General features: G+C 64.5%; 99 protein-coding genes, 1 tRNA gene, 3 rRNA genes and 2 pseudogenes (1 of these 105 cut by a window edge). 71 read left to right on the top strand and 34 right to left on the bottom strand.

The window, feature by feature from the left end; all coding sequences use genetic code 11:
- Positions 1 to 13: 13 nt before the first annotated feature.
- The 4 genes from QFZ30_RS12985 to dapF all read left to right on the top strand — a co-directional run bounded on the left by QFZ30_RS12985 (position 14) and on the right by dapF (position 4,332).
- A complete protein-coding gene (locus QFZ30_RS12985; protein ID WP_307080244.1) occupies positions 14 to 622 on the top strand; it encodes a regulatory protein RecX in 609 nt (202 codons plus the stop codon).
- A 118-nt stretch (positions 623 to 740) separates the two neighbouring features.
- Positions 741 to 2,306 carry a tRNA (N6-isopentenyl adenosine(37)-C2)-methylthiotransferase MiaB gene (gene miaB / locus QFZ30_RS12980; RefSeq protein ID WP_307076815.1) on the top strand — a complete coding sequence of 522 codons (1,566 nt, stop codon included), beginning with the start codon at positions 741 to 743 and terminating at the stop codon, positions 2,304 to 2,306.
- A gap of 3 nt (positions 2,307 to 2,309) precedes the next feature.
- On the top strand, positions 2,310 to 3,206 hold the full coding sequence (gene miaA / locus QFZ30_RS12975) for a tRNA (adenosine(37)-N6)-dimethylallyltransferase MiaA (protein WP_307076813.1): 897 nt from the start codon (positions 2,310 to 2,312) through the stop codon (positions 3,204 to 3,206).
- 169 nt (positions 3,207 to 3,375) lie between these two features.
- Positions 3,376 to 4,332 (top strand): diaminopimelate epimerase, encoded by a 957-nt coding sequence (dapF, locus tag QFZ30_RS12970; RefSeq protein ID WP_307076811.1) that lies wholly within the window; start codon positions 3,376 to 3,378, stop codon positions 4,330 to 4,332.
- Here the strand turns inward: dapF and QFZ30_RS12965 are convergent.
- A complete protein-coding gene (locus QFZ30_RS12965; protein WP_307076808.1) occupies positions 4,313 to 4,927 on the bottom strand; it encodes a class I SAM-dependent methyltransferase in 615 nt (204 codons plus the stop codon). The genes dapF and QFZ30_RS12965 overlap by 20 nt on opposite strands.
- A 432-nt stretch (positions 4,928 to 5,359) precedes the next feature.
- Between QFZ30_RS12965 and hflX the strand changes: the two genes are divergently transcribed.
- Positions 5,360 to 6,928, top strand: a complete 1,569-nt coding sequence (hflX, locus tag QFZ30_RS12960; RefSeq protein ID WP_307076807.1) for a GTPase HflX — start codon at positions 5,360 to 5,362, stop codon at positions 6,926 to 6,928.
- The gene (locus tag QFZ30_RS12955; RefSeq protein ID WP_307076804.1) at positions 6,921 to 8,978 is read left to right on the top strand and encodes an ATP-dependent DNA helicase; all 2,058 of its coding nucleotides are present in this window, start codon (positions 6,921 to 6,923) and stop codon (positions 8,976 to 8,978) included. Before hflX ends, QFZ30_RS12955 begins: the two co-directional genes overlap by 8 nt.
- 74 nt (positions 8,979 to 9,052) lie before the next feature.
- Here QFZ30_RS12955 and lexA read toward each other — a convergent pair whose 3' ends face one another.
- The gene (gene lexA, locus QFZ30_RS12950; RefSeq protein WP_307076801.1) at positions 9,053 to 9,802 is read right to left on the bottom strand and encodes a transcriptional repressor LexA; all 750 of its coding nucleotides are present in this window, start codon (positions 9,800 to 9,802) and stop codon (positions 9,053 to 9,055) included.
- Between the two features lie 348 nt (positions 9,803 to 10,150).
- Here lexA and QFZ30_RS12945 point away from each other — a divergent pair, with 348 nt between their 5' ends.
- From QFZ30_RS12945 to QFZ30_RS12910, 8 genes are all read left to right on the top strand, one after another.
- Positions 10,151 to 10,567 carry a LysM peptidoglycan-binding domain-containing protein gene (locus tag QFZ30_RS12945; protein WP_307076798.1) on the top strand — a complete coding sequence of 139 codons (417 nt, stop codon included), beginning with the start codon at positions 10,151 to 10,153 and terminating at the stop codon, positions 10,565 to 10,567.
- A gap of 121 nt (positions 10,568 to 10,688) precedes the next feature.
- On the top strand, positions 10,689 to 11,807 hold the full coding sequence (locus QFZ30_RS12940; RefSeq protein ID WP_307076796.1) for a histidinol-phosphate transaminase: 1,119 nt from the start codon (positions 10,689 to 10,691) through the stop codon (positions 11,805 to 11,807).
- A 71-nt stretch (positions 11,808 to 11,878) separates the two neighbouring features.
- On the top strand, positions 11,879 to 12,505 hold the full coding sequence (hisB, locus tag QFZ30_RS12935) for an imidazoleglycerol-phosphate dehydratase HisB (protein ID WP_307076795.1): 627 nt from the start codon (positions 11,879 to 11,881) through the stop codon (positions 12,503 to 12,505).
- Entirely contained in the window at positions 12,502 to 13,236 is a 735-nt protein-coding gene (hisH, locus tag QFZ30_RS12930; protein ID WP_307076793.1) for an imidazole glycerol phosphate synthase subunit HisH, read from the top strand. Before hisB ends, hisH begins: the two co-directional genes overlap by 4 nt.
- Positions 13,237 to 13,395: a hypothetical protein gene (locus QFZ30_RS12925; RefSeq protein WP_307076791.1), complete on the top strand. Its 159-nt coding sequence runs from the start codon at positions 13,237 to 13,239 to the stop codon at positions 13,393 to 13,395. It begins immediately after the preceding gene.
- Positions 13,396 to 13,454: 59 nt separating this feature from the next.
- The gene (priA, locus tag QFZ30_RS12920; protein WP_307076789.1) at positions 13,455 to 14,201 is read left to right on the top strand and encodes a bifunctional 1-(5-phosphoribosyl)-5-((5-phosphoribosylamino)methylideneamino)imidazole-4-carboxamide isomerase/phosphoribosylanthranilate isomerase PriA; all 747 of its coding nucleotides are present in this window, start codon (positions 13,455 to 13,457) and stop codon (positions 14,199 to 14,201) included.
- Between the two features lie 9 nt (positions 14,202 to 14,210).
- Positions 14,211 to 15,107: an SseB family protein gene (locus QFZ30_RS12915; RefSeq protein WP_307076787.1), complete on the top strand. Its 897-nt coding sequence runs from the start codon at positions 14,211 to 14,213 to the stop codon at positions 15,105 to 15,107.
- A gap of 54 nt (positions 15,108 to 15,161) precedes the next feature.
- Positions 15,162 to 16,469: an MFS transporter gene (locus QFZ30_RS12910; protein WP_307076785.1), complete on the top strand. Its 1,308-nt coding sequence runs from the start codon at positions 15,162 to 15,164 to the stop codon at positions 16,467 to 16,469.
- A 128-nt stretch (positions 16,470 to 16,597) separates the two neighbouring features.
- Here the strand turns inward: QFZ30_RS12910 and QFZ30_RS12905 are convergent, their stop codons facing one another.
- Positions 16,598 to 16,984: a DUF1844 domain-containing protein gene (locus QFZ30_RS12905; RefSeq protein ID WP_307076783.1), complete on the bottom strand. Its 387-nt coding sequence runs from the start codon at positions 16,982 to 16,984 to the stop codon at positions 16,598 to 16,600.
- A 387-nt stretch (positions 16,985 to 17,371) separates the two neighbouring features.
- Between QFZ30_RS12905 and infC the strand changes: the two genes are divergently transcribed.
- The 4 genes from infC (at position 17,372) to QFZ30_RS12885 (ending at position 20,300) form a co-directional block, all read left to right on the top strand.
- Positions 17,372 to 18,424 (top strand): translation initiation factor IF-3, encoded by a 1,053-nt coding sequence (infC, locus tag QFZ30_RS12900; protein WP_373462842.1) that lies wholly within the window; start codon positions 17,372 to 17,374, stop codon positions 18,422 to 18,424.
- 117 nt (positions 18,425 to 18,541) lie between these two features.
- A complete protein-coding gene (gene rpmI, locus QFZ30_RS12895; protein WP_009358635.1) occupies positions 18,542 to 18,736 on the top strand; it encodes a 50S ribosomal protein L35 in 195 nt (64 codons plus the stop codon).
- Between the two features lie 118 nt (positions 18,737 to 18,854).
- Positions 18,855 to 19,322 (top strand): 50S ribosomal protein L20, encoded by a 468-nt coding sequence (gene rplT / locus QFZ30_RS12890; RefSeq protein ID WP_307076781.1) that lies wholly within the window; start codon positions 18,855 to 18,857, stop codon positions 19,320 to 19,322.
- A gap of 66 nt (positions 19,323 to 19,388) precedes the next feature.
- Complete coding sequence (locus tag QFZ30_RS12885; RefSeq protein WP_307076778.1) at positions 19,389 to 20,300, top strand: TrmH family RNA methyltransferase; 912 nt, start codon at positions 19,389 to 19,391, stop codon at positions 20,298 to 20,300.
- A gap of 81 nt (positions 20,301 to 20,381) precedes the next feature.
- Here the strand turns inward: QFZ30_RS12885 and QFZ30_RS12880 are convergent, their stop codons facing one another.
- The gene (locus QFZ30_RS12880; protein ID WP_307076776.1) at positions 20,382 to 20,657 is read right to left on the bottom strand and encodes a GlsB/YeaQ/YmgE family stress response membrane protein; all 276 of its coding nucleotides are present in this window, start codon (positions 20,655 to 20,657) and stop codon (positions 20,382 to 20,384) included.
- A 201-nt stretch (positions 20,658 to 20,858) separates the two neighbouring features.
- Here QFZ30_RS12880 and QFZ30_RS12875 point away from each other — a divergent pair.
- A pseudogene (locus tag QFZ30_RS12875) lies at positions 20,859 to 21,466 on the top strand (cation transporter); the annotation flags it as partial.
- A 67-nt stretch (positions 21,467 to 21,533) separates the two neighbouring features.
- Here QFZ30_RS12875 and QFZ30_RS12870 read toward each other — a convergent pair.
- On the bottom strand, positions 21,534 to 22,742 hold the full coding sequence (locus QFZ30_RS12870; protein ID WP_307076774.1) for an MFS transporter: 1,209 nt from the start codon (positions 22,740 to 22,742) through the stop codon (positions 21,534 to 21,536).
- A 148-nt stretch (positions 22,743 to 22,890) separates the two neighbouring features.
- On the opposite strand from QFZ30_RS12870, the gene QFZ30_RS12865 reads away from it, so the two are divergent.
- Positions 22,891 to 23,343: a (deoxy)nucleoside triphosphate pyrophosphohydrolase gene (locus QFZ30_RS12865; RefSeq protein WP_307076772.1), complete on the top strand. Its 453-nt coding sequence runs from the start codon at positions 22,891 to 22,893 to the stop codon at positions 23,341 to 23,343.
- Positions 23,344 to 23,413: 70 nt separating this feature from the next.
- Here the strand turns inward: QFZ30_RS12865 and QFZ30_RS12860 are convergent, their stop codons facing one another.
- The 3 genes from QFZ30_RS12860 to QFZ30_RS12850 all read right to left on the bottom strand — a co-directional run bounded on the left by QFZ30_RS12860 (position 23,414) and on the right by QFZ30_RS12850 (position 25,753).
- Complete coding sequence (locus QFZ30_RS12860; RefSeq protein WP_307076770.1) at positions 23,414 to 24,544, bottom strand: Rv2578c family radical SAM protein; 1,131 nt, start codon at positions 24,542 to 24,544, stop codon at positions 23,414 to 23,416.
- 115 nt (positions 24,545 to 24,659) lie between these two features.
- Positions 24,660 to 25,310 carry an SIMPL domain-containing protein gene (locus QFZ30_RS12855; protein ID WP_307076768.1) on the bottom strand — a complete coding sequence of 217 codons (651 nt, stop codon included), beginning with the start codon at positions 25,308 to 25,310 and terminating at the stop codon, positions 24,660 to 24,662.
- Positions 25,307 to 25,753, bottom strand: a complete 447-nt coding sequence (locus QFZ30_RS12850) for a hypothetical protein (protein WP_307080240.1) — start codon at positions 25,751 to 25,753, stop codon at positions 25,307 to 25,309. Before QFZ30_RS12850 ends, QFZ30_RS12855 begins: the two co-directional genes overlap by 4 nt.
- Before the next feature lie 293 nt (positions 25,754 to 26,046).
- Between QFZ30_RS12850 and pheS the strand changes: the two genes are divergently transcribed.
- Genes pheS through QFZ30_RS12835 form a run of 3 tightly spaced genes read left to right on the top strand, consistent with a single transcriptional unit; the run spans position 26,047 to position 30,323 of the window.
- Positions 26,047 to 27,108, top strand: coding sequence for a phenylalanine--tRNA ligase subunit alpha (gene pheS, locus QFZ30_RS12845; RefSeq protein ID WP_307076766.1), 1,062 nt, complete (start codon positions 26,047 to 26,049; stop codon positions 27,106 to 27,108).
- Between the two features lie 2 nt (positions 27,109 to 27,110).
- Positions 27,111 to 29,654, top strand: coding sequence for a phenylalanine--tRNA ligase subunit beta (gene pheT, locus QFZ30_RS12840; protein WP_307076763.1), 2,544 nt, complete (start codon positions 27,111 to 27,113; stop codon positions 29,652 to 29,654).
- Positions 29,655 to 29,663: 9 nt separating this feature from the next.
- Entirely contained in the window at positions 29,664 to 30,323 is a 660-nt protein-coding gene (locus QFZ30_RS12835) for a 4'-phosphopantetheinyl transferase family protein (protein ID WP_307076761.1), read from the top strand.
- Positions 30,324 to 30,353: 30 nt separating this feature from the next.
- Here QFZ30_RS12835 and QFZ30_RS12830 read toward each other — a convergent pair whose 3' ends face one another.
- The 4 genes from QFZ30_RS12830 to QFZ30_RS12815 all read right to left on the bottom strand — a co-directional run bounded on the left by QFZ30_RS12830 (position 30,354) and on the right by QFZ30_RS12815 (position 38,108).
- The gene (locus tag QFZ30_RS12830) at positions 30,354 to 31,739 is read right to left on the bottom strand and encodes a M1 family metallopeptidase (protein WP_307076759.1); all 1,386 of its coding nucleotides are present in this window, start codon (positions 31,737 to 31,739) and stop codon (positions 30,354 to 30,356) included.
- 60 nt (positions 31,740 to 31,799) lie between these two features.
- A complete protein-coding gene (locus tag QFZ30_RS12825; RefSeq protein ID WP_307080238.1) occupies positions 31,800 to 35,690 on the bottom strand; it encodes a Pls/PosA family non-ribosomal peptide synthetase in 3,891 nt (1,296 codons plus the stop codon).
- 195 nt (positions 35,691 to 35,885) lie between these two features.
- Complete coding sequence (locus QFZ30_RS12820; RefSeq protein ID WP_307076756.1) at positions 35,886 to 36,851, bottom strand: quinone oxidoreductase family protein; 966 nt, start codon at positions 36,849 to 36,851, stop codon at positions 35,886 to 35,888.
- 165 nt (positions 36,852 to 37,016) lie between these two features.
- Entirely contained in the window at positions 37,017 to 38,108 is a 1,092-nt protein-coding gene (locus QFZ30_RS12815; RefSeq protein WP_307076755.1) for a fatty acid desaturase family protein, read from the bottom strand.
- Between the two features lie 173 nt (positions 38,109 to 38,281).
- Between QFZ30_RS12815 and argC the strand changes: the two genes are divergently transcribed.
- From argC to QFZ30_RS12765, 10 genes are all read left to right on the top strand, one after another.
- Entirely contained in the window at positions 38,282 to 39,313 is a 1,032-nt protein-coding gene (gene argC, locus QFZ30_RS12810) for an N-acetyl-gamma-glutamyl-phosphate reductase (RefSeq protein ID WP_307076753.1), read from the top strand.
- Positions 39,310 to 40,476 carry a bifunctional glutamate N-acetyltransferase/amino-acid acetyltransferase ArgJ gene (gene argJ / locus QFZ30_RS12805; protein ID WP_307076751.1) on the top strand — a complete coding sequence of 389 codons (1,167 nt, stop codon included), beginning with the start codon at positions 39,310 to 39,312 and terminating at the stop codon, positions 40,474 to 40,476. The genes argC and argJ overlap by 4 nt, the downstream gene beginning before the upstream one ends.
- 33 nt (positions 40,477 to 40,509) lie before the next feature.
- Positions 40,510 to 41,475 carry an acetylglutamate kinase gene (gene argB / locus QFZ30_RS12800; RefSeq protein WP_307076749.1) on the top strand — a complete coding sequence of 322 codons (966 nt, stop codon included), beginning with the start codon at positions 40,510 to 40,512 and terminating at the stop codon, positions 41,473 to 41,475.
- Positions 41,472 to 42,773, top strand: coding sequence for an acetylornithine transaminase (locus QFZ30_RS12795; protein WP_307076747.1), 1,302 nt, complete (start codon positions 41,472 to 41,474; stop codon positions 42,771 to 42,773). The genes argB and QFZ30_RS12795 overlap by 4 nt, the downstream gene beginning before the upstream one ends.
- On the top strand, positions 42,770 to 43,810 hold the full coding sequence (gene argF / locus QFZ30_RS12790; protein ID WP_307076745.1) for an ornithine carbamoyltransferase: 1,041 nt from the start codon (positions 42,770 to 42,772) through the stop codon (positions 43,808 to 43,810). Before QFZ30_RS12795 ends, argF begins: the two co-directional genes overlap by 4 nt.
- Positions 43,810 to 44,340, top strand: coding sequence for an arginine repressor (locus tag QFZ30_RS12785; protein ID WP_307076743.1), 531 nt, complete (start codon positions 43,810 to 43,812; stop codon positions 44,338 to 44,340). Before argF ends, QFZ30_RS12785 begins: the two co-directional genes overlap by 1 nt.
- An 81-nt stretch (positions 44,341 to 44,421) precedes the next feature.
- Complete coding sequence (locus QFZ30_RS12780) at positions 44,422 to 45,627, top strand: argininosuccinate synthase (RefSeq protein WP_307076741.1); 1,206 nt, start codon at positions 44,422 to 44,424, stop codon at positions 45,625 to 45,627.
- A gap of 5 nt (positions 45,628 to 45,632) precedes the next feature.
- On the top strand, positions 45,633 to 47,096 hold the full coding sequence (argH, locus tag QFZ30_RS12775) for an argininosuccinate lyase (protein WP_307080236.1): 1,464 nt from the start codon (positions 45,633 to 45,635) through the stop codon (positions 47,094 to 47,096).
- Between the two features lie 148 nt (positions 47,097 to 47,244).
- Entirely contained in the window at positions 47,245 to 47,799 is a 555-nt protein-coding gene (locus QFZ30_RS12770) for a pyridoxine/pyridoxamine 5'-phosphate oxidase (RefSeq protein ID WP_307076739.1), read from the top strand.
- A gap of 5 nt (positions 47,800 to 47,804) precedes the next feature.
- Entirely contained in the window at positions 47,805 to 48,557 is a 753-nt protein-coding gene (locus tag QFZ30_RS12765; protein ID WP_307076737.1) for a maleylpyruvate isomerase family mycothiol-dependent enzyme, read from the top strand.
- Between the two features lie 46 nt (positions 48,558 to 48,603).
- Here the strand turns inward: QFZ30_RS12765 and QFZ30_RS12760 are convergent, their stop codons facing one another.
- Positions 48,604 to 49,098, bottom strand: coding sequence for a methylated-DNA--[protein]-cysteine S-methyltransferase (locus tag QFZ30_RS12760; protein WP_307076735.1), 495 nt, complete (start codon positions 49,096 to 49,098; stop codon positions 48,604 to 48,606).
- Positions 49,095 to 50,609, bottom strand: a complete 1,515-nt coding sequence (locus QFZ30_RS12755) for an AlkA N-terminal domain-containing protein (RefSeq protein WP_307076733.1) — start codon at positions 50,607 to 50,609, stop codon at positions 49,095 to 49,097. The genes QFZ30_RS12760 and QFZ30_RS12755 overlap by 4 nt, the downstream gene beginning before the upstream one ends.
- A 116-nt stretch (positions 50,610 to 50,725) precedes the next feature.
- On the opposite strand from QFZ30_RS12755, the gene QFZ30_RS12750 reads away from it, so the two are divergent.
- From QFZ30_RS12750 to rrf, 6 genes are all read left to right on the top strand, one after another.
- A complete protein-coding gene (locus QFZ30_RS12750; protein WP_307076730.1) occupies positions 50,726 to 51,376 on the top strand; it encodes a DNA-3-methyladenine glycosylase in 651 nt (216 codons plus the stop codon).
- A 78-nt stretch (positions 51,377 to 51,454) separates the two neighbouring features.
- The gene (locus QFZ30_RS12745) at positions 51,455 to 53,683 is read left to right on the top strand and encodes a HelD family protein (RefSeq protein WP_307076728.1); all 2,229 of its coding nucleotides are present in this window, start codon (positions 51,455 to 51,457) and stop codon (positions 53,681 to 53,683) included.
- 83 nt (positions 53,684 to 53,766) lie between these two features.
- Positions 53,767 to 55,080 (top strand): tyrosine--tRNA ligase, encoded by a 1,314-nt coding sequence (gene tyrS, locus QFZ30_RS12740; RefSeq protein WP_307076726.1) that lies wholly within the window; start codon positions 53,767 to 53,769, stop codon positions 55,078 to 55,080.
- A gap of 508 nt (positions 55,081 to 55,588) precedes the next feature.
- Positions 55,589 to 57,112, top strand: a 16S ribosomal RNA gene (locus tag QFZ30_RS12735).
- A 558-nt stretch (positions 57,113 to 57,670) separates the two neighbouring features.
- Positions 57,671 to 60,796, top strand: a 23S ribosomal RNA gene (locus tag QFZ30_RS12730).
- Positions 60,797 to 61,020: 224 nt separating this feature from the next.
- Positions 61,021 to 61,137, top strand: a 5S ribosomal RNA gene (gene rrf, locus QFZ30_RS12725).
- Together the 16S, 23S and 5S rRNA genes form the textbook arrangement of a ribosomal RNA operon.
- Before the next feature lie 428 nt (positions 61,138 to 61,565).
- On the opposite strand, the gene QFZ30_RS12720 is transcribed toward rrf, so the two are convergent.
- Positions 61,566 to 62,816, bottom strand: a complete 1,251-nt coding sequence (locus tag QFZ30_RS12720; protein ID WP_307080234.1) for an IS256 family transposase — start codon at positions 62,814 to 62,816, stop codon at positions 61,566 to 61,568.
- 322 nt (positions 62,817 to 63,138) lie between these two features.
- Positions 63,139 to 64,146: a hypothetical protein gene (locus tag QFZ30_RS12715; protein WP_307076724.1), complete on the bottom strand. Its 1,008-nt coding sequence runs from the start codon at positions 64,144 to 64,146 to the stop codon at positions 63,139 to 63,141.
- Between QFZ30_RS12715 and QFZ30_RS12710 the strand changes: the two genes are divergently transcribed.
- The 6 genes from QFZ30_RS12710 to recN are packed head-to-tail and all read left to right on the top strand — an operon-like array spanning position 64,081 to position 69,828.
- Positions 64,081 to 65,001 carry a hypothetical protein gene (locus tag QFZ30_RS12710; protein ID WP_307076722.1) on the top strand — a complete coding sequence of 307 codons (921 nt, stop codon included), beginning with the start codon at positions 64,081 to 64,083 and terminating at the stop codon, positions 64,999 to 65,001. The two genes, QFZ30_RS12715 and QFZ30_RS12710, sit on opposite strands and share 66 nt — an antisense overlap.
- Positions 65,002 to 65,007: 6 nt before the next feature.
- Positions 65,008 to 65,997, top strand: a complete 990-nt coding sequence (locus tag QFZ30_RS12705) for an HAD-IIA family hydrolase (protein WP_307076720.1) — start codon at positions 65,008 to 65,010, stop codon at positions 65,995 to 65,997.
- A gap of 9 nt (positions 65,998 to 66,006) precedes the next feature.
- The gene (locus QFZ30_RS12700; protein ID WP_307076718.1) at positions 66,007 to 66,231 is read left to right on the top strand and encodes a hypothetical protein; all 225 of its coding nucleotides are present in this window, start codon (positions 66,007 to 66,009) and stop codon (positions 66,229 to 66,231) included.
- 2 nt (positions 66,232 to 66,233) lie between these two features.
- Positions 66,234 to 67,046 (top strand): TlyA family RNA methyltransferase, encoded by an 813-nt coding sequence (locus QFZ30_RS12695; RefSeq protein WP_307076716.1) that lies wholly within the window; start codon positions 66,234 to 66,236, stop codon positions 67,044 to 67,046.
- 13 nt (positions 67,047 to 67,059) lie between these two features.
- Positions 67,060 to 68,085 carry an NAD kinase gene (locus QFZ30_RS12690; protein ID WP_307076714.1) on the top strand — a complete coding sequence of 342 codons (1,026 nt, stop codon included), beginning with the start codon at positions 67,060 to 67,062 and terminating at the stop codon, positions 68,083 to 68,085.
- Between the two features lie 3 nt (positions 68,086 to 68,088).
- Positions 68,089 to 69,828, top strand: coding sequence for a DNA repair protein RecN (recN, locus tag QFZ30_RS12685; RefSeq protein WP_307076712.1), 1,740 nt, complete (start codon positions 68,089 to 68,091; stop codon positions 69,826 to 69,828).
- A 26-nt stretch (positions 69,829 to 69,854) separates the two neighbouring features.
- Here the strand turns inward: recN and QFZ30_RS12680 are convergent, their stop codons facing one another.
- The gene (locus tag QFZ30_RS12680; RefSeq protein WP_307080232.1) at positions 69,855 to 70,382 is read right to left on the bottom strand and encodes a DUF2867 domain-containing protein; all 528 of its coding nucleotides are present in this window, start codon (positions 70,380 to 70,382) and stop codon (positions 69,855 to 69,857) included.
- Positions 70,383 to 70,466: 84 nt separating this feature from the next.
- Between QFZ30_RS12680 and QFZ30_RS12675 the strand changes: the two genes are divergently transcribed.
- The 6 genes from QFZ30_RS12675 to QFZ30_RS12650 all read left to right on the top strand — a co-directional run bounded on the left by QFZ30_RS12675 (position 70,467) and on the right by QFZ30_RS12650 (position 75,903).
- Complete coding sequence (locus QFZ30_RS12675) at positions 70,467 to 72,254, top strand: CTP synthase (RefSeq protein ID WP_307076710.1); 1,788 nt, start codon at positions 70,467 to 70,469, stop codon at positions 72,252 to 72,254.
- A 25-nt stretch (positions 72,255 to 72,279) separates the two neighbouring features.
- Entirely contained in the window at positions 72,280 to 72,942 is a 663-nt protein-coding gene (locus QFZ30_RS12670; protein ID WP_307076708.1) for an NUDIX domain-containing protein, read from the top strand.
- 5 nt (positions 72,943 to 72,947) lie between these two features.
- A complete protein-coding gene (xerD, locus tag QFZ30_RS12665) occupies positions 72,948 to 73,973 on the top strand; it encodes a site-specific tyrosine recombinase XerD (protein WP_373462841.1) in 1,026 nt (341 codons plus the stop codon).
- A 126-nt stretch (positions 73,974 to 74,099) separates the two neighbouring features.
- Positions 74,100 to 74,603, top strand: coding sequence for an RNA polymerase sigma factor (locus QFZ30_RS12660; RefSeq protein WP_307076705.1), 504 nt, complete (start codon positions 74,100 to 74,102; stop codon positions 74,601 to 74,603).
- Between the two features lie 2 nt (positions 74,604 to 74,605).
- Positions 74,606 to 75,367 (top strand): hypothetical protein, encoded by a 762-nt coding sequence (locus QFZ30_RS12655; RefSeq protein WP_307076703.1) that lies wholly within the window; start codon positions 74,606 to 74,608, stop codon positions 75,365 to 75,367.
- A 50-nt stretch (positions 75,368 to 75,417) separates the two neighbouring features.
- Positions 75,418 to 75,903: an 8-oxo-dGTP diphosphatase gene (locus tag QFZ30_RS12650; protein ID WP_307076701.1), complete on the top strand. Its 486-nt coding sequence runs from the start codon at positions 75,418 to 75,420 to the stop codon at positions 75,901 to 75,903.
- A gap of 74 nt (positions 75,904 to 75,977) precedes the next feature.
- Here QFZ30_RS12650 and QFZ30_RS12645 read toward each other — a convergent pair whose 3' ends face one another.
- The 6 genes and pseudogenes from QFZ30_RS12645 to QFZ30_RS12620 all read right to left on the bottom strand — a co-directional run bounded on the left by QFZ30_RS12645 (position 75,978) and on the right by QFZ30_RS12620 (position 82,726).
- Positions 75,978 to 77,117 (bottom strand): bifunctional 2-methylcitrate synthase/citrate synthase, encoded by a 1,140-nt coding sequence (locus QFZ30_RS12645; RefSeq protein ID WP_307076699.1) that lies wholly within the window; start codon positions 77,115 to 77,117, stop codon positions 75,978 to 75,980.
- Between the two features lie 62 nt (positions 77,118 to 77,179).
- Complete coding sequence (prpB, locus tag QFZ30_RS12640; protein WP_307076698.1) at positions 77,180 to 78,082, bottom strand: methylisocitrate lyase; 903 nt, start codon at positions 78,080 to 78,082, stop codon at positions 77,180 to 77,182.
- Positions 78,083 to 79,603, bottom strand: coding sequence for an MmgE/PrpD family protein (locus QFZ30_RS12635; protein WP_307076696.1), 1,521 nt, complete (start codon positions 79,601 to 79,603; stop codon positions 78,083 to 78,085).
- Positions 79,563 to 80,253: pseudogene (locus tag QFZ30_RS12630) on the bottom strand (GntR family transcriptional regulator). Before QFZ30_RS12630 ends, QFZ30_RS12635 begins: the two are co-directional and overlap by 41 nt.
- Positions 80,254 to 80,369: 116 nt before the next feature.
- Positions 80,370 to 81,089, bottom strand: a complete 720-nt coding sequence (locus QFZ30_RS12625) for a response regulator (RefSeq protein WP_307076693.1) — start codon at positions 81,087 to 81,089, stop codon at positions 80,370 to 80,372.
- A complete protein-coding gene (locus QFZ30_RS12620; protein ID WP_307076691.1) occupies positions 81,086 to 82,726 on the bottom strand; it encodes a sensor histidine kinase in 1,641 nt (546 codons plus the stop codon). Before QFZ30_RS12620 ends, QFZ30_RS12625 begins: the two co-directional genes overlap by 4 nt.
- Before the next feature lie 141 nt (positions 82,727 to 82,867).
- On the opposite strand from QFZ30_RS12620, the gene QFZ30_RS12615 reads away from it, so the two are divergent.
- From QFZ30_RS12615 to QFZ30_RS12570, 10 genes are all read left to right on the top strand, one after another.
- Positions 82,868 to 84,217 carry a cation:dicarboxylate symporter family transporter gene (locus tag QFZ30_RS12615; protein ID WP_307076689.1) on the top strand — a complete coding sequence of 450 codons (1,350 nt, stop codon included), beginning with the start codon at positions 82,868 to 82,870 and terminating at the stop codon, positions 84,215 to 84,217.
- 241 nt (positions 84,218 to 84,458) lie between these two features.
- The gene (locus QFZ30_RS12610) at positions 84,459 to 85,358 is read left to right on the top strand and encodes a ParA family protein (protein ID WP_307076687.1); all 900 of its coding nucleotides are present in this window, start codon (positions 84,459 to 84,461) and stop codon (positions 85,356 to 85,358) included.
- Positions 85,359 to 85,365: 7 nt separating this feature from the next.
- Positions 85,366 to 86,178: a segregation and condensation protein A gene (locus tag QFZ30_RS12605; RefSeq protein WP_307076685.1), complete on the top strand. Its 813-nt coding sequence runs from the start codon at positions 85,366 to 85,368 to the stop codon at positions 86,176 to 86,178.
- Positions 86,175 to 86,837, top strand: coding sequence for an SMC-Scp complex subunit ScpB (gene scpB, locus QFZ30_RS12600; protein ID WP_307076683.1), 663 nt, complete (start codon positions 86,175 to 86,177; stop codon positions 86,835 to 86,837). Before QFZ30_RS12605 ends, scpB begins: the two co-directional genes overlap by 4 nt.
- Before the next feature lie 113 nt (positions 86,838 to 86,950).
- Positions 86,951 to 88,189 (top strand): pseudouridine synthase, encoded by a 1,239-nt coding sequence (locus QFZ30_RS12595; protein WP_307076681.1) that lies wholly within the window; start codon positions 86,951 to 86,953, stop codon positions 88,187 to 88,189.
- 3 nt (positions 88,190 to 88,192) lie between these two features.
- Positions 88,193 to 89,302 carry a prephenate dehydrogenase gene (locus QFZ30_RS12590; protein ID WP_307076679.1) on the top strand — a complete coding sequence of 370 codons (1,110 nt, stop codon included), beginning with the start codon at positions 88,193 to 88,195 and terminating at the stop codon, positions 89,300 to 89,302.
- Complete coding sequence (gene cmk, locus QFZ30_RS12585) at positions 89,302 to 90,015, top strand: (d)CMP kinase (protein ID WP_307076677.1); 714 nt, start codon at positions 89,302 to 89,304, stop codon at positions 90,013 to 90,015. Before QFZ30_RS12590 ends, cmk begins: the two co-directional genes overlap by 1 nt.
- Positions 90,016 to 90,046: 31 nt before the next feature.
- Positions 90,047 to 90,727 (top strand): lysophospholipid acyltransferase family protein, encoded by a 681-nt coding sequence (locus QFZ30_RS12580; RefSeq protein ID WP_307080228.1) that lies wholly within the window; start codon positions 90,047 to 90,049, stop codon positions 90,725 to 90,727.
- Between the two features lie 10 nt (positions 90,728 to 90,737).
- Entirely contained in the window at positions 90,738 to 92,288 is a 1,551-nt protein-coding gene (gene der / locus QFZ30_RS12575; protein ID WP_307076675.1) for a ribosome biogenesis GTPase Der, read from the top strand.
- A gap of 148 nt (positions 92,289 to 92,436) precedes the next feature.
- Positions 92,437 to 92,513: transfer RNA gene (locus QFZ30_RS12570), tRNA-Pro, on the top strand.
- A 59-nt stretch (positions 92,514 to 92,572) separates the two neighbouring features.
- Here the strand turns inward: QFZ30_RS12570 and QFZ30_RS12565 are convergent.
- Together QFZ30_RS12565 and QFZ30_RS12560 are read right to left on the bottom strand one after the other, a co-directional pair.
- Positions 92,573 to 93,442 (bottom strand): Fpg/Nei family DNA glycosylase, encoded by an 870-nt coding sequence (locus QFZ30_RS12565; protein WP_307076673.1) that lies wholly within the window; start codon positions 93,440 to 93,442, stop codon positions 92,573 to 92,575.
- Between the two features lie 3 nt (positions 93,443 to 93,445).
- Entirely contained in the window at positions 93,446 to 94,051 is a 606-nt protein-coding gene (locus QFZ30_RS12560) for a hypothetical protein (protein WP_307076671.1), read from the bottom strand.
- 118 nt (positions 94,052 to 94,169) lie between these two features.
- Here QFZ30_RS12560 and gcvH point away from each other — a divergent pair, with 118 nt between their 5' ends.
- From gcvH to QFZ30_RS12535, 5 genes are all read left to right on the top strand, one after another.
- Positions 94,170 to 94,556 carry a glycine cleavage system protein GcvH gene (gene gcvH, locus QFZ30_RS12555; protein WP_307076669.1) on the top strand — a complete coding sequence of 129 codons (387 nt, stop codon included), beginning with the start codon at positions 94,170 to 94,172 and terminating at the stop codon, positions 94,554 to 94,556.
- A 143-nt stretch (positions 94,557 to 94,699) separates the two neighbouring features.
- Positions 94,700 to 95,176 (top strand): FHA domain-containing protein, encoded by a 477-nt coding sequence (locus QFZ30_RS12550; RefSeq protein ID WP_307076665.1) that lies wholly within the window; start codon positions 94,700 to 94,702, stop codon positions 95,174 to 95,176.
- A gap of 23 nt (positions 95,177 to 95,199) precedes the next feature.
- Positions 95,200 to 95,916, top strand: a complete 717-nt coding sequence (gene ftsR / locus QFZ30_RS12545) for a transcriptional regulator FtsR (protein ID WP_307076664.1) — start codon at positions 95,200 to 95,202, stop codon at positions 95,914 to 95,916.
- Positions 95,916 to 96,419 carry a bifunctional nuclease family protein gene (locus tag QFZ30_RS12540; protein WP_066285823.1) on the top strand — a complete coding sequence of 168 codons (504 nt, stop codon included), beginning with the start codon at positions 95,916 to 95,918 and terminating at the stop codon, positions 96,417 to 96,419. Before ftsR ends, QFZ30_RS12540 begins: the two co-directional genes overlap by 1 nt.
- Positions 96,420 to 96,653: 234 nt before the next feature.
- A complete protein-coding gene (locus tag QFZ30_RS12535; protein ID WP_307076662.1) occupies positions 96,654 to 97,250 on the top strand; it encodes a MerR family transcriptional regulator in 597 nt (198 codons plus the stop codon).
- 103 nt (positions 97,251 to 97,353) lie between these two features.
- On the opposite strand, the gene QFZ30_RS12530 is transcribed toward QFZ30_RS12535, so the two are convergent.
- Positions 97,354 to 98,175, bottom strand: a complete 822-nt coding sequence (locus tag QFZ30_RS12530; protein ID WP_307076660.1) for a ParA family protein — start codon at positions 98,173 to 98,175, stop codon at positions 97,354 to 97,356.
- 302 nt (positions 98,176 to 98,477) lie between these two features.
- Here QFZ30_RS12530 and QFZ30_RS12525 point away from each other — a divergent pair, with 302 nt between their 5' ends.
- Positions 98,478 to 101,873, top strand: coding sequence for a pyruvate carboxylase (locus QFZ30_RS12525; RefSeq protein WP_307076658.1), 3,396 nt, complete (start codon positions 98,478 to 98,480; stop codon positions 101,871 to 101,873).
- Positions 101,874 to 101,961: 88 nt separating this feature from the next.
- Here the strand turns inward: QFZ30_RS12525 and QFZ30_RS12520 are convergent, their stop codons facing one another.
- Positions 101,962 to 103,770, bottom strand: coding sequence for an AMP-dependent synthetase/ligase (locus QFZ30_RS12520; RefSeq protein ID WP_307076657.1), 1,809 nt, complete (start codon positions 103,768 to 103,770; stop codon positions 101,962 to 101,964).
- Between the two features lie 176 nt (positions 103,771 to 103,946).
- Here QFZ30_RS12520 and QFZ30_RS12515 point away from each other — a divergent pair, with 176 nt between their 5' ends.
- Complete coding sequence (locus QFZ30_RS12515) at positions 103,947 to 105,038, top strand: ROK family glucokinase (RefSeq protein ID WP_307076655.1); 1,092 nt, start codon at positions 103,947 to 103,949, stop codon at positions 105,036 to 105,038.
- Positions 105,039 to 105,102: 64 nt separating this feature from the next.
- Here QFZ30_RS12515 and QFZ30_RS12510 read toward each other — a convergent pair whose 3' ends face one another.
- The 3 genes from QFZ30_RS12510 to QFZ30_RS12500 are packed head-to-tail and all read right to left on the bottom strand — an operon-like array spanning position 105,103 to position 107,361.
- The gene (locus QFZ30_RS12510; RefSeq protein ID WP_307076653.1) at positions 105,103 to 105,735 is read right to left on the bottom strand and encodes a hypothetical protein; all 633 of its coding nucleotides are present in this window, start codon (positions 105,733 to 105,735) and stop codon (positions 105,103 to 105,105) included.
- On the bottom strand, positions 105,728 to 106,561 hold the full coding sequence (locus tag QFZ30_RS12505) for an alpha/beta hydrolase (RefSeq protein ID WP_307076651.1): 834 nt from the start codon (positions 106,559 to 106,561) through the stop codon (positions 105,728 to 105,730). The genes QFZ30_RS12510 and QFZ30_RS12505 overlap by 8 nt, the downstream gene beginning before the upstream one ends.
- Positions 106,558 to 107,361 (bottom strand): alpha/beta hydrolase, encoded by an 804-nt coding sequence (locus QFZ30_RS12500; RefSeq protein ID WP_307076649.1) that lies wholly within the window; start codon positions 107,359 to 107,361, stop codon positions 106,558 to 106,560. Before QFZ30_RS12500 ends, QFZ30_RS12505 begins: the two co-directional genes overlap by 4 nt.
- A gap of 112 nt (positions 107,362 to 107,473) precedes the next feature.
- Here QFZ30_RS12500 and QFZ30_RS12495 point away from each other — a divergent pair, with 112 nt between their 5' ends.
- On the top strand, positions 107,474 to 108,280 hold the full coding sequence (locus tag QFZ30_RS12495; protein WP_307076647.1) for a lysophospholipid acyltransferase family protein: 807 nt from the start codon (positions 107,474 to 107,476) through the stop codon (positions 108,278 to 108,280).
- Between the two features lie 71 nt (positions 108,281 to 108,351).
- Positions 108,352 to 109,743 (top strand): class II 3-deoxy-7-phosphoheptulonate synthase, encoded by a 1,392-nt coding sequence (locus QFZ30_RS12490; protein WP_307076645.1) that lies wholly within the window; start codon positions 108,352 to 108,354, stop codon positions 109,741 to 109,743.
- A 39-nt stretch (positions 109,744 to 109,782) separates the two neighbouring features.
- On the opposite strand, the gene pknB is transcribed toward QFZ30_RS12490, so the two are convergent.
- Together pknB and QFZ30_RS12480 are read right to left on the bottom strand one after the other, a co-directional pair.
- Entirely contained in the window at positions 109,783 to 111,849 is a 2,067-nt protein-coding gene (gene pknB, locus QFZ30_RS12485) for a Stk1 family PASTA domain-containing Ser/Thr kinase (protein ID WP_307076643.1), read from the bottom strand.
- A gap of 111 nt (positions 111,850 to 111,960) precedes the next feature.
- Positions 111,961 to 113,346, bottom strand: a complete 1,386-nt coding sequence (locus QFZ30_RS12480) for a LysM peptidoglycan-binding domain-containing protein (protein WP_307076640.1) — start codon at positions 113,344 to 113,346, stop codon at positions 111,961 to 111,963.
- A gap of 262 nt (positions 113,347 to 113,608) precedes the next feature.
- Between QFZ30_RS12480 and QFZ30_RS12475 the strand changes: the two genes are divergently transcribed.
- Positions 113,609 to 113,962 carry an Rv2175c family DNA-binding protein gene (locus QFZ30_RS12475; protein ID WP_307076639.1) on the top strand — a complete coding sequence of 118 codons (354 nt, stop codon included), beginning with the start codon at positions 113,609 to 113,611 and terminating at the stop codon, positions 113,960 to 113,962.
- A gap of 21 nt (positions 113,963 to 113,983) precedes the next feature.
- Here QFZ30_RS12475 and QFZ30_RS12470 read toward each other — a convergent pair whose 3' ends face one another.
- On the bottom strand, positions 113,984 to 115,078 hold the full coding sequence (locus QFZ30_RS12470; RefSeq protein WP_307076637.1) for a polyprenyl synthetase family protein: 1,095 nt from the start codon (positions 115,076 to 115,078) through the stop codon (positions 113,984 to 113,986).
- A protein-coding gene (locus QFZ30_RS12465; RefSeq protein ID WP_307076635.1) for a hypothetical protein crosses the window boundary here: on the bottom strand, positions 115,075 to 115,343 show its 3' portion. Its footprint extends 256 nt past the window's final position; only the last 269 of its 525 coding nucleotides appear in the window; its start codon lies off the right edge, out of view; its stop codon occupies positions 115,075 to 115,077. The genes QFZ30_RS12470 and QFZ30_RS12465 overlap by 4 nt, the downstream gene beginning before the upstream one ends.

Raw genomic sequence — 115,343 nt, 5'->3', positions numbered from 1 at the left:
CACTGTGGACCTTATGGACGGGCGCCGCTCCGGACCAGGTCGGCGGCAAAGACGTGGCGGCGGACGTTCCGGCTTCGGGCCGGAGGGACCTGATCCGGATTCATCGATCGCCGCGGACGCCGAGCCGGACCCCGCGTCCGTCGCGCGGGCCATAGTGTTACGGCAGCTGACCAGTTCGGCCAAGAGCCGGCTGCAGCTGTCCCGCAAGCTGGCGGAGCGCAACATCCCCGAAGACGTTGCCGAGGCCGTGCTGGACAGGTTTCAGGAAGTGCGGCTCATTGACGACGCCGAGTTTGCGGACATGTGGGTGCGCAGCCGGTCCCAGTCCAGGAAGCTTGCCAAGGGTGCGCTTCGCCGCGAGCTGGCCGACAAAGGAATTGACCCAGATACGGCTGCTGCCGCGCTGGAGCAGCTTTCAGACGCAGACGAGGAAGCGGCCGCCCGCCAACTCGTGGAGCGAAAGCTGCGCGCGGGGACCGATCTCTCGGACCGCGCTGAATGGGACAAGACCACCCGGCGCCTGGCATCGATGTTGGCGCGTAAGGGGTACCAGCCGGCCCAGGCATTCAGGATCGTGGCTGAGGTGCTGGAATCCAGCGCTGCCGCCGGCAATGACCAGTAGCTTCTCGCGGGGGCTGGCAGCCTGCCTGCCAGCAGCCGCTGGCCCGGCCTCCGCTCCTCCGGCCGCCCCATTCCGCCGCGCCGATCCGTGGGGCCCGCCGACCCGGTACCCTTAACAGGTGAGTTTGACCATTCCTTCCCCCGCATCCGGTACCGCCCCCGCCTCCGACTTTGAGGCGCAGCAGCCCCGCACCTACCAGGTGCGCACGTTCGGCTGCCAGATGAACGTGCACGATTCGGAGCGGATGGCAGGCATGCTGGAGGCAGCCGGTTACATCGCGGCTGACGGTGAGCAGGCGGACGTTGTGGTGTTCAACACGTGTGCAGTCAGGGAGAACGCCGACAACAAGCTGTACGGCAACCTGGGCATGCTGGCCCCGGTCAAGGCGGCCAACCCCGGAATGCAGATCGCCGTGGGCGGTTGCCTGGCGCAGAAGGACCGCGAGACCATCCTCCGGAAGGCGCCGTGGGTGGACGCTGTTTTCGGCACCCACAACGTGGGAGCCCTCCCGGCCCTGCTGGACCGGGCGCGGCACAACAACGAAGCCCAGTTGGAGATCCTCGAATCCCTCGACGTTTTTCCCTCCACACTCCCTACGAAGCGGGATTCGGTCTACTCGGGCTGGGTGTCCATCTCGGTAGGCTGCAACAACACGTGCACTTTCTGCATCGTGCCTGCCCTTCGAGGCAAGGAGAAGGACCGCCGTCCCGGTGACATCCTCGCCGAAATCCAGGCCTTGGTGGATGACGGCGCCATCGAAGTGACGCTCCTGGGGCAGAACGTGAACTCCTACGGTGTCGAGTTCGGTGACAGGCAGGCCTTTTCCAAGCTGCTGCGCGCGTGCGGCGAAATCGAAGGCCTCGAAAGGGTCCGCTTTACTAGCCCCCATCCCGCGGCTTTTACTGATGATGTCATCGACGCCATGGCGGAGACGCCGAATGTGATGCCCCAGCTGCACATGCCGCTGCAATCGGGCTCCGACAAGGTCCTCAAGGACATGAAACGGTCGTATCGGTCCACCAAGTTCCTTGGCATCCTGGACAAGGTACGGGAGAAGATCCCGCACGCCGCCATCTCCACGGACATCATTGTGGGCTTCCCGGGCGAGTCCGAAGAGGACTTCCAGGCCACCCTGGATGTGGTGGAAAAATCCCGGTTCGCCACCGCGTTCACCTTCCAGTATTCCAAGCGTCCGGGCACTCCCGCCGCCGAGCTCCCGGACCAGCTGCCCAAGGCCGTGGTCCAGGAGCGTTTCGAACGCCTGACGGCACTGCAGGACAGGATCGCTGCAGAGGAAAACGCCAAACAGCTCGGGCGCCGCGTGGAAGTCATGGTCACCGCCCAGTCAGGACGCAAGTCCGAGGAGACCCACCGGCTGTCCGGTCGATCCCAGGACCAGCGGCTGGTGCACTTCTCCGTTCCCCCGGGTGCCCAGGCGCCCCGCCCCGGGGACCTCGTCACCGTCACCATCACGGAGGCGGCCGCCTTCCACCTTGTTGCCGACCCCACGGCTCAGGACTACACGCTGCGACGGTCCCGTGCCGGGGATGCCTGGGACAGGTCACAGGCCGATTCGTGTGGTGCCCCTGGACCGGGGGACAGGGCACAGGGCAGCGCAGGCAATGGCGCCGGCCGGACCGGCGTTTCGTTGGGTATGCCCACCCTGCCCGTCCGCAGCCGCTGACCGGTGGCCCGCCCACCGGTCATCGCCGTCGTCGGCCCAACAGGATCCGGTAAGTCTGATCTTGCCGTCAGCCTTGCCCTGGAACTGGACGGGGAAGTCATCAACGCGGATGCCATGCAGTTCTACCGGGGCATGGACATCGGGACAGCCAAAATCACCATGGCCGAACGCAGGGGAGTACCCCATCACCTCCTGGACACCCTGGATGTGACCCAGGAAGCGAGTGTCTCCGACTTCCAGCAGCAGGCACGGGCCATCATCGCGGACATCCATGCCAGGGGTAGGCGGGCAATCCTGGCGGGCGGTTCGGGGCTCTACGTCCGCGCTGCGCTGGATGTCCTGGAATTTCCCGGGACAGACCCGCAGATCCGGAAACAGCTGGAGACCGAGCTCGACGAGTCAGGCGTGGAGGCGCTGCTGGTGCGACTCCGGTCAGTGGATCCCGTGTCCGCGGGCCGTGTGTCCGACGCCCGACGGATTATCAGGGCATTGGAAGTGCACCAGCTCACCGGCCGGCCCTTCAGCTCATTCATGCCCCAGCGCGAGTATTTCCAACCTGCCGTCCAGATCGGTCTGGCGGTGGACAGGGAGGTGCTTCGTGAGCGGCTGGCCCGGCGCGTCCACGCCATGGTGGATAGCGGACTGCTGGACGAGGTGCGGCGCCTTGATGAGGCCGGGCTCCGCCGCGGGAAAACGGCGCCGCACGCGCTGGGCTACGCCCAGTTCCTGAAGGTGCTCGACGGCGAAGCCAGAGTTGACGTGGCGGCGGAGGAAACCATTGTGGCCACCCGACAGTTCGCCAGGCGCCAGCTCACCTGGTTCCGGGCCGATCCACGGATCAGCTGGCTGGACTGGCAGGATCCGATGCTTTTGCCGCAGGCAGCCGCCCTCTGCGCATGAGGCCAGGCACCTGACCTCCAGTGGCTGGAATTTTTGTCCACTTATCGCGAGTTAAAGTCGGATTATCGCGAGTTAAGGTCGATTTTGGTGACTGTACCTGTATCTGGACAAAAACTCAGCGGTGGCCCGGGATTCTCAACGTCCCGGATCGTGCCGGTAGCCTTGGATCATGGACGCATCACCTTCAGAGGCCACATCAGAGACCACCCAGCCCGCATTCCGTACGCTGGGCGGACTCCGCTTCTCCAAGGGCCACGGCACCGGCAACGATTTTGTGCTGATCGCCGATCCCGAGGGTGTTCACACCATAGATGCCGGCCAGGTTGCGGAGTTGTGCGACAGGCACCGCGGCATCGGCGGCGATGGCCTGATCCGGGCGGTCCCTTCCCGGTTTCTTCCCGAGGGCCGGGAGCTTCTGGGCGCTACGCCGGAGGCGGAATGGTTCATGGACTACCGAAACGGTGATGGCTCGCTCTCTGAGATGTGCGGCAACGGCGTCCGGGTGTTTGTGCACTTCCTCCGGGCTGAAGGGCTGGTTGACCTGCCCGACGGCGGCGCACTCACCATAGGAACCCGCGGCGGCGTCAAGACCGTTGTCCGGACGGGGGACGGCTACGCAGTGGACATGGGCCCGTGGGAGTTCATCTTCCCCGGGGATGCCACCGCCAAGGCCATGGATTCACTCGTCAGTGCTGACGGCCTGGAAGTACCCCGCCCTGCCCTGTCAGTGAGCATGGGCAACCCGCACACGGTGGTTGCGCTTGCGGAGCTCTCCGAGCTTGAGTCGACCCGGCTATTCACCGCTCCGCGTGTTGATCCGGCGCCACCCAACGGCACCAATGTTGAGTTTGTGGTCCCGGCTGAACCCCTGGTCCACGACGGGGTTGGCATGGTGACAATGCGGGTCCACGAACGGGGCGTGGGCGAAACGCAGTCGTGCGGCACTGGCGCCTGCGCGGCAGCGGTGGCCATCAGGCACTGGGCTGGGGCCGAAGCGCCCGACACCTGGCGCGTCAAGGTGCCGGGCGGCGTCGTCGGCGTGAAGTTCTTTGCCGGAGCGGGAGGCCACGAGCATGTCGAACTGAGCGGACCGGCGGTGATAGTCGCTAGCGGGACGCTTTCCTGACCCGGAGGATCCGGAAGGATTTGGACGTGGCTTCACGGCTGACGGTGAACGATGCGTCCAGTTCGCCGGAAAGCCAGCGCTGCAGGGAATCCGAACCAAGGTTCTTCTGGACCACCAGCCAGGCCGAGCCGCCCGGCGCCAGGCGCGGCAGCCACAGCTTCAGCAGCGAGTGAAGCTCGTCTTTGCCGATCCGGATGGGCGGATTGGACCAGATGGTGTCAAACCGCAGTTCAGGGTCCACCTCCTCTGGCGCACTGGCAAAGACGTTTTCCAATCCGAGCAACGCGGCGTTCTCATTCGTGAGCGTGATACAGCGTTCATTGACATCCACGGCGTAAACGCGGGCGTGCGGCGCCCGGAGTGCCATGGTCAGAGCTATCGGGCCCCAGCCGCAACCGATGTCCAGAAGGCTGCCCGTGGGCGAAGGAGCTGGAACTGCAGCCAGGAGGACGGCCGTTCCCTTGTCTATGCCGTCGGGGCTGAAGATTCCGGCGGAAGTCTGCAGCTTGCGTGTTTCCCCGGCCAGTTCCACTGTTAACGGCTTGCGGGTAAAAGGCCCGGCGGGCGATGCGCTGAAATAGTGTGCGGACTCCATAACTGGCCAGATTAGTTGGCGGCGGGCCCCTATGGGAAACCGCGGCCGGCCGGGTCTGCTAATCTGGAACGCATGTTCTTGATCTTCGAGTAGCCGGCACGGGTTCAGACCCGTCCCGCAGCCGTGCCCCGCAGCGATGCAGGTATCAACCTTCCGCAATTGCGCTACCAGACAGGCGTTCCGTGCCTGTCCAACCGCCGGGCAATACTCGAAGGATCAGCTTTCCTGTGTTCCTTCCTGACGTTGCCGGCGCCTTTCACTCTCTCCATGCTCCCCAGGACGTGGAACCTACGCTGCACGCCACTACTTTGCCCGGCACATGCAGCAGACCAGGAGGCCAGGATGACTGCAAGCCGTCAGCCCAGCGCGAATACTTCACCACACACCAGCAATCGGCACTATTCTGGAAATGCCGAATCTTCAAAGGAGATCATGACCAGCCAGCCCAATACCGGATCCGATCCAGCAGCCCAGGACATGAGTCCTGAGGAAATCCAAGCTGTGATTGACCGGATTCTCTCCAAAGACGTACCGGCCAGGAACGCCACGACGGCGGACGGTGGCAACAAGTCAGTGTTCGGAAAAGCACAGGCAATATCCCGGCTCGACGAAGAGCACACCAGTTACGACGGCGACCAGCAGGACCTCGAAGAGCGCCGTGCGCTTCGACGGGTGGCAGGCCTGTCCACTGAACTCGAAGACGTCACCGAAGTCGAATACCGGCAGTTGCGCCTGGAACGTGTGGTACTCGCCGGGCTGTGGACCGAGGGCACCCTGGCGGACGCCGAGAATTCGCTGCGCGAACTTGCCGCCCTGGCCGAAACAGCAGGCTCGGAGGTCCTCGACGGCCTGGTGCAGCGCCGTGCCAAGCCAGATCCGGGAACCTTCCTGGGTTCCGGAAAGGCCCTCGAGCTCAAGGAAATCGTGACGGCCACCGGCGCGGACACCGTGGTGGTGGACGCCGAACTGGCACCGTCCCAGCGCCGTGGCCTGGAGGACATCGTCAAGGTCAAGGTCATTGACCGCACAGCCCTGATCCTGGATATTTTCGCCCAGCACGCCAAGAGCCGCGAGGGCAAAGCCCAAGTGGAACTCGCGCAGCTTGAATACCTGCTGCCGCGCCTGCGCGGCTGGGGTGAGTCGATGTCCCGCCAGGCCGGTGGCCAGGTGGGCGGTGCCGGCGCGGGCATGGGTTCGCGCGGTCCCGGTGAGACGAAGATCGAACTGGATCGTCGGCGGATCAGGACCCGCATGGCCAAGCTCCGCCGGGAGATCGCCGCCATGAAGCCGGCCCGGGAAACCAAGCGGGCCAACCGCCGTCGTAATTCCGTGCCGTCCGTCGCCATTGCGGGGTACACCAACGCAGGAAAGTCGTCGTTGCTGAACAGGCTGACCGATGCGGGGGTGCTCGTTGAGAATGCCCTCTTCGCCACCTTGGATCCCACTGTACGCAAGGCCGAGACCGCGGACGGGCTCGGCTACACCCTGGCCGACACTGTGGGCTTCGTCCGCTCGCTTCCCACCCAGCTGGTGGAGGCGTTCCGCTCCACCCTGGAGGAGGTTGCGGATTCGGACCTGATCCTGCACGTAGTGGATGTTTCGCACCCGGACCCGGAAGGCCAGATCGCTGCCGTCCGCAAGGTCTTCAGTGAAGTGGACGCCCGCAAGGTGCCTGAGATCATCGTGCTCAACAAGGCCGACGCCGCGGACCCATTTGTGGTGGAGCGCCTCAAACAGCGCGAACCGCGCCACGTGGTGGTCTCGGCCCGGACCGGGGAGGGCATCGCCGAACTGCTCAAGGCAATCAGCGAATCGATTCCTCGGCCCAGCGTCAAGCTGGAGCTCCTCATCCCGTACAACCGGGGTGATTTGATCAGCAAACTCCACGAGACCGACGCCGAAATCCTGACCCTTGACCACGGCGAGGACGGCACGAGGGCGGTGGTGATGGTCCGTGAGGGCCTCGCGGCTGAACTGGAATCATTCATCAGTAATGACTGAGCTGGTGGCGGGGGAGATTTCGGGCACGGCCGGCGAGCAGTTCGTGATTGAACTGCTCGACCGTGCCGTGGCCGGCATGGCAGGGCAAAGCCGCAGCGGCCAGCACGAAATGGCGCGGCAGGTGGCCCGGGCCATCGAAACAGGTGACCACCTCCTGGTCCAGGCGGGAACAGGCACGGGAAAGTCGCTGGCCTACCTCATTCCGCTCATTGCGCACTCGCTCGTCAGCGATAAGCCCACTCTGGTCTCCACCGCAACACTCGCGTTGCAGACCCAGATCGTGGGCCGCGATCTTCCCCGGCTCCTGAAAACCATAACCCCCGCCCTGGACCGCCCCGTCAAGGTGGCCCTGGTCAAGGGCCGCTCCAACTATGTGTGCCGGCACAAGCTCGAAGGCGGGTTCCCCTCGGAGGAGCCCGCCGAGGGCCAGCTGTTCTCCCTCGGCGAGGACACCAGCGTGCCGCACTTCGCCGCCGCCACGGGCGGACCCGCATCCCAGCTTGGCAAGGAAGTGGTGCGGCTGCGCGAGTGGGCGGAAAAGACCACCACGGGCGACCGTGACGAGCTTCTGCCCGGCGTCACTGACCGTGCCTGGCGGCAGGTGTCCGTGACGTCGATGGAGTGTCTGGGGGCGCAGAAGTGCCCCCTCGCGGCGGAATGCTTCAGCGAACTGGCGCGCCAGGACGCTGCCGACGCCGATGTTGTGGTCACCAACCACGCCATGCTCGCGGTCAGCGCGTTCGAAGGACTTGCCGTACTGCCCGAATACGACGTTGTGGTGGTTGATGAGGCTCACGAACTCCAGGACCGGGTGACGGGAGCTGTGTCCGGGCAGCTTTCGGTGGCTATGGTTCACGCCGCGGCTTCCGGGGCGCGGAAGCACACCGCCATCACCGTTGACGCACTGAACGCAGCGGCCGCAAACCTGGAGGTCGCCCTGGCGGGCGTTCCCAACGGGCTGCTCCCAAATGGACTGAACGATGAACAGCTGGACTGCGTGGACCAGCTCCGTGAAGCTTGCCGGGCAGCCCTCTCGGACTCCAAGGGGGACAGCAACACAACGGCCGACGGCGGGCGGCAACTGGCCCGTTCGCGGCTCCTGCTGATCCTGGAACTCTGCGAACGGCTCATTGCCGCGAAGGAGAACCGCGAAGTGGTGTGGTTCTCCCGGGCCAGTACCTTCGATCCGCAGCAGGGCTATTCACAGCCTGACGAAAGCTCACCGGCGCTGATCAATATTGCCCCGCTCAGTGTCGCCGGCAAGCTGCGCGAAGGCCTCTTCGCCGGCCACACGGTGGTGCTGACCTCCGCTACCCTGGCCATCGGTTCGGCTTTTGAACCGACCGCCGGCGGACTCGGGCTGGTAGGCGACGGCGCCCCCAGCTGGACGGGCGTGGACGTGGGATCTCCTTTTGACTATCCGAAGCAGGGGATCCTGTACGTGGCCGGGCACCTGCCCAAGCCCGGCCGCGGGCCTTCACCGGAGGCCCTCGATGAACTCGAAGCGCTGATCCGAGCCTCCGGGGGCGGCGCCCTGTGCCTCTTTTCATCACGCCGGGCTGCCGAAGAGGCCGCCGATGCCATGCGGCCACGCCTCGGCCTCAGCATCCTCTGCCAGGGCGACTCCACCATGACGGGCCTGGTCAAGCAGTTTGCCGAGGAAGCCGATACCTGCCTGTTCGGGACCATGTCCCTTTGGCAGGGGGTGGACGTTCCTGGCGGATCATGCCGGCTGGTGGTTATCGACCGCATTCCGTTCCCACGGCCTGACGATCCGCTGATGACCGCCCGCTCACGTGCCGTGGCCCAGGCGGGCGGAAACGGATTTATGTCGGTCTCCGCCACCCACGCTGCCATCCGGCTTGCCCAGGGCGCGGGCAGGCTGATCCGTTCCACCGGAGACAAGGGCGTTGTTGCCGTGCTGGATTCACGGCTGGCCACGGAGCGTTACGCCGGATTCCTCCGGGCGGCGCTGCCACCGTTCTGGCCCACGACAGACCGCAAAATAGCGTTCGCCGCCCTGGAAAGACTGGCCAAGGAGAGCGCCTGAGCGTACCGCTCAGGGCGGGTTGCCCTGGGTGTATGGAGTGGCCTGGACCGAGCGGATCCTGCAACGACCGGATCTTAAAGCGAGCGAAGTACCGAGACGACCTTGCCCATGATGGTGGCGTGGTCCCCAAGCATGGGCTCGTACTGCGTATTCTGCGGAAGCAACCACGTGTGGCCGTCCCGCTGGCGGAAAGTCTTAACAGTGGCTTCGTCGTCCAGGAGGGCGGCAACGATATCGCCATTGATGGCGTCGGCCTGCCGGCGGACCACCACCCAGTCGCCGTCGCAGATTGCTGCGTCCACCATGGAGTCTCCGGCCACCCTGAGCATAAACAGTTCGCCCTGTCCCACCAGTTGGCGGGGCAGCGGCATGACGTCCTCTATGACCTGGTCGGCGAGGATCGGCCCACCGGCCGCAATCCGGCCAACGAGGGGCACCATTGCGGTGTCCATGGCAGTGGGAAGCTCCGTGACTGTCCCTCCCGCAACGGCGTGCAAGACGGCCGGCTTGGCTGATCCCGCGGGTTTGGCCGTTCCGCCATCCAGGGTGAGGGGCATCAGGACCTCCATGGCCCGTGGCCGCTTGGGGTCCCGGCGCAGGTAGCCAAGTTTTTCGAGCTGTGACAACTGGTGTGTCACGCTCGAAAGGCTGGCCAGGCCCACGGTGTCGCCAATCTCGCGCATGGACGGCGGGTACCCGTTGTCGTTCACGGAGCGCTGGATGGTCTCCAGGATCTTCTTCTGGCGTGCTGTGAGCCCCTTAGGGGCCCTCTGGGGCTGCTGACCCCGCTGGGTCGCCCTGCCGCCGGCGGCTGGTGCTGCCATATTCGCCATTGCCTTTCCGTTGCCCCGGGCTTCCGCGGCAGGAGGTGCCGGGAACATCCGGCCTGGATTGTCAGACCCTGCTGATCAACTTCAGTGGTGGTTGTTCTTTGATTCAAACGTAGGGCAGCCGCACAGCTTTTTCAAACATTTGTTCTAGCGAGTCTCGACAATGTTCGTTGATAAGTGCTAAAACTAAGAAAGCAAAGTTCGAACATGTGTTCTACTCATTGCCTTGGATGGGCCCGAATCCTTCGAATCAATTCGAATCTTCGGACGGCTTAGGCCAGATCCCCAGGCAAGCAAGGGAACACTCCGGGCAGCACAGTATGGTCCAGGAGGGCTCATTTCATGTCAGCTATATCTGCTTCGCAGGATCCCCGTCCGCAGTTCGTCTCAGTCCAGCACCTCACGTCGCTGCCCCACCCGGGCCGCCGGCCGGGCAAGGAGTCCCTGCCTCCTCTTCGCCTCACCCGCCGGGGAAAGATCGTGCTCATCGGCATCCCGCTGATGCTCCTGACTGCGCTGCTGCTCTCCTTGGTGGGCTTCCTCAACGCCCCTGCCAAGGCAGCCGACTCCACCGCCGACCTTGCCCTCACCCGTACGGTCTCCGTCACGGTTCAGGCTGGCGAGTCACTCTGGGCCATAGCGGGCACCGTCGCGCCTGAGCGGGACCCGCGGGACGTGATCGCTGACATCGTCCAGCTCAACAACCTCAGTGCCGGGTCCGTGGTCCCCGGCCAGCAACTGTTCGTTCCCACTAAATAGCAACCGCCGTTCAGCCGGGACCGGCCCCCAGAGGTTCAGACCGCTTGCGCGGACAGCCTGCGCAAGCCATCGGCGGACCGTCACATTTTCCGGGCACCTGCTTCGGCACTAAACTGTTCAGGTGAATGACCAGCTAGAACGCCTGAACCGCCTTCCGCTCCGGAGCAACCTCCGCGGTCTGACCCCCTACGGGGCACCGCAGTTGGATGTTCCTATCCTGCTGAACGTGAACGAAAACTCGCATGGCGTTCCGGCGGATGTACGGGCTGCCATCAGCGCGGCCGTAACGGAAGCAGCCGCGGGACTCAATCGCTATCCGGACCGTGAGTTTACCGAGCTCCGGGAGGCGCTGGCTGAATACCTGGGCCATGGACTGGACGCCACGAATCTTTGGGCAGCCAACGGGTCGAATGAAGTTCTCCAGCAGATCCTCCAGGCTTTCGGTGGGCCCGGGCGCACGGCGCTGGGCTTCCCGCCCACGTATTCCATGTATCCTCTGCTCGCCAGCGGCACGGACACCGAATACATCGTGGGGACGCGTGCTGAAGGCTACGGGCTGAGCGCGGAATCCGCGGCGTTGCAGGTTGAGGAACTTCAGCCGAACATCGTTTTCCTCTGTTCACCCAACAACCCCACCGGGACAGGCCTTGGCCTGGATGTGGTGGAAGCCGTCTACTCGGCAGGCGAGGCCGCCCAGACCATCGTGATAGTTGATGAGGCCTACCACGAGTTCGCCCACGACGGCACGCCGAGTGCACTCACATTGCTGCCCGGCAGGGAACGCCTCATTGTCACTAGGACCATGAGCAAGGCCTTTGCCCTGGCGGGGGCACGCCTGGGCTACATGGCCGCTGCACCCGAAGTGACGGACGCCCTGAGGCTGGTCCGGTTGCCCTATCACCTCTCAGCCGTCACCCAGGCCACAGCCCTGGCTGCTCTCCGGCACCGCGAGGCGCTGATGGCGGAGGTTGAGGATATCAAGAAGCAGCGGGACCGGATCGTGGCGGAACTGACCAGGATGGGCCTCAAGCCGGCTGCCTCGGATTCCAACTTCATTTTCTTCGGCGGACTGGAGAGCCCCCACGCCGTCTGGCAGGAACTGCTGGACGCCGGTGTGCTCATCCGGGACGTCGGCATCCCAGGCCATCTTCGCGTCACCGCCGGAACTGAGATGGAAACCACAGCGTTCCTTAACGCCCTGGAAAGTATCCTGGCACGCCAGGCCAAACTCCCCGCCTAAACTTGAGTTACCGGCGCTGTAAGCGCCTGCGTTACTGCTCCTATACTCCTTCTCCTAAAGGACATCAGACCATGAGTTCCACCGGATCGAATGCTGCCGAGGCCCGGACCGCACGCATGGAGCGTGCCACCAGTGAATCGTCAGTGCTTGTGGAGATCAACCTCGACGGCACCGGCGTATCGGACATCGACACATCGGTCCCGTTCTACGACCACATGCTGACAGCCCTGTGCAAGCACTCCCTCATTGACATGACGGTCAAGGCCACCGGCGATACGCACATTGATGTCCACCACACGGTGGAGGACGTGGCCATCACCTTCGGCGAAGTCCTTCGTACCGCGTTGGGCAACAAGGCCGGGATCCGCCGGTTCGGTGAAGCCACCGTGCCGCTTGATGAGGCGCTGGCGCACGCGGTGGTGGATGTCTCCGGCCGGCCATATCTGGTGCACGGCGGCGAGCCTGCCGGACAGGAATACCACCTGATCGGTGGCCATTTCACCGGTTCCTTGACGCGCCACGTGTTTGAGGCCATTACCCTCCACGCGGGTATCTGCCTCCACATGAACGTGATTGCCGGCAGGGACCCGCACCACATTGTGGAAGCGCAGTTCAAGGCGTTCGCCCGCGCCCTGCGTGCAGCCGTCGAGCCTGATCCGCGTGTGGAGGGAATTCCCTCCACCAAGGGTGCGTTGTGACCGGCCAGATCCTCCGGGACGGCGCGGTAATAGATCCCGCCGCCTCGAAGAAACCGGTATCGCTTGAAGGCAAGCCCACAGTCACGGTGCTGGATTACGGCTCCGGAAACATCCGCTCTGCTGTGCGTGCCCTTGAACGGGCCGGAGCCGAGGTCATCCTCAGCGCCAAGCCGGAGGACGTGCTCAACGCGGATGGCCTGGTGGTGCCGGGCGTGGGTGCCTTTGAAACCGTGATGCGCGAACTGAAGGCCGTGGATGGGATCCGGCTGATCGGCAGGCGCGTGGCTGGTGGCAGGCCCGTCCTGGGCATTTGCGTCGGCCTCCAGGTGCTGTTCGAGGCCGGTGTTGAGCACGGGACTGAAGCCGAAGGCATGGGGGAGTGGCCCGGCAAGGTCGAGCTCCTCCCGGCGGACGTAGTGCCGCACATGGGGTGGAATACCGTGAAGGTCCCCGAAGGATCGAGGCTCTTCGCGGGAGTGGAAGGCGAACGGTTTTACTTTGTTCACTCCTACGGCGTCCAGGAATGGAACTTCGACGTGGTGCAGCCGCGGATGGCTCCGCCGCTGGTCACCTGGTCCGAGCACGGTGCCCCGTTCATTGCCGCGGTGGAGAACGGGCCGCTCTGCGCCACCCAGTTCCACCCGGAAAAATCCGGTGATGCCGGGGCCCGTCTCCTGCGCAACTGGGTGGACGGACTCCGTAAGCCCGCATCAACGGATGGTTCCGCCTAGATGTGGTCGATTGTCCTGATGGGCCTCGCCGGTCTCCTTGTGGGCGGCGCCCTGTCCTTCAGGCAGCAGCACAAACCCCTCTGGACCCAGATCGGTTTCTACACCTTGGCCGGCATGTCGCTGCTTGCCGCCTACCTGCTGACCCTGCCGGGCAGCTAGCCACCTGCCATCCAGCCGCCAGTCCTAAAACCACTGCCGCTACACACTGAGGATTTGAGATGACCACCGCACACGATCTGCCGGTTCTTGAACTGCTGCCCGCCGTCGACGTCGTAAACGGCCAGGCCGTCCGGCTGGTGCAGGGTGAGGCCGGCAGCGAGACCAGTTACGGCACTCCGCTTGAGGCAGCCCTCAACTGGCAGCAGCAGGGCGCTGAATGGGTGCATCTTGTGGACCTGGACGCTGCGTTTGGCCGTGGCTCAAACGCTGAACTGCTGCGCGAAGTGGTGGGACGGCTGGACATCAAGGTAGAGCTCTCCGGCGGACTCCGGGACGACGATTCGCTTGAGGCGGCGCTGGACCTCGGGGTGGCGAGGGTAAACCTCGGCACTGCGGCCCTGGAAAACCCTGACTGGACCCGCCGGGCCATTGAGCGGTTCGGCGACAAGATCGCCGTCGGACTCGACGTCCGCGGGAGAACCCTGGCGGGGCGGGGATGGACCAAAGAAGGCGGGGACCTCTGGGAGGTCCTGGGCCGGCTGGAAGAGGCCGGCTGCGCCCGCTACGTGGTCACGGACGTCACCAAGGACGGCACGCTGCAGGGGCCCAACGTGGAGCTGTTGCGCCAGATGGTGGAGAAGACCGGCAAGCCGGTAGTGGCCTCGGGCGGCATCTCCAGCCTCGATGACCTGAAGGTGCTGCGTTCCCTGGTTCCGCTGGGCGTGGAAGGCGCGATTGTGGGCAAAGCGCTGTACGCCGGCGCGTTCACCCTGCCTGAAGCCCTTGACGTCGCCGGCCGCCGCTAGGCTGCGTCAGTGGACTCCAGTGGCAAGGGGCAGGCGGCCGGAAACGGCCCCGCACCACGCCACCTTCCCGGACACATAGCAGCCGCCCTGGCAGGCGCCGGAGGTCCTGCCGACTCGGCAGGCCAACCGTGGGCGGGCCGGAGCCTGGCCGGAGACGACGGCAAGATCCACAACTTCGAGGACGACGACGGCACGGCCGACGCCGGATACGTCACCGCCGTCCGCGGCCTTCTTGACGGCACCGGCGATGAAGCGGCCGTGGTGGCTTCACTGGCCACAGCCCGGGTGTTCATCCCGGTCATTGCCCAGCTCGCTGAGGAGGCGGAGGGCGCAGGCGGCCTGTCAGCGGACAAACAGGCGGACATGGCGCTGGTCACCCTCAAGGCTGCCGACGGCAGGACTGCCATTCCGGCTTTCACGTCCGCTGCCGCACTGGCTGCGTGGCACCCCGGAGCGCGGCCCGTAGCCGTGTACGCCGCCCGTGCTGCACTCTCTGCAGTGGCGGAGGGGGCCGAACTCCTGGTCCTCGATCCGGGCTCGGACGTCACCTTTGTGGTGCGCCGGCCGGCAGTGTGGGCGCTGGCGCAACAGCACGGCTGGATCCCTTCCTACGCCGACGAGGAGGTGGCGGCGGAAGTTTCCGCGGCCGCAGCAGGATTCCCTGCTGTCCGAAACATCGCGCTCCTGCCCGGCTCGGGCGTCCCCACGGCCTCCGGTACCGGCGCCCAACTGCCAGGCGGAGGTGCCGGTCCCGAACTTCAGGTGGTGCTGTACCTCGAGGACGGGCTTGACTCCGCCGCGGTCCAGGAGTTGGTGACAGGGCTGCAGTCCGTGTGGTCCCGGAATGTATTGTTTGGTGAGCGGGTTGACTCGATCGAAATCAAGTTGAGGCGCGCAGCACAGTAGCCGACGGTCAGCCGGGAGATCCCCGCGCTGCCGGCGGCAGACCAAAGGATTTCCGTGAACTTCGCTCTATACCGGGAGCTGCTGGCGGTGCGGCCCATCAGGCGGCTGCTTCTGGTCGGCATGATTGCCCGCATACCGCATTCGGCGGCAGGTGTGCTGCTGACCCTGCACATTGTCCTCACACTTGACCAAGGCTATGCCGCGGCAGGAGCGGCGGCCGCTGTGATGACAATCGGCATCGCCGTGGGTGCACCGTGGCGGGGACGCCGGGTTGACACCGTAGGCCTGCGCAAGGCCCTGATCCCATCCGTGGTGTCAGAAACCATTATTTGGTCGGCCGTTCCGCACGTGTCCTACGAATGGCTGCTGCCGCTCGTGTTCATCGGCGGACTGCTGACCCTGCCGATCTTCAGTGTGGTGCGCCAGTCCCTCGGAATCCTGGCCGACGGCGACCAGCGGCGCACCGCCTTCGCCCTTGACGCCATCACCACCGAGGTGGTGTTTATGATCGGACCTGCTGCGGGAGCTGTCGTGGCGACCAGCGGCTTCACCGTACTGGGGCTCACTGTGGTGGGGGTGTCAACGTCACTGGCCGGGCTGTTCCTCATGTGGTTCAATCCACCCACCCGCAGCACCGTCCGAACCGCCGACTGTGCAGCCGATCAGCAACACGCGGCGGAAGCGGCAGTGGTATCCGCCGCGCCCGCCCACCTCCAAGGCGCTGCTGCAGAACTCGCCCCTGCCGGAGCACGTGGATCCGCAGCGGACGGACGCGCCGGGCTCCGGCACAGGATGGCGCACAATTTTACCTGGTTCACAGCCACCGTAGCCGCGGTTTTCGCGGTTGCCGCGGGTGCGGGAATGGTGCTGAGCGGCACGGACGTGGGCATCGTCGCAGCCTTGGAAACCGGCGGACACCAGGGAGAGATCGGAATCGTCTTCCTCTTTTGGTGTGCGGCATCCGTGGTGGGAGGGCTGATTTATGGTGCCATGCACCGCCCCGTTTCGCCCATTGTTCTGTTGCTGGGAATGGCGGCCCTGACTATCCCGATGGGATTCGCCCACGACACCTGGACGCTGGCCCTTTTGTCCCTCCTGCCCGGCCTGCTGTGCGCGCCCGTGCTCTCGGCCGCGTCTGAAAAAGTGGCAGAGCTCGTGGACGAGGGACGGCGGGGCGAAGCGATGGGCTGGTATGGCTCCGCCCTGACCGGAGGCGTGGCGCTCGGGGCACCCCTGGCTGGTGTCTTCATTGACGGCATCGGATCCTCCGGCGGATTTGTATCCGTGGGAGTGGCCGGTGTGGCGCTGTGCCTGGTGGGGCTGCTGCTGCAGGCGCGCAGGCGGCGCCGCTCGGCCGTCTGACTGGCCCTGACCTTCCCTGAGTTTTTGTCCAGATATCTGGACAAAAACTCAGGGAAACGACGACGACGGCGGGCAGACCGTGTGGCCCGCCCGCCGCCGTCGTAATTAACGCGGAGTCCCTTGTGCGCCTAGTTAACAGCGCCGGTGTACTTCTCGCCCGGACCCTTGCCTGGAGCGTCCGGGATGATGGACTCTTCACGGAAGGCAAGCTGGAGCGACCGGAGGCCGTCGCGCAAAGGACCGGCATGCTGGGAACCGATCTCAGGTGCCGCAGCGGTCACCAGCCCGGCGAGGGCGGTGATGAGCTTGCGGGCCTCATCCAGGTCCTTGAGCTCCTCGGCGTTGTCCTCGGCTGCCAGGCCAAGCTTCACGGCTGCTGCGCTCATAAGGTGGACGGCGGCCGTGGTGATGACCTCAATGGCCGGCACTTCGGAGATGTCGCGGATCTGTTCTGACACGTCGCCCCGGGTGTCTGCGGGCGCGAAAACGTGTGAATTACTGTCTGGGGTACTCATACTGGTAAGCTTGTCACAGACCGACTGAATGTCGTTATTTTGCTGTGAATGATCCCCAACCGGCGCCAAGATGCGCTGCGAGGGATTTTTTCTGTAGAATGGCATGCAGTTTGCAAGCGGAGTTCTCTCCCACCCGCGTCAGCCGATTTCCACCGGAAGCAATTCCAGGGAAGCAAGGTTGCCGGGTACCGGTCGGGCATTACCCCAGGCGTACGCCGGGGGACATGCGTGCAGCCTCTGAAGAGGCCAGTACATCCGATCTTTGAGGCCTTCGATTGCTCCGGCAATTGGGGGCCTTCTCTATTTTGTCGGTGGAATACCCACAACAATCACAGGAGCTTTAACATTAGCGAGCCAAGAATCAATGAGCGTATCCGCGTCCCCGAGGTGCGGCTGGTCGGCCCTGCAGGTGAACAGGTAGGAATCGTCCGTATTGAGGATGCCCTGCGTTTGGCTGCCGAGTCCGATCTTGATCTCGTTGAAGTTGCACCGCAGGCGAAGCCTCCGGTGTGCAAGCTGATGGACTTCGGCAAGTACAAGTACGAGGCCGCCGTCAAGGCACGTGAAGCCCGGAAGAACCAGACCAACACTGTTCTGAAGGAAATCCGCTTCCGCCTGAAGATCGACACCCACGACTACGAGACCAAGCGCGGACATGCACTGCGCTTCCTCGGCGCCGGCGACAAGGTGAAGGCCATGATCCAGTTCCGCGGCCGCGAGCAGCAGCGTCCGGAGATGGGCATCCGCCTGCTCCAGCGCTTTGCGGACGACGTTGCAGACGTGGGCGTAGTTGAATCAAGCCCGCGCATCGATGGCCGCAACATGGTGATGGTCGTGGGGCCGCTTAAGAACAAGGCCGAGGCCAAGGCTGAAGCACGCCGTGCGACGCAGCGCGCAGAAGCAAAGGCGCAGAACGAAGCGAAGGCTTCGGGCGGCCGAATCGACGTCTCCGGCGACGAGCAGGCACCGCTGACGCAGTCTCTGGCGGATCTTCTCCCGGAGGGTTTCGCCATCACCACCGAGCCGGAAACCGAGGCACCCGAATCCGAGGAGCCCGCCGCAGTTGAGGCCGCCCCGGCCGAAGCCGCGGTGGCTGAACCGGCCGCTGAGGCTTCCGCTATTGAGGTGGCCACTGCTGCTGAGACTCCGGTCGAGGAAGTCGCACCGAAGGAAGCACCCAAGCAGGCCGCTCCGAAGACTGCCGCTCCCAAGCGCGAGGCTCCCAAGGCTGCGCCGCCCGCTGCCAAGGCACCTGCTGCTGCTAAGCCGGCGGAAGCTGCTAAGCCGGCGGAAGCTGCACCCGCCCCGGCGCCCGCAGCTCCGAGGCCAGCCGCAGTTCCCTCGCCTCCGAAGCCGGTGGCCAGGCCTGCAGCCCCAAAGCCAGCTGCAAGGCCCGCCCCCAAGGCGGCGCCGAAGCCCGCCAGCAAGAAGACCACCTAGTTCAAAGCTGCTGGAGGTCTGTCCTCCCGCAGTAAGCAACCAGCACGCCGCCCGCAGGGGTGGCTGCACGAAAGAACTGCAGACAATGTCTGTGGATACGTAAGGAGATCGGTTCCCATGCCGAAGATGAAGACCCACAGTGGTGCTAAGAAGCGCTTCAAGCTGACAGGCAGCGGCAAGCTGCGCCGCCAGCAGGCCAACCGCCGCCACTACCTCGAGCACAAGTCCTCCAGGCTGACACGTCGCCTTGCCGGCGACAAGATCGTCTTCAAGGGCGACGCCAAGGTCATCCGGAAGATGCTCGGCATCTAATTTCCAAGTTTTCTGACTGTTTGCCACCCGGCAGCAGTCAACTACCAAAAAGGCTTCTCAGGCCGGCCGGGTTACCGGCAGTAGACGCTTGGGATCAGAATTCTGAAGGAGTACGCACGTGGCACGTGTGAAGAGGGCGGTAAACGCCCACAAGAAGCGCAGGGTTATCCTCGAACGCGCAAAGGGCTACCGGGGACAGCGCTCACGCCTGTACCGCAAGGCCAAAGAGCAGCTGCTGCACTCGTTTGTGTACAGCTACGGTGACCGTAAGAAGAAGAAGGGCGACTTCCGCCGCCTGTGGATCCAGCGCATCAACGCTGCATCCCGCGCGAACGGCCTCACCTACAACCGTCTGATCCAGGGGCTCAAGGCCGCCGAGGTTGAGGTTGACCGCCGCATGCTCGCCGAGCTGGCTGTTTCCGACGCCAACGCCTTCGCCGCTCTGGTGAAGATTGCCAAGGATTCCCTGCCCGCCGACACGTCCGCTCCGGCCGTCCAGGCTGAAGCAGCGCCGAAGGCTGCCAAGAAGCCTGCCGCCAAGAAGCCTGCTGCCAAGAAGCCTGCCGCTGAGGCAGCTGCCAAGTAACAGCCGGCCACTGCCTGTACAGGTAGTCGTTCAAGGACTGGTGGCAAGAGACACTAAAGTTCTTATATGAACGAAACCGGGCGCCCGCAAGATTTTCCACTGTCCAACCCCCGAGCTGATCGGGTCAGGGACGTGGCGAAGCTTGCCGGGCGCCCGGCCCGTTTAAAGCGGGGACAGTTCCTGGCTGAGGGCCCGCAGTCCGTGCGCGAAGCCCTGCGGCTGCACCAGCAGAGGCTCGCGGCTGGGGCGCCGGGCGTGGTGCATGAGGTTTTCGCCAGCGAAGCATGCCTTGACCGGTTCCCGGAATTTGATGATTTGGCTGCGGGCACTAACGCCCGGCTGGCCACGGATGACGTGCTGGCCGCCATGGCTGACACCGTGAACCCCCAAGGGATTATTGCCGTGTGCGGCTTCGTGGACGTCAGCCTGGAAGAAGTGCTCGACGCCGGCCCGCGCCTGATCGCCGTCCTGTGCCAGGTCAGGGACCCCGGGAACGCCGGGACGGTGCTGCGTGCTGCGGATGCCGCCGGCGCCGACGCAGTGGTCCTCACAGGATCGAGCGTGGACATCTACAACCCCAAGGCAGTCCGTTCCACGGCCGGTTCGCTTTTCCACCTTCCAGTGGTCCTCGGTGCGGACATCGATGAAGTGGCCGCCGCCTGCAGGACGCGGGGGATAGGCCTTCTGGCGGCGGACGGATATGGAGACCTCAACCTGGACGTCCTCCAGGACGAAAACGCTGCCCGTCGTATGGCGGTGTCGGGTACAGGGTCCGCGTATGCGCTGGAGAACCCCACGGCGTGGCTCTTCGGTAACGAGGCCCAGGGACTCTCTGAAGTCGAGCTGGCGTTGGCTGACCACCGGGTGGCGGTGCCTGTCTATGGGGCGGCGGAGAGCCTCAACCTTGGCACCGCAGCGACCGTTTGCCTCTATGCAAGTGCACGGTCCCAGCAGGGCCGCGCACCGGCTTCGGGGTAGGCACCAGGCAGACTTAAAAGGCAGGGCCCCGGCTACATCTCCGGGGCCCTTGCTGTTGAAACTCAGGTAGGAAGTCGGGAATCAGGGCGCGCGGGTGCTCCCGCTGCGTCCCGTGATGGCGCCATAAATGCCGGCCACTAGCAGGCCGCCAATGATCGCAAGGATCCAGGTGCCCAGATCAAAGAAGGCGAGATCGCCCCTGGCGAAAAGAAGGCTTCCGATCCAGCCGCCCACAATCGCACCAACCACGCCGAGTACCAGGCTGGTGACCCAGCCGCCGCCCACTTTGCCGGGCATGACAGCCTTGACGATGGCCCCTACTATGAGGCCGAGAATAATCCAAGCAAGAAAACCCATGTCTCCTCCTTCATATTCGTCGGGATGAATTGAAATCGTCCCGATTATTGTTCAAGCTAACACACAGCACCCTTATTGTCAGTAACCTTACTGACTGTCAGAGGTGTGTGTCCGACGCCGCGGCAAGTACGGTATCCAGGGGCGGAGCCCGCTGACGGCTCCACATATTCCCTGTCTTGTTCCGTAATCCTGAAGAGGTGCCCGGAGCATCCCTTTGGCTATGGTCGGGAGCGCTACATCTATGCGTTTATCGTGTCCATTGTCCTGTTCAGTGTGGACGGGCTCTTAGCCCTGTATGAGGCGTGGGGCAAGCTTCAGCATCCCCACGCCATCGAAGGTGACTTCTGGTGGGTGCCGCTGGCTGTCCTGGTGGGCGCCATTGTGGCCGAGTCCTTCTCCTTTCGAACCGCCATCATCGAATCGAACCACGTCCGGGGCAAGCAAAGCTGGGTCCATTTTGTCCGGAACGCCAAGCAGCCTGAGCTCCCCGTTATTCTCCTGGAAGACTTGGGTGCGCTGGTTGGCACGCGAAGATCCTCGGAGCGATCGAGGCCGACGGAACACGCGTCATCCACCTGAAGACGCTCCACCTCGGGCCGGAAGAGCTGTTGGTGGCTGCCAAGATCTCCGTTGGCGCTGCCGACTCGGGCCGGGATATTGCAGCAGCCATCGACAACGCCGAGTCAAGGATCCGGTCAGCGGTTCCGATGGCCAGGGTGATCTATCTGGAACCCGATCTCCACCGCTCGGATGCCGCGATCGGCGACGATGTGGCGACTAGCGCCAGGCCGCAGGACGCGCAGGCTTAATTGCTGCCTCCCGGGCTTCCAGTCCGGAGTTTGAGCCGGCGATTTCCGCTGGCCGCCTATCCCAGGATCAGGCGGCCAGCGGCTTTTTGCGTTCCAGGAGTCCGCTGATGACGGCGACTGCCAGGCCGAGGACGGCCAGGACGGCCCCCACGACAGCCGGCGCAACGTAGCCCCAGCCCCAGGCGATCACTACCCCGCCAAGGAAAGCACCCAAGGCGTTCGCAACATTGAGGGCGGCGTGGTTGAGCGAGGACGCCAGGGACGGCGCGTCCGGCGACGCGTCCAGCAAACGGGTCTGCAGGGCGGGCACCAGCATCGAACCGGCGGCTCCCACCACAAACACCATGACAAACGCGGACCACGGCCAGTGGACGGCCACCGCATAGACCACGAGGGCGACGGCGATACCCGGCAGTACGCGGTAGATCGTTCCCATCACGGACCTGTCGGCAATCCTGCCGCCCACGATGTTGCCAGCAACCATTCCGAGGCCATACAAAGCAACTACGATCGGAAGCAGCGGCGACGGAATCCCGGCGACCCCCGTCATGGTGTGGGCAATGTAGGTGTAGGTTGCGAAAAATCCTCCAAAGCCGACAATGCCGATCAAGATGGCCAACCAGACCTGCAGCCGCTTGAGGGCGCCGAGTTCCCGTCGGATGCTCGCATCGGGGTGGGCGTCCTGAAACGGGACAAACCTCCACAGGAGGCCCAGGGTCAGCAGCCCTATGGCTCCCACCAGGAGGAACAGCAGGCGCCAGCCATAGGCTTGGCCAACCCAGGTGGCCAGCGGAACCCCGACCACGTTTGACACCGTCAGGCCCGCCATGACCATGGAGATGGCCCAGCCGCGCCGCGTGGGGGACACGAGTGAGGCGGCAATAACAGCTGCGACACCGAAGAACGCCCCGTGGGGAAGTCCTGCCGCGAAGCGGGAAACCAGCATGCTGCCGTAGTCGGGGGCGATGAATGATGTCAGGTTCGCGAGGCTGAAAAAGAGCATCAGTCCCAAGGCGAGGTACTTGCGGGGGAGTTTGGCACCTACCGCGGCGAGCAAGGGAGCGCCCACCACCACGCCCAGGGCATATGCCGAGATCAGGTTTCCGGCCTCCGGCGTGGTGATCTTCAGTCCCTGCTCCACCTCCTTCAGCAGTCCCATCATGGTGAACTCCGTGACACCGATACCGAAGCCGCCCATGGCCAGGGAAATAATGGCAGGGCCAACGCGCGGGGTCCGGGCGGTGGTCGCGGAAGGGGTCTGGAGGACGCTGCTCATGTACCAACTTTTCGGGGGAGATCCTGGGAGGCCGCTGCTGCGGCCCACGGAAGCTTAAATCATATTTTAATAACCCCGCGGCGGTGGAGGGTATTCCGGTGCAAGCGGACAAGTCCGTCCAACCCATTGTCCCCCATAGACTGGGGCGGTGACTGGACAGATACTCGTAGTTGGCGGAGCTGTGCTGGACTCCCTGGGTGAGCCCACAAGGATGCTGGTGGCGCGGCGTACTGCTCCCGAGCAGTTTGCCGGGCTGTGGGAATTCCCCGGCGGCAAAGTTGAACCGGACGAGGCGCCGGAGGCCGCGCTTCACCGGGAACTTCGGGAGGAACTGGGGATCGGCGTGCGGCTGGGATCTGAGCTTCACGCCGTCACGGCTGCCGGCTGGCCCCTCAGTGAGAAGGCATCCATGCGGGTATGGCTGGCAGAGATTGCCCAAGGGGAACCCCGGCCCCTTGAGGACCACGACGAGGTGAAGTGGTTCAGCCTGGCGGACGGTGATGAAGCCCTCAATCTTCCCTGGATCCCTGCCGACTTCCCGATTGTCCGGGCTCTCCTTCAATCCCTGGATGTGCGCTCGGATTCAGCAACCGGCAGCTGATGCAGGACTCCCGGAGGAGTCAGGACTCCGGGCAAGGAGCCGGCAGGCGTGGCCGTTCCGGGAAATGCGGCTAGAACAGGGTGGGCTGCTGACGCTGCCCTTCGGCGGCAGATTGGGTATTCCCAGCCTGCCGTGATGCCGCCCCGGATCCCCCTGCGGGAGGGAGGCTGCCAGCCGGATACTGCGCTTCTTCGCCGCGGGGATCGTCCTCGAGATCGCGATGGCTGAAGCCGTGGGAGCCGGAGAAGCCATGGCGCTCCTTGAAGTGGCGGATCCTCCCGGCGAGCCAGGCCCGGTACTCCTTTGAGGCATAGGAACCCGTGCCGTAGAGCCGGCGGTAGCGGCCCGCAAGCTCCGGATGGTTCGCTGCGATCCACTGCATGAACCACTCCCGCGTACCCGGTTTCAGGTACAGGGCGCCGGCGGTCACCCCGGTGGCTCCTGCCGCCGCCAGCGACCCGAAGAGGGCGTCCAGCGCATCGTCGCTGTCAGACAGCCAAGGGAGGATGGGCATGGCCATCACCCCGCATGGCAGGCCGGCGTCCCGGAGTCGGGAAATCAGTTTCAGCCTGGCGCGGGGTCCGGGAGTCCCCGGCTCCACGGCTTCTGAGAGGGCCTCATCCGTCATGGCCAGGGATATCCCGACACCCACCGGAACTTGAGCCGCGGCCCGCTTCAGGAGGGGGATGTCCCGCGCCAGCAGCGTTCCCTTGGTGAGAATGGACAGTGGAGTGCCTGAATCGGCGAGCGCCGAAATGATTCCCGGCATCAGCTTGTAGCGGCCTTCGGCGCGCTGGTAGGGGTCCGTGTTGGTGCCCAACGCCACCTGATGGCGCCCCCAGGACGGCTTGGCCAGCTCTTTCCGGAGGACCTCGGCGGCATTGACCTTGACCACCACCTGGCTGTCGAAGTCCAGACCGGCGTCAAAATCCAGGTACGTGTGGCTCTTCCGTGCAAAGCAGTAGACACAGGCATGGCTGCAGCCGCGGTACGGGTTTACTGTCCATTCGAACGGCATCCGCGAACCGGCAACCACTTTGTTGAGCACCGATTTTGCGGTGACCTCGTGGAAGGTGATTCCCGCAAACTCGGGAGTGGTTACCGACCGGACCAGTCCGGCGAGGGGAAGCAGGGCGGGGGACGGCCCTGTTCCGGCGGTTTCCGCGGGTTGCGGCATCAGCGCTTGTGCATCCCATCTCATGCACTCTATTCGAAGGTATGTTCGAACTTAAGTCAAGGACCGACGCGCTGGGTTGATCTGAACCGTCGTCTGGCCCGCCGGGACTGTCACGGCCCCCAAGAGGTAAGGAGCAGGGTCAGTCCAGCAATTCCCAGACCACCGTGACGGCGGCCCCCACGCTCGTTTCGCCAGCTTCCACGCTGAGCGACTCGGTGGCAACAGCGCGCTGAATCCTGGCGAGCGGTATCGGTGCCTGGCCGCCTGCCTCCTCGGTAATGGAGACCACCGCGCCAAGCCGGGCCGAGGCGAGCGACGCATACTGTTCCGCAGACCGGAGCGCATCCTGCCAGGCTGCTTCGCGGGCGCGGGCTTTTACCGCCGCCTCATCGGAAAAGCCGAGTTCAAGCCCGTTGAGCCTGACGTCGTTCCCACCTGCGTCGACGACGTCCGAGATGGCGGCCGACGCTCCGGCTACCTTCCGTAGCCGCACGGTGAGCACACTGGAGGCGACATAGCCCGCCACTTTCTGGCCTTCGCCCTCCTGCCAGACGAGGTCTGCCCGTACGTTCAGCCCGGACGTCCGGATGTCCGCATTGGACACGCCATGCTGCCGGAGCGCGGTGGAGACAGCGGCGGACGCCTTCCCGGCCTCCGCATAGGCTGCCCCAACGTTGTCCCGGCGGCATTCCACGCCAACGGAAATCGTCAGCAGGTCCGGGGCTGCCTCGGCTGTCCCTGTCCCGCTCACGCTGATGTTTCTGGTGATGCTTCCACTGGTCACGCTCATGCCTCGATTCCGCCGGCTCCGCCTGGAGCCGGCTGTCGTTTACTGGTCTCTCGGTATCCGCCCGCTTCAAGGCCTGCCTGGCGTTCGAAAAAATTCCCCGACGCCGGGTTTCCCGTACGAACCTGCGACCAGCCCGCGGCCAGGAAATAGAACAGGAGGAAGGGCAGGCCCAGGCACCACGCATATTGGCTGCAGTGCTTCTCCTCGTGGCCCAGCAATGCCAGGTTGGACGTCAGGTGATCGGCTTCCGTGCGGCAGATCACCACGTTGCCCATGGTGAATGCGCCGGCAAAGGGCAGCCGCCACCGGTAGCCCGCTGCGATGATCAACCCGCGCGGGCCGCGGCTGACGGCAGTTCCTGCCGCCCGGGCAATTGCCAGGCCAAGCCCGGTGGTGCCGTTGGCCAGGTTGGCGAGTTGCCGCGCCCGCTGTCCCGCCGTCAACCGCACAGCCGTCAACTGCACAGCCGTCAACGGCTGTGCCGCCCGCACACGCTGCCGTGGTGTCATGAGGACATGGTAACCGGAGGGTTCAATTAGACTTGGGGATAGTGGCCGCCGATCTTGTTCCGGTTGGCCCTGACCTGGTCATTAAGTGAACTGATCTGAATGCACTGATGTTTGAGTGAATTCATAAGATGACCTGCCAGTGACGGACGCGCTGCCGGGAAACCGTGCACGGCTGCCCTGGTCATTGACGAAAATCATCAGCCCCGACTCGTAGCTAAGAACAGTAGATGACTGAAACTTTGCCGGGCGCCGCCATCCCGAACCCTCTGGATGAAGCCGCCATCACTGCCGCTGTAGACCAGGCCATCGCCGCCATTGCCGGCGCTGCCTCCCTTGACGAACTCAAGGCGGTGAGACTGGCCCACACCGGTGAGAAGTCGCCGCTGAGCCTGGCCAACCGGGAAATCGGCGGCCTGCCCAAAGACCAGAAGGCCGTTGCCGGCAAACTCATGGGTTCCTCCCGTGGACGGGTAAACAAGGCGCTCGCCGATCGGACTGCCGAGCTGGAAGCCGAAAATGACGCCCGGATCCTGGTGGAAGAAACCGTGGATGTCACGGCCGCTCCGCGGCGCCGTCGGGCCGGTGCGCGCCACCCCCTGTCAACGCTCCAGGACCGCGTCGCGGACATCTTCGTGGGCATGGGCTGGGAAATCGCCGAGGGCCCGGAAGTCGAATCCGAATGGTTCAACTTCGACGCACTGAACTTCAAGCCTGACCACCCGGCCCGCGAGATGCAGGACACGTTCTTTGTGGAGCCGCCTGAAGCCCACCTGCTGATGCGCACGCACACGTCACCGGTGCAGGTCCGCTCCATGCTGGAACGCCAAGTGCCTATATACGTGTTGTGCCCGGGCAAGGTGTTCCGGACCGATGAGCTGGACGCCACCCACACGCCCGTGTTCCACCAGTTCGAGGGTCTGGCCATCGATAGGAACCTGAGCATGGCTGACCTCCGCGGAACCCTGGAGCACTTCGCCCGGCAGATGTTCGGCGATGAAGCCCAGATCCGGCTGCGCCCCAACTACTTCCCGTTCACCGAGCCGTCCGCTGAGCTGGACATCTGGCACCCGGGCGCAAAGGGCGGCCCGCGCTGGATCGAATGGGGCGGCTGCGGAATGGTCAACCCCAACGTGCTCTGCGCGGCGGGTATTGATCCGGACATCTATTCAGGTTTTGCCTTCGGCATGGGCATCGAGCGCACCCTTATGTTCCGCAACGAGGTGGGCGACATGCGCGACATGATCGAAGGCGACGTACGTTTCAGCGAGCACTTCGGGATGGAGATCTAACAGTGCGTATCCCACTTTCCTGGCTGCGGGAATCCGCGCAGGTACCGGCCGGAGCAACGGCCGAAGACGTCATGGCCGAACTGGTCAAGGTCGGCTTTGAAGAAGAAGGCGTCCACCGCCCCACTGACACCCTGCAGGGTCCGATCGTGGTGGGCCAGGTGCTGAGCCTGGTCAAGGAACCGCAGTCCAACGGCAAGACCATTAACTGGTGCCAGGTCCGCGTCGTACCGGAGGGCCAGGAGCAGACCCTCACCGGCGACGGCATCGATCCGTCGGGCGTGCAGGGGATCATCTGCGGCGCCCACAACTTCGTCGAGGGCGACAAAGTAGTTGTCACCCTTCCCGGAGCTGTGCTGCCGGGTGACTTCCGCATCTCCGCGAGGAAGACGTATGGCCACCTGTCTGCGGGCATGATCGCCTCCGTGCGTGAACTCGGCATCGGCGAGGACCACGACGGGATCCTGGTGCTGTCCCGCCTCGGGTTGGACCCGGAAATCGGCACCGACGCCATGGAGCTCCTGGGCCTCTACGACCAGGCAGCAGAGATCAACGTGACCCCAGACCGTGGCTACGCGTTCTCGATCCGTGGTGTGGCCCGTGAATACGCCCACGCCACGGGCACCTCCTTCACGGACCCGGCCTCCAAAGTGCAGGCTCCGGCTGGACTTTCCGGCGGCTACGGCGTCAAGCTCAACGACGACGCGCCCGTCTACGGCAAGCCCGGTTGCGACCGCTTCGTGGCCCGCACCGTCCACGGCGTCGACGCCACGCGGCCCACACCGGCATGGATGTCTTCCCGCCTGCGCCTCGCCGGCATCCGTTCGATCTCCCTGCCGGTAGACATTTCCAACTACGTGATGCTTGAGCTCGGCCAGCCCCTGCATTTCTACGACCAGGACAAGCTGTCCGGCGACATCGTAGTCCGGCGTGCCGTGGCAGGGGAGAAGCTCACTACCCTCGACGGCAAGGAGCGCTCGCTCGACACGGAAGACCTGCTGATCACGGACGAATCCGGTCCCATCGGCGTCGCCGGCGTTATGGGCGGAGCCTCCACGGAGGTCTCGGACACCACGTCCACAGTCCTGATCGAGGCCGCCCACTTCGAAGAAGTTTCAATTGCCCGCTCACGCCGGCGCCACAAGCTGCCGTCGGAGGCCTCCAAGCGTTTCGAACGCGGCGTCGACTGGCAGGTGGCACACATTGCCGCCCAGCGCGCGGTCGACCTCCTGGTTGAACTCGCCGGAGCCGCCGCGGACGAGGCGGGGACCGACGTCGGCACCGCGCCGGACGCTGTGACCATCGCCTTGCCGGCTGGCTTTGCCGCCAAACGGATCGGCATCGACTTCACGGAAGAACAGATTGTCACCTCACTTGAGGACCTCGGTGCCGTGGTGGGGAAGAACGACGGCGGCTGGACGGTAACAGCCCCCAGCTGGCGGAATGACCTGGAAACCAAAGAGGACCTGTCCGAGGAAATCGCCCGGCTGGTGGGCTACGACAACATCCCCGCCACCCTCCCGGTGGCGCCCCCGGGACGGGGACTGACCCGCGTGCAGCAGCAGCGCCGCCGGCTCATCCAGGCGCTGGCGGACGCAGGACTGACCGAAGTCCTGGCGTACCCCTTCGTCTCCAAGGCGTCCAACGATACGTTCGGCGTGCCGGAGGCCGGGACTGAACGGACAGCCGTCAAACTGGCCAACCCGATCAGCGAGGAACACGCCTTCCTGCGGACCTCCATCCTCCCCGGGCTGATTGAGGTGGCCAAGCGCAACCACTCCCGCGGCTTCCGCGACCTGGCGCTCTTTGAGTCCGGCCTCGTGTTCCTCCCGGGCGACACAGTGGGAACGGCGTCCATTCCGCCGCTCGGCGTCAAGCCCTCCGATGAGGTGCTGGATGCGCTGTACGACGGCGTCCCGGACCAGCCGCTGCATGTGGCCGCCGTCCTGACCGGCCACGATTCGCCGGCTGCCGCCGCCCACGCCCCGCGGGCCTGGGACTGGGCAGACGCACTGGACATCGCCCGGCTTGCCGGCGATGTCCTGGGTGTGGAGGTCATTGTCAGCCAAGGGGCGCACCAGGCGTTCCACCCCGGCCGCGCCGCCCGGCTTTCGCTGCGCACCGGTGAAGTGGTGGGCTATGCGGGCGAGCTGCACCCGAAGCTCCTGGCCGCGCACGACATGCCGGCCCGCTCGGTGGCCCTGGAGATCAACGCGGACGCACTGTTTGAAGCAGCCGCGGACGTCATTGTTGCCCGCCACATCTCCACTTTCCCGGTGGCCACCCAGGACGTTGCCCTGGTGGTTCCGCGGGACGTTCCGGCGGACGATGTCCTCTCGGCGCTCCGCGAAGGCGCCGGGGAGCTCCTGGAGGACGTGGCGCTCTTTGATGTCTATGCTGGCAAGGGCATCGAGGAGGGCAAGAAGTCACTGGCCTTCGGGCTTCGGTTCCGCGCCAATGACCGCACCCTGACGGCGGATGAGGCTTCAGCCGCCCGGGAAAGCGCCGTGGCCCTGGCCGCAAAGCGCTTCGGTGCCGTCCAGCGCTAGCCAATGCGCATGGAGTCCGGCCTCGTCCTTCAAGCGGAGGATACCCGTGGTCACCAGGAGGGTATCAAGGATTTCCCGGATGCCCTCCTGCTTGACCCGGCGGAAGCGTCCCGTGCTGCGGCCATGGAACCGCTTGCGCGGACGCGTTTCATCTTGGGCAGGGCAGCCCTGCGCCGGTTTGCCGCGGAACTGATGGACCTGCCGCCGGGTGAGCTTGAGGCCTCCTACTCCTGCCCGAGGTGCGGCTCAGGCCTGGCACTCTCCCACGGCAGGCCCGGGTATACCTTTAGGGGCGAGCGATTGCCGCTCCTGCTGAGCATGGCACGGACGCGGCACTGGGTGCTGCTTGCCGGCCTGCCCTCGCCGGGCACGGGGATGCGGCTGGGAGTTGATGCCGAGGATCCTGCGCGGCTGGACTTTGACGGGTTCGACGGCGTGGCCTTGGGCGGGGATGAACTGCTCACCGTTGCATCCCTGACGGGACCAGCACTGCTCCGTGAACGCGCCCGCCTCTGGGTCCGGAAAGAGGCATGGCTCAAGGTGACGGGCGACGGCCTGAGGACGGATCCCCGGACGGTCCAGGTCCGCAACAGGCCCGAAATCGCCGATCTGGCCTCCTCCGACACTGGCCTGCCCGCACGCTTTGCCGCGGCGGTTGCACTGGGATAACCCCTGCCGGCCCGGCTCTTCGTCCGGCCGTCAGGTGAGGGTAGGCCGCCCGCTGACGGGCAGCGGGGGAAGTGCTTCCTCGAACAGCCAGGGGTGGAGCAGTGCCTCTGAATCGATGCCCGCAACCCGGTCCGCCATAAGAATGAAGGCAGCGGTGGACACGGAACCGTGGCGGCGGGTCCTTGTCCATTCCTGCAGCAGGGCGAAGAAGGCGAGGTCCCCGCAGAGGACGCGGAGGGCATGCAGGGCCAAGGCTCCACGCTTATAGACCCGGTCATCGAACATCAGCGCCGGGCCAGGGTCGCCGATCAGGAGATCCTGCCCTGCGCGGGAGAGCCCGCGCCAGGCCGACGCTGCCCGGTCGTGCACCGGCATGACGCCGGCGGCTTCGGACCAGATCCATTCGGCATAGCAGGCGAAGCCCTCGTGCAGCCAGATATCGCTCCATGTACCCACCGTCAGGGAGTTCCCAAACCACTGATGCGACAGTTCATGGGCGATCAGCCGCTGCGACTCCCAGCCCTGTTCCACGTGGTTGCGCCCGAGGATCGACAATGTTTGTGCCTCAAGCGGGATTTCCAGGTCATCGTCTGTCACGACCACCGTGTACTGGGAAAATGGATAAGGTCCGAAGCAGTTGATAAATGTGCTCATCATTTCCGGCTGCCGGCGCAGCCCCTGCCGTGCGGCCGCCGCCAGCGCTGCCGGTGCGGCCACCGTCTGGAGCACACCGGCGGGACCGGTTCCGTCATCGAGGACCAGGGCGTCATAGCGGCCGATTTGAACCGTCGCCAAGTACGTAGCCATCGGTTCTTCCTGCTCGTAGATCCAGGTTTCCCGGCTGGACCTGCTGCTGTGCCCTACCAATACACCGTTACAGACTGCCCGGTAGTTCACGTCCGTGGTGACGGAGATCCTGTAGCTGGCTTTGTTCCGTGGGTGGTCGTTGCAGGGGAACCACGACGGCGCCCCGTTGGGCTGTCCTGCTACAAGTACGCCGTCGGTCAGCTCCTCCCAGCCCACCTCGCCCCAGAGGCCACGCCGGGGTGATGGATTGCCCTCATAGCGGATGTCCAGGATGAAATCATGGCCTGGGACGAGGCCGGTGTCGAGGTGGACCACAAGTTGTTCCGCGCGCTGGGTGAAGCGCCGGACACGCCGGCCGTTGAGGTAGACCTTGACTGCCCGAAGCCCCGCCAGGTCAAGAACTATTGCGGAGGCTGGCCGGGCCGCCACGGCGTGCAGGACCGCGTGACCGAAAAGCCTGTTACTGGACAGCCGGTAATCCAGGTCCAGCTCGTAGCGCGACACGCTGTAGGCGTCCGTACCGTGGTCCGCCACGTACGGATCGGACGTGAGCCCAGGCTCAGCCGTTCCCACGCCGGTTCCGGAGCTGGCTGATTCTGGGGAACTCATTTGGCGGGCCTCAATCACAGACGGTCACGGACATGCGGTTTCTACCAGGGGCGGGCGCCCCTACTTCAGGCGGGGCGCGGGAACATCAGGGCCGGCCCACGGGCTCACCGGATTGCCCATCCAGTACGTTCCTTCGGGCACTGTTTCCCCGCGCATCACCAGCGAAGCCGGCCCGACGGTTCCGCCGCGGCCGATCCGGGCTTGCGGAAGAATGACGCCGTGCGGCCCCATGGTGGCCCCGTCTTCGAGCGTAACAGGGCCGATACTCATGATGCGGTCATGGAACAGGTGCGTTTGAACAACACACCCACGGTTGACCGTTGAATTCGCGCCAAGGGCCACGAGATCAGCTTCCGGCAGCCAGTAGCTCTCACACCATGTTCCGGGGCCGATTTTGGCCCCCAGCCCGCGGAGCCACCACACCAGTGCTGGAGTTCCGGTGGCAGAGCGTGCAAACCAGGGCGCGCTGACCATCTCGATGAACGTATCCACTACCTCGTTCCGCCAGATGAAGGAGCTCCAGAGCGGGTGTTCCCCGGCCTTGATCCTGCCCACCAGCAGCCATTTGGCTATCACGGCGCTGACGGCGGCCACGGCCCCTGCCACCAGGATGACGATTCCGCCCAGAACAGCGGCTACGCCGTAATTGAACGTAGCGGCCAGTGAGTCGAAGGTCAGCAGCACGCCTGCGGCAAGGCCCACCGTCAGCACAACAGGCACAAACCGGCAGGCCTCCCAGAGCGCCCGGGCGATTTTCAGCCGGGTCGGCGGCTGGAACGTCAGGGAGTCGTCCGAGGCGATGGCCGTGCGCCGCAGCCGGACTGGCGGACTGCCAAGCCAGGAGGTGCCGGACTTGGCTTTCGACGGCGTGGCGGACAGAACTGCGACGAGGGAGTTCTTGGGGACGTTCCGGCCCGCTCCTGTCATGCCCGAGTTCCCGAGGAATGAACGCTTGCCGATCTTGGCGGGTGCTATTCTCATCCATCCGCCGCCGAGTTCGTAAGAAGCCACCATGGTGTCGTCGGCCAGGAACGCACCCTCCCCGACCGTGGTCATCTTCGGCAGCAGTAACACAGTGGAGGCCTCAACGTTCTTGCCGATCTTTGCTCCGAGCAGGCGCAGCCAGACTGGTGTAAAGAGGCTGGCGTAGATGGGAAAGAGCAAGTCCCGGGCCAGGTCCAGGACCCGCTCTGTGGCCCAGACTTGCCAGCCGATCCGGCTTCTTACCCGGTAGTGCCCCTCCTTCAGGCCCAGTCCCAACAGACGGGTGGTTCCCAGTACCAGGAGCAGGTTTGCCGCGAACCAGGCCAGAGCGGCCAATGGAAGGGAGGCCAGCAATTGCGGCCATGCCGCGGAAAGGGAACTGCTGCCTTGGATAAACAGGAACACGACGGCAGAACCTGCAGCGGCGGACACATAGGGGATCATGGCCAGCACAGCGGACGCTGAAGCGAATGCGGCAAACCAGAGCCTGCCCATCAGCGTGCTGGTGATGGGCGCCGCCGGCCAGTCATGCTTGGCCTTGCCGCGGCGCTGTGCCGGGGAGCCTGCCACGACCTGGCCGGATTTCACCTTGCCGAGAACCGCCGAACCCGGTTCCACACGGCCGCCTGCCCCAATGCTTGCCCCGGGCATCAGGGTGCTTCGTGCACCCACAGTGGCTTCCGCGCCGACATGGATGGCTCCGATATGGACGTTGTCGCCGTCGATCCACCAGCCGGAGAGGTCAACTTCGGGCTCGACGTTGGCACCGCTGCCGAGGGAGAGGAGGCCTGTCACGGGCGGCATCGAATGCAGGTGCACGTTGGCGCCGATCCTGGCCCCGAGTGCCCGGGCGTACTGGGGAACCCAGGGAGCGCTGGCGAGGCTCACCGCCCCGGAGAGGTCCTGGACCTGCTCGGCCAGCCACAGCCGCAGGTGCATCTTTCCTGACCTCGGATACGTTCCCGGGCGCACGTTGCGCAGCAGGATCCGGGCAGCGGCGATGGATAGACCCATCCGGCCGGCCGGGCTGACGAACACCAGCCACGACGCACCCACCCACCACCAGGACACAGTAGGGGCGGCCGTGAAGCCGGCGAAGCCGGCCAGGAGGTTGTTTGCCACCATCAGGTAGGTCAGCCAGCGCATGCCCACCAGAACGTGCAGTGGGACGCCCATGAGGGTCTGGAAGACCTGGGATTTGAGGGCCGTCGGCCGGACGCTCCGTTCCTTCGCCGGACCGGCTGGGACGCCGTCGGGCAGTGACAGCCGTGCCGTATCGATCAGCGCCCCGACCCGCGGAGTGGCATAGATGTCCGCGACGGTGATGGTGGGGTAGCGGACCCGGAGGGCGGAGACGAGCTGGGCGGCGGCAAGCGACCCGCCCCCGTGGGCAAAGAAGTCCGCGTCGAGGCTGACCGCGGCGCTTCCCAGCACGGCGCCCCATTGCTCGACGATCCAGCGGGCATCGTCGGGAAGGTTCAGCGGGGCATTGTCGGCGTCCGCCTTGCCGGAGCCGGCGAGCGGCCACGGGAGGGCGTGCCGATCCACCTTGCCGCTCGTTTTCGTCGGCAGGGAATTGACGACTGTCAGCAGGGGGATGAGGGCAGCCGGGAGACTCGCGGCGAGCAGTCCACGGGCCTCGGCGAGATCAGGCTCCGCCGCGCCGGCAGGGGCGAGATACCCCACCAGGATCTGGTTTCCTGCCGCCGTCGTCTGGACCGCGGCAGCCGCACCGGCAACACCGGGCAGTGCCTGCAGCGCTGCGTCAATTTCCCCGAGCTCGATCCGGCGGCCGCCCAGCTTGACCTGTTCGTCGGCGCGGCCCATAAAGACCAGCCCGTCGGATTCGTAACGGACCAGGTCGCCGGAGCGGTAGGCGCGGCCCCAGCCCAGTGAAGGCATCGGGGCATACTTTTCCGCATCCTTGGCCGGGTCAAGGTAACGGGCAAGCCCCACCCCGCCGATGATGAGTTCTCCGACGCCGCCTTCGGCAACCGGGACGCCGTTCGTATCGACGACGGCCAGGTCCCAGCCGTCGAGCGGAAGGCCGATCCGGACCGGCCCGGGTCCGCCCAGCGGCGCGGCGCAGGCTACAACAGTGGCTTCCGTGGGGCCATAGGTGTTCCACACCTCGCGGCCATCCACCGCGAGTCGCTCAGCAAGCTCCGGGGGGCAGGTCTCGCCCCCGAAGATCAGCAGCCGGACGTTCTCCAGCGCTTCCGCAGGCCAAAGTGCTGCGAGCGTGGGAACTGTGGATACGACCGTAATTCCATGACTGATGAGCCAGGGCCCAAGATCCATGCCGGTGCGCACCAGGGCACGAGGGGCCGGGACAAGACAGGCACCGTGCCGCCAGGCCAGCCACATCTCCTCGCAGGAGGCATCAAACGCCACAGAGAGACCCGCGAGGACCCTGTCCTGCGGGCCGATGGGCTCGGCCGCGAGGAATATGCGTGCTTCTGCGTCGACAAAGGCAGCCGAAGACCGGTGCCTGACTGCCACTCCCTTGGGTGTGCCCGTGGAGCCCGACGTGAAAATCACCCAGGCGTCATCCTCAGGTGTAGCGGTCCGCGGGGCAGGGAACGGCGCGGGCCGTTCCCTGGTCAGGGTGATTTCCGTCGCGGTCACGACGGCAGCCACCCCGGCTTCTCCGAAGACCAGTCGGGCCCGTTCCTCGGGGTCGTCAGCGTCAACCGGGACGTACGCCGCGCCGATAAGCAGGATTGCCAGGATGGAGACGTACAGCTGGTTCGTGCCGGAGGGGATGCGCACGCCGATTCTGTCGCCGGCGCCGAGCCCCGCAAGATGCAGTTCACGGCCGACGGCCCGGACGGCCGCCATCAGCTGTGCGTAGCTCAAGGACTGACGTCCGTCGTCCAGGGCCGACGCATCCGGATACCGATCGGCAGATGCGTGGAGGATATCCATCAATGTCCTCGCCGGCGGCGAGGCGGCGGCTCCAGGCATCTGGGGCTGATAGGCGGTGTCGGCTTCGGGGCCGAAGCCGCTGAGTTGTTGCTCGGTCACTCAGGCAGTCTCTCTGGAGAAGATGAACAGAAAGTGTCGCGGTTTGCCAGAGCTCCATCAGACGTTTGACCGGCGTTTACCTCAACTGGAGAACCAACAGGAGCACTGGACCAGCAGGACCAGGTGTCAACAGGACTAGGGGAGCAGCAGGACCTTGCCCGTGGTGCGTCGGCTTTCAAGGTCTTCGTGGGCCTGGCGTGCCTCGGCGAGGGGGTAGGTTGCCCCGATCCGGACTTTGAGGTTTCCATCGGCAACGGCATTGAAGATCTCAGTGGAACGCCAGCGACGTTCCTGTTCATTCAGCAGGAAGTGACCCATCGACGGACGCGTGAGGGTCAGGGATCCGCCGGCGTTGAGCCGCTGGGGGTCAAACGACGGCGCCGGGCCGGATGCCGCGCCGAACAGGACGAGGGCGCCTCTGGTGCGCAGGCACGAAAGGGACCCATCGAAGGTGTCCCGGCCGACGCCGTCGTACACCACATGCACGCCTTTTCCGTCCGTCAACTCACGGACGTGGTGCGGGAAGCCGCCATAGCGCAGCACATGGTCAGCGCCTGCTTCACGGGCAAGGAGCTCTTTGGCATCAGATGAGACCGTGGTGATGACGCGGGCGCCTTTTTCTTTCAGGAGCTGAATCAGCAGCAAGCCCACCCCGCCGGCTCCGGCGTGCGTCAGAACGGTGTGCCCCGGCTCCACCCGGAACGAGGAATTAATGAGGTAGTGGGCCGTTATGCCCTGCAGCGGCAGCGCCGCCGCGGTGAGGTCATCGACGCCGGTGGGTACCGGGAGTGCCTTGCTGGTATCCAGAAGCGCATAGCCGGCATAGCAGCGGGCTCCTTCCGCGGTGGCTACCCGGTCGCCAGCGGAAAAGTCCTCGACGCCGTCGCCGGTTTCTTCTACGGTCCCAGCCATTTCCGAACCTGGCGTGAACGGATACGCAACCTTGTAAGCGCCGCTCCGGTGGTATGTGTCAATGAAGTTCACCCCGGCGGCGGCCACCTTGACCAGCAGCTGGCCAGGGCCGGGAACGGGGCGCTCAACCTCGGCGTAGTGCAGTACTTCGGGGCCGCCAGGCTGCTGGGCGACGATTGCATGCGTCATGGAACCTCTCCTTCTCCGGGCTGGGATTTCCTGGCCCGGATCATGGATCCATCCTAGGGATACCGTCGCCGACGACGAAGTGACGGCCGGAAACCGGCCGTCACTTCGGGGTCAAACGTGGACCGGGAGTCGCGGCCCGGGCTGCAGCCCGGCTGCGGCTGTTCCTTAGTAGCGCCGGGTAACGGTGGCCATCGGGCACTCGAAGTGGCGTCCGGCGGCAAGCCCAACGTCATTGAGGTAGCGGACGATGATGCCGTAGGACTGCAGCAGCGTGGTTTCCGTGTACGGGACCTGGTGCTTCCGGCAGTACTCGCGCACGATCTTGGCGGCCTTGTCCAGCTGGGGCCGTGCCATGTCCGGAAAGAGGTGGTGCTCAGCCTGGCGGTTCAGGCCGCCCAGCAGGATGTCCATAAAGCGGCCGCCGGAGATGTTCCGGGACGTCAGGACCTGCCGGCTGAAGAAGTCCACGCGGCTGTCTGCCGGCAGGACCGGCATGCCCTTGTGGTTGGGGGCGAACGACGCACCCATATAGAAGCCGAAGACGGCGAGCTGCACGCCAATGAAGGCGAACGCCATTCCCAGCGGCAGGAAACTAAAGGCAAGAACCGGCAAGAGGCACAGGCGGGCCATGAGAATGGGGATCTCAACCCAGCGGTGCGTGACCTTGGCGCGGCGGAAGACGAACCTGACCGAATCGATCTGGAGCCCCAGGCCCACCAGGAACAGCAGCGGGAAGAAGAACCAGCCCTGCTTGCGGGTCAGGAACGAGAACCGTCCCTGACGGGTGGCAGCGGCCTCGGGGTGGAATGCTATTGCGCCCGTGGCAATGTCCGGGTCCTTGGAAATCACGTTCGGATGGTTGTGGTGCGCGCCGTGCTTCTGCTCCCACCAGGAGTAGCTCATACCGGCCACGGAGGTGGCAAGCAGCCTCGCGGACCAGTCATTGGCCCGGCGGGAAGCGAAGATCTGGCGGTGTCCGGCCTCGTGGGCCAGGAAGCTCAACTGGGTGCACAGGACGCCCAGGGCGGCGGCGATCAGGAGCTGGAACCAGCTGTCACCGATCAGTGCGAAACCGAACCAGGTGGCGGCCATTAGGAGGACAAGGCTGGCGAAGAGCGTGATGTAGAAGCCGACGCGGCGTTCCAGGAGGCCCGCGGCCTTGACGCTCTTCAGCAGCTCCGAATAGCTAAGGACAACCGCGTTGGGCTGCCGGACGCGTGATTGAGGGCGCTCGGATGTAGGGAGGGTGGTGGTCATGTAACGGGACCTCGTAATTTTCCGGGCAACGCTGCAGCCGACACTCGGACTGCGCGGTCAGGATCACCCTCAAACCAGCATACGCTAGCGTGTCCAACGGAAAGCCAAGCAGCCCGCGGACATCGTGCATAAATATCGGACACGATGAATAGTTTTGCTGTATGATTCAATGCATGACTATTTCAGTTGCCGTCTCCGGTGCCAGCGGCTACGCCGGGGGAGAAGTCCTGCGCCTCCTGGCAGGACATCCGGACGTGACCATCGGTGCCATCACAGCGCACAGCAATGCAGGCTCCCGCCTCGGCGAGCTGCAGCCCCACCTGCACGGGCTTTCCAGCCGCATCCTGGAAGACACCACCGTGGAAAACCTCTCGGGCCACGATGTGGTGTTCCTTGCACTCCCGCACGGAGCCTCCGCCGAGATTGCCGCGCAGCTTCCCGAGGGTACCGTAGTGATCGACGCCGGCGCTGACCACCGGCTCGAGGACCCGGCCGCGTGGGAGAAATTCTACGGCTCGGCCCACGCCGGAACCTGGCCCTACGGCCTGCCGGAACTGCCCGGGCAGCGCGAGGCCCTCAAAGGGGCAACCCGCATTGCCGTGCCCGGCTGCTATCCGACGTCGGCCCTTCTGGCATTGACTCCTGGTTTCGCAGGCAAGCTGCTTCAGCCCGACGACGTCGTCATCGTTTCCGCCTCCGGAACGTCAGGTGCGGGAAAGGCGGCGAAAGTGAACCTGATCGGCGCGGAGGTGATGGGCTCCATGAGCCCCTACGGCGTTGGGGGCGGCCACCGCCATACGCCTGAGATTGAGCAGGGGCTCTCCAATGCTGCCGGGGAGAGCGTTACTGTTTCCTTCACGCCCACACTCGCGCCCATGAGCCGCGGCATCCTCACCACTGCCACTGCGAAGGTCAAGCCGGGCACCACGGCAGCCGACCTTCGCCAGGCCTGGGCAGATGCCTACGACGACGAACCGTTTGTGCACCTCCTGCCGGAAGGGCAATGGCCCAATACAAAGGCGGTGGTGGGATCCAACCACGCCGCAATGCAGCTGGCATTCGACGAACACACCGGCCGCGTGATTGTCACATGCGTCCTTGATAACCTCACCAAGGGCACGGCCGGCGGAGCCGTGCAGTCCATGAACATTGCGCTTGGCCTGGCGGAAACCGCCGGCCTTAACCTGCAGGGAGTTGCCCCGTGACCATTACCGCCCCCCTGGGATTCCGGGCCGCCGGGATCACCGCCGGCCTGAAGGCCTCGGGCAAACCGGACCTCGCCCTGGTGGTCAACGACGGCCCCTCCAAAGCCGCGGCCGCCGTCTTCACCAGTAACCGCGTGGCCGCTGCGCCCGTCCACTGGTCCCGCCAGGTGGTCTCGGACGGCCGCGTGGACGCCGTCATCCTCAACTCCGGCGGCGCCAACGCGTGCACCGGCCCCGAAGGGTTCCAGAACACCCACAGCACGGCCGAGAAAGTGGCGGACGTACTGGACATTTCTGCCACGGACGTCTTTGTCTGCTCCACCGGCCTGATCGGCGAGCAGCTGCCGATGGACAAGATCCTTCCCGGCATCGAGGCGGCAGCCGCGGCCCTCAGCACGGACGGCGGCCCGGAAGCGTCCGCAGCCATCATGACCACCGATTCGGTGCCCAAGGCAGCCCTGTTCATCGGCACTGACGCCGACGGCCAGGAGTTCACCATCGGCGGCATCGCCAAAGGCGCAGGCATGCTCGCCCCCGGCCTCGCCACCATGCTGGTGGTGCTCACCACGGATGCCAACGTTGAAGCCGAAATGCTCGACTTCGTCCTGCGGGATGCCACACGCGTCACCTTTGACAGGACTGATTCGGACGGCTGCATGTCCACCAACGACACCGTGGTGCTGTTGGCTTCCGGGTCATCCGGTGCCGTGCCTTCTGCAGAGGCGTTCGGTGCCGGCCTCACGCAGGTGTGCGCCGAACTGGCACGCAAGCTGATCGGGGACGCCGAAGGCGCCAGCCACGACATTGCCATCCGCACGTTCAACGCGGCCAGCGAGCGGGATGCCGAAACCGTCAGCCGCTCCGTGGCCCGGTCCAACCTCTTCAAGGCGGCCATCTTCGGCAAGGACCCCAACTGGGGCCGGGTCCTGTCCGCAGTGGGTACGACGGACGCCGTGTTCGAGCCGGATCAGCTCAACGTGGCCATGAACGGCATCCAGATCTGCCGCAACGGCAGCATCGGCGATGACCGCGACCTCGTGGACCTGGAGCCGAGGGAGGTCCTGGTGGAGATCGACCTCCAGGCAGGCGATGCGGAGGCCACCATCTGGACCAACGACCTGACGCACGATTACGTGCACGAAAACAGCGCGTACTCAAGCTAGATCAACCAGCCACCCCTGGAGATACTGCAGCCCATGAACACCCAGACCCGCGAGACCACGTCCATGACTGACGCCCAAAGCAAGGCCGGCACGCTGATCGAGGCGCTGCCCTGGATCCAGCGCTTCGCCGGCACCACCATGGTGATCAAGTACGGCGGCAACGCCATGGTCAACGACGAGCTGCGCCGTGCGTTCGCTGAGGATGTCGTCTTCCTGCACCACGTGGGGATCCATCCCGTCGTGGTCCACGGCGGTGGGCCCCAGATCAACTCCATGCTGGCCAGGCTGGGCATCGAGTCCGAGTTCAAGGGCGGCCTCCGGGTCACTACGCCGGAAGCCATGGACGTGGTCCGGATGGTCCTCACCGGACAGGTGGGGCGCGAGCTCGTTGGGCTGATCAATTCCCACGGACCCTATGCCGTGGGCATGTCCGGCGAAGACGGCGGACTCCTGCGTGCTGTCCGGACCGGCACCGTGATCGACGGCGAGGAAGTGGACCTGGGCCTGGTAGGCGAAGTGGTGGGTGTTAATCCGGAAGGCATCCTTGACATCCTTGCGGCAGGCCGGATCCCGGTCATCTCAACTGTGGCACCGGAAATCGAGGACGACGGCGGCGATGCCGCCGACGAGCGAGGACAGCGCGTGCAAACCACCGGGCAGGTCCTTAACGTCAACGCGGATACAGCTGCCGCTGCCCTGGCGGAAGCCCTGGGAGCCTCCAAGCTGGTGATCCTCACAGATGTGGAGGGCCTGTACGCCAACTGGCCGGACCGGTCCTCCCTCATTTCATCGCTGACGGCTTCGGAACTGCGCCGGCTGCTGCCGTCGCTCGAATCAGGCATGATCCCCAAGATGGAGGCGTGCCTCAAAGCCATCGACGGAGGTGTGGAACAGGCGCACATCGTGGACGGCCGCCTGCCGCATTCCATGCTCCTGGAAACATTTACGACGGCGGGCATCGGCACGCAGGTCGTCCCCGACGAGGAAGTAGCCCCATGAACCAGTCACACACAGGCAGCCACGCGGCCAGCACCCTGGAGAAAACACCCGTGGGAGACCTGGTCGAAGGCAAAGGCCACGCCAGCGGAGCCGACTGGCTCGCCCGCTACTCCACGTCCCTGATGGGCGTATTCGGCACTCCCCAGCGGGTGCTTGTCCGAGGCGCCGGCTGCCTGGTCTGGGACGCCGACGGCAAGGAATACCTGGACCTGCTCGGCGGCATTGCCGTCAACGCGCTCGGCCACGCCCACCCGTTTCTGACCTCGGTGATTTCGAGCCAGCTGGCGACGCTGGGGCACGTCTCCAACTTCTTCACCAGCCCCACGCAGATCGCCCTCGCCGAAAAACTGCTGGCCTTGAGCAACGCGCCGGCTGGTTCCAAGGTGTTTTTCACCAACTCCGGCACCGAGGCCGTTGAGGCCGCCTTCAAGCTCGCGCGCCGGAACTCCGGTCCCGAAAATGGTGGCACGGACGCCGCGGCCCGCACCAAAATCATCGCCCTCGAGGGTGCCTTCCACGGCCGCACCATGGGCGCCCTCGCCCTGACGGCCAAGGAAGCCTATCGCGCTCCGTTCGAGCCGCTGCCGGGCGGCGTTGTCCACCTCCCGTTCGGCGACGTCGAAGCCCTCGAAGCCGCGATTGACGAAACCGTGGCCGCGGTGTTCCTGGAGCCGATCCAGGGCGAAGCCGGGGTCCGGCCCTTGCCTGCCGGCTACCTCAGGGCCGCTCGTGAGGCGACCACGAAGGCGGGGGCTTTACTGATCCTGGACGAAGTCCAGACCGGAATCGGCCGTACCGGCAAATGGCTTGCCAGCGAGGACGCGGGGATCGTTCCGGATGCCGTCACGCTGGCCAAGGGCCTCGGTGGCGGTTTCCCCATCGGCGCGCTGGTCACGTTCGGCGAGCAGACGTCATCCCTGCTGGCAGCAGGTCAGCACGGCACCACCTTCGGCGGAAACCCTGTGGCGACGGCGGCCGCCCTCGCCACGCTGCACGCCATCGAAAGCCAGCGCGTGCTCGCCAATGTTGCGGCGGTGGGGGAACATCTCCGCGCCGGCCTGGCCACCATGGAGGGCGTGACGGACGTCCGGGGCGAGGGCCTGCTGATCGGCTTCGACTTGGACGCCGACGTCGCACCGTCCGTGGTGACCGCGGGCCTCGAAGCCGGTTTCATCGTCAACAGCCCCGGGCCGCGCACCATCCGGCTCGCCCCGCCCTTGGTCCTCACCACGGACCAGGCCAACACGTTCCTCGCCGCCTTCCCGGCCATCCTCCAGACAGCTAAGGACGCCCAGTGACTCCTGCACTTCCTTCAACCGGCACAGTTCCGTCAACCAGCATAACCCGTCACTTCCTCAAGGACACCGACCTCAGCCCCGCAGAGCAGGCCGAGGTCCTGGAGCTCGCCGTCCGCATGAAGGCCGCACCATACAGCGTCCAGCCGTATGCCGCTGACGGGAACGGCCGCAAGACCGTAGCGGTGATCTTCGACAAGACCTCCACCCGCACCCGGGTTTCGTTTGCTGCGGGCGTGGCGGACATGGGTGGCAATGCCCTCATCATCAACCCCGGCGAGGCCCAGATCGGCCACAAAGAATCTGTTGAGGACACGGCGAAGGTCCTGGAGCGCATGGTCTCCACGATTGTGTGGCGTACCGGGGCGCACTCCGGACTGGTGGCCATGGCCGAGAACTCCAAGGTGCCGGTCATCAACGCCCTGTGCGACGACTACCACCCGTGCCAGCTGCTGGCCGATCTCTTGGCCGTGAAGGAACACAAGGGCGAGCTCAAGGGCCTCACCATGAGCTACCTCGGCGACGCCGCCAACAACATGGCCAACTCGTACCTCCTGGCAGGCGTGACCGCCGGAATGCACGTCCGCGTCGCCGGCCCGGAAGGATACCTCCCGGCCGCGGAGATCGTAACGGCCGCCGAGGAGCGCGCCGCGCTGACCGGCGGCTCGGTGCTGGTCACCACCGACGCTGCCGAGGCACTCAAGGGCGCGGACGTCGTGGCCACCGACACCTGGGTTTCCATGGGCCAGGAATCCGAGAAGGAGGCCAGGATGCAGCTTTTCCGGGAGTACTCCGTCGATGAGGAGGCCATGGCACACGCGGCGGACGACGCCGTCGTCCTTCACTGCCTGCCCGCATACCGGGGCTATGAGATCTCGGCCGGCGTCATCGACGGCCCGCAGTCGATCGTCTGGGACGAGGCCGAGAACCGGCTGCACGCCCAGAAGGCCCTCATGGCCTGGCTCATGCACCGCTCCGGCCTCGCCGTGGTGGAAGGACTGGCACCTGTCCGTGCGGCAGCTGAGGGACTTAGCCGCTAGTGTCCGTTTCGCCAGCCTCGCCGGGGTCCAGCCCGGCCACGAAGACGGCCCGCCAGGCGCGGATCACCGCAATCCTGACAGGCGAATCGGTGCGCTCCCAAGCCGAGCTTGCCGCTTTGCTGGCGGACGACGGCGTGCAGGTCACCCAGGCCACACTGTCGCGGGACCTTGTGGAGCTCGGCGCCGTCCGGGTCCGCGGCAAGGAAGGCGTGCTGGTCTACGCCGTCCCCGGCGAAGGCGGCGAACGTGCGGCCAAGAGCGGTGTGAGCCAGGAAATCCTGGACGCGAGGCTCGCCCGGCTGTGCAGCGAACTCCTGGTCACGGCGGAAGCCTCGGCCAACATCGCGGTGCTCCGGACGCCGCCGGGAGCGGCCAACTTCCTGGCGCTGGCCATCGACCACTCGGTGATGCCCTCTATCCTGGGCACCATCGCCGGGGACGACACCGTGCTGCTGGTCTCCCGCGATCCGCAGGGCGGTCAGGATCTGGCGGTCCGGTTCCTGCAGTTGGCAGAGGAAGCCGGCGGCTAGTAAGAACCTGCCGCGGGTATGACAGGCTTTCTGTAATCAATTCTTTAAACAACGCAAACCCCAACAAAGAGGAGCATTTCCGTGACTGAGCGTATTGTTCTGGCCTACTCCGGTGGCCTGGATACTTCCGTAGCCATCGGCTGGATCGGTGAAGCAACCGGCGCCGAGGTCATCGCCGTGGCGGTGGACGTCGGGCAGGGCGGCGAGTCGCTGGAGACCATCCGCCAGCGCGCCCTGGGCTGCGGCGCCGTTGAAGCCTACGTGGCTGATGCCAGCGATGAGTTCGCCAACGAGTACTGCGTCCCCACGCTGAAGGCCAACGCCCTCTACCAGGGGCACTACCCGCTGGTCTCCGCCATCTCCCGCCCGGTGATCGTCAAGCACCTGGTCAAGGCAGCGCGCGAATTCGGCGCCACCACCGTGGCCCACGGCTGCACCGGCAAGGGCAATGACCAGGTCCGCTTCGAAGTGGGCATCCAGACCCTGGGTCCGGACCTGAAATGCATTGCACCGGTCCGCGACCTCGCCCTGACCCGTGACAAGGCCATCGCCTTCGCCGAGGAAAAGGGACTGCCGATCGAGACCACCAAGAAGAACCCGTACTCGATCGACCAGAACGTCTGGGGGCGCGCCGTCGAAACCGGCTACCTCGAGGACATCTGGAACGGCCCCACCAAGGACATCTACGACTACACGGCCACCCCGGAGTTCCCGCCGGCACCGGACGAGGTCATCATCTCCTTCGAAGCCGGTGTCCCGGTAGCGATCGACGGCGTCAAGGTCACCCCGCTGCAGGCCATCAAGGAACTCAACCGCCGTGCCGGCGCGCAGGGCGTGGGCCGGATCGACGTCGTCGAAGACCGGCTCGTGGGCATCAAGTCCCGCGAAATCTACGAGGCCCCGGGTGCAATGGCGCTGATCACCGCCCACAAGCACCTCGAGGACATCACGATCGAACGCGAGCAGGCCCGCTTCAAGGCCACCGTCGGCCAACGCTGGGCCGAACTGGTCTACGACGGCCAGTGGTTCTCCCCGCTCAAGCGCTCGCTGGACGCCTTCATCGAGGACACCCAGCGCTACGTCTCCGGCGACATCCGCATGGTGCTGCACGGCGGCCAGGCGACCGTCAACGGACGTCGCTCCGGCACCTCGCTGTACGACTTCGACCTCGCCACTTACGACACCGGCGATACCTTCGACCAGTCGCAGGCCAAGGGCTTCATCGAGCTGTGGGGCATGTCCGCCAAGGTCGCCGCCGGCCGCGATATCCGGGTGGCGGGCGAGTGACCTCGGTGGGCCCGTTGACGCCGGGGTCTCCGGCAGAGCCGAGCGAGATCGGGGAGCTTTCGGGGACGAACGAGGGCGCACTGTGGGGCGGCCGATTTGCCGGCGGGCCCGCAGATGCCCTCGCAGCGCTGAGCAAGTCGACCCATTTCGACTGGCGGCTGGCCCGCTATGACATTGCAGGTTCCGTGGCGCACGCCCGAGTGCTGCACAAGGCCGGACTCCTCGATGAAGCCGAGCTCGACGGCATGCTGGCGGCGCTGACCCAGCTGGACGAGGATGTTGCTTCCGGTGCGTACACAGCAGCGGAATCGGACGAGGACGTGCACGGCTCGCTTGAACGCGGTCTTATCGAACGGGCCGGCACCCAGCTGGGCGGAAAGCTCCGGGCCGGACGTTCGCGCAACGACCAGATCGCCACATTGGGGCGAATGTTCCTGCGCGACCACGCCCGCATCATCGCCGGGGGTGTGCTGGCCACCATCGACGCCCTCGTGGAGCAGGCCACGGCGCACCGGGGCGTGGCCATGCCTGGCCGCACCCACTTGCAGCACGCCCAGCCGGTCCTGCTGAGCCATCACCTGCTGGCCCATGCCTGGGCGCTGCTGCGCGATGTCCAGCGGCTGCAGGATTGGGACAAGCGCGCCGGCGTTTCCCCGTACGGCTCGGGTGCCCTGGCCGGATCTTCGCTGGGCCTGGACCCGGAAGCCGTGGCATCGGATCTTGGCTTCTTCTCGGCCACGCACAACTCGATTGACGGCACTGCCTCCCGGGACGTCTTTGCCGAGTTCGCCTGGGTGACGGCCATGATCGGCGTGGACCTGTCCAGGGTCTCCGAAGAGGTCATCCTGTGGGCCACCAAGGAGTTCTCGTTTGTGACCCTGCACGATTCCTACTCCACGGGATCATCCATCATGCCGCAGAAGAAGAACCCGGATGTGGCGGAACTTGCCCGCGGCAAGGCTGGGCGCCTCATCGGCAACCTGACCGGCCTGCTGGCAACGCTCAAGGGCCTGCCGCTCGCGTACAACCGCGACCTGCAGGAGGACAAGGAACCGGTCTTCGACGCCGCCGACACCCTGGAGATGCTGCTCCCGGCCGTCTCCGGCATGCTCGCCACCCTGAAGTTCAACACCGAGCGGATGGAGTCCCTGGCGCCTCAGGGCTTTGCCTTGGCCACGGACATCGCCGAATGGCTCGTGCGCCAGGGCGTGCCGTTCCGTGAAGCCCACGAACTCTCCGGTGCCGCAGTAAAGCAGGCCGAAAGCCGCGGCGTCGAACTCTGGGACCTCACGGATGACGAGTACGCCGCCATTTCGGAGCACCTGACTCCTGAGGTCCGCACGGTCCTCAGCACCGAGGGGTCGCTCAACAGCCGCAACTCCCAGGGCGGCACCGCACCGGCCGCCGTCGAACGCCAGCTCATCGCCCTTGAAGGTGAGCTTGCCGGCGTGCGGGATTACGCGCGGTAGCAGCCGCACGCTCTCTCAGTTCTTGCATCATTTTGGCCAACGCTCTCTCACTTTCCTCGAGAAAGTGAGAGAGCGTTGCCGATTTTCATGCAACAACTGAGAGAGCGTTGTGCGTTAACCGCGGAACGCTTCCAGCTAGCATGTCGCCATGAGCGAATCCTTCCGCCGGCACCTGCGTTCGCTGCCCGACTTTCCTGCGGACCTGCCCGGGTTTGACCCGGGCAGTGCCCCTTCGGATCCGGTGGAGCTGTTCAAGCAGTGGCTGGATGAGGCGCTTGCTGCCGGCGTGCAGCAAGCGCACGCCTGCAGCCTGGCCACTGCGGACACAAATGGCCAGCCCTCCGCCAGGATGTTGATCCTGAAGAATATCGACGACGACGGCTGGCACTTCGCGACGTCCCGCATCTCGCGGAAGGGCCGGGAACTGGCCGTGAACCCGCGGGCCGCGCTGAACTTCTACTGGCCGGAGCAGGGCCGCCAGGTCCGGGTTGCCGGCGCCGTGGTTGAGCTCTCCGCGGACGCCTCCGCCGCCGACTGGCAGGCCCGGCCCGCAGCGGATGGCAGCCACAATCCGGACTGGCAGCTCTACGCCGTCAGGCCGGCAGAAATTGAGTTCTGGCAGGCACGCGTCGACCGGCAGCACATTCGGCACCTCTATGGCCCGGGCGGCATGCCAGCAAAGATGCAACCTCGGTTAGGATGAGCGCCATGACAGCTCCCGCACCGGACGCCCTGCTCGCCGAACTGCACAAGGCCGCGGCCGCCGTGACCTCCACCGCCGCGAAACTCGCCGATGAGGATGTACTGGCTCCGTCAGCCCTGCCCGGCTGGACCCGGGGCCACGTCCTGGCGCACCTGACAGGGATCTCGAACGCCATGGCCAGGCAGCTGGAATATGCCGCCCGCGGCGAGACCGTCGACCTGTACGACGGTGGCCAGGAGGGACGCAACAAGGCGATCGGCATGGCAGCGGGCCACGACGCCGCGACGCATCAGGCGGACCTGCAGGCAGCCCTTGACCGGGCTCTGGCCGCCTTTGACACATTGGAATATCCCGGTTCAGTCGGCCCCGGCTGGCAGGCGCCCATCTCTTACCGTGGGGGAGTGGTCTTCGACGGCGGCCTGGCACTGTGGCGGGAACTCGTGATCCATGCCTCGGACCTGGGCACTGGCCTGGGACCCGAGACCTGGAGCCGGCAGTTCTGTGAGCACCTGTTCGACTTCTTGTCCCCCAGGGTTCCCCCCGCTGACAGGCTCGTCCTGCAGCCGCTCGGACTCCCGCCGGTGAGCATCGGCAGCGGCGGCCGCTCCACGGTGGTCAGCGGCATGATCACCGACATTGCGGCCTGGCTTGCCGGCCGCGAACCGTCCCTCGGCAGCCTGCGGGCCTCGGCCGCGGCTGACGGCGTGGACCTCCCGGAACTGCTGCCGTGGCCCTCCGGCGTGCCGACCGTGAGTTAGCGACTGCGAAATAGCAACGGCGCAATAACGCCCGCATGGTTGGGGCTCAGGCGGCCTCGCGGGCCAGCAGGCTCTCCTTGATGGCCAGGCCCCACCGGAAGCCACCCAAGGTGCCATCCGTCCGGATGACACGATGGCACGGGACAAACAGGGCCGCGGCATTGAAGGCGCAGGCGCTTGCGGCTGCGCGCACCGCCTTCGGATTGCCGGACAGCCCGGCGTATTCGGTGTAGGTCACCGGAAACCCGGGCTGGACGGTCCGCAGAACGTCCCAGGCATGGGCACGGAAGGGCCCGGACTTTTGCCTCACAGGGACACTCATGGCGGGCACGGGGTCCCCTGAGTAGAACGCTTCCACTGCCCGGGAAATGGGACCAAGGTCCGTCACCACTTCAACTTCGCCCGGACGCAGTCCTGGGTGAATCTGACCGGTCAATTCGCCAGGCTCGGCGGTCCAGCCGGATGCCAGGACTTCACCATCCTGGGCAAGAATGGTGAACGGGCCGTCCGGGGTGGACATCACTAACAGCAGGGCTTTCATCGCATCGCTTTCTCTGGAACTGATTTCTCAGAACGTGGGGCACTCTGCGCGGCAGCTGCGCGCCAAAGGTGCATGGTGGCGTAGGACCGCCAGGGGCTGACCCCGCGGAAATCCGGGCTGGGCACCTCAGCGGCCGGGCTGGGAGACGGCACAGGAGGCAGGGCGAGCCTCCTGATTCCGTTCCGCACGGCGGCGTCGTTGGCGAGGAAAACGTCCGGGGCCCCGAGGACTCGCATCGCCACGTAGCCCACCGTCCAAGGTCCCACGCCGGCAAGCGGGAGCAGCTTTGCCCCCAGCCCCGGCAGATCCTCGCCGTAGCCAAAATCGAGCTCGCCGCCCGCAAGGGCCGACGCAACGGCGCGGAGGGCCTCAATCCGCCGCCTGGGGCCACGCAGCAGCGCATACCCCGTTTCGGCGATTTGGGCAGGGGTGGGAAACAAACGGTCCAGCCCGTCGCCCGGCAGCAGGCTGGCGCTTCCGGCGGCCGACAGCTGAGTCAAAGCCGTCCGGGCAGCCGCTACAGTGATCTGCTGGCCGATCATGGCCCTGATCAGCAGTTCCTGCGGATCCAGGGCGCCCGGCATCCTGATGCCGGGCGTCCCTGACACGGCGGGGGCCAAACGGGCATCCGCGGCCAAGGCGTTGTCGATGGCCACTGGATCGGCGTCGAGGTCAAAGAGGCGCCGCACCCGGCTGAGCAGCGCGGGCAGGTCGCGGAGATCCACCGCGCCGACCGTGAGGGTCAGGGGCCGTCCCGGCGCGTCGGCGTCGTAATTAACGCTGAAGCGGGCATCGCCGTGGGGGAGCCGCAGGGTGCGTGCGTAGGAGGTGGGCGTGCCGGCCTCTATTCCGGAAATGGCCCTGACTGCCAGGAACGAGAAAACGCCCGGATCGAATGGCTCGCGGTACGGCAAGCTGAGGGTCAAGGCCGTAGCGGCGGTTGCATGCTTGTGGTGCTTCGCTGTGGCGCGCAGCGCAGTAGGGGTCATGGCGAAGACTTCCACCATGGTTTCGTTGAACTGCCTGACACTGCTGAATCCGGATGCGAACGCGATGTCGGCAAGCTTCATGGAAGTGGACACCAGCAATGTGCGGGCAGTCTGGGCGCGGCTGGCGCGGGCCAGGGAGAGCGGCCCGGCGCCCAGCTCCTGACCGAGGATCCGGTTGAGCTGGCGGGAGGAATATCCCAGCCTTGCCGCAAGTCCCTCCACTCCGTCCCGGTTGATCACCCCGTCGTTGATCAGGCGCATGGCCCTACCCGCAAGGTCCTGCCGGATGTTCCAGGCCGGCGTGCCGGGCACCGCTTCGGGGAGGCAGCGCTTGCAGGCCCGGTAGCCGGCGTCGTGCGCGGCGGCGGAGGTTTCGTAAAAGGTGACATTGGAGGCCTTGGGCGTCCTGGCCGGGCAGGAAGGGCGGCAGTAGATGCCCGTGGTCCGGACAGCGGTGTAGAACTGCCCGTCGAACCGTGTGTCGCGTGCGTCGATCGCACGGTAGCGCTGCCAGAAGTCCATGTCCTCTATCCTGCCAGCCCGGAACCGGGCCTGCTAGCGGAAATCGGACATGGCCGTTCCTTGGAAGCTGCTCCAGTCCAGGCCGCGCGTCAGTGAGGCTTGGATAAAGTCAGAGTATGAGCACGAACGCCCTGCCGGAGGAATCCCGGCTGCGGGACGTACTGTCCGGCGACGCCCGCGACGTTGCCCTGCTGCTCCTGGGGTCGGTCCTGACCCATGATTCCCGGGACGGTGCCGTGTCCGTCAGGCTCACGGAGGTGGAGGCTTATCTTGGCCCGGAGGACTCGCTGCACCCGGATCCCGGATCGCACACGTTCCGCGGGCCCACTGCCAGGAATGCGCCCATGTTCGGTCCGGCCGGGCATCTGTACGTGTACTTCACGTACGGGCTGCACCATTGCGCCAACATCGTCTGTGGACCCGACGGCGTAGCGTCCGCGGTCCTGCTGCGGGCGGGAGAGGTGACCGCCGGGCGCCAGTTGGCCCGGCACCGGCGCCCCACGTCAAAATCCGCCGCGGACCTGGCCAGCGGCCCGGCCAGGCTTGCCAAGGCGCTCGGACTGACCACCGCGGACAGTGGCCGGGATGCCCTGGCGGCACCTTTCAGCCTGGTGTTGCCCCCTGAGCCAGTCGCCGAGATCAGTTCCGGGCCCAGGGTCGGTGTCTCCGGCGCCGGCGGGTCGGAGCGCTACTCGTGGCGCTTTTGGATCACGGCGGATCCCACCGTGTCCCGGTACAAGGCGGGGAAACTTCGACCAGCGAACTAGCAGGCCCGAAGTTTCAGACGCGTTAACCGAAATGGTTGTAGAATGGACGGTCTGTCTTTCGCGATAGGGGAACGTTAAATGCTCGACGCCGATTTGGCCCACGAACGGGACTATGTTGCTGGTCTGTATGCGCGGCTTGAAGAGCTACGCGACGAAAAGCGCAAGCAGTTGGCGCTGGTCCGCCGGGCCGGTGCCGTTGGCACCATGCAGAATGTTTCCGAGCGCGATGCGTTCGCTGCGCTTTATGAGGACCGCCTGGCGCAGCTGGATGCGGTTGATGACCGGCTGGTCTTCGGACGCCTTGATCTTGATTCCGGCGAGGCCCAGTACATCGGCCGCATCGGCCTGACCACCGACGACCTGCAGCGGCTCATGGTGGACTGGCGCGCGCCCGAAGCCGGCCACTTCTATCAGGCCACGGCGTTTGATCGGCAGGGCGTCCGCCGCCGCCGGCACCTGATTCTCCAGGGGCGGGAGGTCAAGGCCATCGAGGACGACGTCCTGGATGCGGACATGCTGGCCGACAACGCGTCCTTGCAGGGCGAAGGAGCGCTGCTGGCGGCGCTGGACTCCAAGCGGACGGGCCGGATGTCGGACATCGTCGGCACCATCCAGTCCGAACAGGACCGCATCATCCGGTCCCCCATCTCCGGCGCTGTTGTGGTGCAGGGCGGCCCGGGTACGGGAAAAACTGCCGTTGCGCTGCACCGCGCTGCGTACCTGCTCTACACGCACCGGGACCGGCTCAAGACAGCAGGCGTGCTGCTGGTGGGGCCGTCGTCGTCGTTCATGAAGTACATCGAACGGGTGCTGCCGTCACTCGGCGAGACCGGAGTGGTGATGGCGAGCGTCGGGCGGCTGATGCCCGGCATCAACGCAGTGGCCGAGCCCGAGGCCGACGTCGCAGCCATCAAGGGGCGGCTGGACATGGCAGGCGTGGTGGCCAACGCGGTGGCCAACCGGCAGCGGATCCCCGCAGAGGACCGCGTGCTGGAAGTTGACGGACGCAAGCTCGTGCTGACGCCGCGGCAGGTCCGCCGGGCCCGCGAACGAGCCCGTTCCACAGGCAAGCCGCATAACGAGGCACGCCTGACGTTCGTCAAGATCCTGCTCCGCGAACTCACGGAACAGATGACGGAGCTGGTGGAAGCCGGAAGCATTGGAAACAATGCCGACCGTTCGTACCTGGCAGAAGACGTCCGTACTGCCCGGGACGTGCGGATCGCGCTCAACCTTTGCTGGATGCCCATGACTCCGGAGAAACTGATCAGCGAGCTCCTGAGCAAACCTGCCGTGCTGGAGGCCTGCACGCCGCGCCTCACCGTTGGGGAACGCGCACTGCTTCTGCGTCCTGTGGACGCCCCCTGGACCGAGGCCGACGTCCCGCTCCTTGACGAAGCGGCCGAGCTGCTGGGGGAGCTGGATCCGGCTGCAGGCCGTGGGCTCGCGCAGCAGGAACACGACCGCGCCCGCGACCTCGCCAACGCCAAGCAGACGCTGGTGAACATGGAGACGGCAGGTGTGGACGTGCTGGTGTCCGCCGAGGAGCTGGTGGACCAGAACCAGGAGCGCGAGGCGAGGCTGACGGCTGCCGAGCGCGCAACCAGCGACCGGACCTGGGCCTTCGGCCACATCGTCGTGGATGAGGCGCAGGAGCTGTCGCCGATGCAGTGGCGCCTGCTGGTCCGCCGCTGCCCGCTGAAGTCCTTCACAATCGTCGGTGACATCGCCCAGACCAGCTCCGTGGCAGGTGCAAACTCCTGGCAGGCGGCGCTTGGTCCGATGTTCGGAGACCGCTGGCAGCTGGAGGAGCTGACGGTCAACTACCGGACTCCGTCGCAGATCGCGGAAGCTGCGGCGCGGATGGCCAATGCAGCCGGCCTGGTGGTGTCCGCGCCGAAGGCCGTCCGTGAGGGGCGCTGGTCGCCCATCATCGACAGGGTTGATTCGGACAAGGTGGTCAGCCGGCTGGTGGAGGTTCTGCCCGATGAACTGGAAGCGCTCGACGGCGGCCTGCTGGCGATCATCGCCGACGGTCACCTGCTCCCGGAGGCAACGGCAGCCCTGCGCGCCGCCTACGGCCGGCGCATCGGCACGGGCGCCGGAAGCTATGAACAGGACATCGTGGTCATCAGCCCACGCGAGGCCAAGGGCCTGGAGTTCGACGGCGTGGTGGTGCTGGAACCGTCCATGATGCTCAACCACGAGCACGGCCGGGTAGGGGATCTCTACGTCGCCATGACCCGTCCCACGCAGCGACTCCGGCTCATCGCGGCAGAGACGGTACCGGCGGGCATCGAGCGCTGACCTGCTTGCGCTGCCGCCTGTCGGCTGCCGCCGGTGCCTTCCCTGTGGCGCCGGCGGCAGGCAATCCTGCTAACTTAGAAGTCGTGTCAGAACTCAACGATCTCGAATCCCAGCAGAACGACCCCTCCTTTGCCAACGTCTGGCAGGAGCTCAAATGGCGCGGTCTGGTCCACGTCTCCACTGATGAAGCGGAACTGGAAAAGCTCCTCGCCGGTGAGCCGGTCACCTATTACTGCGGCTTCGACCCCACGGCGCCCAGCCTGCACCTGGGAAACCTCGTCCAGTTGCTGCTGATGCGGAGGCTGCAGCTGGCCGGACACAAGCCGCTGGGCCTCGTGGGCGGATCCACCGGCCTGATCGGTGACCCGCGCCCCACCGCCGAGCGCACCCTGAACACCAAGGACACGGTGACAGAGTGGGTGGGTTACCTGCAGGCGCAGGTCCGCCGGTTCCTGAGCTTCGACGGTGCCAACGCCGCACGCATGGTCAACAACCTCGACTGGACCGCCCCGTTGAGCGCCATTGACTTCCTGCGTGAGATCGGGAAGCACTACCGGGTGGGAACCATGCTCCGCAAGGACGCCGTTGCCTCCCGGCTCAACTCCGAGGAAGGCATCAGCTACACGGAGTTCAGCTACCAGATCCTGCAGGGCATGGACTACCTCCAGCTCTTCCGTGACTACGGCTGTGTCCTCCAGACCGGGGGCTCAGACCAGTGGGGAAACCTCACCAGCGGCACCGAACTGATCCGCAAGGTCGAGGGCAAGACTGTCCATGCCCTGGGCACTCCTTTGATCACGAACTCGGACGGCACCAAGTTCGGTAAGAGTGAAGGCAATGCCATCTGGCTTGATGCAGGGATGTGCAGCCCCTACGCCTTTTACCAGTTCTGGCTCAACACCGCCGACGCCGACGTTGTGGACCGACTCAAGGTCTTTACCTTCCTGAACCGTGCCGAGATTGACGTTCTGGCTGCCGCAGTTGCAGAGCGCCCGTTCGCGCGTGAAGGCCAGCGGAAGCTTGCGTTCGAAGTGACTTCGCTCGTCCATGGCGTCGAGGCCACAGAGAAGGTCATCGCAGCTTCCGCCGCGCTCTTTGGTAACGGGGACCTGTCAGCGTTGGACAAGCAGACCCTTGAAGCGGCTACGTCGGAGCTTCCATCCGCCAGGATCCAGGTGGACGGACTTGGCATCGTGGATCTGCTCGTCGCGTCAGGCTTGTCAGAGAGCAAGTCAGCCGCCCGGAGGACCGTAGGCGAAGGCGGTGCCTACGTGAACAACGAGAAGGTTTCCGATCCGGAGGCTGTGATCTCCGAATCGGAACTGCTCCACGGCCAGTACCTGCTTCTGCGCCGGGGCAAAAAGAACCTGGCGACCGTCGAAGTCCTGGTTCCCTAGAGCCCGTTCACGACCCATTACACGCTCCTCCGCAGCCGATTTGCACGGCCCCGGGGGAGCGTGTAATGTCTTCTGAGTCGCCGCCGGTGAGTGGCGACAAACCCCTTCACTTGAGAAGCAACTGTTCATGTGCTCAGCACGGAAATGAAGAAATGCTTCGCTTTTTGATGGGCGGATTCATTCCACCAAGTGAACATCGGGAAAATAACCCGGATTTGCAAAGTGAATATGAATGAAATAAGCTGGAAACATCGCGGCGAAGAAATGCGAAACAAAAGAATTCATTGATTATGAATTGTTTCGAGAAGTATTCGAATGTGTCTGTTGTTTGAGAACTCAATAGTGTGCCAAGTTTGTTGATACCGGTTTATTTTATATGAATTGGTTGAATTTGCCGGGTCATGCCGCCCCTGTGGTGTGGTCTGGTTTTTACAGCTGGTTTCAAATTTTGCTGCCTGGTTTCCGCGTTTTCCCGTGGTTTCTGGGTGGTGTTCGTTTTTGTTTTACTTCAACGGAGAGTTTGATCCTGGCTCAGGATGAACGCTGGCGGCGTGCTTAACACATGCAAGTCGAACGATGAACCTCACTTGTGGGGGGATTAGTGGCGAACGGGTGAGTAACACGTGAGTAACCTGCCCTTAACTCTGGGATAAGCCTGGGAAACTGGGTCTAATACCGGATATGACTCCTCATCGCATGGTGGGGGGTGGAAAGCTTTTTGTGGTTTTGGATGGACTCGCGGCCTATCAGCTTGTTGGTGAGGTAATGGCTCACCAAGGCGACGACGGGTAGCCGGCCTGAGAGGGTGACCGGCCACACTGGGACTGAGACACGGCCCAGACTCCTACGGGAGGCAGCAGTGGGGAATATTGCACAATGGGCGCAAGCCTGATGCAGCGACGCCGCGTGAGGGATGACGGCCTTCGGGTTGTAAACCTCTTTCAGTAGGGAAGAAGCGAAAGTGACGGTACCTGCAGAAGAAGCGCCGGCTAACTACGTGCCAGCAGCCGCGGTAATACGTAGGGCGCAAGCGTTATCCGGAATTATTGGGCGTAAAGAGCTCGTAGGCGGTTTGTCGCGTCTGCCGTGAAAGTCCGGGGCTCAACTCCGGATCTGCGGTGGGTACGGGCAGACTAGAGTGATGTAGGGGAGACTGGAATTCCTGGTGTAGCGGTGAAATGCGCAGATATCAGGAGGAACACCGATGGCGAAGGCAGGTCTCTGGGCATTAACTGACGCTGAGGAGCGAAAGCATGGGGAGCGAACAGGATTAGATACCCTGGTAGTCCATGCCGTAAACGTTGGGCACTAGGTGTGGGGGACATTCCACGTTTTCCGCGCCGTAGCTAACGCATTAAGTGCCCCGCCTGGGGAGTACGGCCGCAAGGCTAAAACTCAAAGGAATTGACGGGGGCCCGCACAAGCGGCGGAGCATGCGGATTAATTCGATGCAACGCGAAGAACCTTACCAAGGCTTGACATGGACCGGACTGCTGCAGAGATGTGGTTTCCCCTTTGGGGCCGGTTCACAGGTGGTGCATGGTTGTCGTCAGCTCGTGTCGTGAGATGTTGGGTTAAGTCCCGCAACGAGCGCAACCCTCGTTCTATGTTGCCAGCGCGTGATGGCGGGGACTCATAGGAGACTGCCGGGGTCAACTCGGAGGAAGGTGGGGACGACGTCAAATCATCATGCCCCTTATGTCTTGGGCTTCACGCATGCTACAATGGCCGGTACAAAGGGTTGCGATACTGTGAGGTGGAGCTAATCCCAAAAAGCCGGTCTCAGTTCGGATTGGGGTCTGCAACTCGACCCCATGAAGTCGGAGTCGCTAGTAATCGCAGATCAGCAACGCTGCGGTGAATACGTTCCCGGGCCTTGTACACACCGCCCGTCAAGTCACGAAAGTTGGTAACACCCGAAGCCGGTGGCCTAACCCCTTGTGGGAGGGAGCTGTCGAAGGTGGGACTGGCGATTGGGACTAAGTCGTAACAAGGTAGCCGTACCGGAAGGTGCGGCTGGATCACCTCCTTTCTAAGGAGCACCTACAGATGTCTGCCGCGTGTATGCGTTGGTGGGGGTTTGTCAGGAGTATATGCCCGTTGCGCAGGCGATTGTTCTGCGGCGGGTGCTCATGGGTGGAATATCAACAAATAGGTGCCTGGTGGCACGGACCGGTTGTTAGTACGGACGCTTTCTTCCCTTTGGGGTTGGGGGTGTCTTGGAACGGAGCTGGTACGGATTGCTGGGTAGTGTTTGGCACACTGTTGGGTCCTGAGGCAACAGGGCCGGGAGGGGTTCGCAGCTTACGGGTTGTGGGCTGTTTTTCCTGGTGTTTGTTTGTTTCTGGTTTCCTGGCTGCACCGATCATACGGTTTGTCCCCTGTTGTGGGGGTTCGTGTGGGGTGTGTGGTTTGGGGTTGTTGTTTGAGAACTACATAGTGGACGCGAGCATCTTTTATAAGAAGCAATTTCCAAGAATATGAACCTGGATCTGGCTGCGCGTGATGGTGTCGCCCCCTTGGGGGTGGTGTTGTTGGGTGTGGTTGGTTTTCGTGGTTCTCTCGAAAATTAGCGTAATTGATCTTTTGTGGTCAAGTTTTTAAGAGCACACGGTGGATGCCTTGGCATTAGGAGCCGAAGAAGGACGTAGGAATCTGCGATAAGCCTGGGGGAGTCGATAACCGGACTGTGATCCCAGGGTGTCCGAATGGGGAAACCCCGCCAGGGGCGCGAGCTGCCTGGTGACCCGCATCTGAACACATAGGGTGCGTGGAGGGAACGCGGGGAAGTGAAACATCTCAGTACCCGCAGGAAGAGAAAACAATAGTGATTCCGTCAGTAGTGGCGAGCGAACGCGGATCAGGCTAAACCGTTCCATGTGTGATAGCCGGCGGGCGTTGCATGGTCGGGGTTGTGGGACTTTCCGTACTGTCTCTGCCGGGACAGTGAGGTGTGATGTGCAGGCATAGGTGAACGGTCTTGAAAGGCCGGCCAGAGAGGGTGTGAGCCCCGTAACCGAAATGTTGTGTACCGCCTGGGAAGTATCCCAAGTAGCACGGGGCCCGAGAAATCCCGTGCGAATCTGTCAGGACCACCTGATAAGCCTAAATACTCCCTAATGACCGATAGCGGACCAGTACCGTGAGGGAAAGGTGAAAAGTACCCCGGGAGGGGAGTGAAACAGTACCTGAAACCGTGTGCTTACAATCCGTCGGAGCCAGTCTGATTCTGGTGACGGCGTGCCTTTTGAAGAATGAGCCTGCGAGTTAGTGTTACGTCGCGAGGTTAACCCGTGTGGGGAAGCCGTAGCGAAAGCGAGTCTGAATAGGGCGTTGCAGTGGCGTGATCTAGACCCGAAGCGAAGTGATCTACCCATGGCCAGGTTGAAGCGACGGTAAGACGTCGTGGAGGACCGAACCCACTTCAGTTGAAAATGGAGGGGATGAGCTGTGGGTAGGGGTGAAAGGCCAATCAAACTTCGTGATAGCTGGTTCTCCCCGAAATGCATTTAGGTGCAGCGTTGCGTGTTTCTTACCGGAGGTAGAGCTACTGGATGGCTAATGGGCCCTACAAGGTTACTGACGTCAGCCAAACTCCGAATGCCGGTAAGTGAGAGCGCAGCAGTGAGACTGTGGGGGATAAGCTTCATAGTCGAGAGGGAAACAGCCCAGACCACCAACTAAGGCCCCTAAGCGTGTGCTAAGTGGGAAAGGATGTGGAGTTGCGAAGACAACCAGGAGGTTGGCTTAGAAGCAGCCATCCTTAAAAGAGTGCGTAATAGCTCACTGGTCAAGTGATTCCGCGCCGACAATGTAGCGGGGCTCAAGTACACCGCCGAAGTTGTGGCATTCAGATATTTGCTAAGCCCTTGTGGTTCAGGCGTCTGGATGGGTAGGGGAGCGTCGTGTGGGCAGTGAAGTCGCGGTGTAAACCAGCGGTGGAGCCTACACGAGTGAGAATGCAGGCATGAGTAGCGAAAGACGGGTGAGAAACCCGTCCGCCGAATGATCAAGGGTTCCAGGGTCAAGCTAATCTGCCCTGGGTAAGTCGGGACCTAAGGCGAGGCCGACAGGCGTAGTCGATGGACAACGGGTTGATATTCCCGTACCGGCGAAAAACCGTCCATGCTGAACAGGGGATACTAACTGCCCGAGACCTGCCCGATCACCCTTGTGGTGTGAGGGTTTTGGTGGAGCGCGGGACCTGATCCTGGGAGGTAAGCGTATTAACAGGTGTGACGCAGGAAGGTAGCCAAGCCGGGCGATGGTTGTCCCGGTCTAAGGATGTAGGGCGAACGGTAGGCAAATCCGCTGTTCATGATGCCTGAGATCTGATGGGACCCCCTCACGGGGGGATTTGGTGATCCTATGCTGCCGAGAAAAGCATCGACGCGAGGTTTTAGCCGCCCGTACCCCAAACCGACACAGGTGATCAGGTAGAGAATACTAAGGCGATCGAGAGAATTATGGTTAAGGAACTCGGCAAAATGCCCCCGTAACTTCGGGAGAAGGGGGGCCCCAACCTTGAACGGTACTAGCGACCGGGAGGGGATCGGGGCCGCAGAGACCAGGGGGAAGCGACTGTTTACTAAAAACACAGGTCCGTGCGAAGTCGCAAGACGATGTATACGGACTGACTCCTGCCCGGTGCTGGAAGGTTAAGAGGACCGGTTAGCCTCACGGCGAAGCTGAGAATTCAAGCCCCAGTAAACGGCGGTGGTAACTATAACCATCCTAAGGTAGCGAAATTCCTTGTCGGGTAAGTTCCGACCTGCACGAATGGAGTAACGACTTCCCCGCTGTCTCAACCATAAACTCGGCGAAATTGCAGTACGAGTAAAGATGCTCGTTACGCGCAGCAGGACGGAAAGACCCCGAGACCTTTACTATAGTTTGGTATTGGTGTTCGGAGTGGCTTGTGTAGGATAGGTGGGAGACGTTGAAGCCCGGACGCCAGTTCGGGTGGAGTCATCGTTGAAATACCACTCTGGTCACTTTGGACATCTAACTTCGGCCCGTAATCCGGGTCAGGGACAGTGCCTGATGGGTAGTTTAACTGGGGCGGTTGCCTCCTAAAAAGTAACGGAGGCGCCCAAAGGTTCCCTCAGCCTGGTTGGCAATCAGGTGTCGAGTGTAAGTGCACAAGGGAGCTTGACTGTGAGAGAGACATCTCGAGCAGGGACGAAAGTCGGGACTAGTGATCCGGCGGTACATTGTGGAATGGCCGTCGCTCAACGGATAAAAGGTACCTCGGGGATAACAGGCTGATCTTGCCCAAGAGTCCATATCGACGGCATGGTTTGGCACCTCGATGTCGGCTCGTCGCATCCTGGGGCTGGAGTAGGTCCCAAGGGTTGGGCTGTTCGCCCATTAAAGCGGTACGCGAGCTGGGTTTAGAACGTCGTGAGACAGTTCGGTCCCTATCCGCTGCGCGCGCAGGAAATTTGAGAAGGGCTGTCCTTAGTACGAGAGGACCGGGACGGACGAACCTCTGGTGTGTCAGTTGTACTGCCAAGTGCACCGCTGATTAGCTACGTTCGGATGGGATAACCGCTGAAAGCATCTAAGCGGGAAGCTCGCTTCGAGATGAGATTTCCATACACCTTGTGTGTGAGAGGCCCCCAGCCAGACCACTGGGTTGATAGGCCGGATGTGGAAGCGAGGACTAACGACTCGTGAAGCTGACCGGTACTAATAGGCCGATAACTTACACCACACACCACCCCTGTAAACCCATTCAAAAGGGGTTTACACCCAGGGGCGGTAAAAAGATAACAAGACTGCTTGCGTCCACTATGTGGTTCCCAACCAACAAACCCGTTGCTTGAGAACACAACTGAATAAACAACACCACACCCGCACCACACAAGCTGCGGGGACAGGTTGTAACCAGACTTCCCACACCACCCCCACACCGGGGCGCGTGCCGGGTACAAGGGTTACGGCGGTCATAGCGTGGGGGAAACGCCCGGTCCCATTCCGAACCCGGAAGCTAAGACCCACAGCGCCGATGGTACTGCACCCGGGAGGGTGTGGGAGAGTAGGTCACCGCCGGACACACATTAAGGCTCAGGCCCCAACCACAGGTTGGGGCCTGACCCATTTAAAAAACCCCAAACCCCCTCTCACCTCCAGCAAAAGACCACGCACCCCTCTCTCAGTTCCTGCAGAAGACCACGCAACGCTCTCTCAGTTCCTGCAGAAGAACAGGCAACGCTCTCTCAGTTCCTGCAGAAGAACAGGCAACGCTCTCTCAGTTCCTGCAGAAGAACAGGCAACGCTCTCTCAGTTCCTGCAGAAGAACAGGCAACCCTCCCCCAAACCCTGCAGCAAACCGGCCCGGCCCCTTGCCCCCACACCCCGGCACCGCCGTCGCACCCAGAAATGCGAGAGCGTCACCCAAAACCCCGCAGCAAATGCGAGAGCGTCACCCAAAACCCCGCGGGACTGTCCGATAAACGGTGTGTGGGTCCGGCCGGTTTTCATTAGTGAGTGGTTCTTTCGAACCGACCGGCGAAGGTAATCGCGAACGCGTTCAGCGCAGGCTTCCACCTCATTACCCAGCGTGCCCGGCCGCCGCCGGTTGGATCAAGAGATCTGGTGACCAGATACAGGCATTTCAGGGCCGCGGCCTCGTTCGGAAAGTGCCCGCGGGCCCTCACAGCCCTTCTGTAGCGGGCGTTGATCGACTCGATCGCGTTCGTTGTGCAGATCACCCGGCGGATCTCCACGTCGTACTCCAGGAATGGCACGAACTCAGCCCAGGAGGACTCCCAGAGCCGCACGATTGCCGGATATCGCTGGCCCCATTCGGCCGTGAACTCGGCGAACCGGTCCTTCGCCGCCTGCTCTGACGGGGCCGTGTAGACGGGCTTGAGCGCCTTGACGATGCCGTCGCGGTGCTGGCGTCCGGCGTAGCGGAAGCTGTTGCGTATCAGGTGCACGACGCACTGCTGCACCACCGTTCGCTCCCACGTGGTCGTGATCGCCTCCGGCAGGCCTTTGAGCCCGTCAAAGACGGCGATCAACACATCTTCAACGCCCCGGTTCTTCAGCTCGGAGAAGACCTGCAGCCAGAACCGTGCACCCTCGCCGCCGTCGCCTGCCCAGATGCCCAGGATCTCCCGCTCACCACTTGTGGTGACCCCCATGACGACATAGAACGGGGTGTTGCGCACCTGCCCGTCACGGACCTTGACCACGACCGCGTCAACGAAGAGCACCGGGTAGATCGGATCCAAAGGCCGGGCCGACCATTGGGCCAGTTCCCCGGCGACCTTCTCCGTGATGCGGCTGATGGTGTCTTTGGAGACCTTGGCCCCGTAGACCTCTTCGAAGTGCGCGGCGATTTCCCCCGTGGTCAGCCCCCGGGCGGACAGCGAGAGCACGATCTGGTCGATTCCGTCCAGACGCCGTTTCCGTTTGGGCACGATCACCGGCTCGAACGAGCCGTCCCGATCCCGGGGCACCTCGATCTCGACCGGGCCGATCTCGGTCAGCACGGTCTTTGACCTGGTGCCGTTGCGCATGTTGGCTGCGATCGGTCTCTGGCCATGCTCGTGCCCGAGGTGCTCGGTCAGCTCCGCTTCCAGCGCGGTCTCCAGCACATTCCTCGTGAGCTGGTTCAGCAGCCCACCCGGGCCTACCAGGCTCACACCCTGTTCCTTGGCCTGCGCGAGCAACCGCTCCGCAAGCTCCTTCTGATCGATGATCTCTCCCGTCACAGGATCGATCATCACCCCTGTCATCTCGGTCGTGGAATCTGACACGGCCATCTCCTTTCGGATCAGGCCGGACCCCACACACCGTTATTCAGACAGTCCCAACCCCGCAGCAAATGCGAGAGCGTCACCCCAAAACGTGCAGCAAGTGAGAGAGCGTTTGGCCTGGAGTGTGAAGATTCCCACGACTGCGGCCTCAATGGGCATCTCTGTCCCTCGTGGATGGGGCTCTCGCCTAGAATTGATTGAGATGTACGGACTTCGAAGCGCTTGATTTCGGGTTGCGTAGTAAAACGAAACACGGATACGAGCGGCTGCGATTGCGCCAGTGGTCGGCTCACAACAGGAGGAATCCCACATGGCTGAGCACAATGGCGGCAACCGCGACGGAAAAGACCGCGGCCCTTTCCGCGGCACGAACAACTCGGGCGGAGAACCCCGAGGATTCCGTTCGAAGGAGAACCGCGACAGCGCCGATGGTCCACGCCGCGCTCCGGGTTCCGGTGAGCGGAAGCCTTACAGCGGCGGCGGTGCCGGTGGTGAGCGGAAGCCTTTCGGTGACCCGGACCGTAAACCTCCTTACGGTGACCGTGAGAACAAGCCATATGGTGATCGTCCGCGTCGTGATGGTGACGGCGAACGCCGCAGTTTCGGTTCCGGTGAGCGGAAGCCCTACAGCGGCGGCGGTTCCGGTGAGCGGAAGCCCTACAGCGGTGCCGGTGGTGAGCGCAAGCCCTTCGGTGACCGCGACCGTAAGCCTCCCTTCGGCGACCGCGACCGTAAACCTCCTTACGGTGACCGTGAGAAAAAGCCTTATGGTGATCGTCCGCGTCGTGAAGGTGACGGCGAACGCCGCAGTTTCGGTTCCGGTGAGCGGAAGCCCTACAGCGGTGGCGGTTCCGGTGAGCGGAAGCCCTACAGCGGCGGTGAGCGGAAGCCTTATGGCGACCGGGAGAACAAGCCTTATGGTGATCGTCCGCGTCGTGAAGGTGACAGCGAACGCCGCAGCTTCTCCGGCGGCGGCAACCGGAAGCCGTTTGGCGACCGCCAGGACAGGGCACCGCGGAGCTTCGACCGTGGCGACTCCGGTCCCCGCCAGTTCGGCCGGGACCGTCCGGAAGACCGTCCGGCCCGTGTTCCGAACGCCCGCGATCTCCGCAGCGCCAACCGACCTGACCGCGAACGCTCCCCTGAGATCGATGAAGACGTCACGGGCAAGGAGCTTGACCGCGCCACGCAGCACCAGATCAAGACCCTCGAAGACAAGAGTGCCGAGTGGGTGGCCCGCCACCTGGTGATGGCCGGCCGGCTGATCGACGACGAGCCGGAGCTTGCCTTCCAGCATGCCCTTGCTGCCAGCCGGCGAGGCGGCAGGCTTGCCGCAGTCCGCGAAGCGGTGGGCCTGACAGCCTATGCCGCAGGACATTACGGCGAAGCACTGAGGGAATTCCGGACATACCGCCGGATCAGCGGCTCAAACGTCCACTTGCCAGTGATGGCGGACTGCGAACGCGGCCTCGGCCGGCCGGACCGCGCCCTTGACGTAGTGCGCTCCGAGGAAGCCAAGGACCTGGATGCACCGGGCAAGGCCGAGCTGGCCATTGTGGCGGCCGGAGCACGCACCGACCTTGGCCAGTTGGACGCGGCCGTGGCAGAACTGGAAATCACGCAGCTGGACATCAACCGGGCCTTTTCTTACAGCCCCAGGCTTTTCCGTGCCTATGCCAATGCCCTCTCTGCAGTAGGGCGTGAGGCTGAAGCAGCCAAGTGGCAGAAGCAGGCCGTGGTGGCTGAAAACGCTTTGGGCCTGGGTGTGGACGAAGAACCGGACATCGTCGACCTGGGCTGGGATGAGGAAGAGGAAGCCCGCGAGGAAGCGCAGCGCCGCCGTCTTCTCGACCGGGCCGCCGGAGGCACTGAATCAAACACTCCCACCGCGGCGGCCGTCAGCACCGAAGCTGCCGCACAAGGCACAGCTCCGGAGCCCAGCGGAAGCGTGGACGCAGCCATTGATGATGCGGAATCCGACTACTTTGAGTCGGACGACGCAGAGTCGGATGAGGACTCCGTGGAAGCCGACGAAATCGAAGTTGATGAAACGGAAGTTAACATATCGGAAGCCGGGGAGTCGGACTCCGGCGAGGGTTCACACAGCGAAGACCCGGCCGCAGGGGATCACTCCGAGACCCGGGAAGACTAGTTCCTCATGGCTGCCGTTCCTCTGATTTCGCTGTTTGACGCCCTGCTGGCGGACCTGGACGGGGTGGTCTATGCCGGCCCGCACGCAATTCCTGGGGCCGTGGATTCCCTTCAGCAACTGGCTGGGCTGGGCGTGGGCCTGGGATATGTCACCAACAATGCCTCCCGTACTCCGGCGCAGGTTGCTGCCCATCTCCGGGAGCTGGGCGCACCAGCCGAAGACCGTCAGGTGGTCAGTTCGTCGCAGGCCGCGGCGGAGTTGCTCGCTTCGCTGCTGCCCCCCGGCTCCCGTGTCATGATCACTGGCAGCCCGGCACTGGCCCAGGAGATTGAACTGGTGGGCCTTACTCCGGTCCGAAGCCAGGACGAGGATCCGGTGGCTGTGGTCCAGGGTTTCAATCCGGGTATCGGCTGGAAGGACCTTGCCGAGGCCTCCTACGTTGTTGCGGCCGGAGCACTCTGGGTGGCCACGAATACGGACATGTCCATTCCGCAGGCACGCGGCATCGCTCCCGGTAACGGCACCCTGGTGGCCGCCGTCGCGGCAGCCACCGGCCGGACACCGCGGGTTGCCGGAAAGCCTGAGGCTCCGCTGTTCCATGCTGCCGCCAAGCGCCTTGCCGCCGAGCGCCCACTGGTGGTGGGCGATCGGCTGGACACCGACATCCTGGGCGGCAACAACGCCGGCTTCGCGACAGTGGCTGTCTTGACCGGCGTCGACACGAGGGAAACCATCCTGGCCGCGCGCACGGCCGAACGGCCCAACTATGTGATTGGCTCGCTCACCGACCTTCACCGCCCGTACCCTGCAGTTGACCATACCGACGGCGTCTACCGCTGCGGCGCCGCCAGCGCCGTGGTCAGTGGGGATACCGTCAGCGTCCATGGCCACGTGGACGACCTGGACTCCTGGCGGGCCGCGTTCGCCGCCTGGTGGGCGGCCACCCCGGAAACCGCAGAGGCCCGTGCGCCGAGGCTCGAGTGGCTGGGTCATTAGACTGGTGCCATGACTGAGCTGAACGAAGAGCATGAAGCAGCCCAGCCGACTCCGGAATGGCCAGAAACACCGGCGGACGACATCGGGGATGCGTCCGTGGAGGCCATCGTGGCCACGCTGGATGGTCTCAGGACCATGCCGGTGGCAGAGCACGAGGCCGTCTACGGTGAACTTCATGATGCCCTGCTCGAATCGTTGAATGAGGACGCCCCGTCCGGGAACGGTGGAGCCTGACCATGGCACGACTCGACCAGGCACTCGTTGCCCGCGGTCTGGCAAGGTCGCGCACCCATGCCGCCGCGCTGATCGCCGAAGGCCGGGTGAGCTCCGCTGGGCAGCTGCTGTCCAAGGCGTCGCTCCAGGTACCGGATGGCAGGGAACTGGCGGTGCAGCAAAGCGAGCAGGACAGCTACGTGAGCCGGGCCGGCCACAAACTTGCCGGCGCGCTGGACGCCTTTCCCGCGATCACGGTTGAGGGCAAGAGGTGCCTTGACGCCGGAGCGTCCACCGGCGGCTTCACCGAGGTGCTCCTGAGGCGCGGCGCGGCACACGTGGTGGCTGTCGACGTCGGGCACGGACAACTGGTGCCCCAGCTCAGAAGCGAACCCCGCGTGGCAGTACACGAGGGACTCAACGTACGCTACATGTCCCCGGAAGACATCGGCGGACAGGCAACGCTGACCGTCGCCGATCTCTCCTTCATTTCGCTGACACTGGTGGTCCTGCCGCTGGCCCTGTGCACCGAGCCGGGTGGGGACCTGGTGCTGATGGTGAAGCCCCAGTTCGAGATCGGTAAGGACCGCCTCGGCCGCACCGGGGTGGTGAATTCGGAGCGCGAACGCCGGATGGCGGTGGAGAAAGTCGCCAATGCGGCCCTCGACGCCGGACTCGACTTATGCGGCCTGGCGGCGAGTCCGTTGCCGGGCCAGGACGGAAACGTCGAATACTTCCTGTGGATAAAGCGCAGGATCACCCAAGACTTGCCTAAGATCGAAGAGCGAGACGCAGCCATTGCTGGGTTGCTTGGACGTATCTGGCCGAACCACTAGAAAGCGGAACCCGATGAGCAGGCGAGTATTGGTCCTTGCCCACACTGGCCGCGAGGAGTCACTGAAGGCCGCCTGGGAAGCCTGTGCCCAGCTGCAAGCCTCGGGAATTGTGCCGGTGATGCAGGAGTCCGAACACGGTGACATGGAACGCTTCTTCGGACACCTGGCCCAGCCCGTGGAAATCCTGCACGATCATGTGCAGTTGCCTGACGTTGAACTGGTCATGGTCCTGGGCGGCGACGGCACCATCCTGCGTGCGGCAGAGCTGGTGCGGGATGTGGACGTGCCCCTGTTGGGCGTCAACCTCGGCCATGTGGGCTTCCTCGCCGAGAGCGAGCGGGCCGACCTTGCGCAGACCGTCGAATGGATTGCACGCCGCGACTACACGGTGGAAGAACGCATGACCATCGACGTCCAGGTCTGGGTCCGGGGCCAGAAGATCTGGCACACCTGGGCCCTGAACGAGGCTGCGATCGAAAAAGGCAACCGCGAACGGATGCTCGAGGTTGTCACGGAAGTGGATGAGCGCCCGCTGACCTCGTTTGGCTGTGACGGCGTGGTGCTTGCGACCCCCACCGGCTCCACTGCCTATGCATTCTCGGCGGGCGGGCCGGTGGTCTGGCCTGAGGTCGAAGCACTGGTTATCGTCCCCATCAGCGCCCACGCGCTCTTCGCCAAACCCCTGGTGGTGTCCCCGCGGTCGCGGCTGGCCGTGGAGGTCCTCAACCGGACCGATGCCCAGGGTGTGCTGTGGTGCGACGGCCGGCGCTCGGTGGACCTGCCGCCGGGCTCCCGCGTGGAAGTGACAAAGTCCGCCACACCGGTCCGTTTGGCACGAACCCACCAGACGCCCTTTTCCGCCAGGTTGGTCCGCAAGTTCGAGCTCCCCATCCACGGTTGGCGGGGCCCCGTTCCCCAGGCGGAAGCGATCCACACAGGGCCCATCCCGATCGTCAGGACGCCCCGGCCCATGCCGCCTCTCCAGGTCTCCCACGGGGACAGGCCTGATGAAGAATCCGATCCGTCAACCGCAAAGTGAATCATGCTTGAAGAACTGAGAATCCGCGATCTGGGTGTCATCGCTGACGCCACTCTGCCGCTGGGCGCCGGGCTTAGCGTGGTGACCGGCGAAACCGGCGCAGGAAAAACGATGGTGGTCACCGCCGTCGGACTCCTGCTCGGCGCCAGGTCCGACGCCGGCGCGGTCCGGACTGGCGCCAAGAGCGCCACGGCGGAGGCTGTCCTCAAACTGGAATCCGGCCATCCGGCTGTTGCGCGTGCGCTGGATGCCGGCGCTGATGTGGAGGAGTTCGACGGCGGCGCTGAACTTATCCTCGCCCGGCGCCTGGGCGCGGACGGCCGCAGCCGTGCGTTCCTTGGGGGGCGCGCCGCTCCCGTGGGTGTCCTTGCGGAGATCGGCGAAACCCTTGTGGTGGTCCATGGCCAGTCGGACCAGATCCGGCTGAAGGGTGCCATCGCCCAGCGGGGTGCCCTGGACAAGTTTGCCGGTGACGCCCTCACTGCTCCTCTGGGCACCTACCAGGCCCTGTACAGCCATTGGAAGTCAATCCAAGCCGAGCTGGACACCCTGCGCAATGCCGCCCGCGACAGGCTCCGTGAAGCAGAGTCGCTGGAGATCGCACTGGCAGAGATCGATGGGGTGGATCCGCAGCCGGGGGAGGACGAGTCACTCAAGGCCGAGGCCGTGAAACTGGCCAACGTGGAAGAACTGAGGATTGCGGCAAACACCGCGCACCAGGCGCTCATCGCCGAGGATTTCGCTGACGAGGGGGACGCCACCACGCTGGTGGACGTGGCCAAACGGACCCTGGAGCATGTGGCGGAGCACGACGCCGAACTCGGAGCGGCAGCCGCCCGCTTGGCGGAGGTGGGCTTCCTGCTGAACGATGTCGCCACGGAACTGGCGAGCTACCAGGCGGGGCTGGATTCAGAGGGGCCGGAGAGGCTCGCTGAGATCGAGGACCGGCGGGCTGCCTTGGCCAAGCTGGTCCGCAAATATGCCCCCAGCATCGACGAGGTCCTGGTCTGGGCAGAGAACGCGCGCGTCCGGTTCGATGAACTGCAGGACGACTCCACCCGGATCGAGGCGCTGGACGCGGAAGTTGCCCGGACCGAGGCCGAGCTGATGAAACAGGCCGCCACCATCAGCAAGATCAGGGGCAAGGCCGCCAAGGACCTGTCGGCGCGCGTCAGCGCGGAGCTGAAGGCCCTGGCCATGGCGGACGCCACCCTGGTGATCACCTTGGAGGCGGGCGCCCAGCTCATGCCGCATGGCGCGGACGAGATCTCTTTCCTGCTCCAGCCGCACGCCGGCGCTCCGGCCCGTCCGCTGGGCAAAGGCGCCTCAGGCGGTGAACTGTCCCGTGTGATGCTGGCCATCGAAGTGGTGCTCGCCGCAGTGGATCCGGTGCCCACCTTTGTGTTCGACGAAGTGGACGCCGGCGTGGGCGGCCGGGCCGCCGTCGAGATCGGCCGCCGGCTGGCCATGCTGGCGCAGCACGTGCAGGTCCTGGTGGTCACCCACCTTCCGCAGGTGGCCGCCTTCGCGGACCAGCACATCACGGTCACCAAAACATCGGTCAGGGGGACTGACGGCGGGACCGCCACCGGATTCACCTCCAGCGACGTGCGGCTCCTCGACGGCCCCGAGAGGGTCCGGGAACTCGCCCGGATGCTGGCCGGCCAGGAGGATTCCGAATCGGCGCAGGCCCATGCGCAGGAACTGCTCGACGACGCAAAGCTGCTGCCGCAGAGGGCCTGACGGCTCTCTTCCTTCAGGCCTGGGGCTTAGGCGCCAGCCGTCAGGCGGCGGATGGCGCGTGCCATCATGGCGTGCACCACCAGCGGGTGCAGCAGCCGGACGGGACCGAAATACAGCCGCCCCCTCCAGCCCTTCAGCCGTACGGTGGTGGTGACCCGGAGGAGCCGGGCACCGGCGTCGTACGCCACTCCGCAGCGGAAATCCAGGTGCGTATCGTCGGCGCTGATCAGGGCTTCCTCGCCGCGGACTTTCGAGACGGCGAAGACACCGGCAGGAGCCCTGTGAATGCCGACCAGCCCGACAACTGCCTGCCGCAACCCCAGCAGGGCCGTCACCCAGCCCGGCATGGACTTCAGTGAGAAAATCGTTTCGGCCCAGACCGTTGGGTCCACCGGGCATTCCTGCTGTCCGGCAGGGAGGACTGGGAGGACAATCACATCGGCGTACTCCGGCACCGGAATGGACTCGAGCGCCAGCGACCGGAAGACCGGGGACTTCCCTTCGTGGGTGCCCCGGGGCAGGCGTGCTGACGGGTTTTGCGGTTCCGGATGCATGGTCACCCCTTGATCCTATGGCCGTCCTCCCTGCACACTGGATCATTTGGGGAACAGTTTCCCGATCCGTGGAAGGCTCATTTGATGATAGGCTCGAATTCCGTGGTGCAGCGATCAAATTCCCGTGTAAATTCCCGGTTCCCGGGCTCGTCCAAGACGACCAAACACATCTTCGTCACAGGTGGTGTAGCGTCCTCGCTCGGTAAGGGACTGACGGCTTCGAGCCTCGGTCACCTCCTGCGGGCACGCGGTTTGTCTGTAACTATGCAGAAGCTCGATCCGTACCTGAACGTGGATCCGGGCACGATGAACCCCTTCCAGCACGGTGAAGTCTTCGTCACTGACGACGGCGCCGAGACGGACCTGGACATCGGACACTACGAGCGCTTCCTCGACGAGAACCTCGAGGGATCGGCGAATGTGACCACCGGCCAAATCTATTCCACCGTCATCGCTAAGGAACGCCGCGGCGAATACCTCGGCGACACCGTCCAGGTAATTCCGCACATCACGGATGAAATCAAGCGCCGGATGCGGCTCCCCGCCGAGGTCAAGAATGCGCCGGACGTCATCATCACCGAGATTGGCGGCACTGTAGGCGACATCGAGTCCCAGCCGTTCCTCGAATCGGCACGCCAGGTCCGCCAGGACATAGGCCGCGGCAACGTCTTCTTCCTCCACGTCTCGCTGGTGCCGTACATCGGGCCCTCACAGGAGCTGAAGACCAAGCCGACTCAGCACTCCGTGGCCGCCCTGCGCTCCATCGGCATCCAGCCGGAAGCCATCGTGATCCGCTCGGACCGTGAAGTCCCCGACGCCATGCGCGAAAAGATCGGCCGCATGTGCGACGTTGACGTCGACGCCGTGGTGAACGCCGCCGACGCGCCCAGCATCTACGACATCCCCAAGACCCTTCATTCCCAGGGCCTGGATTCCTACATCGTCCGTGCCTTGGATCTCCCGTTCAAGGACGTTGACTGGACCAGCTGGGACAAGCTCCTCGAAGCAGTCCACAACCCCAAGCACCACGTCGAAATCGCTCTGGTGGGCAAGTACATCGACCTTCCGGACGCCTACCTCTCCGTGACCGAAGCGTTGCGGGCCGGGGGCTTTGCCAACGACACCAAGGTCAAGATCCGCTGGGTGCCGTCGGATGAGTGCGAAACCCACGAGGGGGCCGTTGACTCCCTGGGGGGCGTGGACGCCATCTGCGTCCCGGGCGGCTTCGGAATCCGCGGGCTCGAAGGGAAACTCGGCGCGCTCAAGTTCGCGCGCGAAACCAAACTCCCCGTCCTGGGCCTGTGCCTGGGACTCCAGTGCATGGTGATCGAATACGCCAGGAACGTGGTTGGCCTGGAAGGCGCCTCCTCCAGCGAGTTCGAACCTGACTCCAAGTACCCGGTGATTGCCACCATGGAGGAGCAGCTGGACATCGTTGAGGGCAAGGGCGATCTGGGCGGCACCATGCGCCTGGGCCTGTACGAGGCCAAGCTCGACGCCGGCTCGGTGATCGCAGAGACTTACGGAAAGACCACTGTCAGCGAACGCCACCGTCACCGCTACGAAGTCAACAACAAGTACCGCGAGCAGATTGCAGCCAAGGGTCTGGTCTTCTCGGGAACGTCGCCGGACGGCAAGCTCGTGGAATACGTCGAGCTTCCCCGGGAGGTCCACCCGTACTACGTGGCAACCCAGGCCCACCCCGAGCTGAGCTCGCGCCCCACCCGGCCGCATCCGCTCTTCTCAGGCCTGGTCAAGGCGGCGCTGGCACATCAAAAAGGGCCGGACTTCTCCGCTGCCGCCGCGCCGGACGCCGCGCCGGACACTGAAGCGCCTGCAGCCGGGCCGTCGCGTACGGTTGCCGCTAAGTAGTTACGAACCACCAAAGGACGGCGCGATGCCCGGTAAGTCTGAAACCACCCATGCTGCACGGCAGGTTTCGGATGCACCGAGCCCTCGCCGTCTTTTGTCCACCGAGAAGGTCTACGAAGGCCGGATCTGGGATGTGGTCAGCGACAGCTTCCAGCTGAACGAGACCGGCGACGCCCTGACCCGTGATTACATCGATCATCCCGGTGCTGTGGCTGTCCTGCCGATGAACGACGCCGGCGAGATCCTTCTGCTCAAGCAATACCGGCATCCTGTCGGCATGGACCTCTGGGAGATCCCCGCGGGCCTGCTGGATGTGCAGGGCGAGGATTTTGTGGCCGGCGCTGCCCGGGAGCTTGCCGAGGAGGCGGACCTGGCGGCCGGGACCTGGAACGTCCTGGCCGATTTCTTCAATTCGCCCGGTTCCTCCAGCGAGGCCATCAGGATCTACCTTGCCCGTGACGTCAGCGACGTACCGCATCATGACCGCCACGAGCGGACGGATGAGGAAGCAGAGATCGAACTCCACTGGATAGCCCTGGACGAAGCTGTGGCCGCAGTCCTGCAAGGCCGGCTGCACAACCCGTCCGCCGTCGTCGGAATCCTTGCGGCCGCCGCAGCGAGGGCGGACGGCTTTGCCGGACTGCGCCCCGCAGACGCACCCTGGCCCGCCCACCCCAGCCAGCGTTGACGCCGGTGAGCACGTCTGCGGAAACCAGCCCACCCGCTGAAGCGCCGGCCGCAACACCGGCCGCTGCGGAACCTGCCACGGCGCAGCCCCGGCCCCTGACTGCCATAGATCGCGCCATCACCGAATATCTGCAGCACATGGGCGTCGAACGGGGATTGGCACTTAACACGCTCTCCGCCTACCGCCGGGACCTCATGCGGTACTCCCGCTACCTGGCGACGGCCGGCTGCCGGCGCCCGGACCAGATTACCCGGCATCACGTGACCGGGTACGTCCAGGCCCTCTCCGACGGTTCCGACGGCGGCACGGCCTTGGGTGTGAGGTCGGCGGCCAGGACGGTGGTGGCGGTCCGCGGACTGCACAAGTTCTGGGCCCTCGAAGGACTGACAACCACGGACCCGGCCAGCGACGTCCATCCGCCCATGCCCGGCAAGAGGCTGCCCAAGGCAATCAGCGTGGACGAAGTAACCCGAATCCTCGAAGCTGCCGCCACGGACACGGCGACAGGCCTGCGTGACCGTGCCCTGTTGGAATTCCTGTACTCCACAGGGGCACGGATCAGCGAGGCAGTGGGTCTGGACGTCGACGACATCTCGCTGCAGGAGGCCGAGGCCGGCCCCGCCATCGTCCGCCTTTTCGGGAAGGGATCCAAGGAGCGGCTGGTGCCGCTGGGGTCTTACGGGGCGAGGGCCCTCGACGCTTACCTGGTGCGTGGCCGTCCGCTGCTGGCAGCGAAGGGCAAGGGCACCCCGGCGCTTTTCCTGAATGCCCGGGGCGGAAGGATCAGCCGCCAGAGCGCGTGGACCATCCTTAAGGCCGCAGCGGACAAGGCCAACATCAGCAAGGCTGTTTCGCCCCACACGCTGCGGCACTCCTTCGCCACCCACCTGCTGGAAGGCGGTGCGGACGTCCGCGTGGTCCAGGAACTCCTGGGCCATGCATCCGTGACCACCACGCAGGTCTACACGCTGGTCACCGCTGATACGCTGCGCGAAATCTATGCCGCCGCCCACCCCCGGGCGCTGGGCTGACAGCCGGGTTTACACCCCCGTTTCCCGGTCCGGGCGAAAAATATCTTTGCCCGGGTGTAAGAAACAGGGCTGCACTGGACACTTATTGGTTAAGAACCTATGTCATCCGATGCCGGGGGGAACACCATGTTGGCAGCCAGTGAACATGACTTTATTGACCTGCACACTCAGCATTTCACGCGCGTGTACCGCTACATTGCCTACCGCATCAACGACCTGCCCCGCGCCGAGGAACTGGCGGCGGACGTCTTCAGGATCGCCTGGGAGAAGCAGCTGGCGGAACCGCCAGGCATAGGCTGGCTGCTCGCGACTGCCCGGAAGGTGCTCAGCAATGAGTACAAGGGCCGCCGTCGTCGCCTCGAACTCATCGATCGCCTGCAGGACCAGGCCCGCAGCCAGGCTCCTGGCTCCAACGATGAAGAGCAGGCCGCCGTGGCCGATGTCCTGCTGCGGCTCAACGAGCGGGACCGGGAGGTTCTTATGCTCACCTACTGGGACGGTCTGACCACCGCCGAACTGGCCCAGACACTCGGGTGTTCCCCCTCTGCCGCCGCCGTCCGCCTTCATCGGGCACGCCGGGCATTTGCCAACGTGGCCCCTGCACAACTTATGACCGAACGGAAGGGCTAGCCATGGACCGGATCGAACAGCTCATGAAGGATGCCAAACCACAGGTGGCTGAACCACGGACCGCTTCGGCAGCCGCCGCCGCGCGCTCCATCGTCTATTCTGACGACCCCAATGTGGTGCCCCTGTCAGTGCACAGATCCGCTCGCCGAACGGCGGTCCGCACTGCAGTCGTCGCCCTTGCGGCAGCCGCAGTGGTTGGCGGCGTCGTTGTGGCCGGCGGAATGGGGGCACCGCAGCCGGCGCCCGCGCCCGCAGGCACCACCGAAGCCACCCCATCCCCGAGTGCCAGCACCACCGAAGCCGCGCCCACCCCGTCGGCCAGTCCGTCCGCCACAACACCAGCTGTCCTGACCACCGGCGGCGTCCCATGCATCGTGGCCAACATTGACCAGCTCATGAATACACCGGCGCGCGCCATTGAGCCGATTGCCGAAACGGAGCAGCACTATTACACCGTGCTTGGCTGCGCCGATGGCTGGCTGGCCTACTCGATTTCCGACGACGGTGCCAGGGCCCTTCAGCTCGACGGGGGAAACGCCTGGTATCAGATCGCCAGGCTGCAGAACGGCCGTTTCCTCTTCGACGTGCAGGCGCCGTGGTCCACAGTTTTCAACTGGAAATTCCAGGCCTTGAACAACGACGTCTCGCAGAACGGTCAACGGGTGACTGCTCAGGAAGCGATGGACCAGGAATTCGCTCAGAAAGGGATCCCTGTTGAGCTCCGGCCCCAACTTGTTGGAGAAGGCCCGGCCGACGCCTCCTGAGCAAGGATTCCGCCGGAGGTCGCAGGCGGCCAGGCTATAAGGTTGAGGGCATGACGTTCACCCCGGTCACGCTGTGCTTTCTCACCCGTGAGTCCGCCGGCGTGCCACAGGTCCTGCTGGGCATGAAGAAAACGGGCTTCGGCCGCGGCAAGGTGGTGGGTCTCGGTGGCCATGTTGAGCCGGGCGAGACAGATGAAGAGGCTGCCTGCCGCGAAGTCCACGAGGAAGCCGGCGTGGTGGTCCTTGAACAGGATCTGCGTGACGCCGGGGTGGTGGTGTTCGATTTCCCGGCGCGCCCGGAGTGGAACATGACCACCAGGCTCTTCGTGGCCGCACGCTGGACCGGCGAACCGGCCGAAAGTGCCGAAATCCTGCCGGAATGGTTCGACGTCGGATCCCTGCCCGTGGACAGGATGTGGCAGGACGCGGCCCATTGGCTTCCGTTGGCCCTGGGCGGCTCAGTGCTGCGCCTCACGGTTGTTCTGAACGAGGACAACGAAACTGTCCGGGAAGTCCTGGATTACACAACGCGCTGACGACGACAGGCCGGTCAAGGGCGACCGGCCTGTCGTCGAACCGGTGATGCGGCGGAACCTCAGAACTTGGATCCTTAGGGGACGTGCCGTTCCTCAGCGCCGTTGTATTCGCTCAAGGGACGGATCAGCGAGTTCGAATCAAGCTGCTCCATGATGTGCGCAGTCCAGCCGGTGATGCGGCTGGCGACGAACAGGGGAGTGAACGTTGCCGTGTCGAATCCCATGAGGTGGTACGTGGGGCCTGTGGGGTAGTCGAGGTTCGGCTTGATCCCCTTTGCCTCGTCCATAGCCGATTCCAGGCCGTTGTAGAGCCCCAGGAGTTCCGGCCGGCCGTAGTGGGCGATCATCTTGTCCAGGGCGGCTTTCATGGTGGGCACGCGGGAGTCGCCATGCTTGTACACGCGGTGGCCGAAGCCCATGACCTTCTTCTTCTGCACCAGGGCCTCTTCCATCCAGGTCTTTGCCCGGGCTGCAGCGTCCTCCAGGGACTCCTCCGGCCGGATGCCGATCTCGTCGAAGGTGTGCATCACGGCCTCGTTGGCGCCGCCATGGAGCGCACCCTTGAGCGCGCCGATGGCCCCGGTCACGGCTGAATGCAGGTCGGAGAGCGTTGAGGTAATCACTCGTGCCGTGAACGTCGAGGCGTTGAAGGAGTGCTCGGCATACAAGATCATCGACACGTTGAACGCGTCCACAACCTCAGGTACCTGTTCCTCGCCGAACGTCATCCAGAGGAAGTTGGCGGAGTAATCGAGGTCATCGCGGGGTTCCACCGCCTCCTGGCCGTGACGCCGGCGCTGGTCGTAGGCCACCACGGCCGGCATCGCGGCGAACAGGTCCAACGCCTTGGCCATGTTTGCCTCGCGCGAGGAGTCTTCGGCCAGCTGGTGCCGCGCCCCTATGACGGAGGCCGCGGTCCGGCAGACGTCCATGGGGTGCGAGCCGGTGGGCAGTGCGTCGATCACCTGTTTGACCACCGGATCCAGGGCGCGCCCGGCGCGTTCCCGCTCCATGAACTCCGCGAGCTGCTCTGCCGTGGGGAGCTCGCCGTTCCACAGCAGGTAAGCAACTTCCTCAAAACTGCACCTGGCGGCCAGCTCCTGGACGGGGTAGCCCCGGTACAGCAGCGAGTTGGTGTCGGGGTTGACCTTCGAGACGGCGGTGTAGTCCACCACGACGCCGGCGAGGCCCTTTTTGATGTCCTGTTCAGCCATGCTGAAACTCCTTTGTTCCTGTCGCCTGTTATGCCGGCCTGCGCCGGAAACTGTTTGCGGGGTCACTTGCCGGGTATCTGGAAGTTAAAGATCCCGGTGTCAAAGCGGTTGTAGGCCTCGTAGTCCACGAGGTCATACAAACGCGCACGCGTCAGCATGGTCCCGACCTGTGCCTCCTGGGTTCCGTTGGCCTTGATCGCTTCCAGCGTACGCTCCGCGGCGCCCATGGCACTACGGAGCAGGGTCACCGGATAAATGATCATATTGACCCCGACGCCGGCCAGTTGGTCCACGGTGAACAGCGCGCTTTGGCCGAACTCGGTCATGTTGGCCAGGATCGGCACGTCCACTGCGTTGCGGATGGCCTGGAATTCGGTGAGGTCCTTCATGGCTTCCGGGAAGATGGCGTCAGCTCCGGCCTCCACGAGGGCCTTGGCGCGTTCCTGCGCCGCTTCCAGGCCGTCGGTGGCGCGGATGTCGGTGCGGGCCATGATCAGGAAGTTGGGATCCCTGCGGGCGTCGGCTGCGGCACGGATGCGTTTGGTGGCGGTGTCCAGGTCCACCACGTTCTTGCCGTCGAGGTGACCGCAGCGTTTCGGGTTGAACTGGTCCTCGATGTGCAGGCCGGCCAGGCCGGCGTTTTCAAGTTCCTGGACCGTGCGGGCCACGTTCATCGGCTCACCGAAGCCGGTGTCGGCGTCGACGATGGACGGCAGATCGGTCATCCGGGCGATCTGCCCGGCCCGGGTGGCCACCTCTGTCAGCGTGGTGAGTCCGATGTCCGGCAGTCCGAGGTCGTTGGCGAGCACGGCGCCGGAGATGTAGACCCCGGTGAAGCCTTTCTCTTCGATCAGCCGGGCGGAGAGTGGGTTGAACGCGCCGGGGAACTGCTGGATGGTTCCGGACGCCAGCAGTTCCCGTAACCGGATCCGCTTCTGTTCTGGCGTGGTGGTTGAATACAGCATTTAGAACAGCCCCTGCGGTGCGGCAGCGAAGTCAATGACACCGGATGCCGCCGTGATGTTCAGCTGGTCCAGTTCTCCGGCCGCCAGTTCCGGGAGCCGGGCCGCGGCATCGAGGAACCGCTCAATCTCTTCGTCCGCCACGAGCCCTGCGGCGAGCGTCCGGAATTTGTCCACGTACTGTTCCCGGGCGAACGGCCTGGCGCCGAGCGGGTGGGCGTCCGCCACGGCGATCTCGTCCCTGATGACGGTGCCGTCGGTGAGGGTGATTTCCACGGAGCCGCCGAAAGCTTTTTCGTTGATGTCCAGGGAGTGGTAGCGGCGGGTCCACTCCGGGTCTTCCTCGGTGCTGACTTTGTGCCAGAGGTCTACGGTGTCCGGCCGGGCGGCGCGTTCGGGGGAGTAGGAGTCCACGTGGTGCCAGGACCCGTCCTGCAGTGCGACGGTGAAGATGTAGGGGATGGAGTGGTCCAGGGTTTCCCGGCTGGCTGAGGGGCTGTACTTCTGCGGATCGTTGGCCCCGGAACCGATCACATAGTGCGTATGGTGGCTGGTCCTGATCAGCACGGACTTCACCGTGGCCGGGTCCGTGGCCTCCGGGTGTTCTTTGTTCAGCTTCCGGGCCAGGTCGATCCAGGCCTGCGCCTGGTATTCGGCCGAGTGTTCCTTGGTGTAGGTGTCCAGGATGGCCCGCTTGGCCTCTCCGGCCTCGGGAAGGGGCACGCTGTAGGACGCCTCTGGCCCGTCCAGCAGCCAGGCGATCACGCCGTCTTCGCCCTCGTAGATGGGCACCGGGGAGGTCTGGCCGCGCATCGCCCGGTCCGCGGCCTCGACGGCCATCTTGCCCGCGAACGCCGGGGCATGGGCCTTCCACGTGGAAATCTCACCCTTGCGGGACTGCCGCGTGGCGGTAGTCGTGTGCAGCGCCTGGCCCACGGATTGGAAGATCGTTTCGACGTCGAGGCCCAGCAGCGTGCCGATGCCGGCGGCGGCGGACGGTCCGAGGTGCGCGACGTGGTCGATCTTGTGCTTGTGCAGGCAGATCGCCTTCACCAGGTTGACCTGGATCTCATACCCCGTGGCGATGGCCCGGACCAGATCCCGGCCGTTTGACCCCAGATGCTGGGCAACGGCAAGAATCGGCGGGATGTTGTCCCCCGGGTGGGAGTAGTCGGCTGCCAGGAATGTGTCGTGGTAATCCAGTTCCCGCACCGCCACGCCGTTGGCCCATGCCGCCCATTCGGGGGAGACGCGCTCGCTGATGCCAAAAACCTTGGCGCCCTTCCCCCCGGTGCTGGGGCCATGGCTGAGTGCCTGCGCCCGGGCAGCGACGATCGGCGCACGGTTCAGGGAGGCAATTGCCACCGAGGCGTTGTCGATGATCCGGTTGATCACCATCTCTGTGACGTCAGCGGTGACGTCCACCGGGTCTGCCGCCACCACGGCGATCTTGTGCGCCAACTGGTCCTCCCGGGCCAGGTTTTCATCGCTCTTGTAAACACGGACGTGGTGTTCCTTGACCATGGGGCTCCTTAGTGAGGTGTGTGCGTGGCTTTGACGTGGGAAAGACTGCGGTGCAAGTGGACCGTGGTGGCGGCTTTGGCCAGGCTCGGATTGCGTGCGGCAATTGCTTCGGCGATTGCGGCGTGTTCGGACGCGGCTGCGGTCAGCCGGGACGCGTCATCGGCCGCGAGCCGGCGGATCCGGACCAGGTGGACCCGGAGGCTGCCCATGGCCTGGGCCAGGTAGGAGTTCGAAATCGCCGCATCGATGGCCGCGTCCAGGCGCGCCACCAGCGCGTAGTAGTCGTGCCGGGCTGGATCGTCGCCGTGGATCAGCTCCGGAGCCGCCAGCAATTCGCAGTGCAGTTTCCTGAACTCTTCAGGGTCGCCACGTTCGGCCGCCAGAGCCGCCGCCCGGCGTTCGAGTGTTTCGCGGAGCTCGAACAGTTCGTCGATGTCCTTGAGAGAGATACCGGTGACGACGACGCCGCGGCCTCCTGCCGCCGTCGTGAGCCCTTCGGCGGTCAGCCGGCTAAGCGCCTCCCTCAGCGGCGTGCGCGAAACGCCCAGCCGCTCGGACTGCTCCACCTCTCCGAGAAGGCTGCCGGGAAGAAGCCGCCACTCCACGATGTCGTCACGGAGCGCGGCGTAGGCCCTGTCGCTGGCGCGCATCGTTGCTCCCTTTCATTGGACGTTCCCCTCAGTGTATACATAGCCGGGCGAATGGGCGCTGTTTCTGGGAGAAAACGTGAAATTACGAGTGTTTTGTATACAGTGGCGCCTTGGGCTCACCGGCCGCTCCACCGGTATTCATTCTCGGGCCTGCCCGGCGTGCCATAGCGGGCAGTCCGGGACACGGTTCCGGCGTCGGCCAGATATTCCAGATACCGCCGCGCGGTCACCCGGGACATCCCTAGGGCCTCCGTGACCTCCGTCGCTGAAACGGCTTCCCGGTGTTGCTTCATGTACTCCTGTACGGATTCAAGCGTTGAAGCGGACAGGCCCTTGGGCAGGGGCAGTTCCGACGGCGCCCGCAGGCTCGCGAAGGCCTGGTCCACCTCGCTCTGGGATGCTCCGGTCCTGCCGGAACCGGAGCCAGGTCCAGGGGAGGCCAATTGCTCCCGGAACAGCCGGTAGCTCGTCAGCTTGTCCGCGAAGGTGGCGTACGTGAAGGGCTTGATCAGGTACTGGACCACTCCAATGGCCACAGCGCTCCGGACAATGGCCAGTTCCCGGACGGCCGTGATGGCGATGATGTCCGCGAGTATCCCGGACGCACGCATGCGCCGGGCGATGTCAAGACCGTGGAGATCGGGAAGGTTCATGTCCAGCAGGACAAGTTCCACCGCGTCGCCGGAGGTTGCGAACTCGGTCAGCAGACGGAGTGCCGACTGGCCGTCCGGGGCCGTGCCGGCAAGCATGAATCCCTCAAGCCTGCCCACGTAGGCAGCATGCGCTGCGGACGCCACGGGCTCGTCCTCCACAACGAGGACGCGGATGTCGCTCACTGGTACTGCTCCTCTTTGTCGGTTCCGGGCGCCATTGCTGGCAGGAAGACGTGGAACTGTGCTCCGTCAGTGCCGGTGATGGTCATGGTACCGTCCAGGCGCTGTACAGCCTGCCGCACGAGGGCCAGGCCTACCCCGCGTCCGAAAGCCCCGGACTTTTTGGTGCTGAATCCATGTTTGAAGATATGTTCCACGGCTGCAGGGTCCACGCCCGGGCCGGAATCCCGGACGGTGATGTCCAGGCCCTCGGCGTCGGACTCCACTGTCAGCTCCACCTCCCTGGGTGCCCTGCCGTCCGCCGCGGCGTCAATCGCGTTGTCCAGGAGGTTGCCCAGGATGGTGACGAGGTCCTGTACTGCCAGTCCGGCCACGGAAGCGGATCCCAGCGTGCGCAACGTCAGTTTCACCCCCCGTTCATTGGCTTCCGAAGCCTTGCCCATGATGAGGGCGCTGAGGACAGGCTCGTCAACCGAGCTGATCATCTCGTCGGTGAGCTTCTGGCTGAGCTCAAGATCCTTGGTGGCGAAGTCCAGGGCTTCTCGTGTCCGGCCCAGCTCCAGCAGCGACACCATGGTGTGCAGCCGGTTGGCATGCTCGTGCGTCTGGGCGCGGAGGGCGTCGGAGAGTGTCTTCATGGTCTGAAGTTCACTGCCGAGGGACTCAATTTCCGTCCGGTCACGGAGGGTGGCCACCGTACCGAACACCGCAGGACGGCGGCCGCCGGGCGAGTCCGGACCGAGGGCAGGACCCTGGTTCACCACTACGATCCGGGGTCCTGTCAGATGGATTTCGTCGTGGGCCGTGCGACCCGATTCAAAGAGCTCCTTCAGGCTCTCCGCCAGCGGGAGGTCCGCCAGGGACGGTGGCTGGGACGGATCATCACCGGATCCCCGGGGCTCGAGCCCCAGCAATTCAGCAGCCTGGTCGTTGTACATGACCACCCGTCCTTTGGTGTCGACCAGGATGAGCCCCTCACGGACGGAGTGAAGGACTGATTCGTAGTAAGCAAAGAGCTGAGCCAATTGCTCCGGCCCCCAGCCCCTGGTGACCCTGCGGAGGTAGCGGCCCAGCAGCCATGAAGCCACGGACCCACCCACCAGCAATGCGAGACCGATGGCAAGCAGTGCCGGCAGGCGGCTGGAAAAGGCCACATCAACTGTCCGCACAGTGACACCGGCGGCCACCAGCGCCCTGACATTGCCGCCCGGATCCTTGACCGGCACGATGGTGCGCACCGACGGTCCCAGGGTTCCAGCCGTGACTTCGGTGAACACCTCGCCGCGGAGCGCCGCGTCGATTGAACCGATGTACGGTCTGCCGAGTTCCTCATTTCGGGGATGCGTCCATCGCGTTCGGTCCGGTGCCATGATGGTGACGAAATCGGCCCCGGCCCCCGCCATCACGTCAAGCGCATAGGGCTGCAGCACCGCTGACGGGTCCGGCCCATCCGCCGCTTGCAGCACCAGGGGACTCGCAGCGACGGCGGCGGCCACTCCCGCCATGCGCCGCCCGGCCTCCTCATAGGCGCGGTCCCGGGCATCGGTGAACGTGGCGGTTCCCACGATGGCGGTGAATGCCAGCACAATCAGCAGGTTGGCCACGAACAGCCGGCGGGCGATACTCCAGCGGTGGATCAATTAGTACCTCCCATGACCAATATGAACGCAACGGTGAGCTAAGTCACGGTGTGCCTAATGATGGATATCACACCGGACCGACGCGAAGAGCCCAGAGACTGAGCCGAAGCGTCTACCAAATTATCCATAAGGAGACACATCATGGCTTCTCAACGAGGAGAGTCAGCAGCGCCTGCGAAGGCCGCCCGCAAGGGGCTGGACAAATCCCACTACCTCTACATTGCCGTTATTGCCGCCGTGATCCTGGGCGCTATCGTCGGTCTGCTGTTCCCCGAGGTCGGCAAATCGATGAAGCCGCTCGGCGACGGATTCATCAAGCTCATCAAGATGATGATCGCGCCGATCATCTTCTGCACCATCGTCCTTGGTATTGGCTCCATCGCCAAGGCAGCCACCGTAGGCAAGGTGGGCGGCCTGGCCCTTGGCTACTTTGTTCTTATGTCCACCTTCGCCCTGGGCATCGGCCTTGTGGTCGGCAACCTGATCCACCCGGGTGAGGGTTTGAAGCTGGCGCCGTACGACCCCAATAAGAAGGCCGAAGTAGACAGCACCGTCGCCTTCCTCCTGGGCATTATCCCGGGCGACATTCCAGTCCTGCCCACACTCTTCGCCGCAATCCTCGTAGGCTTCGCCCTCCAGAAGATGGGCGCGCAAGGCGCTCCTGTCCTGAAGGCCATCGGCCACGGCCAGGTACTGGTGTTCAGGATCCTCATCATGATCATGTGGCTTGCTCCGGTTGGCGCCTTCGGTGCCATCGCAGCTGTTGTCGGCGCCACAGGCGTCGCGGCCATCGTCAGCATGTTCACTCTCATGGCAGCCTTCTACATCACCTGCGCCCTCTTCATCGTGGTGATCCTCGGCGGTCTGCTGCAGGTAGTGACCGGCGTGAACATCTTCAAGCTGATGAAGTACCTGGCCCGCGAATACCTCCTCATCTTCTCCACCTCCTCCTCCGAGGCAGCACTGCCCCGTCTGATCGCCAAGATGGAACACCTGGGCGTGTCCAAGCCGGTTGTGGGCGTCACCGTCCCCACGGGTTACTCCTTCAACCTGGACGGCACCGCCATCTACCTGACCATGGCATCGCTGTTCGTGGCCAACGCCATGGGAACCCCGCTGGATCTTGGCGCCCAGGTATCCCTGCTGATCTTCATGATCATCGCCTCGAAGGGTGCCGCCGGTGTCACCGGTGCAGGCCTCGCCACGCTGGCAGCCGGCCTGCAGGCACACAAGCCCGAGCTCCTCGGCGGTGTGGGCATGATCGTCGGGATCGACCGCTTCATGTCTGAAGCCCGCGCTCTGACCAACTTCACGGGCAACGCCGTGGCTACCCTCCTGATCGGAACCTGGGTCAAGGAGATCGACGGCGAACAGGTCACCCGCGTCCTGTCCGGCGAAGAGCCGTTCGACGAGCAGACTATGATCGCAGGCCACCACGAGGTCCACGAGACCCCGGCCCAGCCGGCCCAGCCTGTTCCGGCCAACGCTTAGTCCCTATAAGGCAAGCGCCCAGGCTCCAGGAAAACCGCCCGCACAGGACAACCTGTGCGGGCGGTTTTTCTGCGCGGCGGGCCAACCTTCGACCTCAGGTACAAGGTCAAGGCTCAGTCGCCATCAAATGTCAAGTTCCACAGAATGCCGTGTCGGGCGCTGTAGCCTTGGGTGGAAGAAGCATGGGCGCTGGACATTCAGCGGGCAGAAAATCAACGTCATCGAAAGTGTGGATAGATACGTGAGCAGCGAACAGGGTTCAGCAACTCTGGAAGGCACGGAACTCGACCTGAAAGACGCCGTCATGGGTCCTACAGGACGTCCCCACCGCGATTTTCCGGAGCCCGCGCCGCTGTCCTCCCATGGACCGGCGCGCGTGATTGCCATGGTCAACCAGAAGGGTGGCGTGGGCAAGACCACCTCCACCATCAACCTCGCGGCCGCGCTGGCAGAATACGGCCGCCGGGTGCTGTTGGTGGACTTCGATCCCCAGGGCGCACTGTCCGCCGGGTTCGGCATCAACCCCCATGAACTGGACCTCACCGTCTACAACGTCCTCATGGACCGCAAGGTGGACATCCGCGAAGCCATCCATCACACGGGCGTTGAAAACGTGGACCTGCTGCCGGCAAACATCGATCTTTCCGCCGCGGAAGTACAGCTGGTCAACGAGGTCGCCCGGGAGCAGGTCCTGGACCGGGCGCTCAAGAAGGTGGAGGACGACTACGACATTGTGCTCATCGACTGCCAGCCCTCGCTGGGGCTCCTGACGGTCAACGCCCTGACAGCTGCCCACGGCGTGATCATTCCGCTGATCTGCGAGTTCTTCGCCCTCCGCGCCGTCGCCCTCCTGGTGGAGACCATAGACAAAGTCCAGGACCGGCTGAACCCCCGGCTGCAGGTGGACGGCGTGCTCGCCACCATGTATGACGCCCGGACACTGCACAGCCGCGAAGTCATCACCCGCCTGGTGGAGGCCTTCGGGGACAGGGTATTCGAGACCGTCATCAAGCGTTCCATCAAGTTTGCTGACGCCACGGTGGCCGCCGAACCGATCACCAGCTACGCAGGCAACCACATCGGCGCCGATGCCTACCGCCGGCTGGCAAAAGAGCTGATCTCGCGCGGCGGCGCACCCTAACCAGGCCGTGGCTGAGTCCAAGCCCGGCTTTGAGGTGCGGCTGGCCAACTTCACGGGTCCTTTCGACCTCCTGCTCGGCCTCATCGCCAAGCACCAGCTGGATATCACCGAAGTGGCCATCGCCACGGTCACCGATGAGTTCATCAAGTACATCAGGAAACTCCAGAAGCTCGGCGAGGAGTGGGCGCTGGACGAAGCCAGCGAGTTCCTGGTCATTGCCGCCACCCTTCTTGACCTGAAGGCCGCCCGGTTGCTGCCTGCCGGCGAAGTCGAGGACGATGAGGACATCGCGCTGCTTGAGGCCCGGGATCTCCTGTTCGCCCGCCTGCTCCAGTACAAGGCGTTTAAACACGTCGCCGGCCTCCTGGGTGCCTCCCTTGAACAGGAGGCGCGAAGGTTTCCGCGCCAAGTGGCCCTGGAAGAACATTTTGCTGCGATGCTCCCCGAGCTGGTCTGGAAGCACACGCCGGAGCAGTTCGCCAGGCTGGCGGAAGCCGCGCTGAAGCCGAAAATGCCGAAGCCCACGGAAGTAGGCCTGGGCCACCTGCATGGCAGTGCCGTCAGCGTGAAGGAACAGGCAGAGATCCTGGGCCTCCGGCTCCAGCTGGGCAAGCCGTTGTCCTTCCGCGCCCTGATTGCCGATGCTGAATCCAGCCTGGTGGTGGTGGCCAGGTTCCTTGCGCTGCTGGAGATGTACCGGGACAGGGTGGTGTCCTTTGACCAGCTCTCGCCGCTGGGCGACCTCACCGTGCATTGGACAGCGGAAGGCCATGACTGGTCCACCGAGAATCTGAGCGAAGAATATGAGGAGCAGCCGTGAACGAGGACTTTCCGGAAGCCGCCGCGGACGGGGAACCGGACGTTCGGGACCTTCCGGGCGGGGCCAAGGCCGCCATCGAGGCGGTCCTGATGGTGCTTGACCAGCCGGCCACCGCCACTGAGCTGGCCGCGGGCCTCAACCTGACTGTCGCCGTCGTCGACCAATTGCTCGCGGATCTGCAGCGTGAGTATAACGGCTATACTGTTAAAGCCCCGGACAAGGACGTTGCCAGCGACGCTGGCTTCAGCTCCAGCCCCCGGGGTTTTGAATTGCGGAATATCGCCGGTGGCTGGCGGATCTACTCGCGAACCGATTTTGCCGACGTCGTCGGCAGGTTCGTGTTGGAGGGCCAGACGGCCAGGCTCACGCAGGCGGCGCTGGAAACACTGGCCGTCATCGCGTATCGCCAGCCCGTCTCCAGGGCCAGGGTGTCTGCAATTCGAGGAGTCAACGTTGATTCTGTCGTACGGACACTGACACAGCGCGGGCTCATCGAAGATTCGGGAACCGATCCTGAGTCTGGGGCCATTCTGTACCGGACCACATCGTATTTCCTGGAACGGATGGGAATCGGCTCCGTGGCCGAGCTGCCTCAGCTTTCTCCCCATCTTCCGGGGCTGGAAGGCATCGAGGAGTTCTACGACGCCGGAAGAATGTAGGCGGGGGATTCCCGCCTGCGCACAAGAGTATTCATCAGGGCAGATATATTCTGCACGGCTGGCTAGGGTTGTTCTCGGACAAACTTGCCGGCCAAAATATCGAAGGACGGGTCATGACACAGGCGGGACGCCAGGGTTCACCACGTAACAGTTCGGGGCGTAACAACTCAGAACGCAATTCAACAGAAAGCGGCGCCAGTCGCAATTCAGCACAAGGCGGCGGCAGCCGCGGAGGTGCACAGGGCGGCGGATTCCGCGGCGGTGCCGGCAAGCGTAACGCCGGATTCGGCGGCGGCGACCGCCCCTACAAGGCGCCCAGGCCGCGCGAGGAGCCCTTCGTCGATCCTGACGCAGCCCCTGCTGCGCAGGACGGTCGCGGCGCGTCCGACTGGAAGCCCAACGCCAAGCCATCCTCGCGCAAGCCCGCTGCCCGCAAGCCGGGAGCCAACAAAGCGCCGGGAACTCCCGGCGCCCTCAAGCCCAAGCCGCGCACCGGCAAGCCCGGCGCCGCCGCATCGCGCGCCTTCGGCAGCGAACGCTTCGGCCAGAACCTTGGCCCGGTCCGCAAGCCGTCGCGCAAGCGCGGTCACCGCGGCGACGTCCCGCAGTCTGATCTGCACGACGCCGACGGTGTCCGCCTGCAGAAGGTCATGGCCCAGGCGGGGGTGGCTTCGCGCCGCGTCTGTGAAGAGATGATCGCAGAGGGCCGTGTGGAAGTTGACGGCCAGGTGGTCACCGAGCTTGGTGTCCGCGTTGATCCCGAAACGGCCGTCATCCACGTGGATGGCCTGCGCATCCAGCTCGACGAAAACCTTGTGTACATGGTCTTCAACAAGCCCAAGGGCGTGGTGTCCACCATGGAGGACCCCGACGGCCGCCCCTGCATCAGCGATTTCGTCCGCAGCCACCACGGCGAACGGCTGTTCCACGTGGGCCGGCTGGACGTCGCCACCGAGGGATTGCTGCTGCTGACGAACGACGGCGAACTGGCCAACCGGCTGACGCACCCCTCCTATGAGGTGCCCAAGACGTACCTCGTCCAGGTCCGCGGCCCCTTCCCCCAGGGCGTCGGAGCACAGCTGAAGGCGGGTGTGGAGCTGGAGGACGGCATCGCGTCCGTTGACTCCTTCAAGCTGGTGGACTCCACCCCGGGCCACGTGCTGATCGAAGTGGTCCTGCACTCGGGCAAGAACCGCATTGTCCGGCGCCTGTTTGATGAAGTGGGCTTCCCGGTCCTGCGCCTGGTGCGCGTCAAGGTTGGGCCCATCGGCCTGGGCGACCAGCGCCAGGGCAGCATCCGCAACCTTGGCAAGCAGGAAGTCGGCCACCTGCTGGCATCCGTAGGGCTCTGACGCATGTCCGCATTTCGCACGCACGGCCGCGGACACCTCAACGGTCCCGTGGTTGTGATCGGCGCCGGTCTGCTCGGCGCCAGCATCGGGCTGGGCCTGCGGGGCCGCGGCGTACCCGTGTTCCTGTCTGACCCGTCGCCCACCAACCAGGCCGTCGCCGTCGATATCGGCGCCGGCCTGCCTTTGGGCGAGCTTGGAAACGAGACGCCGGAGCTTGTGGTGGTGGCAGCACCGCCCGACGTGACGGCTGACGTGGTGGCTGGTGCGCTGGCCGACTATCCGGACTCCGTGGTGGTGGACATTGCCAGCGTCAAGGCCGCCATCCTCGCGGAGCTGCGCAGCCGCGGCGTGGACCTTGCCCGATATGTGGGTACGCATCCCATGGCCGGACGCGAGAAGTCCGGGCCCGTCGCGGCCCGCGGCGAGCTGTTCACATCCATGCCGTGGGTGGTTTGCCCAGCCGAGGAAACGTCGGCGGCGGCCACGCAGGCGGCGCGCGCCCTGGCCACTGATCTAGGCGCTGTGGTCTCCGAGTTCACAGCGGAAGAGCACGACGAAGCAGTGGCTTTGGTCTCACACCTGCCCCAGGTGATGTCGTCCCTGACGGCCAGCCGGCTGCAGGGGACACCGCTCCATGCCCTGTCCCTGGCAGGCAACGGGCTGCGGGACACCACCAGGATCGCCGCCAGCGATCCCACCTTGTGGGTCCAGATCCTGGGCGGCAACGCCCGGAAAGTCGTGGACATCCTTTACGGCGTCCGCGAGGACCTCAACCGCCTCATCGGCACACTGGAAGCGCCCGCGGCGCCCGGCGCCAGGCTGGACCTTGCGCAGCTGATCAGCGAAGGCAACGCAGGCCAGGCACGCATTCCCGGCAAGCACGGCGGCCCCCCGCAGGCGTACTCGTGGCTGACAGTGCTGGTTGATGACAAGCCCGGTCAGATCGCGCTGCTCCTCACCGAAATCGGCGAGATCGGCGTGAACGTGGAGGACCTCAGGCTGGACCATTCCTCGGGCCAGAACGTGGGCATGGTGGAGCTTTCCGTCCTGCCGAACAAGCATGACCACCTGATCGAAGCACTCAACGACCGCGGATGGCGGGTATTGCAGTAATGACACAGGAACTCATTGACACGCTGCCTGCGCTACGCGTAGGCAGGCCGCTGGTGGTGGCCATCGACGGCCCATCCGGCTCCGGCAAGTCCAGCGTCAGCAAAGAAGTGGCCCGCAGGCTGCGGCTGGCCTACCTGGACACCGGTGCCATGTACCGGGCGCTGACCTGGTTCTGCGTCACCAGGGGGATTGACCTTCAGGACGCCGCTGCTGTGGAGCAGGCTGCCAGGGACCTGATCCTGGACCTGAGCACCAGCCCGCAGGAGGAATACGTGCGGGTGGATGGGGCCGACGTCACGGAGGCCATCCGGGAACCGGAGATTTCCTCGGCGGTAAGCGCCGTGGCCACCACGCTGGGTGCCCGGACCGAACTCATCCGCCGGCAGCGGGAACTGATTGAAAAGCACCACCGCCGCATGGTGGTGGAAGGCAGGGACATCACCACCGTCGTCGCGCCCGGGGCAGAAGTCCGCATGCTGCTCACGGCTAGCGAAGAAGCACGGCTCCGCCGCCGCGGAATCCAGCTGGGCGGAACCCAGAATGCGGAACAGCTCGCCGCCCAGGTGACCCAGCGGGATGCCAAGGACTCCACGGTGGTCAATTTCACCCAGGCCGCCGACGGCGTCGTCACTCTGGATTCCTCGGAGCTGGACTTCGCTGAGACAGTGGATGCCGCCCTGGTCATTGTCACGAAGGTCCTCAACCGTGACTGACCGCCGCGAAAAGCTTCCCTCCGGTTGGACCATGACCTGGAGCCGGCCCGTGGGCTGGATCCTGGATCACCTGGTGTACCGGACGTCCGTGACTGGCAGGGACAACGTTCCTACCGGTGGTCCTGTGATCTTTGCCGGCAACCACATCAGCTTCCTGGACGGGCCGGTGATGTTCGGCGCTTCGCCACGGCCCATGCACATCCTGGTTAAGAAGGAGATGTTCAGGGGATTCCTTGGGCGGGTGCTCCGGGCCTCGGGGCAGCTCCCCGTGGACCGCTCCGGGGACCGTGCAGCGTTGCTGCTCAGCAAGGACGTGCTCGACGCCGGCCGATGCGTCGGGATCCTCCCGGAAGGTACCCGGGGGAGCGGCCAGGCGACGGACATCAACAACGGAGTGGCCTGGCTGGCGCTGAACTCCGGAGCGCCAGTGGTGCCGGTGGCGATCCTGGGCACCCGGACCGGCAGCGAACACCTCGACACAGTTCCCCAGCCGGGACGGAGGTTCCACGTCAGTTTCGGCAATGCCCTGACGCTCAGCCGCAACCCCGGCGAGACAGGCCGTGCTTCAATGGACAGGGCGGGAATTGAAATCCGCGCAGCGCTGGCAGGGCATGTCCAGGACACCATACAACTCAGTGGGCAGCCTTTGCCCCACGCGGATTCCCGCACCGATTTCACAGCAGTAGCCGGGACGCCGGCAGATGACCACTAAGGAAAGTGCAATGAGCGATACGACTCAAACATCCGGCCATTCCGGCGCCGGCGAAGACGAATACACGCCCACCGGCACGGACCAGGTGGCCGAGCGGCTGGCTGCCCTTGACGATGACGAAGCGGAGCTGCGCGCGGCCTCGCTCCGGGCCGGCCTGGACGACTACGAGCTGGATGAGGACGATGCCGCCCTGCTCAGCGGGGACTACAGCGACGAGGACTTCGACGGTCCGGTCAAGCTGGATCCCGTATTGGCGATCATCGGCCGCCCCAACGTGGGCAAGTCCACTTTGGTGAACCGGATCCTGGGCCGCCGCGAGGCCGTGGTGGAGGACACCCCCGGTGTGACCCGCGACCGCGTGATGTATTCGGCCACCTGGAACGGCCGCAACTTCACGCTGGTGGACACCGGCGGCTGGGAGCATTCGGCCCGCGGAATTCACGCCCGTGTCGCGGAGCAGGCCGAAATGGCCGTGGAGCTGGCCGACGCTGTGCTGTTTGTTGTTGACTCGGCCGTTGGCGCCACCGCCACGGACGAGGGCGTGATGAAGATGCTCCGCAAGAGCAAGAAGCCCGTCATCATGGTGGCCAACAAGGTGGACGACTTCGCCCAGGAAGCTGACTCCGCCACGTTGTGGGGCCTTGGCTTCGGCGAGCCGTACCCTGTTTCCGCGCTGCACGGCCGCGGCGTAGCGGATCTCCTGGACCATGTCATGGACACCCTCCCGGAGTTCTCCACCATCGAGGGCCTGGAGCGCTCCGGCGGACCGCGGCGGATTGCCCTGATCGGCCGGCCCAACGTGGGCAAGTCCTCCCTGCTGAACAAGCTGGCCGGTTCGGAGCGGGTGGTGGTGGACAACGCCGCAGGCACCACTCGTGACCCGGTGGACGAGTTCATTGAACTCGGTGGCCGCACCTGGCGTTTTGTTGACACCGCCGGCATCCGGCGCCGCCAGCATATGGCCCAGGGCGCGGACTATTACGCTTCCCTCCGGACCCAGGCCGCCCTGGAAAAGGCGGAAGTCGCCGTCGTCCTCCTTGCCGTGGATGAGGTGCTGAGCGAACAGGACGTCCGGATCCTGCAGCTGGCCATCGAGTCCGGCCGCGCCATGGTGCTGGCCTTCAACAAGTGGGACCTGCTGGACGACGAACGCCGCACCTACCTGGAGCGTGAAATCGAGCAGGACCTGGCCCACGTGGCCTGGGCACCCCGGGTCAACATTTCGGCGCTGACGGGCTGGCACAAGGACCGGCTGGTGCCCGCCCTGGACCTTGCCCTCGAGAACTGGGACAAGCGCATCCCCACCGGCAGGCTCAACGCTTTCCTGGGCGAGCTCGTGGCTGCCCACCCGCACCCGGTCCGCGGCGGAAAGCAGCCGCGCATCCTTTTCGGAACCCAGGCATCCAGCCGTCCGCCGAAGTTTGTACTGTTCACCACCGGCTTCCTGGACCCCGGTTACCGCCGGTTCATCACCCGCCGCCTTCGTGAGACGTTCGGGTTTGAGGGCACGCCCATCGAGGTCAACATGCGTGTACGCGAAAAGCGCGGCAAGAAGCGTTAATTGGGACACACCAGGCCTGTGACGGTTCGTAATTGTCACTGGCACCCTCCGGAATCGTGTAAGCTTTTGGAGGTGGTACGGCCGGACTGCTGAGTGGAAATCGTTGGACTATCCAGCGATGGCACACAGCGGAGAACGGCGGAACCAGCGGGCTGTAGCGCAGCTTGGTAGCGCACTTGACTGGGGGTCAAGGGGTCGCAGGTTCAAATCCTGTCAGCCCGACCAAAGAGGGCCGCTTTCCGGTGTAAACACTGGGAAGCGGCCCTCTGTCGTTTCGCCGGCTCCTATTTAAGGAACTTTGACGTTCTGCGGTCCGCGAGGATCTTGCCCTTGGTCTGGCAGGTGGGGCAGTACTGCAGGGAAGTGTCCGCGAAGGAGACTTCACGGACGGTGTCGCCGCACACCGGGCAAGCCTGCCCGGTCCGGGCATGGACTCTCATGTGGCTCCGTTTAGCGTCCTTGAGCTCGTTGGGCGGTTTGCCCTGCGCTTCCGTCAGGGCCGTCCCCAGGATGCTGTGGATGGCATCGTAAAGGACCTGCACCGAATCCCGGTCCAGGGACTTGGCTACCGCAAAAGGGGAAATCCTGGCCGCATGCAGGATTTCATCGCTGTATGCGTTCCCGATTCCGGCAATAACGCTCTGGCTCCGCAGGAGGCCCTTGACCTGCTGGGAGCTGGATCCCAGGATCTCCGCGAGTGTGTCGGCGTCGAACTCCCTGCTGAACGGATCCGGACCCAGGGCTGCGATCCCCTGCACCTCCTGCGGGTCACGCACCACGTAGACAGCCAGGCTCTTTTTGGTCCCGGCCTCGGTGAGGTCCATGCCGCGGGCACCCGCGGCCCCGGTAAAGGCCAGCCTCGCCGCAATGTTTCCCTTACCCATCTTGAGCTGGATGTCAGTGGGGGAGTCCGTGAACCGGACCCACCCTGCCCTGGCGAGATGAAAAACGAAGGACAGGCCGTCAGCATCGATGCTCACGAATTTCCCGAAACGGCGCACACCGGTCACCGGCCGGCCAAGGAGGGCCGTGTAGGGCGGGTCCGCGGTCTTCAGCACAGCAAAAGAGACGATCTGGACTTTGCTGAGCACCGTTCCGCGCAGGTGCTCGTCCAGGAAACCTGCCAGGCCTGCGACTTCGGGGAGCTCCGGCATGGCTTACCTGCGGTGGGCCCGGCCGTCGGCGTCGGCTGCGTTGGCGTCGCGGGCTTCCGCTTCGGCGGCCTGTGAGGCAAGCGCCCGCTCCGCGTCCGCTTTCTTGAGGGCCTTCACCTTCTTCCCACGCTGTCGCCAGTTAGTCCACAGGATGAGTCCAACAACAAAAATCGCGACGGCGGCGACGGCGGAAATCTGCGTCCACAGCGGGAACCAGGTGGCCTCGGTGCCCAGGATCCGCTGTCCGTTGTGGGCCGCCGTGGAATTGCTGATCATGATGGCCGCTGTGAGGAGGTTCGGCGTGGCCAGCACCACGGCCAGCAGTATCAGGGCGATCTTCCACGGCCACTTAATTGCTTTGCCCGTGGCCTGCCAGGCGACCATGAGGGGAACAAAAGTGAAGACGAACCCGTAGAACATCCCGACCAGGATTCCGACCCCGAGATTGCCTTGGACCTGGTTACGGATGACATTCGCCCACCAGATCGGCAGGACGGCCGCCAAGGCGAAGTAGGCGATGACGAGGACCAGGATGGCCACCATCATCAGAATGATCCTGGCAGGCCAATTGACCATTTTCCTGACTGTTGCCTGTGCGTGTTCTGTCATGGGTCCCATCATGTCAGAATCCTCCTCGAACGCTCGGGGACTTGTGCCTATACTTTCAGCGGCGGCTTGTTTTCATGGCCCCGTTGACATTGGTGTTTGACCCGATGAAAGGCCCCTGATGAGCAACATTCCCGAAGACCTGTCCTATACGGCCGAGCACGAGTGGGTATCCGCCCCCAACGATGACGGCGTGGTGCGGGTGGGCATCACAGACTTCGCCCAGGACGCACTCGGAGATGTTGTCTACGCACAGATGCCGGAGATCGGCACAAAAATCAAGGCGAACGAAGTTGTGGGCGAAGTGGAGTCCACAAAAAGTGTGAGCGATATCTACGCGCCGGTCAGCGGCGAAGTGGTGGCCCGCAACGATTCCCTGGACACTGACTCGGCGCTGATCAACACCGATCCCTATGGCGACGGCTGGCTGATCGAAGTCAGACTCGCCGAAGCCGACGCCCTGGAGTCACTGCTCAGTGCATCCGAGTACGAACAGCAGGTAGGCTAAAGCTAACCGGTTCATCCGGTCCGGCTCCGGAGCGTCTTCGCACGTCAGTGGCCGGATCAGGACCGGAACCGGATCTGCGAGGCTGGTCCGGTGGGGAAACGGTGATTGCAGGCGTGAGAGCTGCAGCGGAAGAGGAGGATTCCATGGTTGGCCACAAACATAACCCTGCCGACGGTGACTACGGTAAAGGTGCGGCCAAGGCCTCGGAGACCACCTCGATCCATCTCACCCCGGTCACCGATGAGCCCACAATTGCGCCCAAGCTGTCGCGCGACGAGCATTCGTCCGTCGAAGCCCTGCCCGCAGGATCCGCGCTCTTGGTTGCCCACAGCGGCCCGAATGCCGGCGCCCGCTTCCTGCTGGACTCCGACGTCACCACGGCTGGCCGCCATCCCGACGCCGACATCTTCCTGGACGATGTGACTGTCTCCCGCCGTCACGTCGAGTTCCGCCGTACGGCACGCAGCTTCGAGGTGGTGGACACTGGCAGCCTCAACGGCACGTACGTCAACCATGATCGGGTGGACAGCGTTGAACTGCGGTCCGGGAGCGAAGTCCAGATCGGCAAATTCCGACTCACCTTCTACCTGAGCCCTGCCCGCGCTGCAGGCCGCGACTGATCCCGGGACAGTTGCCTGTGGCAATGGCACAACCGGAACGCCGTGGACCCCAGGTCCTGAATATCGGGGAAGTCCTCGCACAGCTGAGCGGCGACTTTCCAGGGATGACTGCGTCAAAAATCAGGTTCCTTGAGGAAAAGGGACTGATTAATCCGCGCCGCACTCCGGCCGGCTACCGGCAATATTCCGACGGCGACGTCGAGCGCCTCCGTTTTGTCCTGGCGCTGCAGCGGGATCAGTACCTTCCCCTGAAAGTCATCAAGGACTACCTTGATGCGATCGACCGGGGAGAGCGCCCCGAGAACCTGCCGCCCGGCGTCGTTGTTTCGCCACGCATCGTTTCGGACGAACTGGCGGCGGAGCTTCAAAACCGCGGGCGGAAGCTGACCGAAGAGCAGCTCCGGACCGAATCCGGGGCAAGCGTGCCACTGCTCCAGTCGCTGCTGAGCTTCGGGTTGATCAGCCACAGCAACGGCACGTTTGATGAGCATGCCCTGCAGGTGGCCCGTGCGTGCGTGCAGTTGGAAAGCCATGGCCTGGAACCGCGGCACTTCCGTCCGTTCCAGGCAGCCGCGGAACGTGAGTTCGGACTCGTGGAGCGGGCGGTTGCACCCCTGGCTTCGCGGAAAGATTCGGCGTCCCAGGCGCGGGCGGCGGAAGCGGCCCGCGAAATCAGCGACCTCTGCCTCACACTGCACCGGGCCCTGGTGCAGGACCACATCTCACGCATGGACATCTGATGATCGAAGTAGAGATCGTAGGCGTTCGGATCGAACTGCCGTCGAACCAGCCTCTGGTCCTCCTCCGCGAGATCCACGGCGAACGTCACGTGCCCATCTGGATCGGCACGCCGGAGGCCAGCGCCATCGCCCTGGCGCAACAGGGGGTTGTGCCTCCGCGGCCCATGACCCACGACCTCCTCGTGGACGTTGTGGAATCCCTGGGACACTCAGTCGTCAGCGTAAACATCGTGGCGGTGGAAGACAACATCTTCTACGGTCAGCTGCAGTTCGAGAACGGAACCACCGTAAGTTCACGGGCCTCCGATGCCCTGGCCATCGCGCTGCGGGCAAAATGCCGCATCTGGTGTGCTGATTCGGTCATGGATGAAGCGGGTGTCCGGATCACGGAGCACGACGAGGGCGAAGACACCGAGCCGGGGCCCACCGTGGACGAGGAGCGCGAACTTCGCCGCTTCCGCGAGTTCCTGGACGACGTGGAGCCGGAGGATTTCGACGGCTGAGGTCACGTTAAGGTTAAAGTTGAGGCTGAAACTTTCGACACGCCTATCCAAAGCGCCGTAGATCTTTGACCTTGGGACCCTGCAGGCCTAACGTCGAAGGTATCAAGCTCCCATTGCTTACGGCAGCCGCGCAGGTCACACTGTAAAGTGCGACCCGCGAAATTACATGCATGGACTTCATGCCTGCACCGGCTGCTGCAGATTTCCCGGGAGCTTAAGACAAGGAGGATCCAGGTGAGTCCCAAAGGCGAAGCAGGCGAGCTGAAACAGCCCACATCGGCTGGTGTTGCTGTGTCCGCAAGCGGTGCCCAGGGCCTCCTGTTTACCGAAGACCTTCCTGTCCTGGACGAGGACGCGGGCTACCGCGGACCCACGGCCTGCAAGGCAGCCGGCATCACCTACCGCCAGCTGGACTACTGGGCACGGACAGGCCTGGTTGAACCTGCCGTCCGCGGTGCAGCCGGGTCGGGTTCACAGCGGCTCTACGGCTTCCGGGACATCCTGGTCCTCAAGGTGGTGAAACGCCTCCTGGATACTGGAGTGTCGCTCCAGCAGATCCGCTCCGCAGTGGAGCACCTGCGTGAACGCGGTGTTGAGGACCTGGCACAGATCACCCTCATGAGCGACGGCGCCAGCGTTTACGAGTGCACCTCCGCGGATGAAGTCATCGACCTCGTCCAGGGCGGCCAGGGCGTCTTCGGCATCGCGGTGGGCCGTGTCTGGCGTGAAGTGGAAGGCAGTCTGGCGTCACTTCCCAGCGAGCACGCTACAGACCATTCCTTTCCCGACGACGAGCTGAGTAAGCGGCGCGCTGCACGCAAGATCGGCTGACTCTGCCGCGGCGGTTCCGGCATGGCGGTCAGCGCCAAACACGCCTGAGGCCACCTTCCTTCCGGACGGTGGCCTCAGGCGTGTTTGGCGCTGACCCATGCAGCTAGCGCGGGCTGCGGCTCCGCAGCCCGCTGCCGACGGCCAGGAGGTTTTCCAAGAGGCTGTCGAACAGGGCGGCGGCCGATTTAGCGGAGTCTCCGGGCCAATGGTGCACGGGGTGGGCGGCGCCCTGGATCTGTTGCCAGTTCGCCTGTTCCGGGATCCGGGGGCTCAACAGGAGTTCGCCAAACATCGATTCCATCTCGGCCAGCCTGTACGTGTGCTCGGAGGAGCCGCTGCGGACGCGGTTGGCCACAATGCCTGCCGGCGTGAGATTTGGCGCGAATTCCTGCCTGAAGAGCTGGATGGCCCGCATGGTCCGTTCGGTTCCTGCCACGGAAAACAGCCCCGGTTCGGCGACGAGTGCCACCTTGTCGCTGGCAGACCATGCCATCCTTGTCAGGCCGTTGAGGGAGGGAGGGCAGTCAACCAGGACGAGTTCATAGTTTTCGGCGCCTGCCAGCACGGATGACAGCCTGCGGAGATCGCGGCGGCCAAGATCGGGGCGGTCATAGATTCCGGTGTAGGCCGAACCCACGGCAACGTCAAGGACCGCCGGCCCGGAACCATTCGAATGCACGCGGGCGGTCCAGCTGCTGCCCACCACGTTGTCCGCGAGCCTGGCCCTGCGCGGGCTCTTGAGCATCCGGCCGATATCAAGGTGGTCGCCGGGCTGCACGCCGAGGGCTGTGGTTGCGTCCGCGTGGGGATCCAGATCCACCACCAGTGTGGGGATGCCGGCGGCAAGCGCCGCAGACGCCAATCCTGTGGTGACGGAAGTCTTGCCGACTCCGCCCTTGAGGCTGCTGATGCTGACTACTTGCACTTGAAAGACCAAAACCTAACGCCGGCTGCCGTGTTGGGGGTAGTGTTTGCTCCGGCAGTGCCGGAGCCGGGCGGCTCCTGCCGCCTTACTCATCATATGTTGATGCGCCGGGGAATCCTGCTTTATTGGGCGTCGGCATGGCACTGCGGATGATATGTGCGGCCGATTCCGTCGGTCCGGGTGCAAGCACGCGTGACATGACGGATATTCTGTGACAGTCGCCACAATGATTTGTGTTTGTACGCGCGGGTCTTAGACACTGTGACCACTTACCGATACACCCGCGATGAAGCAGGAGAAGTATGTTTTCCAAGATTCTGGTGGCCAACCGCGGCGAAATCGCGATCAGGGCCTTCCGCGCCAGTTACGAGCTGGGTGCCAAGACCGTTGCTGTTTTCCCTAACGAGGACCGAAACTCGATCCACCGTCAGAAGGCCGACGAGGCGTATCTGATCGGCGAGGAGGGGCACCCTGTCCGGGCCTACCTTGATGTGGCCGAGGTGGTGCGTGTTGCCAAGGAGTCCGGCGCGGACGCCATCTACCCCGGTTACGGTTTCCTCTCCGAAAACCCGGACCTGGCACGGGCCGCCAAGGACGCAGGCATCACCTTCGTCGGTCCGCCGGCCGAGGTGCTCGAACTCGCAGGCAACAAGGTTTCGGCCCTGGAAGCCGCCCGGCAGGCCGGCGTTCCGGTCCTGAATTCGAGTGCGCCGTCCAAGGACCTGGACGAGCTCATTGCCGCGGCTGACGTGATCGGCTTCCCCATCTTTGCGAAGGCCGTTGCCGGCGGTGGCGGACGCGGTATGCGCCGTGTGGACACCCGTGAAGCCCTGCCGGAAGCGCTGCAGTCCGCCATGCGCGAAGCAGATGCGGCGTTTGGCGACCCCACCATGTTCCTGGAGCAGGCCGTCCTCCGCCCGAGGCACATCGAGGTCCAGATCCTGGCAGATGCCGAAGGCAACGTCATCCACCTGTTCGAGCGCGACTGTTCCATCCAGCGGCGCCACCAGAAGGTCGTCGAGATCGCGCCCGCCCCCAACCTGGACGAGGGCATCCGTCAGGCCCTTTACCGTGATGCGGTCAAGTTCGCCAAAGCCCTGAACTACGTCAATGCCGGAACGGTCGAGTTCCTGGTGGACACGGTTGGCGAACGGGCCGGCCAGCACGTGTTCATCGAGATGAACCCCCGCATCCAGGTGGAGCACACCGTCACCGAAGAAGTCACAGATGTTGACCTGGTGCAGGCCCAGCTGCGGATCGCCTCCGGCGAGACCCTGGCGGACCTGGGCCTCTCCCAGGAGACGGTCCAGCTCAAGGGAGCGGCGCTGCAGTGCCGCATCACCACCGAGGACCCGGCCAACGGCTTCCGGCCCGACGTCGGGAAGATCACCGGTTACCGCTCGGCCGGCGGTGCCGGCGTAAGGCTCGACGGCGGAACCGTCTACTCGGGTGCCGAAATCAGCCCGCACTTCGATTCCATGCTGGTGAAGCTGACTTGCCGCGGCCGCGACTACCCGGCTGCCGTGGCCCGGGCCCGCCGTGCCCTCGCCGAATTCCGCATCCGCGGGGTATCCACCAACATCTCCTTCCTGCAGGCCGTACTGGACGATGCCGGCTTCATCGCCGGCGACGTCGCAACCTCCTTCATCGACGAGCGCCCCGAACTCCTGAAGGCCCGCGTCTCCGCTGACCGTGGCACCAAGCTGCTCACCTGGCTGGCTGAAGTCACGGTGAACAAGCCCAACGGCGAGCTCACCGTCCATTCGGATCCGGCAGCCAAGCTGCCTGCCGTTGCGGAAAAGAAACCTGCTCCAGGGTCCCGCCAGCGCCTCCTTGAGCTTGGACCGGAGGCGTTCGCCCAGGCCCTGCGCGATCAGACCGCAGTGGCTGTCACGGACACCACATTCCGCGACGCCCACCAGTCACTTTTGGCCACCAGGGTCCGCACCCGCGACCTCGTGGCTGCCGGTCCCGCGGTCTCAGCACTGCTGCCGGAACTTCTCTCCGTCGAAGCCTGGGGCGGGGCCACGTACGACGTTGCGCTGCGCTTCCTGGGTGAGGACCCCTGGGACCGCCTTGCCGCCCTGCGGAAAGCGCTGCCGAATGTCTGCCTGCAGATGCTGCTCCGTGGCCGCAACACCGTGGGCTACACGCCGTACCCCGAGGAGGTCACGGAGGCCTTCGTCACCGAAGCCGCCGCGACGGGAATCGACATTTTCCGTATTTTCGACGCGCTCAACGATGTCAACCAGATGGCTCCTGCCATCCGCGCCGTCCGCGCTACCGGTACGGCAGTAGCAGAAGTGGCGTTGTGCTACACCGGCGACTTGCTGGATCCGGATGAGAAGCTCTATACGCTGGACTACTACCTTGGACTGGCGCAGAAGATCGTGGACGCCGGCGCCCACATCCTGGCCATCAAGGACATGGCGGGCCTGCTCCGCCCGGCGGCAGCCGCCAGGCTTGTCGCTGCACTCCGGGAGCGGTTCGACCTTCCGGTCCACCTCCACACCCACGACACCGCAGGCGGCCAGCTGGCCACCCTGCTGGCTGCCGTGGATGCCGGCGTGGACGCCGTGGACGTTGCCTCGGCGTCGCTGGCCGGAACTACCAGCCAGCCGTCAGCCTCCGCCCTTGTGGCGGCGCTGGCCCACACCCCGCGGGACACCGGCCTCAGCCTGGCCGCCGTCAGTTCCCTGGAGCCGTACTGGGAGGCCGTGCGGCGCGTCTACGCGCCGTTCGAGTCAGGGCTGCCGGGACCCACAGGCCGCGTCTACCAGCACGAGATTCCGGGTGGCCAGCTGTCCAACCTGCGCCAGCAGGCCATGGCGCTGGGCCTGGGCGAACGCTTCGAGGCCATCGAGGACATGTACACCGCGGCTGACCGCATTCTTGGCCGCCTGGTGAAGGTCACCCCGTCCTCCAAGGTGGTGGGTGATCTCGCCCTGCACCTCGTGGGACTCAACGCCGACCCCGCTGATTTCAACGAGAACCCGCAGAACTACGACATCCCCGATTCCGTCATCGGCTTCCTGTCCGGCGAACTGGGTGATCCTCCGGGAGGCTGGCCTGAACCGTTCCGGACGAAGGCGCTCCAGGGCCGCAGCATCAAGGTCCGCGACGTTGAGCTCAGCACTGAGGACAGCGCCGCGCTCAAGAGCGACTCCAGGACCCGCCAGCGCACCCTGAACCGCCTGCTCTTCGACGGCCCCACCAAGGACTACCTCAAGAGTGTGGAAACGTACGGGAACATCTCGGTGCTGGACACGCGGGACTACCTGTACGGCTTGCAGCGAGGGGAAGAGCACGAGATTCAGCTGGAGAAGGGTGTCCGCCTGATTGCTTCCCTGGAAGCTGTCTCGGAGCCCGATGAAAAGGGCATGCGCACCGTCATGTGCACGCTGAACGGGCAGTCCCGGCCGGTAGTGGTCCGGGACCGTTCGGTGGTCAGCAACGTCAAGGCAGCGGAGAAGGCCGATCCTGCCCAGCAGGGGCATGTGGCCGCTCCGTTTGCCGGCGCCGTCACCGTCACCGTCAAAGCCGGCGACACCGTCAATACGGGAGATACCGTGGCCACCATCGAGGCGATGAAGATGGAGGCCTCCATCACGACGCCGGTAGCCGGCAAGGTCTCCCGGCTCGCCATTTCAGCGGTGGAACAGGTCCAGGGCGGAGACCTGCTCCTGGTGGTCGAATAGAACCGGATACGGCCATGCCTTAAGTCCACGCACTAACACGAATGGGTCCTCCCGGCAGCTGCCGGGAGGACCCATTCTTCGTTGCACGTCAGCTTCGCACGGCGCCGTACATTTCCTCGATGACGGTGTCGAAGTCCTTCATCACCTGGGCCCGCTTGACCTTCATGGACGGCGTCAGGTGGCCTGACGCTTCCGTGAAGTCGGATGGAACGATCCGGAAGGACTTGATCGCCTCGGCCTGCGAGACGGAGCCGTTCGCATGCGTGATGAGATCCTGCACGGCAGCTTTGACAACGGGATTGTCCACAGCCTCCTCCAGCGAGGTTGTGGCCGGCAGCCCGTGGCGCTGCAGCCAGCCAGGGAGTGCCTCCTGGTCAAGGGTCACCAGGGCTCCGATGAAGGGCCTGTTGTCGCCGACCACCAGGACCTGTGAGACCAGGGCGTCGGCCCGGATCTGGTCTTCCAGCAGGGCCGGAACGACATTCTTGCCGCTTGCAGTAACGATGATTTCCTTCTTGCGGCCGGTGATCCACAGGAAGCCGCTGTCATCAAGGCGCCCGATGTCACCCGTACGGAACCAGCCGTCGGCAAAAGTTTCAGCCATGAGGTCATCGCGCTTGTAGTAGCCCTGCATCACACAGACGCCCTTCACCAGGATTTCGCCGTCGTCTGCGATCTTGACGGAGTTGCCGGGAAGGGGCTTGCCCACGGACCCGATCTTAATCAGGGCCGGCGTGTTCACCGAGACGGGCGCGGTGGTCTCGGTGAGCCCGTAGCCCTCAAGGACCTGCAGGCCGATGCCCTGGAAGAAGTGGCCCAGGCGTTCTCCCAGCGGGCCGCCACCTGATACTGCGTGGGCGACGTGGCCGCCCATGGCAGCCCGCAGTTTGCTGTACACCAGCTTGTCGAAGAGGGCGTGCCGCAGCTTCAGGCCCAAGCCCACATGTCCTTCCTGCCGCGCCTTGGAGAACGCAATGGCGGTCTCCGCCGCCTTGTGGAAGATGGCTCCCTTGCCGCCGTCCTCCGCTTTGGTAAGGGCCGAGTTGTAGACCTTTTCGAACACGCGGGGCACGGCGAGGATGAAGGTGGGTTCGTAGCTCTGCAGGTCCGCGAGGAGGTTCTTGATGTCCGGCGTGTGGGCCACGGTGGTTCCGGCGGCCATGGCCAGGACGGAGATAAAGCGCGCAAAAACGTGTGCCAAGGGCAAGAACATAATGGTTTTGGCGTTCTCATGGACGATCTCGCCGATGATCTCGAGGGCGTTGTCGGAGAGTTCAACAAAGTTGCCGTGGGTCAGCTCGCAGCCTTTCGGCCTTCCTGTGGTGCCGGAGGTGTAGATGATCGTGGCGATGTCGTTGAGGTTGGCTGAACTGCGGCGGGCTTCGAGATCGGCGTCGCTGACGTCACGGCCGGCCTCGCGGACAGCATCCAGCCCCAGGCCTTCGAGCTGCCACACGTGCTGGAGCGCGGTCAATCCCTCGGACGTCGCGGCCTGCCGGATGATGTCCTCGTGATGGGCGGCCTCGCCGAACGCGGCAACGGCGCCGGAGTCGCCGAGGTTCCAGGCAACCTGGGACGGGGATGAAGTTTCGTAGATGGGGACGGAAATGCCGCCGGCGAACCAGATGGCGAAGTCCACCAGGGCCCACTCGTAGCGTGTGCGGGACATGATTCCCACCCGGTCTCCGGCCTCCACGCCGCTGGCCATGAGGCCCTTGGCGAGGGCCTGGACGTCGGCCAGGAAATCCGTGGCGGATACGTCCTGCCAGGATCCTGCGGGATCCAGCCGGGAGAACAGGGCCGGGTTGCTGGGCTTCGCGGCCTGCCGCAGCACCAGATCAGTGATGTTCGTTTCAGGGGGGACAACAACCAGCGGCGGAACACTGAATTCGCGCACTATAGCTCCTTTGATATCCATAGACCCTCACAGGGTATGTCTAAGACTAGTACGCCTGCACCGGGCAGTGCAGTAACAAACCTACTGGTCAGTAACTTAGCAGTCAAAAGGACGAATTCCGCCGACCCTGGAGTGCCTTCGGGGGTGCGTCCGCGGCCCGCCTAGAATGAGGGATTATGTATGCACCGCCCCCCGGCGAACAGGCCGGCCCGCTCAGACGTCCAGCACCTTGGAGGCGGCGCCCCCCGGCCCTGCAGCCTCGGCAACGGCCCGGGGAACGGTTCCGCGAGCATCTCCGGCTCGGCCGGAAGGGCCTGGCGATCGGCGTAGACATCGGCGGGACAAAGGTGGCCGCCGGCGTGGTGGATGCGGACGGCAGGATCCTCAGTGAAGCGCGGCGATCCACCCCGGGCAGCGATCCAAGGGCCGTGGAGCACGTGATTGTCGAACTTGTGGAGGAGCTCGGGGCAGGCCACCGGATCTGGTCGGTGGGCATCGGTGCGGCCGGGTGGATGGACCTCGACGGCGGCACCGTACTTTTCAGCCCCCACCTGGCCTGGCGCAATGAGCCGTTGCGGGCGAACCTGCAGCGGCTGCTCCGTCGGCCCGTGCTGCTGACCAACGACGCCGATGCGGCCGCCTGGGCGGAATGGCGCTTCGGAGCGGGGCACGGCCAGAACCGGCTCGTTTGTATCACCCTGGGCACCGGGATCGGCGGCGCCATGGTGATGGACGGGCGTGTTGAGCGCGGCCGTTTTGGTGTCGCCGGCGAATTCGGGCACCAGATCATCATGCCTGGCGGGCACCGTTGCGAATGCGGCAACCGGGGATGCTGGGAGCAGTACGCTTCGGGAAATGCGCTGGGACGGGAAGCACGGATCCTGGCACAGGCGAACTCACCTGTTGCGCAGGAACTACTCGCCGCTGTTGACGGACGCACGGAAGCTATCAGCGGAGCCATCGTGACCGAGCTTGCCCTGGCAGGTGATGCGGCGTCCCGCGAACTGCTTGTCGAGGTTGGTGAGTGGCTGGGTCTGGGGCTGGCGAATCTGGCGGCGGCGCTGGACCCGGGCCTGTTTGTTATTGGCGGCGGTCTCTGCTCAGCAGGGGACCTGCTGGTGGAACCTGCCCGCAGGGCATTCGCCAGGAACCTGACCGGCCGCGGCTTCCGACCGGCCGCAGGCATCGAGCTGGCCGCTTTGGGCCCCAGCGCGGGCCTGATCGGCGCCGCGGATCTTTCCCGCGTCAGCAGCAGGATGCGAAGCTGACCGGTTGCGGTGCACCTCAGGTGCGGTTCATGACCCGACCCATGCATGACGCGAGGGCGCCCGCTCAGACGCGGGCGCCGTCGTCGTTCTCATCCTTTTCCTGGGGAAGCTTCATGATCAGGTAGACCACGGCAAGGACAAATACCGCCACAATGCCCAGGACGGCCAGCAGCGGCGCGGAACGCCAGAACATGGCGGACAGTAACAGTGCCACAGGTCCGCCCACGGCGGCCAGCCACGCAAGCATGGTCAGCGGGTCAGTCCCCGCAAGGCTCGGCGGCTCTTCGGGTATGAAACCGTCTTCGTCCTCCACGTCATAGTCCCGCGGCCCCTGGGAGGCTGGGCTGCCCTCTGCCGGGCGGGGCGGCGACGAGGCGGCCAGCCGCTCGGCTGCGGACGGTTCGGTGGGTGCTGCTCCCGCCAGGCCGAGGGGATCGAAGTCCCGGAAACTTGCGGCCTTACCGTCTGGTGTACCGGCCGGATCCGCTGTGTTGGCTGGACTGGTTGGGTTTGCTGGATTAGCTGTGCCGGCCGGGTTGGTTGGGTTGGCCGGATCCGCTATGCCTGCAGCTCCGGGTGTATCCGCACTGTTGATGCCGGCAGCGGAGTCTGCCTCCAGGCGGGCCACCAGATCCAGCCAGACGGCATCGTCCTGGTTTGCACTTTGGTCCGGGGAGCCGGAGTCGGGCCTAGTCATTGGCGGTGCCCTCCAGGGTCGCGGCGGCTGCTGGATGCAAGGAATTGGCCTGGCCCCCGGCTGACGGGGCCTGGGCGGACACCACTGAGCGGATGAACTCGGAGGAGCCCCGGAAGATTTCGTCGGCGTCGTTGTCCAGGGTCGCCACGTGGTAGCTGTTATGGAGGCTGGTCAGTTGCAGGGGCGCGTTGATCAGGCCCCGGCGCAATGCTGTGATGCTCGAGTCCGACACCACATGGTCCACTGTTGAGCGGAAGACCCGTACAGGTGCCGTGATCCGGGGCAGCAGCCGGATGGTGTCCTTGAACATCTTATTCAGTTCGTGGGCGGCCGCCACCGGAGTGCGCGGATAGGCGCCCTCGTCCATGCCGGGCTTCAGGATGTCATTGGCGATCGCGGGTGTGCTCTTGAGCACCAGCTTGAGGACGCCAGCCAAGGGGGCGCGGGGGTCGTCGATGACGAGCCCAGGATTCACCAGCACGACACCGGAAACGGGCCTGGTGGCTGCAATCCTGAGAGCCAGCGCACCGCCCATGCTTAGCCCGGCGGCGAAAACGACGTCACACTCCGTGTCCAGGTCCAGGTAGGCGTCGTCCAGGGCGCCGTGCCATTGCGCCCACCGTGTCCTCGCCAGTTCCTGCCAGCTGGTGCCATGGCCGGGAAGCAAAGGCATCCGCACGGCAAAACCGGCGTCAGCCATTGACTGGGCCCACGCGCGGAGTCCGTGCGGGCTGCCGGTGAACCCGTGCGAGAGGACCACCCCAATCCGCGGTCCGTCGCCGTGGAATGTGCTGCTGAACGGGCTGTGGTCCGGAAGCGTGGTCATGTGGTCTCCGACGTGATGTTGGTGGACGCGGCGTTGTGGGCTGCGTGCTGGTGGAAGAACGTGCTGGATCGGGCAAAGATCTCGGGGGCTTCAACGTCCAGCGTAGCCACATGGCCGCTTTTGTGGAGGTCCACAACATCCACCAACAGTGGGCCCAGCCGCCGCCTCAGCATTGCCAGTGACGTTGGCGGCACAACAGCATCAGACTGGGACTTGAACACCTGCACCGGGGCTGTCACCCGGGGGAGGCTGCGGACTGTTGCGGCGAAGAGTTTCTTGAGCTGGTGCACGGACGCCAGCGGAGTCCGCGAGTAGTCGCCGTCCTCGGTGGTGGCCGCCGTCGGCTGTTCTTCCTGGATGGGCAGCGTGGTGTGTTGGAAGTGCTTGAGGACTCCGATGACCCGCACACGCCGGTCATAGAAGCTGAGGCCGGGATTCACGATTGACACGCCGGCTACGGGATGCCTGGAAGCTGTCAGCAATGCGATGGCACCGCCCATGGACAGGCCGGCCACAAAACAGCCATCGGTGCATGCGGCGAGATCAAGGTAGGCCGCTTCGAAGGCACCCTGCCAGTCATGCCAGTTCGAGCGCGCAAGATGCTGCCAGTCCGTCCCGTGGCCGGGCAGGAGCGGCACGGAGATCGCGAAGCCCTGGGCGGCAAGGTGCTCAGCCCACGGCAGGACGCTGAGGGGACTGCCTGTAAAGCCATGGCAGATCGCGATTCCGGTCCTGGCATTTGATCCGTGGCCGGGGTAGCTGAAAGCGGCAGGCCGGGGCGGAATGCTGCTTTCTGTCATGACACCATCGTGTCACTGATCGGGACAAATCTCACTAGAGTAGGGTTGCATTGGAGTGCTGGAAAGGGCCCGATGCGGGGCCGGCCGGCCGCCCTCCGGAGAGGTTTGTCACGTGTTCTATTGGGTCATGAAAAAGGTCTTCCTGGGTCCGGTTCTGCGGCTTCTTTTCCGCCCCTGGGTCAAGGGCCTGGACAACGTTCCTGCTGAGGGTGCTGCGATCATCGCCTCCAACCATCTGTCCTTTTCGGATTCAATCTTCATGCCCCTCCTGGTGCCAAGGCCGGTTGTCTTCCTGGCCAAATCCGAATATTTCACGGGCACCGGGATCAAGGGCCGTCTCACGGCCCTATTTTTTCGCCTCACCAACCAGTTGCCCATGGACAGGTCCGGCGGCGCCGCTTCTGCAGTTTCGCTTAACGCCGGCATGGACATCCTGGTCAAGGGCGGCCTGCTGGGGATCTACCCCGAAGGCACACGCAGTCCGGATGCCCGCCTCTATCGGGGGAAGGTGGGAGTTGCACGGCTTGCTCTTCAGGCCGGGGTCCCCGTGATTCCTGTGGCGATGATCGGGACGGACAAGGTGCAGCCAATCGGTAAGCGGATGCCGAACATCCGGCGGATCGGGATGATCTTCGGGGAGCCGATGGATTTCAGCAGGTTCCGGGGGCAGGCGGAAGACCGGTTGGTGCAGCGCAAAGTGACCGACGAAATAATGTTTGAACTCATGCGCCTCTCCGGGCAGGAATACGTGGACGAGTACGCAGCGGTGGTGAAGCTCCAGCTCGCCGGCAAGCAGGCTGAGCCACCGGCGAACGCCGGCGGCTCAGCCGCGGAGCAATCCATGCAAGGTTCAGGCGAGGCCGGCCGTACAGCACTGCCGGAGCCGAAAGACGAAGGCGACGGCTCGGCGGCCGGATAACTGTGACGCCGCTCCCGGTACGCGTGACGCCCCGGTGTCCCAATGCCCTTGGGGCACATTAGTCTTAGAGGGTGACTGAGCTATCTGCAAAACCCGCCTTCTCGCTGTCCAGCACCTCCCAGAGCGGAGCCGCCAACTATCCAGGCCTTGACGACTGGAGGGACCTTCCCGTCTCCCAGCAGCCCAGCTGGCAGGACAAGGACGTATTCGACGCCTCGGTCAAGGAACTGTCCATCCTCCCGCCGCTGGTTTTCGCCGGTGAGGTGGACATCCTCCGCGAACGGCTGGCCGCCGCGGCCCAGGGCAAGGCATTCCTGCTGCAGGGCGGCGACTGCGCGGAGACCTTTGAGGCTGCGACGGCGGACAAAATCAGTGCACGCGTCAAGACCATCCTCCAGATGGCAGTGGTGCTCACCTACGGTGCGGCGATGCCGGTGATCAAGATGGGCCGGATGGCCGGCCAGTTTGCGAAGCCCCGCTCTTCCAACGATGAGACCCGCGACGGCGTGACCCTTCCGGCATACCGTGGCGACATCGTCAACGGCTACGACTTCACACCGGAGTCCCGGGGCCACGACGCCGCCCGGATGCTCAAGGCGTACCACACCTCCGCCTCCACCCTGAACCTCATCCGGGCGTTCACGCAGGGTGGGTTCGCGGACCTGCGCTCGGTGCATCAGTGGAACAAGGGCTTCACCGAAAACCCCGCGCACGCCCGCTATGAGTCCCTTGCCCGCGACATCGACCGCGCCATCCAGTTCATGGCTTCCTGTGGCGCCGACTTCGAGGCACTCAAGCGAGTGGAATTCTTCGCGAGCCACGAGGCCCTGCTGCTGGACTATGAGCGTGCGCTGACCCGCATCGACTCGCGGACCGGGTTTCCCTACGACACCTCGGCGCATTTCCTGTGGATCGGGGAGCGCACCCGCGAGCTTGATCACGCGCACATCGATTTCCTCTCGAGGGTCCGCAACCCGATCGGCGTCAAGCTTGGCCCGTCCACTACGGGCGACGACGCCCTGCGGCTCATCGACAAGCTGGATCCTGAGCGGGAGCCCGGCCGCCTGACTTTCATCACCCGCATGGGCGCCGGAAATATCCGGGAGAAACTGCCCGCGGTGGTGGAGAAGGTCACCGCCTCCGGTGCGCAGGTCCTCTGGGTCACTGATCCGATGCACGGCAATACTGTCACCTCGCCGAACGGCTACAAGACCCGCAATTTCGATGACGTCATTGACGAAGTGCGCGGGTTCTTTGAAGTGCACCACGGCTTGGGAACCGTTCCGGGCGGCCTGCATGTCGAGATGACCGGCGACGACGTCGCGGAATGCCTTGGTGGTGCCGATCCGGTGGACCAGGACGCCTTCCTGGACCGCTACGAGTCGGTCTGCGACCCGCGGCTGAACCACATGCAGTCGCTCGAAATGGCTTTCCTGGTGGCCGGCGCCCTCGCCAAGCACTGACAGCCGGGACCTGATGGTGGTGTGGCCGGCAGCAGCCGGCTACACCACCGTCAGCGTGATGAGCGAACCTTCCGGTACGTCTTTATTTACGGGGTCCTGGTCGCGGACCGTTCCAAAGAATCCGCCGAGGATATTGTTCACGCGCACCTCGAAGCCCAGCTTCTCCAATTCCCTCCGGGCCTCGGATGCCTGTTTGCCGATGTAGCTGGGCACTTTTACCATCTTGGGGCCCTTGGACACCGTGAGTGTGACGGTGCCGCCCCTGGTCAGTGTTCCGGATGACGGCGACTGGCTGGCCACTGCACCCTTGGGGACGGTCTTGTCATAGACCGTTTCCGGCGCGACGACGGCTTTGAGCCCGGCGGCCTCAATCACCTTCACGGCATCGTCCTGGTCCTGGCCAACGACAGCCGGTACCGGAAGGGGCTGGGGACCCTTGGAGACCGTGAGATTCACAGGCGTGCCGTGCCTTGCAGGCGTCCCAGAGACAGGGTCCTGCGTCAGCACAACACCGGCAGCAACAGCCTCATCAAATTGTTCAGTGATGTTGCCCAGTGCCATTTCCGCGTGGTTGAGCTCGTCCTTGGCTTGATCCAGCGACTTTCCCGTCAGCTTCGGGAGCCCAAACAGCTGCGGCCCCTTGGACACAAAAAGTGCCACGGGCTGAAACTTCCTGATCTCGGCTCCGGCCTCGGGTTGGGAGCCGACCACGAGGCCTGACGGGACGTCATCGTCAAAGACATCGTTGGTACGGGACTGAAAGCCCGCATCGCTTAACAGCTGCTGGGCCTGGGCTACTGTCATGTTGGCGACCGGTGGAACGGTTCCCGGCGAACCTGGCCCCATGCCGAAGAACCAGCCCGCCCCCGTGGCCAGCAAAGCGGCGATGACGATGATGACCACCCACAGGGCACCCCGGCGCCGGGGATTGCCCTCCCTTAGGTTCCTGACGGGGGTTGCGGCAGCCCGGGACCTGGCTTTCTCATCTTCCCGTTCCGCCTTGCGCTGGGCCCGCTTGCTGAGGGGGACCGCCGCAGGCGGGAAGAACGGGGCATGTTCGGCAGCAGGCTGCATCTGAGGTTGTTGCTGCGCGTGCGGTGTTGCCGGGAACACCGACGTGGCGTGCTCCTCGGGACGGTGCTGCGGCCCGGGATGGGAGAAGGGCGACATCACTGCTGTGGGGTTGCTGATGCGCGCAATGACCTCGGTGGGGTGCTGTGGGCCGGCAGCCAAGGCCGCCGGCGGCTGGAGGTCCAGCTCGGAATCCGTGAGGTTGGTGCGGATATGGCGCAGCTCCTGAAGCAGGGCGTTGCCGTCCACAGGCCGATTCTCGGGATCATTGGCCGTGCACCACTGGACCAGTTCGTCCACTTCGCCGGCCAGCCCCGGCACGAGGTCGGAGGGTGGCCCCACAGTGCCGTTCACGTGATGGTAGGCGACCTGGATGGGGACTTCGCCGTCGAACGGTTGCTGACCCGTGATCATCTCGTACAGCATGATCCCCACCGAGTAGATGTCGCTGCGGGCGTCAGCCTGCTTTCCCAGGACAAGCTCTGGGGACAGGTACGCCACGGTGCCGATCAGCGCACCGGTGCTGGTGGACGTGGTGACGGCGCGGGCCAGGCCGAAGTCACCGATCTTGATGCGGCCGTCGTCGGCAATGAGGACGTTCTCGGGTTTGACGTCGCGGTGGATCAGCCCGGCAGCGTGTGCGGCTCCAAGCCCTTCCACCACGGGGTCGATGAGCGCCAGGGCCAGCCTGGGAGGCAGGGCGCCCTTTGAATTGATGACATCCCGGAGCGTGTGCCCCTTGATGTATTCCATAACCAGGTAGGCGGTCTGGCCGTCGTAGCCCTGATCGAGTACGCCCACAACGTGGGCATGGGAGAGCCTTGCCGCAGACTTCGCTTCGCGTCCCAGCCGGCCGAGGAAAGTGTCGTCTGTGGCCAGGTGCGGGTGCAGTACTTTGAGCGCCACGTCCCGTTCCAGCCGCTGGTCTGTGGCCAGGTACACGGTGGACATGCCGCCGCGCGCCAGCTTGGACTGGACGGCGTAGCGGTTATCCACCAGCGTCCCAACAAGTCGGTCTGACACGTTTTCCTGCACCCTACGATCCTAATGCCGCAATGAAACGGGTCCGAATCAACATGCGATCCGGACCCGTATCGTTATTCCCCCGCCTGTTCCGTGAACCGGCCAGGGCGGCTCGCAGGGAGGTCAGCCGAAGTTCTTCTGGTGCGCCTTGATGGCATCCACGTAGGCCTTGGTGTCGTCGTACATTCCGTTCTTGCTCACCGAGTACTGGCCCTGGTAATAGCCGGCGATGGCGTGGTCCAGGTCCTTGCTGGTGGCAATCAGCCGGCTGATGATCGCCACTCCGGCAGTTGCGTTGTCATAGGGATCCAGCAGGTTGAGCTTGCGCCCCACCATGTCCGAGGCCCACTGGCCCGAAGCCGGGATCACCTGCATGGCCCCGATGGCGTTGGCGGGAGAAACCGCGCGCTGGTCGAAGCCTGATTCCTGGTGGGCGAACGCCAGGGCCAGGGATGGTTCCACGCCCATCCGGCGGGCAGTGTCGGCCACGATGGCCTGCATCTGCTCGCGGGACGGAACGGGGGAGGCATTGAGCAGAGCCTTGTTCTCGTTGGCGGAGCTGACCACGGCCGCGGGGTAGCTGAACCCGAGGAAGGAGCTCGGCACGAGCGGGGTCACGCTGGCAGCAGGCTGGCTTGACGCGGGCTGCACCGAAGAGCCGGGGATCACCAGCTTCTTGCCGGGGTAAATGATGGTTGTCATGCTGAGCTGGTTCGCTGACAGGATGTCCGAAAGTTTGACGCCGTGCCTGGAAGCGATGGCGGACAGGGTGTCGCCTGCCTTAATGGTGTACGAACCTTCGGGGGCGGTTGCCGGCGCGGGAGCAGCGGGCGCCGCCGGTGCAGCAGCAGGCTGCACGGCGGATGCCGGCGCGGCAGGTGCGGCTTCGCCCGCGCTGACCTTGACTTTCTGGCCCGGGCGGATGATGGAGCGCATGTTCAGGCCGTTCCAGCTGAACACATCCGAAAGGCTCACGCGATGCCGGGATGCGATGGCGCTCAGGGTGTCGCCAGGCTTCACCGTGTAGCTGCCTGCCCCGTTGCCCGGAGCGGCGGAGGCGGGAGCCGGGGCCGCCGGGGTGGCCGCAGGGGCGGTTCCGGTGCCGGACAGCTTGATCTTCTGGCCGGGGTAAATGATGGTGTTCGGCTGGAGATTATTGAGTTTGAGCACCTCGTAGGTGTCAAGGCCGTACTTACCGGCGATTCCGCTGACTGTATCTCCGCGGGCAACGGTGTGTTCCGCGGGGGCCGACGACTGGGCGGGCCGGAAGGCCGCCGGAAAAGTCGTGGAGACCAACGCAGCAGGAATGACTGATGCAGTAGCCCCCGCGGCCTGGGCTTTCACGGCAGCGGCGAGCGTGGCCGGGATGGCCCGGGGACGCGGCTCCGCTGTTGCAGACTGGGCGAGGGCCAAAGACGACAAAACGACCGCAGGCAGTGCTGCCGTGGTGGCGGCAATCAGGGGCAGACTCGGTTTGGGGGGCTGCTTGGGCGAGCGGGACATCGTCATGGAAGGAATCCTCTTCTCAACTGCGGGTGCGTGGGTGATGCCGTTGTGATTATTGATACTAGTGTTGCTTAAGTTATTGATGTTACAAATGTGATCTAAGTGAATCTCTCACGGATTTCCATTTAGCACAAGAATTCCGGGATGCCATGTAAGGGGAGTTTTGCGGAGTGTTGACTTCCGGCGTCGGGCACGGCGGTTCCTAAAGTGCTTTTCAAATTGCTCCGACTAGGCTGCAGGCCGTCCGCCATGGCAATCTTGATCCGTGAGTAATGTAGAAAGCCTTGTGGGCGAGTGGCTGCCCTTGCCTGATGTCGCGAAGTTGTTGGACGTTTCCATTACGAAAGTCCACAGCCTTATTGATGAGCGCGCGATAGCGGCCCTCCGTGTGGGGGAACGCCGGATACGGTCCGTTCCGGCCGCTTTTATCCAAGATGGACAAGTAGTCGACAGCCTAAAAGGCACCATTGTGGTCCTGGCCGACGCAGGCTATGACGATGAAGACCTGATTGTCTGGCTGTTCACAGCCGACGAGTCGTTGCGGGGCCGTCCCATTGATGCACTGCGCGAAGGACGGAAGACGGAAATCCGGCGCAGGGCCCAAACATTGGCCTGGTAACTCCGTGGTGTAGAAGAGGACTCAGGAAGCGCGGCTGACTGTTGCTTCAGCCAGCTTGCGCAGGGCAGTCTTGGGCAGTTCGTCCAGCGGCAACATTTCCAATGCGTCAAACGCTGCCGAGCCGAACTCGCCGATAAGCACTTCAGTCGCCTGGAGGGCTCCGGACTCTTCGATGATGCGGCGGATTTCGGCCACGTCTTCGGCGCCAAGATCAGGGCTGCCGAGTTTTGCGTCAATAAACGCAGATTCGTCCGCGGATGCCTGGTCCAGGGCCAAAGCCACCAGCACAGTTCTTTTGCCTTCGCGGAGATCGTCCCCCGCAGGCTTTCCCGTGGTGACGGGGTCGCCAAAGACGCCCAGGACATCATCCCGGAGCTGAAATGCCTCACCCAGCGGCAGGGCAAAGGCTGAATACCCCCTGAGCAGCTCGTCCGACGCTCCGGCAAGCGCACCGCCCAGCGCCAGCGGGTGCTCCGTGGAGTACTTGGCCGACTTGAACCTGATGATGGAATGCGCGCGGGTGACCGCCCCCGCCCGGTCCCGGACCGGTCCAGCGACTTCCTCCAGGATGTCAAGGTACTGGCCTGCCATGACTTCGGCACGCATGAGGTTGAAGATCAGGCGCGCCTGGCTCCCCGACGCGGCCTGTTCGCCGATGTCGGTGAAAGCTTCTTCGCTGAAGGACAGGCACAGATCGCCTGCGAGGATGCCGGCGGCATGACCGAACCGTTCGCTGTCCAGTGCCCACCCCTGCGCGAGGTGCAGCTGGCTAAATCGGCGGTGGACGCTGGGGCCGCCCCGCCTTGTGTCTGAACGGTCAATGATGTCGTCGTGGATCAGCGCTGCGGCCTGGAACAACTCAAGCGCCGATCCGGCGGTCACTATCTGGCGGGCTGCCGGGTCCCCGCCGGCTCCTCGCCAACCCCAGTAGCACATCAAGGCACGGAGTCTCTTGCCACCTGTCACCAGGTTGGAGATGGAGCCCATGATGGGGTCAATATCAGGTGAAATGCCCGCCATCACCAACTGCCGGGTGCCGAGGAAGTCAGTCAGCTCGCCGGCCACAGCTGCCACAAAGGCAGCCTGTTCAAGCCGCAGCTGCTCAGCGACCGTCACTTGGCTGACTCAGCTGCCACATTGGCGCCGATGGTGAATGTGGAAACCCCGGCGGCTTCCACCACGGCAATGTTGACAGTCTCGTTATCGCCTCTGACGAAGTCTTTGGAGGCCACTGTGCCCACCGCCTCGCCCGGCACGGCCTTGAAGCCCTGCGCCTCCAGCTCTTTGGAGTAGAAATCGACGACGGCGGCCGTCGGGGACTTGATGCTTGCTACCAGCGCCGCGGTGGCCGGCGTCGCCGACTTATCGAAACTGCTGGAAA

The organism is Arthrobacter pascens (genome assembly GCF_030815585.1).
In the GTDB taxonomy this organism is placed as follows: domain Bacteria; phylum Actinomycetota; class Actinomycetes; order Actinomycetales; family Micrococcaceae; genus Arthrobacter; species Arthrobacter pascens_A.
Note: the sequence above shows the minus strand (reverse complement) of the source record. Positions and strands in the feature narration are given on the sequence as shown.

Bases quoted from the DNA above. Each gene is read 5' to 3' on its own strand.
- QFZ30_RS12595 (WP_307076681.1), top strand. From the start codon at position 86,951: ATGACACAGGCGGGACGCCAGGGTTCACCACGTAACAGTTCGGGGCGT.
- rpmI (WP_009358635.1), top strand. From the start codon at position 18,542: ATGCCGAAGATGAAGACCCACAGTGGTGCTAAGAAGCGCTTCAAGCTG.
- QFZ30_RS12745 (WP_307076728.1), top strand. From the start codon at position 51,455: ATGCTCGACGCCGATTTGGCCCACGAACGGGACTATGTTGCTGGTCTG.
- QFZ30_RS12835 (WP_307076761.1), top strand. From the start codon at position 29,664: ATGGAGTCCGGCCTCGTCCTTCAAGCGGAGGATACCCGTGGTCACCAG.
- QFZ30_RS12870 (WP_307076774.1), bottom strand. From the start codon at position 22,742: ATGAGCAGCGTCCTCCAGACCCCTTCCGCGACCACCGCCCGGACCCCG.
- QFZ30_RS12770 (WP_307076739.1), top strand. From the start codon at position 47,245: ATGAGCGAATCCTTCCGCCGGCACCTGCGTTCGCTGCCCGACTTTCCT.
- QFZ30_RS12855 (WP_307076768.1), bottom strand. From the start codon at position 25,310: ATGAGCGTGACCAGTGGAAGCATCACCAGAAACATCAGCGTGAGCGGG.
- cmk (WP_307076677.1), top strand. From the start codon at position 89,302: ATGACACAGGAACTCATTGACACGCTGCCTGCGCTACGCGTAGGCAGG.
- QFZ30_RS12615 (WP_307076689.1), top strand. From the start codon at position 82,868: ATGGCTTCTCAACGAGGAGAGTCAGCAGCGCCTGCGAAGGCCGCCCGC.
- QFZ30_RS12655 (WP_307076703.1), top strand. From the start codon at position 74,606: ATGGACCGGATCGAACAGCTCATGAAGGATGCCAAACCACAGGTGGCT.
- QFZ30_RS12765 (WP_307076737.1), top strand. From the start codon at position 47,805: ATGACAGCTCCCGCACCGGACGCCCTGCTCGCCGAACTGCACAAGGCC.
- priA (WP_307076789.1), top strand. From the start codon at position 13,455: ATGACCACCGCACACGATCTGCCGGTTCTTGAACTGCTGCCCGCCGTC.
- QFZ30_RS12645 (WP_307076699.1), bottom strand. From the start codon at position 77,117: ATGGCTGAACAGGACATCAAAAAGGGCCTCGCCGGCGTCGTGGTGGAC.
- QFZ30_RS12680 (WP_307080232.1), bottom strand. From the start codon at position 70,382: ATGCATCCGGAACCGCAAAACCCGTCAGCACGCCTGCCCCGGGGCACC.
- QFZ30_RS12540 (WP_066285823.1), top strand. From the start codon at position 95,916: ATGATCGAAGTAGAGATCGTAGGCGTTCGGATCGAACTGCCGTCGAAC.
- QFZ30_RS12860 (WP_307076770.1), bottom strand. From the start codon at position 24,544: ATGAGATGGGATGCACAAGCGCTGATGCCGCAACCCGCGGAAACCGCC.
- QFZ30_RS12480 (WP_307076640.1), bottom strand. From the start codon at position 113,346: ATGACGATGTCCCGCTCGCCCAAGCAGCCCCCCAAACCGAGTCTGCCC.
- QFZ30_RS12510 (WP_307076653.1), bottom strand. From the start codon at position 105,735: ATGACTAGGCCCGACTCCGGCTCCCCGGACCAAAGTGCAAACCAGGAC.
- lexA (WP_307076801.1), bottom strand. From the start codon at position 9,802: ATGGCAGCACCAGCCGCCGGCGGCAGGGCGACCCAGCGGGGTCAGCAG.
- QFZ30_RS12815 (WP_307076755.1), bottom strand. From the start codon at position 38,108: ATGACCACCACCCTCCCTACATCCGAGCGCCCTCAATCACGCGTCCGG.
- QFZ30_RS12885 (WP_307076778.1), top strand. From the start codon at position 19,389: ATGAACGAAACCGGGCGCCCGCAAGATTTTCCACTGTCCAACCCCCGA.
- QFZ30_RS12590 (WP_307076679.1), top strand. From the start codon at position 88,193: ATGTCCGCATTTCGCACGCACGGCCGCGGACACCTCAACGGTCCCGTG.
- argC (WP_307076753.1), top strand. From the start codon at position 38,282: ATGACTATTTCAGTTGCCGTCTCCGGTGCCAGCGGCTACGCCGGGGGA.
- pheS (WP_307076766.1), top strand. From the start codon at position 26,047: ATGACTGAAACTTTGCCGGGCGCCGCCATCCCGAACCCTCTGGATGAA.
- QFZ30_RS12675 (WP_307076710.1), top strand. From the start codon at position 70,467: ATGATAGGCTCGAATTCCGTGGTGCAGCGATCAAATTCCCGTGTAAAT.
- QFZ30_RS12755 (WP_307076733.1), bottom strand. From the start codon at position 50,609: ATGGACTTCTGGCAGCGCTACCGTGCGATCGACGCACGCGACACACGG.
- QFZ30_RS12635 (WP_307076696.1), bottom strand. From the start codon at position 79,603: ATGGTCAAGGAACACCACGTCCGTGTTTACAAGAGCGATGAAAACCTG.
- QFZ30_RS12500 (WP_307076649.1), bottom strand. From the start codon at position 107,361: ATGACAGAAAGCAGCATTCCGCCCCGGCCTGCCGCTTTCAGCTACCCC.
- QFZ30_RS12945 (WP_307076798.1), top strand. From the start codon at position 10,151: ATGTCAGCTATATCTGCTTCGCAGGATCCCCGTCCGCAGTTCGTCTCA.
- QFZ30_RS12985 (WP_307080244.1), top strand. From the start codon at position 14: ATGGACGGGCGCCGCTCCGGACCAGGTCGGCGGCAAAGACGTGGCGGC.
- prpB (WP_307076698.1), bottom strand. From the start codon at position 78,082: ATGCTGTATTCAACCACCACGCCAGAACAGAAGCGGATCCGGTTACGG.
- dapF (WP_307076811.1), top strand. From the start codon at position 3,376: ATGGACGCATCACCTTCAGAGGCCACATCAGAGACCACCCAGCCCGCA.
- QFZ30_RS12760 (WP_307076735.1), bottom strand. From the start codon at position 49,098: ATGAAAGCCCTGCTGTTAGTGATGTCCACCCCGGACGGCCCGTTCACC.
- QFZ30_RS12720 (WP_307080234.1), bottom strand. From the start codon at position 62,816: ATGATCGATCCTGTGACGGGAGAGATCATCGATCAGAAGGAGCTTGCG.
- QFZ30_RS12750 (WP_307076730.1), top strand. From the start codon at position 50,726: ATGAGCACGAACGCCCTGCCGGAGGAATCCCGGCTGCGGGACGTACTG.
- QFZ30_RS12670 (WP_307076708.1), top strand. From the start codon at position 72,280: ATGCCCGGTAAGTCTGAAACCACCCATGCTGCACGGCAGGTTTCGGAT.
- QFZ30_RS12550 (WP_307076665.1), top strand. From the start codon at position 94,700: ATGGTTGGCCACAAACATAACCCTGCCGACGGTGACTACGGTAAAGGT.
- QFZ30_RS12965 (WP_307076808.1), bottom strand. From the start codon at position 4,927: ATGGAGTCCGCACACTATTTCAGCGCATCGCCCGCCGGGCCTTTTACC.
- QFZ30_RS12925 (WP_307076791.1), top strand. From the start codon at position 13,237: ATGTGGTCGATTGTCCTGATGGGCCTCGCCGGTCTCCTTGTGGGCGGC.
- argB (WP_307076749.1), top strand. From the start codon at position 40,510: ATGAACACCCAGACCCGCGAGACCACGTCCATGACTGACGCCCAAAGC.
- QFZ30_RS12560 (WP_307076671.1), bottom strand. From the start codon at position 94,051: ATGACAGAACACGCACAGGCAACAGTCAGGAAAATGGTCAATTGGCCT.
- QFZ30_RS12820 (WP_307076756.1), bottom strand. From the start codon at position 36,851: ATGACGCATGCAATCGTCGCCCAGCAGCCTGGCGGCCCCGAAGTACTG.
- QFZ30_RS12525 (WP_307076658.1), top strand. From the start codon at position 98,478: ATGTTTTCCAAGATTCTGGTGGCCAACCGCGGCGAAATCGCGATCAGG.
- QFZ30_RS12650 (WP_307076701.1), top strand. From the start codon at position 75,418: ATGACGTTCACCCCGGTCACGCTGTGCTTTCTCACCCGTGAGTCCGCC.
- QFZ30_RS12705 (WP_307076720.1), top strand. From the start codon at position 65,008: ATGGCTGCCGTTCCTCTGATTTCGCTGTTTGACGCCCTGCTGGCGGAC.
- hisB (WP_307076795.1), top strand. From the start codon at position 11,879: ATGAGTTCCACCGGATCGAATGCTGCCGAGGCCCGGACCGCACGCATG.
- recN (WP_307076712.1), top strand. From the start codon at position 68,089: ATGCTTGAAGAACTGAGAATCCGCGATCTGGGTGTCATCGCTGACGCC.
- hflX (WP_307076807.1), top strand. From the start codon at position 5,360: ATGACCAGCCAGCCCAATACCGGATCCGATCCAGCAGCCCAGGACATG.
- QFZ30_RS12715 (WP_307076724.1), bottom strand. From the start codon at position 64,146: ATGCTGGAAGGCAAGCTCCGGCTCGTCGTCGATCAGCCGGCCGGCCAT.
- ftsR (WP_307076664.1), top strand. From the start codon at position 95,200: ATGGCACAACCGGAACGCCGTGGACCCCAGGTCCTGAATATCGGGGAA.
- QFZ30_RS12515 (WP_307076655.1), top strand. From the start codon at position 103,947: ATGTATGCACCGCCCCCCGGCGAACAGGCCGGCCCGCTCAGACGTCCA.
- QFZ30_RS12565 (WP_307076673.1), bottom strand. From the start codon at position 93,442: ATGCCGGAGCTCCCCGAAGTCGCAGGCCTGGCAGGTTTCCTGGACGAG.
- QFZ30_RS12700 (WP_307076718.1), top strand. From the start codon at position 66,007: ATGACTGAGCTGAACGAAGAGCATGAAGCAGCCCAGCCGACTCCGGAA.
- QFZ30_RS12580 (WP_307080228.1), top strand. From the start codon at position 90,047: ATGACCTGGAGCCGGCCCGTGGGCTGGATCCTGGATCACCTGGTGTAC.
- QFZ30_RS12830 (WP_307076759.1), bottom strand. From the start codon at position 31,739: ATGAGTTCCCCAGAATCAGCCAGCTCCGGAACCGGCGTGGGAACGGCT.
- QFZ30_RS12660 (WP_307076705.1), top strand. From the start codon at position 74,100: ATGTTGGCAGCCAGTGAACATGACTTTATTGACCTGCACACTCAGCAT.
- QFZ30_RS12690 (WP_307076714.1), top strand. From the start codon at position 67,060: ATGAGCAGGCGAGTATTGGTCCTTGCCCACACTGGCCGCGAGGAGTCA.
- QFZ30_RS12955 (WP_307076804.1), top strand. From the start codon at position 6,921: ATGACTGAGCTGGTGGCGGGGGAGATTTCGGGCACGGCCGGCGAGCAG.
- QFZ30_RS12880 (WP_307076776.1), bottom strand. From the start codon at position 20,657: ATGGGTTTTCTTGCTTGGATTATTCTCGGCCTCATAGTAGGGGCCATC.
- QFZ30_RS12695 (WP_307076716.1), top strand. From the start codon at position 66,234: ATGGCACGACTCGACCAGGCACTCGTTGCCCGCGGTCTGGCAAGGTCG.
- QFZ30_RS12905 (WP_307076783.1), bottom strand. From the start codon at position 16,984: ATGAGTACCCCAGACAGTAATTCACACGTTTTCGCGCCCGCAGACACC.
- gcvH (WP_307076669.1), top strand. From the start codon at position 94,170: ATGAGCAACATTCCCGAAGACCTGTCCTATACGGCCGAGCACGAGTGG.
- der (WP_307076675.1), top strand. From the start codon at position 90,738: ATGAGCGATACGACTCAAACATCCGGCCATTCCGGCGCCGGCGAAGAC.
- QFZ30_RS12825 (WP_307080238.1), bottom strand. From the start codon at position 35,690: ATGCCTGGAGCCGCCGCCTCGCCGCCGGCGAGGACATTGATGGATATC.
- QFZ30_RS12505 (WP_307076651.1), bottom strand. From the start codon at position 106,561: ATGACCACGCTTCCGGACCACAGCCCGTTCAGCAGCACATTCCACGGC.
- QFZ30_RS12795 (WP_307076747.1), top strand. From the start codon at position 41,472: ATGAACCAGTCACACACAGGCAGCCACGCGGCCAGCACCCTGGAGAAA.